The sequence below is a fragment of the Rhizobium sp. SRDI943 genome (genome assembly GCF_057653695.1).
The window spans coordinates 3,500,001-3,613,724 of the sequence record NZ_CM172787.1; the positions used below are offsets into that span (position 1 = coordinate 3,500,001).

The 113,724-nt window shown below is 61.7% G+C and carries 103 protein-coding genes, 1 tRNA gene, 1 other RNA gene, 1 pseudogene and 1 riboswitch (1 of these 107 cut by a window edge); of the genes and pseudogenes, 64 read left to right on the forward strand and 42 right to left on the reverse strand.

The window, feature by feature from the left end; translation table 11 throughout:
* Positions 1-285 precede the first annotated feature (285 nt).
* From AC245Y_RS17850 to AC245Y_RS17930, 17 genes are all read left to right on the forward strand, one after another.
* Positions 286-624, forward strand: coding sequence for a hypothetical protein (locus tag AC245Y_RS17850; protein ID WP_011653302.1), 339 nt, complete (start codon positions 286-288; stop codon positions 622-624).
* A gap of 140 nt (positions 625-764) precedes the next feature.
* The gene (locus tag AC245Y_RS17855; RefSeq protein ID WP_012758797.1) at positions 765-971 is read left to right on the forward strand and encodes a hypothetical protein; all 207 of its coding nucleotides are present in this window, start codon (positions 765-767) and stop codon (positions 969-971) included.
* Between the two features lie 158 nt (positions 972-1,129).
* A complete protein-coding gene (locus AC245Y_RS17860; RefSeq protein ID WP_017995042.1) occupies positions 1,130-1,936 on the forward strand; it encodes a pseudouridine synthase in 807 nt (268 codons plus the stop codon).
* 14 nt (positions 1,937-1,950) lie between these two features.
* On the forward strand, positions 1,951-2,637 hold the full coding sequence (locus tag AC245Y_RS17865; RefSeq protein WP_020487025.1) for a phosphoribosyltransferase: 687 nt from the start codon (positions 1,951-1,953) through the stop codon (positions 2,635-2,637).
* A 103-nt stretch (positions 2,638-2,740) separates the two neighbouring features.
* Positions 2,741-4,483 (forward strand): SLC13 family permease, encoded by a 1,743-nt coding sequence (locus AC245Y_RS17870; protein WP_017995044.1) that lies wholly within the window; start codon positions 2,741-2,743, stop codon positions 4,481-4,483.
* An 84-nt stretch (positions 4,484-4,567) separates the two neighbouring features.
* Positions 4,568-5,512 (forward strand): phosphoribosylaminoimidazolesuccinocarboxamide synthase, encoded by a 945-nt coding sequence (locus tag AC245Y_RS17875; protein ID WP_017995045.1) that lies wholly within the window; start codon positions 4,568-4,570, stop codon positions 5,510-5,512.
* 96 nt (positions 5,513-5,608) lie between these two features.
* A complete protein-coding gene (locus AC245Y_RS17880) occupies positions 5,609-6,211 on the forward strand; it encodes a TetR/AcrR family transcriptional regulator (protein ID WP_012758802.1) in 603 nt (200 codons plus the stop codon).
* 169 nt (positions 6,212-6,380) lie between these two features.
* Positions 6,381-7,592, forward strand: coding sequence for an efflux RND transporter periplasmic adaptor subunit (locus tag AC245Y_RS17885; RefSeq protein ID WP_017995046.1), 1,212 nt, complete (start codon positions 6,381-6,383; stop codon positions 7,590-7,592).
* Positions 7,593-7,640: 48 nt separating this feature from the next.
* Positions 7,641-10,751 carry an efflux RND transporter permease subunit gene (locus tag AC245Y_RS17890; protein WP_017995047.1) on the forward strand — a complete coding sequence of 1,037 codons (3,111 nt, stop codon included), beginning with the start codon at positions 7,641-7,643 and terminating at the stop codon, positions 10,749-10,751.
* 150 nt (positions 10,752-10,901) lie between these two features.
* The gene (locus tag AC245Y_RS17895; protein ID WP_017995048.1) at positions 10,902-12,335 is read left to right on the forward strand and encodes an efflux transporter outer membrane subunit; all 1,434 of its coding nucleotides are present in this window, start codon (positions 10,902-10,904) and stop codon (positions 12,333-12,335) included.
* Positions 12,336-12,509: 174 nt separating this feature from the next.
* Positions 12,510-13,553 (forward strand): LacI family DNA-binding transcriptional regulator, encoded by a 1,044-nt coding sequence (locus tag AC245Y_RS17900; protein WP_017995049.1) that lies wholly within the window; start codon positions 12,510-12,512, stop codon positions 13,551-13,553.
* Positions 13,554-13,660: 107 nt separating this feature from the next.
* Positions 13,661-14,581, forward strand: a complete 921-nt coding sequence (locus tag AC245Y_RS17905; RefSeq protein ID WP_026157463.1) for a nucleoside hydrolase — start codon at positions 13,661-13,663, stop codon at positions 14,579-14,581.
* On the forward strand, positions 14,578-16,365 hold the full coding sequence (locus AC245Y_RS17910) for an adenine deaminase (protein WP_017995051.1): 1,788 nt from the start codon (positions 14,578-14,580) through the stop codon (positions 16,363-16,365). Before AC245Y_RS17905 ends, AC245Y_RS17910 begins: the two co-directional genes overlap by 4 nt.
* 314 nt (positions 16,366-16,679) lie before the next feature.
* Entirely contained in the window at positions 16,680-17,612 is a 933-nt protein-coding gene (locus AC245Y_RS17915) for a metal ABC transporter substrate-binding protein (protein ID WP_017995052.1), read from the forward strand.
* Positions 17,609-18,514 (forward strand): manganese/iron ABC transporter ATP-binding protein, encoded by a 906-nt coding sequence (locus AC245Y_RS17920; protein ID WP_003542638.1) that lies wholly within the window; start codon positions 17,609-17,611, stop codon positions 18,512-18,514. Before AC245Y_RS17915 ends, AC245Y_RS17920 begins: the two co-directional genes overlap by 4 nt.
* Positions 18,511-19,371 (forward strand): iron/manganese ABC transporter permease subunit SitC, encoded by an 861-nt coding sequence (gene sitC / locus AC245Y_RS17925; RefSeq protein WP_017995053.1) that lies wholly within the window; start codon positions 18,511-18,513, stop codon positions 19,369-19,371. The genes AC245Y_RS17920 and sitC overlap by 4 nt, the downstream gene beginning before the upstream one ends.
* The gene (locus tag AC245Y_RS17930; protein ID WP_017995054.1) at positions 19,368-20,213 is read left to right on the forward strand and encodes a metal ABC transporter permease; all 846 of its coding nucleotides are present in this window, start codon (positions 19,368-19,370) and stop codon (positions 20,211-20,213) included. Before sitC ends, AC245Y_RS17930 begins: the two co-directional genes overlap by 4 nt.
* Before the next feature lie 82 nt (positions 20,214-20,295).
* On the opposite strand, the gene AC245Y_RS17935 is transcribed toward AC245Y_RS17930, so the two are convergent.
* The 6 genes from AC245Y_RS17935 to AC245Y_RS17960 form a co-directional block, all read right to left on the reverse strand.
* A complete protein-coding gene (locus AC245Y_RS17935) occupies positions 20,296-21,465 on the reverse strand; it encodes a M20 aminoacylase family protein (RefSeq protein WP_017995055.1) in 1,170 nt (389 codons plus the stop codon).
* A 199-nt stretch (positions 21,466-21,664) separates the two neighbouring features.
* Positions 21,665-23,170, reverse strand: a complete 1,506-nt coding sequence (locus AC245Y_RS17940; RefSeq protein WP_026157464.1) for a tripartite tricarboxylate transporter permease — start codon at positions 23,168-23,170, stop codon at positions 21,665-21,667.
* Positions 23,171-23,179: 9 nt separating this feature from the next.
* Positions 23,180-23,641, reverse strand: coding sequence for a tripartite tricarboxylate transporter TctB family protein (locus AC245Y_RS17945; RefSeq protein ID WP_012758816.1), 462 nt, complete (start codon positions 23,639-23,641; stop codon positions 23,180-23,182).
* 220 nt (positions 23,642-23,861) lie between these two features.
* Positions 23,862-24,845 carry a tripartite tricarboxylate transporter substrate-binding protein gene (locus AC245Y_RS17950; protein ID WP_017995058.1) on the reverse strand — a complete coding sequence of 328 codons (984 nt, stop codon included), beginning with the start codon at positions 24,843-24,845 and terminating at the stop codon, positions 23,862-23,864.
* 229 nt (positions 24,846-25,074) lie between these two features.
* Entirely contained in the window at positions 25,075-26,409 is a 1,335-nt protein-coding gene (locus tag AC245Y_RS17955; RefSeq protein WP_012758818.1) for a sigma-54-dependent transcriptional regulator, read from the reverse strand.
* The gene (locus AC245Y_RS17960; RefSeq protein ID WP_017995059.1) at positions 26,406-28,208 is read right to left on the reverse strand and encodes an ATP-binding protein; all 1,803 of its coding nucleotides are present in this window, start codon (positions 28,206-28,208) and stop codon (positions 26,406-26,408) included. The genes AC245Y_RS17955 and AC245Y_RS17960 overlap by 4 nt, the downstream gene beginning before the upstream one ends.
* Positions 28,209-28,393: 185 nt before the next feature.
* Here AC245Y_RS17960 and AC245Y_RS17965 point away from each other — a divergent pair, with 185 nt between their 5' ends.
* Positions 28,394-29,056, forward strand: coding sequence for a sulfite oxidase-like oxidoreductase (locus AC245Y_RS17965; RefSeq protein ID WP_012758820.1), 663 nt, complete (start codon positions 28,394-28,396; stop codon positions 29,054-29,056).
* Here the strand turns inward: AC245Y_RS17965 and AC245Y_RS17970 are convergent.
* Genes AC245Y_RS17970 through AC245Y_RS17980 form a run of 3 tightly spaced genes read right to left on the reverse strand, consistent with a single transcriptional unit; the run spans position 29,041 to position 30,706 of the window.
* Complete coding sequence (locus AC245Y_RS17970) at positions 29,041-29,673, reverse strand: hypothetical protein (RefSeq protein ID WP_017995060.1); 633 nt, start codon at positions 29,671-29,673, stop codon at positions 29,041-29,043. The two genes, AC245Y_RS17965 and AC245Y_RS17970, sit on opposite strands and share 16 nt — an antisense overlap.
* Before the next feature lie 50 nt (positions 29,674-29,723).
* Complete coding sequence (locus tag AC245Y_RS17975) at positions 29,724-30,470, reverse strand: CbtA family protein (protein ID WP_017995061.1); 747 nt, start codon at positions 30,468-30,470, stop codon at positions 29,724-29,726.
* Positions 30,471-30,496: 26 nt separating this feature from the next.
* On the reverse strand, positions 30,497-30,706 hold the full coding sequence (locus AC245Y_RS17980) for a CbtB domain-containing protein (RefSeq protein ID WP_003542661.1): 210 nt from the start codon (positions 30,704-30,706) through the stop codon (positions 30,497-30,499).
* 13 nt (positions 30,707-30,719) lie between these two features.
* Positions 30,720-30,862: riboswitch (adenosylcobalamin (AdoCbl) riboswitch) on the reverse strand.
* 77 nt (positions 30,863-30,939) lie between these two features.
* Between AC245Y_RS17980 and AC245Y_RS17985 the strand changes: the two genes are divergently transcribed.
* Positions 30,940-31,494, forward strand: coding sequence for a histidine phosphatase family protein (locus AC245Y_RS17985; protein ID WP_017995062.1), 555 nt, complete (start codon positions 30,940-30,942; stop codon positions 31,492-31,494).
* Positions 31,495-31,951: 457 nt separating this feature from the next.
* Positions 31,952-33,523, forward strand: a complete 1,572-nt coding sequence (locus AC245Y_RS17990) for a putative bifunctional diguanylate cyclase/phosphodiesterase (RefSeq protein WP_017995063.1) — start codon at positions 31,952-31,954, stop codon at positions 33,521-33,523.
* A gap of 70 nt (positions 33,524-33,593) precedes the next feature.
* Here the strand turns inward: AC245Y_RS17990 and AC245Y_RS17995 are convergent, their stop codons facing one another.
* Positions 33,594-35,195, reverse strand: coding sequence for an inorganic phosphate transporter (locus AC245Y_RS17995; protein ID WP_017995064.1), 1,602 nt, complete (start codon positions 35,193-35,195; stop codon positions 33,594-33,596).
* 292 nt (positions 35,196-35,487) lie between these two features.
* Here AC245Y_RS17995 and AC245Y_RS18000 point away from each other — a divergent pair, with 292 nt between their 5' ends.
* The 3 genes from AC245Y_RS18000 (at position 35,488) to AC245Y_RS18010 (ending at position 39,480) form a co-directional block, all read left to right on the forward strand.
* Positions 35,488-36,666 carry an acetate/propionate family kinase gene (locus AC245Y_RS18000; protein ID WP_017995065.1) on the forward strand — a complete coding sequence of 393 codons (1,179 nt, stop codon included), beginning with the start codon at positions 35,488-35,490 and terminating at the stop codon, positions 36,664-36,666.
* Between the two features lie 71 nt (positions 36,667-36,737).
* Entirely contained in the window at positions 36,738-39,122 is a 2,385-nt protein-coding gene (locus tag AC245Y_RS18005; RefSeq protein WP_017995066.1) for a phosphoketolase family protein, read from the forward strand.
* Between the two features lie 79 nt (positions 39,123-39,201).
* Positions 39,202-39,480, forward strand: a complete 279-nt coding sequence (locus AC245Y_RS18010; protein ID WP_017995067.1) for a hypothetical protein — start codon at positions 39,202-39,204, stop codon at positions 39,478-39,480.
* A gap of 31 nt (positions 39,481-39,511) precedes the next feature.
* Here AC245Y_RS18010 and AC245Y_RS18015 read toward each other — a convergent pair whose 3' ends face one another.
* Positions 39,512-40,402 (reverse strand): helix-turn-helix domain-containing protein, encoded by an 891-nt coding sequence (locus AC245Y_RS18015; protein WP_017995068.1) that lies wholly within the window; start codon positions 40,400-40,402, stop codon positions 39,512-39,514.
* A 127-nt stretch (positions 40,403-40,529) separates the two neighbouring features.
* On the opposite strand from AC245Y_RS18015, the gene pobA reads away from it, so the two are divergent.
* The 7 genes from pobA to AC245Y_RS18050 all read left to right on the forward strand — a co-directional run bounded on the left by pobA (position 40,530) and on the right by AC245Y_RS18050 (position 47,672).
* A complete protein-coding gene (gene pobA, locus AC245Y_RS18020; protein WP_017995069.1) occupies positions 40,530-41,702 on the forward strand; it encodes a 4-hydroxybenzoate 3-monooxygenase in 1,173 nt (390 codons plus the stop codon).
* Between the two features lie 156 nt (positions 41,703-41,858).
* Positions 41,859-43,031, forward strand: a complete 1,173-nt coding sequence (locus tag AC245Y_RS18025; RefSeq protein WP_017995070.1) for an ABC transporter substrate-binding protein — start codon at positions 41,859-41,861, stop codon at positions 43,029-43,031.
* A gap of 75 nt (positions 43,032-43,106) precedes the next feature.
* Positions 43,107-43,970, forward strand: a complete 864-nt coding sequence (locus tag AC245Y_RS18030) for a branched-chain amino acid ABC transporter permease (RefSeq protein ID WP_012758833.1) — start codon at positions 43,107-43,109, stop codon at positions 43,968-43,970.
* A 1-nt stretch (position 43,971) separates the two neighbouring features.
* Positions 43,972-44,973, forward strand: a complete 1,002-nt coding sequence (locus AC245Y_RS18035) for a branched-chain amino acid ABC transporter permease (RefSeq protein WP_017995072.1) — start codon at positions 43,972-43,974, stop codon at positions 44,971-44,973.
* Positions 44,973-45,737 carry an ABC transporter ATP-binding protein gene (locus AC245Y_RS18040; protein WP_017995073.1) on the forward strand — a complete coding sequence of 255 codons (765 nt, stop codon included), beginning with the start codon at positions 44,973-44,975 and terminating at the stop codon, positions 45,735-45,737. Before AC245Y_RS18035 ends, AC245Y_RS18040 begins: the two co-directional genes overlap by 1 nt.
* Positions 45,718-46,434 (forward strand): ABC transporter ATP-binding protein, encoded by a 717-nt coding sequence (locus AC245Y_RS18045; RefSeq protein ID WP_017995074.1) that lies wholly within the window; start codon positions 45,718-45,720, stop codon positions 46,432-46,434. The genes AC245Y_RS18040 and AC245Y_RS18045 overlap by 20 nt, the downstream gene beginning before the upstream one ends.
* A 407-nt stretch (positions 46,435-46,841) precedes the next feature.
* Positions 46,842-47,672 carry a VCBS domain-containing protein gene (locus tag AC245Y_RS18050; protein WP_017995075.1) on the forward strand — a complete coding sequence of 277 codons (831 nt, stop codon included), beginning with the start codon at positions 46,842-46,844 and terminating at the stop codon, positions 47,670-47,672.
* A 447-nt stretch (positions 47,673-48,119) separates the two neighbouring features.
* Here the strand turns inward: AC245Y_RS18050 and AC245Y_RS18055 are convergent.
* From AC245Y_RS18055 to AC245Y_RS18065, 3 genes are all read right to left on the reverse strand, one after another.
* Positions 48,120-48,196 (reverse strand) — tRNA-Met (locus AC245Y_RS18055).
* Positions 48,197-48,331: 135 nt separating this feature from the next.
* Positions 48,332-49,531, reverse strand: a complete 1,200-nt coding sequence (gene mnmA, locus AC245Y_RS18060) for a tRNA 2-thiouridine(34) synthase MnmA (protein WP_017995076.1) — start codon at positions 49,529-49,531, stop codon at positions 48,332-48,334.
* A gap of 447 nt (positions 49,532-49,978) precedes the next feature.
* Positions 49,979-52,132 carry a putative bifunctional diguanylate cyclase/phosphodiesterase gene (locus tag AC245Y_RS18065; protein WP_017995078.1) on the reverse strand — a complete coding sequence of 718 codons (2,154 nt, stop codon included), beginning with the start codon at positions 52,130-52,132 and terminating at the stop codon, positions 49,979-49,981.
* Positions 52,133-52,296: 164 nt separating this feature from the next.
* Here AC245Y_RS18065 and AC245Y_RS18070 point away from each other — a divergent pair, with 164 nt between their 5' ends.
* Positions 52,297-52,563: a hypothetical protein gene (locus AC245Y_RS18070; RefSeq protein WP_011653392.1), complete on the forward strand. Its 267-nt coding sequence runs from the start codon at positions 52,297-52,299 to the stop codon at positions 52,561-52,563.
* 90 nt (positions 52,564-52,653) lie between these two features.
* Here AC245Y_RS18070 and serA read toward each other — a convergent pair whose 3' ends face one another.
* The 15 genes from serA to ybgC form a co-directional block, all read right to left on the reverse strand.
* Entirely contained in the window at positions 52,654-54,249 is a 1,596-nt protein-coding gene (gene serA, locus AC245Y_RS18075; RefSeq protein ID WP_012758842.1) for a phosphoglycerate dehydrogenase, read from the reverse strand.
* 84 nt (positions 54,250-54,333) lie between these two features.
* Entirely contained in the window at positions 54,334-55,512 is a 1,179-nt protein-coding gene (locus AC245Y_RS18080; protein ID WP_017995079.1) for a phosphoserine transaminase, read from the reverse strand.
* A 188-nt stretch (positions 55,513-55,700) separates the two neighbouring features.
* Positions 55,701-56,537 (reverse strand): outer membrane protein, encoded by an 837-nt coding sequence (locus tag AC245Y_RS18085; protein ID WP_032996464.1) that lies wholly within the window; start codon positions 56,535-56,537, stop codon positions 55,701-55,703.
* A gap of 293 nt (positions 56,538-56,830) precedes the next feature.
* Positions 56,831-57,070, reverse strand: coding sequence for a hypothetical protein (locus AC245Y_RS18090; RefSeq protein WP_017995081.1), 240 nt, complete (start codon positions 57,068-57,070; stop codon positions 56,831-56,833).
* 306 nt (positions 57,071-57,376) lie between these two features.
* A complete protein-coding gene (gene glmM / locus AC245Y_RS18095; protein ID WP_003542705.1) occupies positions 57,377-58,729 on the reverse strand; it encodes a phosphoglucosamine mutase in 1,353 nt (450 codons plus the stop codon).
* Positions 58,730-58,969: 240 nt separating this feature from the next.
* The gene (gene ftsH, locus AC245Y_RS18100) at positions 58,970-60,901 is read right to left on the reverse strand and encodes an ATP-dependent zinc metalloprotease FtsH (RefSeq protein WP_017961979.1); all 1,932 of its coding nucleotides are present in this window, start codon (positions 60,899-60,901) and stop codon (positions 58,970-58,972) included.
* Between the two features lie 96 nt (positions 60,902-60,997).
* The gene (gene tilS, locus AC245Y_RS18105; protein WP_017995082.1) at positions 60,998-62,473 is read right to left on the reverse strand and encodes a tRNA lysidine(34) synthetase TilS; all 1,476 of its coding nucleotides are present in this window, start codon (positions 62,471-62,473) and stop codon (positions 60,998-61,000) included.
* A gap of 11 nt (positions 62,474-62,484) precedes the next feature.
* Positions 62,485-63,471, reverse strand: a complete 987-nt coding sequence (ybgF, locus tag AC245Y_RS18110) for a tol-pal system protein YbgF (RefSeq protein WP_017995083.1) — start codon at positions 63,469-63,471, stop codon at positions 62,485-62,487.
* A gap of 163 nt (positions 63,472-63,634) precedes the next feature.
* Complete coding sequence (gene pal / locus AC245Y_RS18115) at positions 63,635-64,168, reverse strand: peptidoglycan-associated lipoprotein Pal (protein WP_012758849.1); 534 nt, start codon at positions 64,166-64,168, stop codon at positions 63,635-63,637.
* A gap of 152 nt (positions 64,169-64,320) precedes the next feature.
* Positions 64,321-65,628, reverse strand: coding sequence for a Tol-Pal system beta propeller repeat protein TolB (gene tolB, locus AC245Y_RS18120; protein ID WP_012758850.1), 1,308 nt, complete (start codon positions 65,626-65,628; stop codon positions 64,321-64,323).
* Positions 65,629-65,648: 20 nt separating this feature from the next.
* Complete coding sequence (locus AC245Y_RS18125) at positions 65,649-66,062, reverse strand: TonB C-terminal domain-containing protein (RefSeq protein ID WP_017995084.1); 414 nt, start codon at positions 66,060-66,062, stop codon at positions 65,649-65,651.
* The gene (locus AC245Y_RS18130; protein WP_017995085.1) at positions 66,063-67,202 is read right to left on the reverse strand and encodes a hypothetical protein; all 1,140 of its coding nucleotides are present in this window, start codon (positions 67,200-67,202) and stop codon (positions 66,063-66,065) included.
* Positions 67,203-67,210: 8 nt separating this feature from the next.
* Positions 67,211-67,666, reverse strand: coding sequence for a protein TolR (tolR, locus tag AC245Y_RS18135; RefSeq protein WP_003542730.1), 456 nt, complete (start codon positions 67,664-67,666; stop codon positions 67,211-67,213).
* Between the two features lie 18 nt (positions 67,667-67,684).
* The gene (gene tolQ, locus AC245Y_RS18140; protein ID WP_003552507.1) at positions 67,685-68,404 is read right to left on the reverse strand and encodes a protein TolQ; all 720 of its coding nucleotides are present in this window, start codon (positions 68,402-68,404) and stop codon (positions 67,685-67,687) included.
* A 375-nt stretch (positions 68,405-68,779) separates the two neighbouring features.
* Positions 68,780-69,235: a tol-pal system-associated acyl-CoA thioesterase gene (gene ybgC / locus AC245Y_RS18145; RefSeq protein ID WP_003552508.1), complete on the reverse strand. Its 456-nt coding sequence runs from the start codon at positions 69,233-69,235 to the stop codon at positions 68,780-68,782.
* Positions 69,236-69,354: 119 nt separating this feature from the next.
* Here ybgC and AC245Y_RS18150 point away from each other — a divergent pair, with 119 nt between their 5' ends.
* From AC245Y_RS18150 to AC245Y_RS18180, 7 genes are all read left to right on the forward strand, one after another.
* Positions 69,355-70,575, forward strand: a complete 1,221-nt coding sequence (locus AC245Y_RS18150) for an NAD-dependent epimerase/dehydratase family protein (protein WP_017995086.1) — start codon at positions 69,355-69,357, stop codon at positions 70,573-70,575.
* A gap of 142 nt (positions 70,576-70,717) precedes the next feature.
* A complete protein-coding gene (locus AC245Y_RS18155) occupies positions 70,718-71,557 on the forward strand; it encodes a glycosyltransferase (RefSeq protein WP_020487027.1) in 840 nt (279 codons plus the stop codon).
* Positions 71,554-72,471 carry an NAD-dependent epimerase/dehydratase family protein gene (locus AC245Y_RS18160; protein WP_012758856.1) on the forward strand — a complete coding sequence of 306 codons (918 nt, stop codon included), beginning with the start codon at positions 71,554-71,556 and terminating at the stop codon, positions 72,469-72,471. Before AC245Y_RS18155 ends, AC245Y_RS18160 begins: the two co-directional genes overlap by 4 nt.
* A 59-nt stretch (positions 72,472-72,530) precedes the next feature.
* A complete protein-coding gene (locus AC245Y_RS18165; protein WP_012758857.1) occupies positions 72,531-73,238 on the forward strand; it encodes an AAA family ATPase in 708 nt (235 codons plus the stop codon).
* 117 nt (positions 73,239-73,355) lie between these two features.
* Positions 73,356-73,943 carry a 5-formyltetrahydrofolate cyclo-ligase gene (locus AC245Y_RS18170; protein WP_017995089.1) on the forward strand — a complete coding sequence of 196 codons (588 nt, stop codon included), beginning with the start codon at positions 73,356-73,358 and terminating at the stop codon, positions 73,941-73,943.
* 3 nt (positions 73,944-73,946) lie between these two features.
* Entirely contained in the window at positions 73,947-74,771 is an 825-nt protein-coding gene (locus AC245Y_RS18175) for a TIGR00282 family metallophosphoesterase (protein ID WP_003552528.1), read from the forward strand.
* Between the two features lie 109 nt (positions 74,772-74,880).
* A complete protein-coding gene (locus AC245Y_RS18180; RefSeq protein WP_017995090.1) occupies positions 74,881-75,726 on the forward strand; it encodes an MBL fold metallo-hydrolase in 846 nt (281 codons plus the stop codon).
* A gap of 137 nt (positions 75,727-75,863) precedes the next feature.
* Here the strand turns inward: AC245Y_RS18180 and AC245Y_RS18185 are convergent, their stop codons facing one another.
* Positions 75,864-76,367, reverse strand: a complete 504-nt coding sequence (locus AC245Y_RS18185; RefSeq protein WP_012758860.1) for a pyridoxamine 5'-phosphate oxidase family protein — start codon at positions 76,365-76,367, stop codon at positions 75,864-75,866.
* 141 nt (positions 76,368-76,508) lie between these two features.
* On the opposite strand from AC245Y_RS18185, the gene AC245Y_RS18190 reads away from it, so the two are divergent.
* The gene (locus AC245Y_RS18190) at positions 76,509-77,255 is read left to right on the forward strand and encodes a YebC/PmpR family DNA-binding transcriptional regulator (RefSeq protein WP_017995091.1); all 747 of its coding nucleotides are present in this window, start codon (positions 76,509-76,511) and stop codon (positions 77,253-77,255) included.
* 84 nt (positions 77,256-77,339) lie between these two features.
* On the opposite strand, the gene AC245Y_RS18195 is transcribed toward AC245Y_RS18190, so the two are convergent.
* On the reverse strand, positions 77,340-78,341 hold the full coding sequence (locus AC245Y_RS18195; protein ID WP_017995092.1) for an LLM class flavin-dependent oxidoreductase: 1,002 nt from the start codon (positions 78,339-78,341) through the stop codon (positions 77,340-77,342).
* Between the two features lie 126 nt (positions 78,342-78,467).
* On the reverse strand, positions 78,468-80,783 hold the full coding sequence (locus AC245Y_RS18200) for a methyl-accepting chemotaxis protein (RefSeq protein WP_026157465.1): 2,316 nt from the start codon (positions 80,781-80,783) through the stop codon (positions 78,468-78,470).
* Positions 80,784-81,028: 245 nt separating this feature from the next.
* Between AC245Y_RS18200 and ruvC the strand changes: the two genes are divergently transcribed.
* The 8 genes from ruvC (at position 81,029) to AC245Y_RS18240 (ending at position 86,081) form a co-directional block, all read left to right on the forward strand.
* Positions 81,029-81,538: a crossover junction endodeoxyribonuclease RuvC gene (gene ruvC / locus AC245Y_RS18205; RefSeq protein WP_003542749.1), complete on the forward strand. Its 510-nt coding sequence runs from the start codon at positions 81,029-81,031 to the stop codon at positions 81,536-81,538.
* 54 nt (positions 81,539-81,592) lie between these two features.
* Positions 81,593-81,856, forward strand: coding sequence for an AbrB/MazE/SpoVT family DNA-binding domain-containing protein (locus tag AC245Y_RS18210; RefSeq protein WP_003552542.1), 264 nt, complete (start codon positions 81,593-81,595; stop codon positions 81,854-81,856).
* Positions 81,837-82,253: a type II toxin-antitoxin system VapC family toxin gene (locus tag AC245Y_RS18215; protein WP_017995094.1), complete on the forward strand. Its 417-nt coding sequence runs from the start codon at positions 81,837-81,839 to the stop codon at positions 82,251-82,253. Before AC245Y_RS18210 ends, AC245Y_RS18215 begins: the two co-directional genes overlap by 20 nt.
* A 13-nt stretch (positions 82,254-82,266) precedes the next feature.
* On the forward strand, positions 82,267-82,881 hold the full coding sequence (ruvA, locus tag AC245Y_RS18220) for a Holliday junction branch migration protein RuvA (RefSeq protein ID WP_012758865.1): 615 nt from the start codon (positions 82,267-82,269) through the stop codon (positions 82,879-82,881).
* A gap of 83 nt (positions 82,882-82,964) precedes the next feature.
* Positions 82,965-84,005, forward strand: coding sequence for a Holliday junction branch migration DNA helicase RuvB (gene ruvB / locus AC245Y_RS18225; RefSeq protein WP_003552548.1), 1,041 nt, complete (start codon positions 82,965-82,967; stop codon positions 84,003-84,005).
* Positions 84,006-84,908, forward strand: coding sequence for a metallophosphoesterase (locus AC245Y_RS18230; RefSeq protein ID WP_012758866.1), 903 nt, complete (start codon positions 84,006-84,008; stop codon positions 84,906-84,908).
* 6 nt (positions 84,909-84,914) lie between these two features.
* Positions 84,915-85,427: an NUDIX hydrolase gene (locus AC245Y_RS18235; RefSeq protein ID WP_017995095.1), complete on the forward strand. Its 513-nt coding sequence runs from the start codon at positions 84,915-84,917 to the stop codon at positions 85,425-85,427.
* Positions 85,428-85,517: 90 nt separating this feature from the next.
* The gene (locus tag AC245Y_RS18240) at positions 85,518-86,081 is read left to right on the forward strand and encodes a DinB family protein (RefSeq protein WP_017995096.1); all 564 of its coding nucleotides are present in this window, start codon (positions 85,518-85,520) and stop codon (positions 86,079-86,081) included.
* Between the two features lie 91 nt (positions 86,082-86,172).
* Here the strand turns inward: AC245Y_RS18240 and AC245Y_RS18245 are convergent, their stop codons facing one another.
* Both AC245Y_RS18245 and mprF read right to left on the reverse strand, forming a co-directional pair.
* A complete protein-coding gene (locus AC245Y_RS18245; protein WP_012758869.1) occupies positions 86,173-87,555 on the reverse strand; it encodes a virulence factor family protein in 1,383 nt (460 codons plus the stop codon).
* Complete coding sequence (gene mprF, locus AC245Y_RS18250) at positions 87,552-90,155, reverse strand: bifunctional lysylphosphatidylglycerol flippase/synthetase MprF (protein WP_017995097.1); 2,604 nt, start codon at positions 90,153-90,155, stop codon at positions 87,552-87,554. Before mprF ends, AC245Y_RS18245 begins: the two co-directional genes overlap by 4 nt.
* Positions 90,156-90,392: 237 nt before the next feature.
* On the opposite strand from mprF, the gene AC245Y_RS18255 reads away from it, so the two are divergent.
* Positions 90,393-90,770 (forward strand): DoxX family protein, encoded by a 378-nt coding sequence (locus tag AC245Y_RS18255; protein WP_017995098.1) that lies wholly within the window; start codon positions 90,393-90,395, stop codon positions 90,768-90,770.
* Between the two features lie 6 nt (positions 90,771-90,776).
* Here the strand turns inward: AC245Y_RS18255 and AC245Y_RS18260 are convergent, their stop codons facing one another.
* From AC245Y_RS18260 to AC245Y_RS18270, 3 genes are all read right to left on the reverse strand, one after another.
* Positions 90,777-92,888 (reverse strand): mechanosensitive ion channel family protein, encoded by a 2,112-nt coding sequence (locus AC245Y_RS18260; RefSeq protein ID WP_017995099.1) that lies wholly within the window; start codon positions 92,886-92,888, stop codon positions 90,777-90,779.
* Between the two features lie 207 nt (positions 92,889-93,095).
* A complete protein-coding gene (gene gnd / locus AC245Y_RS18265) occupies positions 93,096-94,127 on the reverse strand; it encodes a phosphogluconate dehydrogenase (NAD(+)-dependent, decarboxylating) (RefSeq protein ID WP_017995100.1) in 1,032 nt (343 codons plus the stop codon).
* A gap of 138 nt (positions 94,128-94,265) precedes the next feature.
* On the reverse strand, positions 94,266-94,748 hold the full coding sequence (locus AC245Y_RS18270) for an SRPBCC domain-containing protein (protein WP_017995101.1): 483 nt from the start codon (positions 94,746-94,748) through the stop codon (positions 94,266-94,268).
* Between the two features lie 69 nt (positions 94,749-94,817).
* Here AC245Y_RS18270 and AC245Y_RS18275 point away from each other — a divergent pair, with 69 nt between their 5' ends.
* The 4 genes and pseudogenes from AC245Y_RS18275 to AC245Y_RS18290 all read left to right on the forward strand — a co-directional run bounded on the left by AC245Y_RS18275 (position 94,818) and on the right by AC245Y_RS18290 (position 98,576).
* On the forward strand, positions 94,818-95,150 hold the full coding sequence (locus tag AC245Y_RS18275; RefSeq protein ID WP_012758875.1) for an ArsR/SmtB family transcription factor: 333 nt from the start codon (positions 94,818-94,820) through the stop codon (positions 95,148-95,150).
* A 76-nt stretch (positions 95,151-95,226) separates the two neighbouring features.
* Positions 95,227-95,763, forward strand: coding sequence for a helix-turn-helix transcriptional regulator (locus AC245Y_RS18280; RefSeq protein WP_017995102.1), 537 nt, complete (start codon positions 95,227-95,229; stop codon positions 95,761-95,763).
* Between the two features lie 97 nt (positions 95,764-95,860).
* A pseudogene (locus tag AC245Y_RS18285) lies at positions 95,861-96,843 on the forward strand (NAD-dependent epimerase/dehydratase family protein).
* A gap of 245 nt (positions 96,844-97,088) precedes the next feature.
* Positions 97,089-98,576: an esterase-like activity of phytase family protein gene (locus AC245Y_RS18290; RefSeq protein ID WP_017995104.1), complete on the forward strand. Its 1,488-nt coding sequence runs from the start codon at positions 97,089-97,091 to the stop codon at positions 98,574-98,576.
* Between the two features lie 81 nt (positions 98,577-98,657).
* Here AC245Y_RS18290 and ssrS read toward each other — a convergent pair.
* The 3 genes from ssrS to AC245Y_RS18305 form a co-directional block, all read right to left on the reverse strand.
* Positions 98,658-98,816: non-coding RNA, 6S RNA (gene ssrS, locus AC245Y_RS18295), on the reverse strand.
* Between the two features lie 340 nt (positions 98,817-99,156).
* Entirely contained in the window at positions 99,157-99,534 is a 378-nt protein-coding gene (locus AC245Y_RS18300; protein WP_003542783.1) for a cell division protein ZapA, read from the reverse strand.
* A 15-nt stretch (positions 99,535-99,549) separates the two neighbouring features.
* Positions 99,550-99,825, reverse strand: coding sequence for a DUF4164 domain-containing protein (locus AC245Y_RS18305; protein WP_012758879.1), 276 nt, complete (start codon positions 99,823-99,825; stop codon positions 99,550-99,552).
* A gap of 322 nt (positions 99,826-100,147) precedes the next feature.
* Between AC245Y_RS18305 and tkt the strand changes: the two genes are divergently transcribed.
* The 8 genes from tkt (at position 100,148) to AC245Y_RS18345 (ending at position 110,118) form a co-directional block, all read left to right on the forward strand.
* Complete coding sequence (gene tkt, locus AC245Y_RS18310; RefSeq protein ID WP_017995105.1) at positions 100,148-102,121, forward strand: transketolase; 1,974 nt, start codon at positions 100,148-100,150, stop codon at positions 102,119-102,121.
* 81 nt (positions 102,122-102,202) lie between these two features.
* A complete protein-coding gene (gap, locus tag AC245Y_RS18315) occupies positions 102,203-103,213 on the forward strand; it encodes a type I glyceraldehyde-3-phosphate dehydrogenase (RefSeq protein ID WP_012758881.1) in 1,011 nt (336 codons plus the stop codon).
* A 249-nt stretch (positions 103,214-103,462) separates the two neighbouring features.
* Positions 103,463-103,777, forward strand: a complete 315-nt coding sequence (locus AC245Y_RS18320) for a hypothetical protein (RefSeq protein WP_003552580.1) — start codon at positions 103,463-103,465, stop codon at positions 103,775-103,777.
* A 189-nt stretch (positions 103,778-103,966) separates the two neighbouring features.
* The gene (locus AC245Y_RS18325) at positions 103,967-104,146 is read left to right on the forward strand and encodes a hypothetical protein (protein ID WP_012758883.1); all 180 of its coding nucleotides are present in this window, start codon (positions 103,967-103,969) and stop codon (positions 104,144-104,146) included.
* A gap of 493 nt (positions 104,147-104,639) precedes the next feature.
* Positions 104,640-106,514 (forward strand): potassium/proton antiporter, encoded by a 1,875-nt coding sequence (locus AC245Y_RS18330; protein WP_012758884.1) that lies wholly within the window; start codon positions 104,640-104,642, stop codon positions 106,512-106,514.
* A gap of 70 nt (positions 106,515-106,584) precedes the next feature.
* Entirely contained in the window at positions 106,585-107,787 is a 1,203-nt protein-coding gene (locus tag AC245Y_RS18335) for a phosphoglycerate kinase (protein WP_012758885.1), read from the forward strand.
* 225 nt (positions 107,788-108,012) lie between these two features.
* Entirely contained in the window at positions 108,013-109,038 is a 1,026-nt protein-coding gene (locus AC245Y_RS18340) for a class I fructose-bisphosphate aldolase (RefSeq protein WP_012758886.1), read from the forward strand.
* Between the two features lie 156 nt (positions 109,039-109,194).
* Entirely contained in the window at positions 109,195-110,118 is a 924-nt protein-coding gene (locus AC245Y_RS18345; protein ID WP_017995109.1) for a PhzF family phenazine biosynthesis protein, read from the forward strand.
* A gap of 46 nt (positions 110,119-110,164) precedes the next feature.
* On the opposite strand, the gene AC245Y_RS18350 is transcribed toward AC245Y_RS18345, so the two are convergent.
* On the reverse strand, positions 110,165-110,329 hold the full coding sequence (locus tag AC245Y_RS18350; RefSeq protein ID WP_003542801.1) for a hypothetical protein: 165 nt from the start codon (positions 110,327-110,329) through the stop codon (positions 110,165-110,167).
* Positions 110,330-110,502: 173 nt separating this feature from the next.
* Here AC245Y_RS18350 and AC245Y_RS18355 point away from each other — a divergent pair, with 173 nt between their 5' ends.
* The 3 genes from AC245Y_RS18355 (at position 110,503) to rcdA (ending at position 112,941) form a co-directional block, all read left to right on the forward strand.
* A complete protein-coding gene (locus AC245Y_RS18355) occupies positions 110,503-111,801 on the forward strand; it encodes an MFS transporter (protein WP_012758888.1) in 1,299 nt (432 codons plus the stop codon).
* Positions 111,802-111,842: 41 nt separating this feature from the next.
* Positions 111,843-112,034 carry a DUF1192 domain-containing protein gene (locus AC245Y_RS18360; protein WP_012758889.1) on the forward strand — a complete coding sequence of 64 codons (192 nt, stop codon included), beginning with the start codon at positions 111,843-111,845 and terminating at the stop codon, positions 112,032-112,034.
* 391 nt (positions 112,035-112,425) lie between these two features.
* Complete coding sequence (gene rcdA, locus AC245Y_RS18365; RefSeq protein WP_003542804.1) at positions 112,426-112,941, forward strand: protease adaptor protein RcdA; 516 nt, start codon at positions 112,426-112,428, stop codon at positions 112,939-112,941.
* A 190-nt stretch (positions 112,942-113,131) separates the two neighbouring features.
* Here rcdA and rpmE read toward each other — a convergent pair whose 3' ends face one another.
* The gene (rpmE, locus tag AC245Y_RS18370; RefSeq protein WP_003542805.1) at positions 113,132-113,353 is read right to left on the reverse strand and encodes a 50S ribosomal protein L31; all 222 of its coding nucleotides are present in this window, start codon (positions 113,351-113,353) and stop codon (positions 113,132-113,134) included.
* A 192-nt stretch (positions 113,354-113,545) separates the two neighbouring features.
* Between rpmE and AC245Y_RS18375 the strand changes: the two genes are divergently transcribed.
* Positions 113,546-113,724: the start of an ABC transporter transmembrane domain-containing protein gene (locus AC245Y_RS18375; protein WP_017995110.1), read on the forward strand. The gene runs 1,624 nt beyond the window's last position; 179 of the gene's 1,803 nt are visible here — the first part of the coding sequence; it begins with the start codon at positions 113,546-113,548; its stop codon lies off the right edge, out of view.

Consider the following 113,724-nt stretch of genomic DNA (forward strand, 5'->3'; position numbering starts at 1 on the left):
TTGATTCGGCTGGCATTTTTGCCGGTCGATATTATCCACAGGGCGCCCTTTCGGGACGCATTCCCGAAAATTCCTTTATCAGTTGGTCAAAAATCCATCGGCAAGTCGTTCTCGACCCCCGAAAGATCATAAGAAAACAGGATCTTGCGCGAAATTATGGTTAACGGAGGATTAAAGCGCCTCCGACCGGCAAGCTTTAAATTTGCGTCACAAATCAGCGGCTGAGATTTCGGAACCTATCACCGAGTTGGGTGTTGTCTTTCCCATTGAAGGAAGGAGACCGACATGGCTGCCAATACCGATGATATCAGAGCATCTGTCAGCAAGGACATCGCCGCACTCCAACAGGAAGTCTCGCGCCTGCAGAAGATGATTTCCGCTCAGGGCGCTGAAGCCTATTACGAAGTGCGTGGCCGCGCCGGCAAGGTCTATGACGAAGCCCTGCCCCGAGCAAAGAACGCCGTCGCCCAGATCCGGGCCGAAGGTGTGGCTGCCGCCGACGCTGCCCGCGAGCATCCGACTGCAACGACCACTGCCCTGGTGCTTGCAGGCGCCATTGGCTTCCTTGCCGGATACCTGCTTTCCGGCAGTCCGCAGCCGCAGCCTCGCCATTGGTGGCGCTGAACACGCCATATCCACCCATAAACCAGTCTTTTGCGCACCCGCCGATCCGTTTTTCGGCAGGGTGCGTAAATGCTTATGTCTTAGAAAAACCAATTTTTAATGCCAGCTATGGGAACATAAAAAACGAAGGGAGGACTACCATGGAAAACAAGAGGGCCAACTGCATTATCGAAGTCAGTGTCGACAGCGCCGATGGCCGCTATGCGGTCGGCATTATGAATATGCGCCAGGCACTCGATCTGCCGGAAATGCCTAGTCTGTCCTACACACATCCGGACCCGGTCAAGGCCGCCGCCGGTATCGTCGTCAGCCGCAAGGAACTGGCCGGCTTCATGGTCTGCCGCTGAGGCAGCGCCACCCTAACAAAGCCGCGACGGCGCTTTATCCAAAGCGCTGAGCCCTTTTTGCAGCGCCTGTTATTCCCCTCGTTTTTTATTCACGCAGCTGGCATCCTTCTGTCGTTCATGCCAAAAAAACGGCATCAAAAGCAGGATAAGGATGGCAGATGAGGGAGCGGCGCCCACCGCACAAGACGCGTGAACGGACAAAGCCCGCCGATAACGCCGCGGCCAAACGGGTCACCCTTCCCCGTGCCCTTTCCAAGCTCGGTTATTGCTCCCGCACGCAGGCCGAACGCCTGATCGCCGAAAATCGTGTTGCGGTTGACGGCCGAACCGTCAGCGATGCCTCCGCATGGGTCGATCTTGCCACGGCAAGCATCAGCATCGACGGCCTTGTCATCGCTGCCGAAGCGAAAATCTATCTGATGCTCAACAAGCCCCGCGGTCTCGTCACCACCCGCCACGATCCGGAAGGCAGGCCGACGGTCTATGATTGCCTCAGGGATTTCGACATCCCGCATCTCTCTCCGGTCGGCCGGCTCGACAAGGCGAGCGAGGGCCTGCTGCTTTTCACCAACGACACCGAATTCGCCCAGATCCTGCTCGATCCGGTCACGCATGTGACGAAGACCTATCATGTCCAGATCGACCGCATCATGGACGACGAGGACATTGCCGCGATAACAGCGGGCATCCGCCACGACGGCGAGCTGCTGACGGCGACCGCCGCGCGGCGCCTGCGCCAGGGCGACAGGAATTCATGGATCGAGGTCGAGCTCGACGAGGGCCGCAACCGCCAGATCCGCCGCATGCTGGAGGCGCTCGGAACCGAATGCCTGCGCCTCGTGCGCGTCGCAATCGGCGGGCTCGAACTCGGCGAATTGCCGAAAGGCGCCGTGCGTGCGCTGACCGAACCGGAATTGCAGGCACTGCGCCGGAAAACAGGCATGGAGAGGACGAGACGCAATTGACCGCTGTGACGGAGATGGCGCCGCATGATTTCTGGCAGGAGCTTCACCCGCCCGGCACCTTTGCCGGCAATGGTGAATTCACCTCCTTCTATGTCGCCACGCTCGAAGACGGCCGCCAGCTTCGCCTGCCGATCCGTGAGCTGGCGGATGGCGACCGCGCCCTCGCCTCGCTGATCGTCAACCAGGCGAGCTTCGCCGTGCTCGATGCACTGGCCGAAAGCCTTGCCGAAAAGATCAGGCCCATGCGCATCGACGTCGTCGCCGGCCTGCCGACGCTCGGCCTGACGCTGGCCGCCGCCGTGGCGCAGAAGCTCGGCCATGGCCGCTACGTTCCGCTCGGCACCTCGCGTAAATTCTGGTATCGCGACGAGCTCTCCGTCGCCCTGTCTTCGATCACCACGCCGACACAGCAGAAACGCCTCTATATCGATCCGCGCATGCTGCCGCTGCTACAGGGACGACGCGTCGCACTCATCGATGACGTCATTTCCAGCGGCGCCTCGATCGCCGCCGGTCTTCATCTACTGACAGGCTGCGGCATCGAACCCGTCGTCATTGGTGCCGCCATGCTGCAATCGGAGCGCTGGCGCGAAAGCCTCGCAGCCGCCGGGCCGCAATGGAGCGCTCGCACCATCGGCGTCTTCGCAACCCCCATTCTGGAGCGGAACGCCAGAGGCCGGTGGCAGGCACCACCAGCCTGACGCGAGATATGAGGATTGTTCAATCTTTGCCTGAAGGCGCCTCTGTACAGCGCATGAGGAACGATTACAGTCCCGCCTGATCGATGAAACAACGGATCTGCCCATGTCGTTCGAGCAAGCATCCCTGCTGATCCTTCTGCTGGCGATGCTCATTCTCTTCTCGCTCGATCGCATCCGCATCGAGGTGGTCTCGATCGCCGGCTTACTTGGCGGCTATGCGCTCGGCCTTTATCCCGCCGAGCAGATCTTCACGGGCTTCGCCAGTCCCGTCGTCATCACCGTCGTCGAGATCCTGCTGATCGTCCAGGTGCTGGCGCGCGCCAGGCTCTTCGACAGTCTCGCCGCCCGTTTCGCGGCCGCAAGACCCTCGGACTTCAAGGTCATATCAGGCACGTCCTCGCTCGCCGGCTTCATGTCCATCTTCATGAACAATATCGGCGCCTTTGCGATCACCTTACCGGTCGCGCTACGTCTCGGCACGGTCCTGACGATCCCCCGCCGCCAGCTCGTCATGCCGGTCTCGTTCGCGGCCCTGCTCGGCGGCCTCGTTTCGCTGATCGGCACGCCGGCCAACCTGCTCGTCAGCGATGCGCTCGCCAAGGCGACCGGAACCGGCTTTCACTTCTTCGATTTCGCCTATGTCGGCCTGCCGATCGCCATCGCCGGCATTCTGCTCATCGCCTTTCGCGTGCAGCGCCTGTTTCCGGAACCCGACGAAACACCGGCAAAAATCTCTCCGGCCGCGCGCAGCATCGTCGTCGAGCGTCGCATCCCTGACGTCTCGCCGCTGATCGGTGTGCGGCTTTCCGATTGCCCGGTGCGTTTCGGCATCAAGCCGCACGCGCTGATCCGCGGCGACAGTTTCGTCTTCGGTCCGCTCGACCAGTCGATGATCGAACCCGGCGACGTGCTGCTTGCCGAAGGCGCCGATACAGTCTTTGCCGGCCTTGCCGCCACGCAGGTGCTGATCGCCGATGCCCATCCGCATGGCCTGCAGCCGGATTTCACCCGTGTCGAAGCCGTCGTGATGCCGGAGAGCACGTTGGTCGGTTCGCGCGTCGGCTCGCTCGAAGTCTTCCACCATCGCGGCATCGCGGTCACCGCCCTTTCCATGCGCGCGCCACGCATCGAGGGCCGCTTCCTCGACCTGCAATTGTCGATCGGTGATATTTTGACGCTGGAGGGGCCGCGCATTGCAATCGACGAAGCGTTAGAGGAAAGCGAGTGCCTGCCGCTCGCCTCGACGGCACCGAGCGAACCGGCGCTCCTATCCTGGCGGCCCTTCGCGCTCTTTGCCTGCGGCGTCGCCGCCTCGGCGGCCGGCCTACGTCCCGACGTCGCTTTTGCCGGCGTCGTGCTCGTGCTCGCTCTGCTCAATCACCTCAACATCCGTCAGGCGATGGCCGATCTCAACTGGCCGATCATCATCATGCTGGCGGCGATGATCCCGATCGGCCAGGCGGTGGCGACCACCGGGGCGGCCGAAACCATTGCCGGCTGGCTCAGCCTCGTCGTGCCGATCACCCATCCGCTCTTCGGCATCGCCCTCATCCTTTTCCTGGCCATGGCATTGACGCCTTTTGTCAACAACGCGACAGTCGCAATCGTCCTGACCCCGATCGCACTGGAATTCGCAAGAGCCGCCAGGCATGCGCCGGACGCCTATCTGATCGCGGTCGCCGCCGGCGCGTCGCTCGATTTCCTGACGCCCTTCGGCCATCACAACAACACGCTGGCAATGGGCATCGGCGGTTACCGCTTCGGCGATTTCCTACGTGCCGGCTGGCCGCTTGCCGTCACAAGTTACGGCCTCGCCCTGCTTCTTACCGGTCTGTTCTGGCTGTGACGCGATACCCGATCGGCTTGACTTCCCCAGCAATGAAACTAGAGCAGGAAGTCTTCACCCAATAATTAAGGACAGTCGAGCACCGTGCGAATTCTTTCCGAAGCCCATTTCCCGGAATTGCCGAACTATTATCGCGGCAAGGTGCGCGAGAATTACGATCTTCCGGACGGACGACGCATTATTATCAGCACCGACCGGCTGAGCGCTTTCGACCGCATCCTCACCTGCATCCCCTATAAGGGCGAGGTACTGACGCAGACGGCGCGCTACTGGTTCGAGGCGACGAAGGACATCTGCCCGAACCACGTTATCGACTATCCCGATCCGAATGTCGTCATCGGCAAGCGGCTCGACATCCTGCCGGTCGAGATCGTCGTGCGCGGTTATCTCGCCGGCACCACCGGCACCTCGATCCTGACGCTTTATAAAAAGGGCGAACGCGAGATGTACGGCATGCGTCTGCCCGACGGTATGCGCGACAACCAGATCCTGCCGGAACCCGTCATCACGCCGACCAGCAAGGAATTCGACGGCGGCCACGATGAACCGCTGACACCCACCGAAATCGTCACGCGTGGCCTTCTCACCAATGAACAATGGCAGACGCTGTCGACATATGCGCTCGCCCTCTTTGCCCGTGGCCAGGAGATGGCGGCGAACAACGGGCTGATCCTGGTCGATACCAAATACGAGTTCGGAACCGATGGTGACGGCAACATTATCCTCGCCGACGAGATCCACACGCCGGACAGCAGCCGCTACTGGCTTGCCGAAAGCTATCCGGCAAGCTTTGCCGCCGGAAAACGCCCGGAGAGTTTCGACAAGGATTTCGTCCGCGCCTGGGTGGCGGAGCGCTGCGATCCCTATAAGGACGAGATCCCGGAAATCCCCGCCGAACTGATCGAGCAGACATCGGCCGTCTACATCAAGGCCTACGAGGCGATCACCGGTGAGCGCTTCGTTCCCGACGATAGCGGCGAGACGCCGCTTGCCCGTGTCCGAACCAACCTCACCCGCTATTTTCCCTGAAAAGGCGAACGCGAGGGCCGCTCGGCTTGCGGCGTTTCGCCCAATCGCGCTAGCATTGGCAAAAAGGGGTATCGGGCTCAGCCCGGCGGGGAACAGATGGTAAGAAGGCCAAGACGCAAGGCCGAGGAAACGCGGGAAGACATTCTCTCCATGGCGGAGATGCTGTTTCGTGAGCGCGGCTTCGTCGCGGTGTCGATCGCCGATATCGCCGGCGCGCTCCACATGTCGCCCGCCAATGTCTTCAAGCATTTCCGTTCGAAGGTGGCACTCGTCGATGCGATCGCCGGACGCCATCTCGACGATGCCGCCGAGCGCTTCGCCGCCTTCGATGAGAAGCTGCCGCCAAAGGAACAACTGCTCCGCTTCATCCTGCGCCTGCTGGAAAGCCACCTGCAGGACATCCAGAAGAACCCTTATATCTTCGAAATGGTGCTTTCGACGATCGAAGCCAAACTCGAGGCCGGCAATCGTTATCGCGCCCGCATCGAGGCAAAGCTCGGCGAGATCATCCGCGAGGGCATGGCGGAGGGAAGTTATCATTGCCGCGATCCCGAGAGCGCGGCGCATACCGTTGCAGACGTCCTGGCCTGCGTGCTGCACCCTGTCCTGATCGCTCGCGACGACAAGGAGACACTCGTGCACCGCGCCGAAAAAATCGTGTGTTTCGTCCATGCCGCACTGCAAAATAGCGCTTGCTAAGTGATGATTGCTGAATTACGTCACTTCGTAAAGCTTTTCTTAAATTCGGATAACGGCATTTGAAGCCAACCCAATCCTGACGCTTATATAAGCCTGCGCTCGATCAAGCCGAGCCCGCAGGCCCGAACTCGTGGATTGAACGGCGATTGCCACCGCACAGGAATTCAGCATGATAAGGCGTGCCCTCCTCATCTCCTCGGCCCTGGCATTCGCAGCCCTTCTCGCCGCCTGCAGCGACAGTGGCTCCAAGCCCGCCGGCAATGCGGGTGCAGGCGCGGCGCAGCAGGCTGCCCCCGTCGGTGTCATCACGCTGACCAAGGGCAGCTTCCCGATCACCACGATCCTGCCCGGCCGCGCCGAGACATTTCAGACCGCCGATATCCGGCCTCAGGTCAGCGGCCTGATCCGCGAGGTCGCCTTCAAGGACGGCGGCGAGATCAAGAAGGGCGACCTTCTCTACCAGATCGAGGATGCACCCTATATCGCCGCCGTCGAGCAGGCCAAGGCGGCGATCTCGAAGGCGCAGGCGAGCGTGCCGAGCGCTGAAAGCAATCTCGACCGCTACCAGCGCCTCGTCGGCAGCGGCGCCACCCAGATCGAATTCGAAACGGCCAAGACGACGCTGCTCCAGGCCAAGGCCGAAGTCGAATCGGCGAAGGCCTCGCTTTCCGCTGCACAGATCGACCTCGACCACACCAGGATCGTCGCCCCTTTCGATGGCATCATCGACCAGACGGCCGTCAATGTCGGCAACGTCGTCTCGGCCAACCAGACGACGGCGCTGACGACGATCCGCCAACTCGATCCGATCTACATCTCGCTGACGGAATCGAGCACCAACCTCTTGAAGCTGCGCGATGCGATGGCCGCCGGCGACATCAAGGGCGAAGCCAATGTCGTCTTCCACCTGATCCTCGAAAACGGCAAGGAATACAACCAGCAGGGCAAGCTCGACATGTCGAAGCAGGTGGTCAGTGAGACCACAGGCACCTTCATCATTCGTGTGCTCTTTCCCAATCCTGACCGTATCGTGCTGCCCGGCATGTATGTCCGCGCAACCGTCGAGCTCGGCGCCGAGGCCGGTTATGCGCTGCCGCAGCTGGCGACGAGCCGTGACGCCAACGGCCGGCTGACGGCACAATTCGTTTCCGCCGACGGCAAGGTCGAAACCCGCGCCTTCGAGAACAGCTCGCCCTCCAACAATTCCTGGCTCGTGACCGAAGGCATCAAGGACGGCGATCAGCTGATCGTCAGCGGCCTGCAATCGATCACTTCAGGCATGCCGGTGAAGCCGGTCCCGATGAAGATCAACGACACCGGCGTGGTCGTGGCTGCCGAGCAGCCCGCGGCCGGTGACGCGCAGAAGCCCGCAGCGAAGTAATAGCCGCAGGCCCGCATCGTCACCGTCTCAGCCGCACAGGAACAACCGATGGCCAAGTTTTTCATCCGACGTCCGATTTTCGCCTGGGTCATTGCGATCACCATCATGCTCGCCGGCCTGCTGGCGATCTTCACGCTGTCGATCTCGCAATATCCCGACATCGCTCCGACGACGGTTCGCATCAACGCCACCTATCGCGGCGCCAGCGCAGAGACTGTCGAGAAATCGGTGACGACGATCATCGAGGACGGTATGACCGGCCTCGACGACCTCACCTACATGACCTCGACCTCATCGACGGGTTCGGCCAGCATCCAGCTCACCTTCGGGACGAGCGCCGACCCCGATATCGCTCAGGTGCAGGTGCAGAACAAGCTGCAGCTGGTTCAGTCGCAGCTTCCAAGCGACGTCATCGATGCCGGCATCAGCGTCACCCGCTCGACCTCGAGCATCCTTCTCGTCGGCTCGCTCGTTTCGACCGACGGTAAGCGCAACTCCGTCGACCTCGGCAATATCATGTCGACCTCGATCGAGGATCAAATCCAGCGCCTGGAAGGCGTCGGCAGCATCAATGTCTTCGGTTCGGGATATGCCATGCGCGTCTGGCTCGATCCGTTCAAGCTGCTGAAATACCAGTTGACGCCGAGCGACGTGACATCTGCCATCCAGGCGCAGAACACCCAGGTCTCCGTCGGTTCGCTCGGTGCCCAGCCGACGATCCCCGGCCAGCAGATCAACGTCACCATCACCGCCCAAAGCCAGCTGACCACCGTCGCCGATTTCGAGCACATCATCCTGAAGGTCGAAAAGGACGGCGCGACGGTGCGCTTGAGCGACGTCTCGCGCATCGAGATCGGACAGGAAAGCTACGGCGGCAGTTCGCGCTACAACGGCCAGCCGTCGACCGGTTTCGCCGTCAATCTTGCAATCGGCGCCAACGCCATCGATACCGCCGCCCGTGTGCGCTCCGCGCTCGAGGTTATCGGCCGCGGCCTGCCGGCAGGTGTCGAGATCACCTATCCCTACGACACCACGCCCTTCGTGGAACTGTCGATCGAGAAGGTCGTGCACACGCTGATCGAGGCGATCGTGCTCGTCTTCGTGGTGCTGCTCGTCTTCCTGCAGAATCTCCGGGCGACGCTGATCCCGACGATTGCGGTTCCCGTGGTGCTGCTCGGCACCTTCGGGGTGCTGGCGGTCACCGGCTATTCGATCAATACCTTGACGATGTTCGCCATGGTGCTGGCGATCGGCCTTCTCGTCGACGATGCCATCGTCGTCGTCGAAAACGTCGAACGCATCATGTCCGAAGAAAAGCTTTCGCCGCTCGAGGCAACGGAAAAATCGATGGGCGAGATCACCGGCGCCATCGTCGGCATCGCGCTCGTCCTCACCGCCGTCTTCATTCCGATGGCCTTCTTCGGCGGTTCGACCGGCATCATCTATCGCCAGTTCTCGATCACCATCGTCTCGGCCATGCTGCTGTCGGCGCTCGTCGCCCTCGTGCTGACGCCCGCACTTTGCGCCACGATGCTGAAGCCGGTCGGCGAACACAGGAAGCACCGCGTCGGCGACTGGTTCAACCGCAACTTCACGCGCTCGACCAACGGCTATATCAGCACCATCGGCTATCTGCTGAAGCGTCCGATCCGCGTCATGCTGGTCTTCCTTCTGGTCGGCGCCGGCTGCGCCTATCTCTTCACCCGCCTGCCGAGCTCCTTCCTGCCGCAGGAAGACCAGGGCGTGCTGCTGACCATCGTCACCACGCCGCCGGGCTCGACCACGCAGCAGACCCAGGCAGTCGTCGAAAAGGTCGAGAAATACTATCGTGAAAACGAGAAGGACGCCGTCGATTCCGTGTTCGGCGCGCTCGGCTTCGGCTTCAGCGGTTCCGGCCAGAACAGCGCCATCGTCTTCACCAAACTCAAGGATTTCTCGCTGCGCACCGATCCGACGCTGAGCGCCCAGTCAGTCGTCAACCGTGCGCTTGGCAATTTCTTTGCGATCCGCGAGGCGCAGGTCTTCGCGTTGCTGCCGCCGGCGATCCAGGGTCTCGGGGTGTCGAGCGGCTTCTCCATGTATCTCGTCGACACCGGCGGCCACGGCAATGACGCCCTGACGGCCGCCTCCAAGCGGCTGATCCAGATGGGCAATAGCTCAGGCAAGATCGTGGCGCTGCGCAGCAGCAACAAGGAAGTCGAGCCGCAGATGCGCATCGTGCTCGATCAGGAAAAGATCGGCGCCATGGGCGTCGACATCGCCTCGGTCAATTCGATGCTGTCGATCATCTTCACCGGCCGTGACGTCAACGACTTCACGCTGAACGGCGAGATCAAGCCGGTCTACGTCGAGGGCGATGCGCCCTTCCGCATGCAGCCGAGCGACCTCAACCACTGGTACGCCCGCAACAATGACGGCGAAATGGTGCCCTTCTCCGCCTTTACCCGCACGGAATGGGTGAAGGGCGCGCCCTCGCTTGCCCGCTTCAACGCCGTCAGCGCCATTCCGCTCGACGGCGCTTCCGCACCCGGGGTTTCTTCCGGCGATGCGATGAACGAAATGGAAGCACTGACCAATCAGCTCGGCGGCGGTTATACGGTCGCCTGGCAGGGCATCTCCTATCAGGAGCGGCTGTCCGGTTCGCAGGCGCCGATGCTCTACGCGATCTCGGTACTGGTCGTCTTCCTCTGCCTGGCAGCGCTTTACGAAAGCTGGTCGATCCCCTTCTCGGTGATCATGGCGGTGCCTGTCGGCATCCTCGGGGCGCTGACGGCGGCAACCCTCTTCGGCCAGGCGAACGACGTCTATTTCAAGGTCGGCTTGCTGACCACTATCGGGCTGGCGGCGAAGAACGCCATCCTGATCGTCGAATTCGCCAAGGACCGCATGGAAAGCGGCATGGGGCTCTACGAGGCGACATTGGAAGCGGCGAGATTGCGCCTGCGGCCGATCATCATGACCTCGCTTGCCTTCATTCTCGGCGTCGTGCCGCTGGCGATCGCGACAGGCGCGGGCTCGGCGGCACAGAATGCCATCGGCATCGGCGTTCTCGGCGGCATGCTGGCGGCGACAATGCTCGGAATTTTCTTCGTGCCGTCGTTTTTCGTCGTCATCCGACGCATCTTTGCCACACGCGGCAAAAATGCGGCAGGACTGTGATATAAATGCACTGTGATAATGCAGTTCCCGTTGCTACATTGCGCCCGACTGCTTCGGAATGGTGTTTTTGGTAGAACGAGGCGCGGCGGCCGATAGTGAAGCATGAAGCTTTGGACAAGAATTGACTTGCTCGAGTACAGGATGAAATGAATGGTATCTCTTCGTTTTGCCACACCGGCATTATTGTTATTGTTGTCGGGCTGCGTTGTGGGCCCGGATCATGTTCCTCCTGAGATGCCGCTGCCCGCCAAATTCGGAGAGGGTGGAACCAAGAGTGATGGCGATGTTACCACCGTGGCCTGGTGGAGCGCCTTCAGAGACCGCAAGCTGGACGGCCTCGTCCAGTCCGGCCTCGACCAGAACCTGTCAGTCCAGCAGGCGATCGAACGCATCAATGCGGCTTCCGCCAACGTCACCGTGGCAGGAGCCGGCGCCCTGCCGAACCTGACCGTCGGCGCCTCGCACACGGTCAGCGGCCAGAGGGGCGAGCTGCGCACGCAGTTCGATACGCGCAACACCAGCGGCGGCGAAGCACAGCTGACCTGGCTGCTCGATATTTTCGGCCTCTACAAGCGCAACACCGAGAGCGCTCTCGCTTCGCTCGATTCTGCTTACGCATCGGCAGACGTTGCCAAGCTGACCCTCGTGCAGGACCTCGTCTCGAGCTATATCGACGTTCGCTATTATCAGCAGCGCTTGGCGCTTTCGAAGGCCAACCTGAAGTCCCGTCAGGAAACCTACGAACTGACCAAGTTCCAGCTCGAAGCCGGCGCCGCCTCGCGGCTCGACGTCGTTCAGGCCGAAGGCCTGGTGCAGTCGACGCTCGCCGAAATTCCCGGCCTCGAAACCAACATACGGATTTCGGCCCATCACATCGCCACGCTGCTCGGCCTGCCGGCCGCAACCCTTGTCGATGATCTGCTGAAGGGCTATGGCCAGCCGATATTCCGCGGCGGCATTACCTCCGGCATCCCGGCCGACCTGATCCGCAACCGTCCCGACATCCGTGTGGCGGAACGCGACCTCGCAGCTGCAACCGCACTGATCGGCGTAGCCCAGGCGCAGCTCTATCCGAGCATCTCGCTCAGCGGCTCGATCTCGCCGGCCTACATCAACCAGCGTGGCATCCATGGCGGCCTGACGCCCTGGTCCTTCGGCCCCACCCTCAACCTGCCGATCTTCGATGGCGGTACCCTGCGCGCCGGCGTCAAGACGGCGCAGTCCAATGCCGCAGCGGCCTATCTCAACTGGAAGTCGACGGTACTGACCGCGATCGAACAGGTCGAGAATGCACTTTCGGCTGTCCGGCGCGACGCCCGCACGGTTTCGGCGCTTCAAGCCCAGGTGAAGACCACACAGGAAACGCTCGAACTTTCGACCGCATCCTACAAGGACGGCGCTTCTTCGCTGCTCGACGTTCTAGACGCCCAGCGCCAGGTTTCGCTCGCCCAGGCAAGCCTTGCCGCAGCCGTCCAGCAGATGGCCAAGGACTACGTGTCGCTGAACATCGCAGTCGGCGGCGGGTTCGCCCCCGGCGGCAAGACCACCGCACCGGCAGTGAAGGTTGTGGCTGTCAAGGGCTGACAGCTGCTTCAATCGACCTGAGAAGTACAAGGCCTCGCGATCGTCTCGCGGGGCTTTTTCTTATCCGAGGCGTGCCGTAGCAGAATAATGCGCATAAGATGAATTCGGATTCGACAGGCGGGATAAGCTGAGCTATCACTTTGATTAAACGATTAATCAGAATGATCGTCAATCATGGCAGCACCGCGCCCGGGACCGAACCTCAGCAGGATAGCAACGTCGCTCGGCGTCTCCGTCGCCACGGTCTCCAATGCGCTTTCTGGCAAGGGCCGAGTTTCCGGCCAACTGGTTGAAAGGATCCGTGAGCATGCAGCCGAGCTCGGTTACGTCCCGAGCCAGGCCGGGCGGGCGCTACGGACCGGCCGCAGCGGCGTCCTCGGTCTGGTGCTGCCCGATATCGCCAATCCGCTGTTCCCGAAGATTGCGCAGGCGATCGAATTCGCTGCCTCCGCCGCAGGTTACGGCGTGCTGATCGCCGATTCCCGCGGTGATGTCGCCGCCCAGACCGAGGCCATCAACCGGCTGGTCGAGCGCGGCGTCGACGGCATGGTCATCATTCCCCGCCGCGCCACCCGTATTTCGTCCGCCGCCTGTCCGGTCGCCATCATCGACACTCCCTCGACACCCGGCAACACCGTTGCCGCCGACCATTGGCAGGGCGGCCATGAAATCGCCGGCCATCTCGCAGGCCTCGGCCATCGCCGTATCCTCATCATCGGCAACAATCAGGAATCCAACGTCCAGAACGACCGTGCCGGCGGCATTCGCTCCGGCATGCGCCCGGGCATGCATTCGGAAACGCTGTGGATCGACAGGTTGGAGCAGGAGAACGGCAGCGGCTGCCCGCTCGGCCTCGCCGAAAAAGTCGGCCAAGGTTTCACCGCCTTCGCAGCCCTCTCCGACCTGCAGGCGCTGCGGGCGCTGACGGAGTTGCAGCAGGCGGGCATCAACATTCCCACTGACGTCAGTGTCGCCGGCTTCGATGACCTCATCTGGTCGCCTGTTGTTACGCCGTCGCTGACGACGGTCCAGATGGACATGGATAGAATTGCCGAAATTGCGGTGTCGGCGCTGGTGGATACCATAAGAACAAGCAGCATCCGGGAGGGCGTGCTCGTTACCGCGAAGATCGAACGCGTCGCCATGCAGCTAGTCGTCCGCCAATCATCCGGGCCTGCGAAACCGGCACAAAAGACTTCAGAGATGGAGAACATGTAAGATGAAAAAAGCTTTCATTGCCTGGGCAGCCCCCCTCCTCGATACCGCGCTCGCCTTCGATCTGCCGGTTGCCGGCGCGGCAAGCCTCAAACAGTTCGGGTGAAATCATGGGCGTCTGGATCGACACGGACATGGGCTTCGACGACATCGCCGCCATTATGGTGGTGGCACAGTCTGAATTCGAGATCGACGGCTTATCGCTGGTCTTCGGCAATACGCCGCTGGCGCAGGTGAGGATAAACGCCGCCGGCGCCGCCAGCGCCTTCGGCTGGAAATTCCCCATTCACACTGGCCGCGCCACGCCCGTGCTCGGCAAGCTCGAAACTGCTCAGGCGATCCTCGGCGAAACCGGCATCCCGACATTAGGTAGGAGCCTGCCCAAGGCTCCCGCCCTTGCCGAAAGCGATGCCTTCGCGGCACTCTGCCGCTGGCTGGAGCGCCAAGGCGAGCACCGCATCCTGGCGCTTGGCCCGCTGACCAACATCGCCGCCGTGGCGCTTGCCCGGCCCGATCTTGCCGCCCGCATCACCGAACTCGTCTGGATGGGCGGCGGTGTCACGTCAGGCAACCATACGGCCTCCGCCGAGTTCAACGCGCTCGCCGATCCCGAGGCCCTGTCGATCATCATCGCCCATGGCCTGCCGCTGCGCATGGTCGATCTCGACCTATGCCGCAAGGTACTGGCCAAGCCCGAAGACGCCGAGCCGGTGCGCAATGCCGGCGGCGCCAATGCCGAGCTGATCGCCGATATGTTTTCGGGTTATATCCGCATCGGCACCAGCCGCGGCCGCCCGGCTATGGCAATTTACGATCCTTGCGCCGCCGTCGCCTTCGTCGCTCCAGATATCGTCAGCTTCCGCCCCGCGCGCATCGATGTCGAGTTGCAGGGCGCCTTGACCCGTGGCCGCACCGTCGTCGAGACCCGCGCCACGCATGCGACCTTCAATGCTCAATTCGCCGCCGACATCGATGCCGACATGGCGCGTGTCATCATTCTCGCTGCCCTGGTCAACGAGGCCCGCAAATGAACGTCATCCCGCGTCAAGAACCCGCCGATCTCAACGATCCCGCCTTGCGGGCCCGCGCCGTCACTGCTGCGCGCGGCGATGCCCCCTTCGACATGCTGATCACCGGCGGACGGCTGCTCGATGCAGTGACGGGCCTGATCCGACAAGCCGATATCGGCCTCGTCGGCGCGCTGATATCAAGCGTCCATGCCCAGGCAAGCCGCACGGATGCTATCGAGATCATCGATGCGGCGGGCAGTATCCTGACGCCCGGCCTGATCGACACGCACATGCATGTCGAAAGTTCGATGGTGACACCCGCCGAATATGCGAACGCCGTCTTGCCACGCGGCGTCACCACGATCGTCTGGGATCCGCATGAATTCGGCAACGTCCATGGGCTCGACGGCGTGCGCTGGGCGATCGAGGCGGCGCGCAGCCTGCCGCTGCGCATGATCCTGCTCGCGCCCTCCTGCGTGCCCTCCGCGCCGGGCCTGGAACTTGCCGGCGCCGATTTCGATGCCTCCATGATCACCGAGATGCTGCACTCCTCCGCCATCGGCGGCGTCGCCGAAGTCATGAACATGCGCGGCGTCATCGACGGCGATCCGCGCATGACTGCCATCGTCAATGCCGGGCTAGCCGCCGGCAAGCTCGTCTGCGGCCATGCCCGCGGCCTCGAAGGCGCCGATCTCAACGCCTTCATGGCCTCGGGCATCACCTCCGACCACGAACTGACCTCCGGCGCCGATCTCCTCGCCAAACTTTCCGCCGGCCTGACGATCGAGCTGCGCGGCTCTCACGACCATCTGCTGAAGGAGTTCGTCGAGGTGCTGAACGGTCTCGGCCACCTGCCTCCGACCGTCACGCTCTGCACCGACGACGTCTTTCCGGACGAACTCCAGGAAGGCGGCGGCCTCGACGACGTCATCAGGCGCCTGGTGCGCTACGGCATGAAGCCGGAATGGGCCATCCGTGCCGCGACCTTCAACGCTGCACAACGTCTGAAGCGCTCCGATCTCGGCCTCCTCGCTGCCGGCCGCCGCGCCGATATCGTGCTCTTCGAAGACCTCGCGGAATTCCGGGCGCGGCAGGTGATATCATGCGGCCGCCTCGTCGCCCGCAACGGCAGCATGCAGGTGGCCGTCAAGCAGATTGATACGGCGCCGCTTGTCAATTCGGTGAAGCTGCCGCGGCTGACCGAGAATGATTTCCGCATTCCGGCGCAGGGCGAGCGCGTCCGCGTCGCCACCATCGACCGCCCGCGCTTCACGCAATGGGGCGAGGCCGAAACCGAGGTCAGGGATGGTTTCATCGTGCCGCCGGCCGGCAGCGCCCTGATTTCAGTCGCCCATCGCCACGGCAAGGCCGACAGCGCCCCGCGCGTCGGCTTCCTCACCGGCTGGGGCAAATGGAATGGCGCCTTCTGCACCACCGTCTCGCATGACAGCCACAACCTCACCGTCTTCGGCGGCAATGCCGGCGACATGGCGCTCGCCGCCAACGCCGTCATATCAGCCGGCGGCGGCATGGCCGTCGCCAAGGACGGCCGGATCGAGGCGATGCTGCCGCTGCCGCTCTCCGGCCTGGTGACGGATGCATCGCTGAAGGACACGGCGCTGGCCTTTGCCGGCATCCGCAAGGCGATGGAAAAGATCGTCACGTGGAAGCCGCCCTATCTGGTCTTCAAGGCCTGCTTCGGCGCCACGCTCGCCTGCAATGTCGGCCCGCATCAGACCGATCGGGGGATTGCCGATGTGGTAACGGGCAAGGTGCTGGAAAACCCCGTGCTGAAGGTCTTGTAAAGGCCGGGGGCCGCAAGCTCCGTCATGAGAGCGTGCCGTGTGCCCCTCAAACGCCTAACCGATCGAACCATGCGCCGTTGCGGCAAATCCCGGTATGCGTTGTTCGACATGAGGTTGACCCCAGCCAGCCCGTCGGGGCCTGCTGTCATCTTTTTCGGCCTCCAGTTCGGATCATTGTTGCAATTCATTCTTAATTGCACAATAGTCGAAGCAAGGGTCATCAAGCTTTTTTTGCAAATCATTCTGAATCGCAACTTGTTCGACTTTCCGCAGCTTTTGCAATTCGGTCGCAATAGCAGCAAGAGGAGAAATATATGCTCTATAGGGAAAGACGGTCGATTTTGGCCGGAATGATAGGGGTGGCATTCGCAGCCGTGCTGGTTGCCTTTCCCGCCGCTGCCCAACAGACAACCAATTCGAAGTTCAAGGTGGTGACGACCTTCACGGTGATTGCCGACATGGCAAAAAACGTGGCCGGTGATGCCGCGATCGTGGAATCGATCACCAAGCCGGGCGCGGAGATCCACAACTATGCGCCGACGCCGGGTGACATCCAGCGGGCACAAGGTGCACAACTCATTCTCTGGAACGGCCTCAATCTGGAGCGCTGGTTCGAAAAGTTCTTCCAGAACCTGCACGACGTCCCCGGTGCCGTCGTCTCCGATGGCATCGAACCGATGGGCATCTCGGAAGGCCCCTATGAAGGCAAGCCCAATCCCCACGCCTGGATGTCGCCGAAGAACGCCCTGATCTACGTCGACAATATCCGTGATGCTTTCGCACAGTATGATCCGGCGAATGCGGAGACCTACAAGGCCAACGCCGAGGCCTACAAGCAGAAGATCGAAGCGACGATCACTCCGATCCGCGCCACCCTCGAAAAAATTCCCGAGGACAAGCGCTGGCTGGTTTCAAGCGAGGGCGCCTTTTCCTATCTCGCACGCGATTTCGGGCTGAAGGAACTCTATCTCTGGCCAATCAACGCCGACCAGCAGGGCACGCCCCAGCAGGTCCGCAAGGTGATCGATGCGGTGAAGGAAAACCAGATTCCAACCGTCTTCAGCGAAAGCACCGTTTCCGATAAACCAGCCCGGCAGGTGGCGCGCGAAACCGGCGCGCATTATGGCGGTGTGCTTTATGTCGACTCGCTGAGCGAAGCCGACGGCCCGGTGCCAACCTATATCGATCTTCTGCGCGTGACCTCCGATACCGTCGCGAAGGGTCTTGCCGATGGGTTGTCGCAATGACCGTGCTGCTTGGCAATCTTGTCCGTCCCGCATCCTCGGATGCGGGATCGGGGATCACGGTAAAGGATGCGACCGTCACTTACCGCAACGGACATACGGCCCTGAGGGACGCGAGTTTCCAGATCCCCACGGGCACGATCGCCGCGCTGGTCGGTGTCAACGGTTCCGGCAAGTCGACGCTCTTCAAGTCGATCATGGGTTTCGTGCGTCTCGCCAGGGGCCACATTCGCGTGCTTGGCATGCCGGTCGAAGAGGCGCTGCGCAAGAACCTCGTCGCCTATGTGCCGCAATCGGAAGAAGTCGACTGGAATTTCCCGGTGCTGGTCGAGGATGTCGTGATGATGGGGCGCTACGGCCACATGGGCATGATGCGCATCCCGAAGGCCGCGGACCACGAGGCAGTGGCCTCCGCGCTCGCCCGCGTCGCCATGAGCGAGTTCCGCAAGCGCCAGATCGGCGAGCTCTCCGGCGGCCAGCGGAAGCGGGTCTTCTTGGCGCGAGCCCTGGCACAGGACGGCCGGGTCATTCTGCTCGATGAACCCTTTACCGGCGTCGACGTAAAGACCGAGGACCAGATCACCAAGCTCCTGCGCGAACTGCGGGATGAAGGCCGGGTCATGCTGGTCTCCACCCACAATCTCGGCTCCGTGCCGGAGTTCTGCGACCGGACCATTCTGATCAAGGGCACGGTGCTTGCCTACGGCCCGACCGTCGAGACTTTTACGCAGGAAAATCTGGAAAAGACCTTTGGCGGCGTGCTGCGTCATTTCGTGTTCAGCGAAGCGCAGAGCGGCAGGCCAACGTCGATCGGCGTCATAACCGATGATGAGCGCCCCCTGATCATGCAGGGTGGCAAAGCGACCGCCCGGAGGTCCGATAGTGGCAATGGGGGCCGGGAATGATAGCCGACCTCCTGCAGCCCTTCACCTATGAATACATGCTCAATGCCATGTGGGTGTCCGCCCTTGTCGGCGGCGTCTGCGCTTTCCTCTCCTGTTATCTGATGCTTAAAGGCTGGTCGCTGATCGGCGACGCGCTCTCGCACGCGATCGTTCCCGGCGTTGCCGGCGCCTATATGCTCGGACTTCCCTTTTCGATCGGAGCCTTCTTTTCCGGAGGGCTCGCTGCCGCAGCGATGCTTTTCCTCAACCAGCGCACCAAGTTGAAGGAAGATGCCATCATCGGCCTGATCTTCTCCTCGTTCTTCGGGCTGGGCCTGTTCATGGTTTCGCTCCAGCCTATGGCGGTCAACATCCAGACGATCGTGCTCGGCAACATTCTCGCCATCACGCCCGAGGATACGCTGCAACTCGCCATCATCGGCTTCGTGTCGCTGGCTGTCCTGCTCGTCAAATGGAAGGACCTGATGGTCACGTTCTTCGACGAGAGCCATGCTCGATCGATCGGTCTCAATCCGACCGTTCTCAAGGTCATTTTCTTCACGCTGCTGTCTGCCTCCACCGTTGCGGCGCTGCAGACAGTCGGTGCATTCCTCGTCATCTGCATGGTGGTGACGCCCGGCGCGACCGCCTATCTGCTGACCGACCGCTTCCCGCGGCTGCTTGTGATCGCGGTCATCATCGGGTCGATGACCAGTTTCGTCGGCGCCTATGCGAGTTACTTCCTCGACGGCGCGACAGGCGGCATCATCGTCGTGCTGCAGACGGCCATCTTCCTGATCGCGTTCTTCTTCGCACCCAAACACGGCATGCTGGCGGCACGTAGACGCGCCGCGCAGGCGCTGGAGGCAGCGCCATGAACATGGTCGAGACGCTTCTTTCGCCTTTCCAGTTCGGCTTCATGGTCAATGCGCTGGTGATCTCGGTGCTGGTCGCAATCCCGATGGCGCTGTTGTCCTGCTTCCTGGTTCTGAAAGGCTGGTCTCTGATGGGAGACGCCATCAGCCACGCCGTCTTTCCCGGCGTGGTTATCGCCTATATCGTCGGCATACCCTTCGCGGTCGGCGCCTTCGTGGCCGGCATGTTTTGCGCTATCGCTACCGGTTTCCTGAAGGATAACAGCCGTATCAAACAGGATACAGTGATGGGCATCGTTTTCTCCGGCATGTTCGGGCTCGGCCTGGTCCTTTATGTCAAGATCCAGTCCGACGTGCATCTCGACCACATCCTGTTCGGCGACATGCTCGGTGTCTCCTGGCGCGACATCGGGCAGTCGGCCGTCATTGCCGCGATCACGGCTGTCATTCTTGGTGTGAAGTGGAAGGACTTCCTGCTGCACGCCTTCGACCCCGCCCAGGCGAGAGCGGTAGGCCTCAGGATCAACCTGCTGCATTACGGCCTTCTCGCCCTCATCTCGCTGACGATCGTCGGTGCCTTGCAGGCGGTAGGCATCATCCTTTCGATCGCGATGCTGATTGCGCCGGGAGCCATCGCCTTCCTGCTCACCCGCAAGTTCAGCACGATGCTGCTCCTCTCCGTCGCCATTGCCGTGATCGGTTCCTTTGTCGGCGTCTACCTGTCCTTCTTCATCGACAGCGCGCCGGCGCCGACCATCGTGCTTGTGCTGGCGATCGGCTTCGTGTTCGCCTTCATCCATGCCACGCGCGGGACGGCCCGGGTTGAGGAATCGCCGATGGACTGATGGACATTGACGAATGTAACAATTTGAACTGCTGCCTAATTCCTACAATCGATTCCGATTTGGGCAATTAGGCAGCAGATAATCAAACCTTCAATTCTCGCTCGACCAGCGCCACCCAATAGGCCGCCCCATATCCCAGCGCTTCATCGTTGAAATCATAGGCCGTATTATGATGCAGCGCCCCATCCACCGCCGGGCCGTTGCCGAGCCAGACATAGCAACCCGGCGCGTTCTGGGCGAAGAAGGCGAAATCGTCGCCTGCCGTCGACGGCGGAAAGCTTGTCTGCACCTTCCCGCCGAAAACCGCGCCGGCCACTGCCAGCGCCCGTGCGGTCGCATCCACGTCATTGATGACAGGCGGAATCCGCCGCTCGAATGCATAGTCCACAGCAATGCCGTACATAGCCGCAGTGCCATGCGCCAATCGTCCGATCTCGGTCTCCAACTGGTCGCGCACATCGGGCGAATAGGCCCGCGCCGTCCCACCGATCTCGACGATATCAGGAATGACGTTCAGCGCCTTCGAGTCGCCCGCCTGCAGGAAACAAGCGCTGACGACGGCCGGTTGCAGCGGATCGACCACCCGTCCGACGATCGTCTGCAGCGATGACAGGAAGGTCCCGGCCGCCGTGATCGGATCGCGGCCGAGATGCGGCTTGGCGCCGTGCGTGCCGGTCCCACGGAAGGTGATGCGCCAGCTGTCGGAGGAGGCAAGCTGCGGCCCCTCGACCACGGCAATCTCATCGACCGCAAGCCCAGGCATGTTATGCAGCCCATAAACCGCGTCGCAGGGGAAAAGCTTGAACAGGCCCTCCTCGACCATGCGCTTTGCTCCGCCTCGCCCTTCCTCGGCCGGCTGGAAGATGAAATGCACCGTGCCGGAAAAATCCTGCGTTGCCGCTAGATGTCGCGCGGCGCCAAGCAGCATCGCCGTATGGCCGTCATGCCCGCAGGCATGCATCTTTCCGGGCACGGTCGATTTATAGGGCCGCTCCGCCATTTCAGGCATGGCGAGCGCATCCATGTCGGCGCGCAGCCCGATCCTGCGTGTGCCGTTGCCGAGCTGCAGCGTGCCGACCACGCCGGTGCCGCCGAGGCCGCGATGCACCGTGATGCCGGCTTCCTCGAGAAGCCTCGCGACGATGCCGCCGGTGCGCTCCTCCTCGAAACCGAGTTCGGGATGGGCGTGCAGGTCGCGGCGCAGGGAGGTCAGAAACGGCAGATCGTCCTTGATCCGGGCGGGAATGCTCATGGCGCAATGCTCCTGGGGCCTGGATATTCTGTCAAACGAAACGGGCGCCCAACCGGCGCCCGCGTCAGATTATCTCTTGTTCATCAACCAGGCAGTAAGTTCAATCCCCAAGAACAGGATGATTTTAGGCCGGCCTAAAATCTGAATCCTTAGGGCATGATGTCGTCCGAAAACTGCTCACACTTTTCGGCATCATGCTCTAGCCCTCCTCGACGAACACCTCCTCACGCTTCTTCTTGACGCTCGGCAGGAAGACGACAATGAGGACGGCGACCGCAATGGCCAGAAGAATGGCGCTGATCGGCCGCGTGACGAAGGTCGTCGGATCGCCGCGCGACAGGATCATGGCGCGCCGGAGGTTTTCCTCGAGCAGCGGCCCGAGCACGAAACCGAGCAGAAGCGGCGCCGGCTCGCAACGAAGCTTTGCTAGCACATAGCCGATGAGCCCGAAGAAGGCGACGGCGTAGAGATCGTAGACGTTGGCGTTGACGCTGTAGACCCCGATCGAGCAGAAGGCCATGATGATCGGGAAGAGTACGTAGTAAGGCACGGTCAGGAGTTTCACCCAGAGCCCGATCAGCGGCAGGTTGAGGATGACCAGCATCAGATTGCCGATCCACATGGAGGCGATGATGCCCCAGAACAGCGCCGGCTGCTCGGTGGCGACGTTCGGACCGGGCACGATACCCTGGATGATCATCGCCCCGACCATCAGCGCCATGACGGGGTTGGCGGGAATGCCGAGCGTCAAGAGCGGAATGAACGAGGTCTGCGCACCGGCATTGTTGGCCGATTCCGGTCCTGCGACGCCGGCAACCGCGCCCTTTCCGAACTCCTCCGGCGTCTTCGACATCCGCTTTTCCACCGTATAGGAGGCGAAGGAGGCAAGGATGGCGCCACCGCCCGGCAGGATGCCAAGCGCCGAACCGATCGCCGTACCGCGAATGACCGGTGCGATCATCTCCTTGAATTCCTGGCGGGACGGCAAAAGGCCGGTGACCTTGGCCATCAGCACCGTGCGTGTCGACTCGCCTTCGAGGTTGCGCAGGATTTCCGCCACTCCGAACACGCCGACGGCAAGCGCCACGAAGTTCAGCCCGTCAGCATATTCGCGGATGCCGAGCGTGAAGCGCGGCGTGCCGGTATAGATGTCGGTGCCGACGAGACCGAGCAGCAGCCCCAGCGCCACCATCGCCAGCGCCTTCACGACAGAACCGTGCGCGAGAGCGATCGAGGAAACGAGACCGACGATCATCAGCGAGAAATATTCCGCCGAACCAAATTGCAGCGCGATTGCGGTCAGCGGCGGTGCAAAGATCGCCACGAGAAAGGTTGACACAGTGCCGGCAAAGAACGAACCCAATGCTGCGATGGCAAGCGCTGCGCCTGCCCTGCCCTTGCGGGCCATCTGGTAGCCGTCGATCGCGGTGACGGCAGAGGAGGATTCGCCCGGCATGTTGATCAGGATCGCCGTCGTCGAGCCGCCATACTGGGCGCCATAATAGATGCCGGCGAGCATGATCAGCGAGGAGACCGGTTCAAGCTGGAAGGTGATCGGCAAAAGCATGGCGATCGTCGCCGTGGCGCCGATCCCGGGCAGCACGCCGATCAGCGTGCCGAGCAGCACGCCGATCAGGCAGAAGAACAGGTTTTCCGGAGTGCCGGCTGTTGCAAAGCCGAGCGCGAGATTGCTGAAAAGATCCATCATCGTCTCCTAGAACCGGACCCAGGGGCCGAAGCGCTCGAAAGGCAGGCCGAGCCCGTAGCTGAAGACCCCAACCGAAAAGATCGTCAGCAGCAGCGACAGCACGATCGCGAGGAACACGTTCATCTTTTGCGATGCGAAGCAGGCGATGAAGGCGGTGAGGAACAGTGACGGTGCAAATCCGAGACCGCGCACCGTCAGCCCGAAGAATACCGGTGCCGGCAGGATGAAGAGCATGCCGCGCCAGGCAAACGGGTCGATCGGCTCGCCCTCGACCCGCAGCGCCTGAATGAAGATGATCGCGCCGAGAAGCACGAGCACGCCGGCAAGCACCAGCGGAAAATAACCGGGGCCCATGCGCACTGCCGTGCCGAGGTCGAGCCCCAGCGACTGGATGGCGAAGAAAGCACCGGTCGCGACGAAAAGCGCGCCGCAGATCGCATTGGTCGTATCGAAACTGATGGACTTCATGGTCTCTCCTGGGGTTGGAGATTGTTCGTGTAACGCCGTCACAAAGGAGCTAGCCCCTCATCCGCCTGCCGGCACCTTCTCCCCATAAACGGGCAGAAGGGAAAATGCTGCAAGCCCTTCGCCCCTTGCCGCCGTTGGGTGACGCAAGTCCCCTCTCCCGTTCACGGGGAGAGGGTTGGGGTGAGGGGCTCTTTCGGCATATCCTGGACGAGGACAAGCCTCAGTCAGCATATTCGCCGGCGGCCTCGATGACCGTTTTCCAGCGGGTGATCTCGCTTTCGAGCTTGGCCTTCAGCGCCGCCGGCGTCGCATCGGCGTCAGAGGATGGCGCCGTACCGAGCTCGGCGAAGCGGGCGCCGACATTCGGATCCTTCAGCGCCACCTGCAGCGACTTCGACAGACGTTCGTTGATCTCAGGCGGCGTGCCCTTCGGCGTATAGATGCCGTGCCAGATTCCGACTTCAAAACCCGGCAGCCCGGCTTCGACGGCCGTTGGAATGTCCTTCATAACGTCGAGCCGTTTGGGCGAGGTCACGGCATAGGCCTTGATCGTGCCGCCCTGGATCTGCTTCGTCGTGTTGGTCGTCTGGTCGCACATGACGTCGACCTGACCGCCGAGCAGATCGGTCATGGCAGGGCCGGTGCCCTTATAGGGAACGGTCGTCAGCGGCGTCTGGATGGCGCTCATGAACATCATGCCGCAGAGGTGCGAAGCCGCACCGATGCCGGCATTGGCCACAGTCACCTTGTCCTTGTTGGCCTTGATGTAGTCGATCAGCCCCTTGAGGTCGGTCGGCTCCATGTCCTTGCGGGCAACGATCGTCATCGGCACCTCGGTGACGAGGCCGACATAATCGAAGGCGCCGAGCGTGTCGTAGGCGAGCTTGCGGTAGAGCGTGGCGCTGGTCGCCATGCCGATATGGTGCAGCAGGATGGTGTAGCCGTCGGGATCGGCACTCGCCACGCGGCCGGCGCCGAGCGTGCCGCCGGCGCCGCCGACATTTTCGACGACGATCTGCTCGCCGAGATCCTTTGACATGGATTCGGCGACCAGGCGCGCAACGGTATCCGTCGGGCCGCCGGCCGCAAAGGGCACGACCATGGTGATGGTGCGTTCGGGATAGGTCTGCGCCGAAGCGACGCTGGCGAGAAGTGAGACCGCAGCAGCCGCGGTCAGGCCGAGCATGGCCTTTAGAATTTTCATCGTTTCCTCCCTGATGAAATAAGCAAGCCCGCCGACACATCCTCCGCGCCGGTTCGGATCACCTATTTGCCGCCGGGAAAAATCGACCCGCAATCATTGCAGCCGCTTTCGAAAGACGATTTTGCCAGAGTGCGATGCAGCATGGGTCGATTCGGAAACAAACGGCTCTGGCGGTGGGTGGAAATCCACCCATCGCACCGCGAGATTGCAGCGCCGCCCCAGCTCCGAGCTAGCCTTCGGTGGTCAGCATCCGCTTGTCGAGACCGTATTTCTGCATCTTTTCGTAGAGTGTCTTCCGGGAAATGCCGAGCGACTCATAGACCGGTCTGAGGCTGCCGCCATGCGCCACCAGCGCGCTGGCAATGACCCCTCGTTCGAATTCGGCGACACGCTCAGCAAGCCCGGTCGCTTCCTCGGCTTGGCGCCCGCCATTGTCGAGCCCGAGGACCAGACGATCGGCGGCATTCCTCAATTCACGCACATTGCCGGGCCAGTCGCGCTGAGCGATGTCGGAAGTCACGTCCGGCGGAACGACCATCTCGTCGCGGCCGTAGCGAGCAGCCGCTTCCCGCACCAGCTGCAGGAAAAGCAGCGGAACATCCGCCCGCCGCTGCGACAGAGACGGCACGTGCAGCGTCGCGACGTTCAGCCGATAGAAGAGGTCGGCGCGGAAACGCCCGGCCGCCACCTCCGCTTCCAGATCGACCTTGCTTGTCGCGATGAAGCGCACGTCGAGCGCCACGACCTCGTTCGATCCGAGCCTGGAGATGACCCGCTCCTGCAGCACCCGCAGGAACTTCGCCTGCAGGTCGAAGGGCATGGAGCCGATCTCGTCGAGCAGGATCGTGCCGCCGCGCCCGTGTTCGAACTTTCCATAACGCGGCCTTACCGCACCCGGAAATGCCCCCACCTCATGGCCGAAGAGCTCGCTCTCGATCAGGTTCGCCGGCAGTGCGGCACAATTGATCGCGATGAACGGCCGGCTCGCCCGGGCGCTGATGTCGTGGAGCGCCCGCGCCACCACCTCCTTGCCGGCCCCGGTCTCGCCGACGATCAGCGTATCGGCATCGCTCGCCCCGATCGCCCGGATGCGGTAGCGCAGATCCACCATCACCTGCGTGCGCCCCGGCAGCCGCGCCTCGATATCGTCGCGCTTGCCGGCGACCGCCTTCAGCAGCCGGTTTTCGAGCACCAGGCCGCGCCGCTCCATCGCCCGGCGGATGACGCCGGCAAGCATCTCCGGCGTGAACGGCTTCTCGATGAAATCATAGGCGCCTTCGCGCATCGCCTTCACCGCAAGCTGAACGTCGCCGTGGCCGGTGACGAGAATGACCGGTACCTCCGGGTCGAGCTCGCGGATCTTCTGCATCAGTGTCATGCCGTCGATGCCGGGCATGCGAATATCGCTGACAACGACGCCGGGAAAGCTGTAGCCGATCAGCTCCAGCACGTGGTCGCCGTTCGAATAGGTCTCGACGCTGAAGCCGGAGAGCTCCAGCGCCTGCGCCGTCGAGCGGCGCAGTTCCTCCTCGTCGTCGACCAGCAGGATCTTTGCATCGTTCATTCCGCTGCCTCCGGCATCAGCCCTGCCGCCGATTGCAGCTCGATGCGGAACACCGCGCCTCCTTCGGGATGATTGGCAGCAGTCAGGCTGCCGCCGAAATCCTTGATGATGTTGTAGGAAATCGAAAGCCCGAGGCCGAGCCCCTTGCCGACGCCCTTCGTCGTGAAGAACGGATCGAAGATACGCTCGGCGATCGCCGCCGGCACGCCCGGTCCATGGTCCCGCACCGTCAGCACCACCTTTCCGGCCTCCTCGAAGGCCGAAACCTCGATGCGCCGATCATCCAGCCCTTCCACCGCATCGGCCGCATTCGAGATCACGTTCACCAGCACCTGCTGCAGACGCACCGAACCGGCGCGCACCACCGGCGGACGCGGGCCGAGAGCGAGCAGCAGTTCGGCATCCGCCGCCTTCAACCGCCAGGCGACGATCTCCAGCGTATCGCGCATCGCCTCGTCGAGGGAAACGAGGCCGAGCTTCTCGTTCGGCTTGCGGGCGAAGTTGCGCAGGTGCCGGCTGATCGCAGCCATACGGTCGATCAGCCCGCCGATACGCCGGATATTGTCCCGCGCCTCCTCCGTCCGACCACGGTCGATGAGAACGGAGGCGCTGTCCGTGTAGGTCTTGGCGGCGGCGAGCGGCTGGTTGAATTCGTGCGAAAGCGCAGCCGACATCTGCCCCAGCCCGGCAAGCTTGCCCGCCTGGATCAGATCGGCCTGCGTCTGTCGAAGCTGCTGCTCGGTCAGCCGCCGCTCGGCAATCTCCTCTTCGATGCGGCTGTTGACGCGGGCAAGATCGGCCGTGCGCTCCTCGACGCGCCGCTCCAGCTCGTTGCGGGCCTCGGCCTGCATCTGCATGCGCTCGGCAAGCCGCGCCCGCCGCTGGCGAAGGACGGCCACCGTAAGCCCGGCAATGCAGAGGATGAGAAACACGGCAGCAAGCGCCGTGCGCGCCTGGGCGCGGATGGAACTCGTCTCCATCAGCACGTTCACCGTCCAGTCCTCGGCCGGCATGTAATGCGAGAGCACCAGATATTCGCTCGAACCGCGCTCGCTGGCCAGCGTCATCAGCTCATGCTGCTCGAAGTGGTGACGCGTCACCGGCAGCGCCGCCAGCCTGGCATTGGCATAGCGTCGCGACGCCTCGGTGCGGGCGACGCGGTCGGCCGTCAGCGGCAGGATCGCGCCATAGAGCCATTCCGGGCTGCCGGACATGAAGATGATGCCCTCCGGATCGGAGACGAAGATCTTGTATTCGCCGCCGCCCCAGGAGGACTCGATCATATCGATATCGACCTTGAAGACGATGACGCCACGAATATCCGCGCCGGTCCGGATCGGTGCGGCAAAATAATAGCCGCGCTTCAGCGAGGTGGTCCCGAGCGCGTAAAACCGTGCCTGCCGGCCTTCGATTGCATCCTGGAAATAGGGCCGGTAGCTGAAGTTCTGTCCGACGAAGCTTGCAGGCCCATCGTAATTGCTGGCCGCGATCGTCTCTCCGTCTGGCTTGACCACATAGATATCGGAGGATTTCAGCAGCCCGTTGATCTCCTTGAGATAGAGATTGGCCGCATCGCGCAGCGCCGCATCTTCAGGCGCGCTCACCAGTTCCTTGATGTCGTCGTGATCGGCGATCAGCGCTGGCAGCGCCTCGTAGCGGTTGAGATGGCCGCTGAGTGCCGAAACGGCAAGGCGCAACGCCGTTCCCGCCTGCGCCGAGGCTTCCTCCATATAGGCGCGCGTCGCAATCGCGCTCCCATAGGTGAAGAAGGCGAAGATGATCAGCGGCACGACCAGCAACGCCGTTATCGCACGATATTTCGAAGACAGAACCGGCTCCTCCCCTTTCTGCCTCCACTCCCCAGCGAGGCATACCCGACGGACCGAGTTTAGAGGGGTGGGTAGGGATTTCCAAGGGGCCGCCGAAACTTGACACCCGGCAGGGGTGGATGTCCTATTGCTGCACCGCAAGGAGGCCCCCGCCCATGAGCGACGACCAGACGCCCGCCGATAACAAACTCACCACATCCAAGCGCCGCTGGGCGGCAGAGGGCAAGTTCCTGACCGGCCGTATCAGCCGTCCCGAAGCCGAGCGCCTGCCGCCCGGCCAGCACCTCGTCAAGAACTGGCCGGTGCTCGATCTCGGCCAGCAGCCTGTCATCTCGACCGAGACCTGGCGGCTCGAGGTGCGCGGCCTCGTCGAAACGACGCGCACCCTCACCTGGGCCGACTTCCAGGCGATCGAACAGAGCACGGGGGTGAGCGATATCCACTGCGTCACCACCTGGTCGCGCTACGACAACAAATGGAAGGGCGTTTCGACGCGCAATCTGCTCGACCTCGCCATGCCGAAGCCTGAAGCCGCTTACGTCATGCTGACGAGTTATGACGGCTATACCACCAACCTGCCGCTCTCCGATTTCGCTGCCGAGGATGCGATCCTCGCCACCGCCTGGGAAGGCCTGCCGCTGACACCGGAGCACGGCGGCCCGATGCGCCTCGTCGTGCCGCATCTCTATTTCTGGAAAAGCGCCAAATGGCTGCGCCGCATCGAGCTGATGCCTGCCGACCAGGCCGGCTTCTGGGAAAAGAACGGCTACCACATCTACGGCGATCCGTGGCGCGAGCAGCGCTATTCCGACGACTGAGCTTTCGGTCGCGAGAAGCGACGAAGCGCAAACACGCCAAGTCCGAACAACGCGGCAAGCCCCGTCAGCGACGCCATGCTGGCGGCATGGAATGGGATCTCGCTCCAGCGCGGCTTGACGATATCGGCAGTGTTGAAGGCTTCGTCGCTGAACCGGCAGCTGATCAGCGCAAGCCCGCGCCGCGCCATGTCGGCGTCGACCGCGGAAATGATTTCACCCGCCGCGGCAGCCTCCCGCGGCATCTCGCGCATCGAAAGCAAGACCGCCTTGGTCGCGGCGAGATAGGCATGAGCGCATTCGTTGAACGGGCTTTCCTCATCCGTCACGCTGCCCGGCATCCGGCCCCACAGACAGTAGGAATACTGGATCTCTGCATAGTTCAGCACGCGGCGGAACGGCTGGTTCGTATCGACAGCACGGGATGCAAGATCGACAATCCCACTGCGATAGTCAGACATGACAGCCATCTCGCCGTGGGAAATTTGCGGGATATCCAGGCCCGCATGGCTGCCGCCGTCGCTGCGGCTATGGGCAAAAGCGCTTCCAGCGACCACACAAAAAAACGCGACGGCAGAGAACGCCGTCAACAGCAGTGGTCTGGCTCTGTCGTTTTTCATACTCGCCCGAAAAGTTCAGGGCGCCGGCAAAGCGGCGCCCTTCGATGCGTTCAGTGCAATGCCGTGGCCGGCCGGCCGCGTTGCCCGCCCTTAACGGCAAGCCGCTTTTCCGCCAGCGCCCCGAAGGCGAGGCCGAGCGTTGCCCAGAGGATCACATGCATTCCGAGCGAAGTGGTGCGGAAACGCCAGAGCACCATCGCCGAGAAGTTCTCCGGCACCTCGTTGATCGGCGGCAGCAGAGAGAGCACGAGGCCGATGAAGACGAGATAGGCAACGCCGGCGATAGTCGCGCCGTTCCAGGGACCGAAGCGCCCGGAGAGACGACGTGACAGCGCCACCGCGGCAATGAGCGCGGCAAGCGAAACGACGATCATCAGGAAGAACAGTTCGGTCCTGACGCCGATCGTGTCGGGATTGCCGACCGCCGGCGGAGTGGCGGGATATTTGATGCTGGGAACAAGCACGACCGCCACGAAGGCGGCGATGGCGATGACGGCCGAGGTACCGCGCGGCGAAAGGCTGCTGAAGCGGCCTTGCACGAAAGCGAAAGCGAGCGCGAAGAGCCCACCGACGGCGACGCTGTAGGCCATGACGCCGGTGAAAAGGCCAAGACCGGCCTGTGTGGCGCGGCTGACGATTTCGGGTTCGGCAGCCTCGCCGGCTGCTTGGGCACTTGCCTCCTCGAAAGCGATCGCCGCATCGACCAGCGGCTCGCCGAAAATATGGGCGAAAGCGAAAACGAGGATGCCGGCAATCAGGCCCGCGAGCATGCCGCGAAGCAGAAGGTTTCCAACCATGTCAGGAACTCCGATCGCGAAGCGCTTTAGTGGCAGGGAAAGCCGAGGAGATGGCGGCCGTCATGCACGAATTCGTGCACATACATGCCGTTGAACAGCGCCATCGCGCCTTCCTCGGTGCCGACGAAATAGAGGACGATGAGCATCAGCAGGCCGCCGAAGATCGCCCAGGGCAGGATCTCTCCTACAGGGATCGGCGCCGGTACTGCTACGGGCGCGAAAGTGGTGTCAGACATGTATTCCTCCGGGAATGACGCGTTCAGTCGAAAGAGTGCTCGTGCAGTAGGGTCTGACTTCCAGCGCGAAGAGCTTTCGACACGCTGGTCACAGTGGCGCGACCGCGCCGGACTTACACCGGCTTCCAAACCCGCAACAGCACGGTTATATCTGCACGCCGAAGAGACTGTCAACGAAACTTCACAAGCCGGCGAAGGACGCTGTCGCCGCATTCCGGGAGGCAAGAACGGCTGTGAACACGCGCCTCACCTGGATCTGCCATGGCGCGACGGCGGCAAGCCGCAAGGCCCTGTTCCCGCTCGACGAACCGCTGGAGGACAAGGCAGTGGAGGAGGCCGGCAGGATGATCGCTCTGCCCCGCGCCGACCTTATTGTCACGAGCCCCGCCTTGCGCGCCCGTCAGACTGCCGATGCGCTCCGCCTCGAAGCCCAAATAGATCAGGCGCTTTGCGACTGCGACCATGGCCGCTGGGCCGGCAGGTCGATCGCGGCCATCGGGACCGAAGAGCCGGAGAACCTCGTGGGGTGGATGAGCGATCCGGAAGCGGCCCCGCATGGCGGCGAGAGCCTTGTTGATCTGCGCACGCGCATCGCCGGCTGGATGGATGAGCAATCGAGCCTCGGCGGCCATGTGATCGCCGTTAGCCACGCGGCCGTCATCCGGGCAGCGATCGTGCATGTACTGCAGGCGCCGCTCTCCTCCTTCTGGCTGAGCGACGTCGAGCCGCTTTCCGTCATCCGCATGACCAGCAACGGACAGCGCTGGTCTCTGCGCTTCCAGCATTAGAGACTGCTGATCTTATCCAGCTTTGCACAAGCAAATCGCGTCATCTATGTTGAACCCGGCTTTGCGGGGACTACTTCCTTGTCCCAAGGAGATGGAAGAATGACATATGATTGGAGTGGCGAGCGCACGCGACGCCTGCGTTTTATGCGTGTCGCCACAGTCACGGTTCTGGTCGGTCTCATCTTCAGCGTTCCGCTGCTGATCGTCACCGCCTGAAGCACGAGAAAGGGCGAGCGATGCATTAGCACGCTCGCCTTCGTTCTTTTCCCGCATCAGCCGGTCTCCCGAACCACGAAGGCGATCGCGCTGATAACGACGCCCTAGTTCCCCACAGGCCCCGTCGGGTCTCTCTGCGGCACAGCAACAGGCTGCCGCCTCTGATAATTCGCCTTCTGGTTTCAACAAACATTTCAGACTTTCGTGATATTTCCGCGAAGGTGGAGATGGAGAAGGCATAATGCCGGTGTTTTTCCAAAGCAGGGCCGGACGGCAATGCGTGTCGATCGTGGTGTCTGGAGTGACCCTCTGGCTTCTCGGCACGCTGCTACAGCTCGACGACAGCCTGGTCGCCTTCATGACCGGCTTCGGCGAGTACGGCGCCGACAAGCTCGTTCTGGCGCTCGGCATCGCCGGCGCCATGAGCTTCGTCTATTCGGTGCTGCGCATCGCCGACCTGCGTAAGGAAATGGAACTGCGCGCGGCCGCCCAGGCAAAAGCCGATTGGACCGCAACCCACGACCATCTCACCAAGCTGCCGAACCGCTACGCCTTCGAGCGCAAGAGCCTCTCCCGGCCGATCAAGGACGACGAGGCCGAGATCGAGGAGTGGGACCGCAACGTCACCATCTTCTCCGTTGACCTCGACGGCTTCAAGAAGGTCAATGACCTCGTCGGCCACAAGGGCGGCGACATCCTGTTGATCGAGGTTGCCAGACGCATCTGCGCGCTCGGCAATGCCGATTGCGTCTATCGCTTCGGCGGCGACGAATTCATCATCGTCGCCTTCGCCCTGACGGCGCAGCGCGAGGAGCGTTTTGCCAAGCTGCTGATCCAGGCCGTCACCCGGCCGATCCATATCGATGGCTTTGCCGTCGAAGTCGGCGCCAGCGTCGGCTATGACCGCTGGGCCGAGGGAGCCGAGCCGCTGGAAGATGCCGCCCACCGTGCCGACCTCGCCATGTACGAGGCGAAATCACGCGGACCCAACCACTATTTCGTCTTCGAACCTTCGATGCAGGACAAGGTAACGGAACGCGCCGCGCTGGAAACCAGGCTGCGCGCCGCGATCTCCAACAAGGCGATCAAGCCCTTCTATCAGCCGCTGATCGACCTCAAGACCGGCCAGCTCTGCGGCTTCGAGGCGCTGGCGCGCTGGATCGGCGACGACGGCGTCAACATCCCGCCGCCGGTCTTCATCGATATCGCCGAGGAAACCGGCATGATCACGGCATTATTCGAGGATCTCCTCACCCAGGCCTGCAGCGACGCACTCGCCTGGCCGGATCATGTGACGTTGTCCTTCAACGTCTCGCCGGTGCAGATGGAAGACAGATTGCTGACATCGCGTATTCTCAAGGTCCTTTCGGCAAGCCGGCTGCCGCCGCAGCGCCTGGAAGTGGAGATCACCGAAAACGCGCTGATCCAGGATCCCGCCATCGCCGCCCTCATTCTCGACGAGCTGCACGCCGCCGGCATCCAGATCGCACTCGACGATTTCGGCACGGGCTATTCGAGCCTCGCCCAGCTTTCCCGCTATCGTTTCGACAAGATCAAGATCGACAAAAGTTTCATCGCCACCTATCGCGACGACGAGCGGCAGGAAAAGATCGTCCGCGCCATGCTCGGCCTCGGCAGGAGCCTCAACATCAAGACGACGGCGGAAGGCATCGAGGAGCACGGCCAGCTCGCCTTCCTGCTGCAGCTTGGCTGCGACATCGGCCAGGGCTATCTTTTCGGCAAGGCGATGCCCGCCGCCGAGGCGGGCATCTTCATCAGCGATCGCAATACCAAATTGGCCTCGACGGGCTGACGGAACGCTCTACCTTTTGTTTTGACGCAATTCCCGGCAAAACCGCTTCGCGCTTTGCCGGGAATTTGCTTTAAAAAACCTGGCGCATGATCACGAACAGCACGAAGGCGATCGCGATCGAGGCCGGCAGCGTCAGCACCCAGGCCATCACCATGTTGCGCACGGTCGACCATTGCAGGCCGGAACCGTTGGCCGCCATAGTGCCGGCAACGCCTGATGACAGCACATGGGTGGTCGAGACCGGCAGGCCGAGATGGTCGGCCGAGGCGATAGTGACCATCGCCACGACTTCGGCTGCCGCGCCCTGACCATAGGTCAGATGCGTCTTGCCGATCTTTTCGCCAACGGTGACGACGATGCGCTTCCAGCCCACCATCGTACCGAGGCCGAGCGCGATCGCGACCGCCACTTTCACCCAGAGCGGGATGAACTTCGTCGCGTTGTCGACCGCCTTGTGGTAGCTCGTCACCGCGCTGAGGTCGCCGGCATCCATCGGCAGCAGCTTCTGCTTGTCGATCAACTTCAGCGCTTCGCCAATCAGATAGATGTCGTTGCGGACGTTGCCGACGAGATTGGTCGGCACCGCTTCGAGCGTCGGGAAGCCGGCGACTTCAGCACTTGTCTGGTGGATATATTGCTGCAGGGCCGGCGTCGTCGCATCCGTCCAGGTCTTGTTCTTGACGGCGTTGCCGACTTCGGCCTTGTAGTCCGCAACCGTAACGCCCGGCTTCACATATTTGCCGAGTGCGGTTTCCACATGGGCTGATGCTGACTTGTAGGCTTCGAGATAGTTGACATCCGGCGTGCGGTTCAGCGCGAAAGCCGTCGGCACCAGGCCGATCAGGATCAGCATGATGAGGCCCATGCCCTTCTGCCCGTCGTTGGAGCCGTGGGCGAAGCTGACGCCGGTGCAGGTGAAGATCAGGATCGCACGGATCCAGGGCGGCGGCGGCTGGTTGCCCTTCGGCTCTGCGTAGAGCGCCTTGTTGCGCACCAGAAGCTTCATGACCAGCAGGAGGACAGCGGAAAGACCGAAGCCGATGAGCGGCGAGATCAAAAGCGACAGGCCGATATTGGTCGCTTGCGACCAGTCGACACCGCTGGTCGCTGTGCCTGCCGGCGCCAGGAACTGGTTGGCAAGGCCGACGCCGATGATCGAGCCGACCAGCGTATGCGAACTCGACGACGGCAGGCCGAGATACCAGGTGCCGAGATTCCAGACGATCGCGGCAATCAGCAGCGCGAAGACCATGGCAAGGCCGGAGCCGGAACCGACCTGCAGGATCAATTCCACCGGCAGCAGCGCCAGAATACCAAAGGCGACGGCGCCGCTCGAGGTCAGCACGCCGAGGAAGTTGAAGAAGCCGGACCAGATAACGGCGAATTCCGCCGGCATGGAACGGGTGTAGATCACGGTTGCGACGGCATTGGCCGTATCATGGAAACCGTTGACGAACTCGAAGCCGAGCGCGATGAGCAGTGCAAGGCCTAGGAGAATCCAGGGAACGGCGACTGCGGTTGTCAGGTCGCGGCCGAGTGCATAAGCGACATATCCAAGGCCGCAGACCAGAACGAGCGCGAACAGCGGCAAGAACCACTTGTTGGCCGAATTCGAACTGTGGAGCGGGTGGGAAGCGTCGCTATGAACCTGGCTGGGGGCAATATCGGCCATGGCATAGTTCCTTATTCCGTTTTGCAAATTTGCCTTTTGTTAATAAATCCGCCGCGTGAAGCTCTCATGACGCCCCGACTGAACCGCCCGTAAGCCACTGATGCTGGGCGATATTGACGGTGATGCGCCTGGTACCGTCGCCTCCATAATAGATGCCGCGTTGCGATCCCAAGCGGCTGACGATGGTTGTCTACGCAATGACAAAAGCGCGCCCCGAGCGAATAAATCCTTCCCGCCTGGACATCCGACGCTAACTTCGGTCATCTCACACCCGCGCGGAGTCTTGGAAGACATGTCATCGACCGACCTGCTGCTGACCTTCAACACCGGCTCCTCGAGCGTTAAGATCGGCATCTTCGCGATAGACGGCGCCAAGGCGCGGCGCATCGGCAAGGGCGTGATCGATTTCCGCGCCGAACCGCTGTCGCTCGGCCTGACGAAAGCATCGCAGATAGTCGAGATGCCGTTGAAGGCCGCGGTGACCGAAGATCTGCACGGCGTCATCGATGAGACCTTCGCGCTTCTCGCCGATCATTTCGACATGACCGCCGCGCGCGCCGCCGGCCACCGCGTCGTCCATGGCGGCGACCGGTTTACCAAAGCGATCGCGCTCGACGCCGCCGCAATCGATGCCATCGATGCGCTGACCCCGCTTGCGCCCTTGCACCAGCCGCAGGCGCTGCGTTTCATCCGCGCCCTCAAGCATCTGAAACCGCATCTTGCCCATATCGCCTCCTTCGATACCGCCTTCCATGCCACGCAGGACGATCTCGTTCGCCGCTTCGCCATTCCCCGCGCGCTGCATGACGAGGGCATCAAGCGCTACGGCTTCCACGGCCTCTCCTACAAATTCATCGCCGGCGAGCTTCGCCGCAAGGCGCCGCACCCGGCAAAGGTGGTCGTCGCCCATCTCGGCAGCGGCGCCAGCCTCTGCGCATTGGATAACGGCGTCAGCCGCGATTGCAGCATGGGCTTTTCGACGCTGGATGGCATCCCGATGGCGACGCGTCCGGGCTGGCTCGATCCCGGCGTCATCCTGCATCTGGCCGGTCAGAGGAAGCAGTCCTTCGAGGAGATCGAAGATCTGCTCTATCATCGCAGCGGCCTGCTCGGCGTCTCCGGCATCACTGCCGATACGCGCGAGCTGTTGAAGGACAGCCGGCCGGAGGCGCGCCAGGCGATCGAGCTATTCACGCTGCGCATTGCCGGCGAAATCGGCCGCATGGCGGCAACGCTTGGTGGCCTTGACGCCATCGTCTTCACCGCCGGCATCGGCGAGCATCAACCGGAGATCCGCGCAGGTGTGACCAAGCGGCTGTCCTGGCTTGGCCTTGCAACCGACGAAAAGGCCAATGCTGCCAATGATTTCACCATCAGCACGCGGGAAAGCCGCATCGCCGCCCATGTCATCGCCACCGATGAGGAACAGACCATCGCCGAGGAGGCGCTGTCCGTTCTTCGCAGTGACTGATCCAGATCAACAGCATTCCGGCATCCGCCGGTAGAATTGACGTTGAAGACGTTCTCGAACGGGAGAAACCCATGGAAAAGCATGTCTCGACCGCTGCCCTTACCGATGCCGAACTCACCCTGATCGACCGCTATTGGCGCGCCGCCAATTATCTCTCCATCGGCCAAATCTATCTGCTGACCAATCCGCTGTTGCGCGAGCCGCTGAAACCAGAGCACATCAAGCCCCGCCTGCTCGGCCATTGGGGCACGACACCCGGCCTCAACTTTATCTATGCACATCTGAACCGTCTCATCCGCGCCCGCGATCTCGACATCATCTATATGTGCGGCCCCGGCCATGGCGGGCCGGGCATGGTCGCCAACACCTATCTCGAAGGCATCTACAGCGAGATCTATCCCGATATTTCCGAGGATGCCGAAGGCATGCGCAAGCTCTTCCGGCAATTCTCCTTCCCCGGCGGCATTCCGAGCCACGCGGCACCCGAAACACCGGGCTCGATCCACGAGGGTGGCGAACTCGGCTACGCCCTCGTCCATGCCTATGGCGCCGCCTTCGACAATCCCGACCTGATCGTTGCCTGCGTCGTTGGTGACGGCGAAGCCGAAACCGGGCCTTTGGCTGCGAGCTGGCATTCCAACAAGTTTCTGAACCCTGCCCGCGATGGCGCCGTTCTGCCGATCCTGCATCTGAACGGCTACAAGATCGCCAACCCCACCATTCTTGGCCGCGCCAGCCACGAGGATTTGCAGAGCCTCTTTGAAGGCTATGGCTATGAGCCCTTCTTCGTCGAGGGTCACGAGCCGCGCGACATGCACCAGCAGATGGCTGCAACCTTCGACAGGGTCTTCGACCGCATTCGCGAAATCCAGAAGGAAGCCCGCAATGGTAGGGCGCCCGATATCTGCCCGCGCTGGCCGATGATCGTGCTGCGCAGCCCGAAGGGCTGGACAGGACCGAAGGAAGTCGACGGCAAGAAGGTCGAAGGCTTCTGGCGCGCCCACCAGGTGCCGGTCTCCAACTGCCGCGAGAATGAAGGGCATCGCAAGATCCTCGAGGACTGGATGAGCAGCTATGATCCGAAAGACCTGTTCGGCAGCGACGGCCGGCTGAAACCCGAGCTGCGGGCGCTAGCCCCTGTCGGCAAACGCCGCATGGGCGCCAATCCGCACGCCAACGGCGGCTTGCTGCGCCGGGAGCTCGACGTTCCCGATATCCGCGACTATGCGGTCGATATCGGCAAGCACGGCAGCGCCATGGTGCAGTCGACGGAAATCCTCGGCCATTACCTGCGCGACACGATGAAGCGCAACACGAAGGCTGCCAATTTCCGTATCTTCGGCCCCGACGAGACAGAATCGAACCGTCTCGGCAGCGTCTTCGAAGTCACCGACCGTGTCTGGATGGAGGGTATCGAACCCTACGACGTCCACTTGTCTCGGGATGGACGTGTCATGGAGGTGCTGAGCGAACATCTCTGCCAGGGCTGGCTGGAAGGCTACCTGCTGACTGGCCGGCACGGCCTGTTCTCCTGCTACGAGGCCTTCATCCACATCATCGATTCCATGTTCAACCAGCACGCCAAATGGCTGAAGGTGACGCGGGAACTCGCGTGGAGAAAGCCGATCTCGTCGCTGAATTACCTGCTGACCTCTCACGTCTGGCGTCAGGACCACAACGGCTTCAGCCATCAGGACCCCGGTTTCGTCGACCTCGTCGCCAACAAGAAGGCCGATATCGTCCGCATCTACCTGCCGCCGGATGCCAACACCCTGCTCTGGGTCGGCGACCATTGCCTGCGCACCTATGACCGCATCAATGTCATCGTCGCCGGCAAGCAGCCGGAGCCGCAATGGCTATCGATGGACGAGGCGGTGAAACATTGCGAGGCCGGCATCGGCATCTGGCACTGGGCGAGCAACGAGGACGACACCATCCTGCCTGATCTCGTCATGGCCTGCGCCGGCGACGTGCCGACCATGGAGACGCTTGCTGCCGTCGACCTGCTGCGTAAGGCCATTCCGGAACTGAAGATCCGCACCGTCAACGTCGTCGATCTCCTCGCACTGCAATCCAGGGATCAGCATCCGCACGGCCTGACCGACGAGGCATTCGATGCGATCTTCACCGCCGACAAGCCAGTCATTTTCGCCTATCACGGCTATCCCTATCTCATCCACCGCCTGACTTATAAACGCACCAACCACCGCAACTTCCACGTCCGCGGCTTCATCGAGGAAGGCACGACGACCACACCCTTCGACATGACCGTCCTCAACGAACTCGACCGCTTCCACCTCGCCATCGAAGCGATCGAGCGTGTGCCGGGCCTGAAGGAAAGAGCAGGAGAAGCGCTCGCCGCCTTCCGCGGCAAGCTCGCGGAGCATCACGACTATGTCCGTGAATATGGCGAGGACATGCCGGAGGTCCGAAACTGGACGTGGCCGACGGCGTGAAGCGAAAACCAAACGGAATCGCACGGAACTGGTCGGCGGAGATCATCCGGCGGAAACAATCGTCAAGCAAAGTCTAAAGTTGGTGAAAACCATCGGCGCACTGTTCCTGGAAGACCGCATCGTAGGCTATGTGTCTCGAGCAAGCTTCAAGGCCGTCGACCGAGGAAACGACATGAAAAGTTTCGCTGCCACGCTTACCGCCGCCCGGCTGGAAAAGGCGCTCGCCTTCTACATGACGCCCGAAGCCCAGCGCGATGGCTCAGACGATGCCGTCAAGTCAGCTGAGCAACGAGCCGCATACGAGACCCGCGCCGGCGAACGCGCCCGCAACACGGAAGAGGGTGCCGAAGCCTGGTAAGAAGTTGCACCGAGCAACCCTTGCGGGTGGCCTATACACCTTCAAGCCGAACCTTTTCCTTCATGCGCCAGACCCGCGGCGTTTCTCCGGTGTATTTAACGAAGAAGCGCGAGAAATAGGCGGGGTCGGCAAAGCCGAGCCGAAATCCGATCTCCTGAACGCTGCCCAGCGTAAAAACCAGCTGGCGTTTCGCCTCTTCGACAAGTTTGCCGGCGATCAGTTCATGGGGAGTGTTGCCGGTCATCGACCGGACGATGCGGGTGAGATGTGTCGGCGAAACCCCAAGCTCCCTGGCGTAGAAAGACGCGGGCTTGTGGGATCGAAAATGTTGCTGAATGAGCTCGCTCAGCATGTCCATCCGCCGCTCGTTCTCGTTGGGCGGAAGCTCGCGCGTATTTCCCTCATGGGAAATCCTCGCCGTCAGCCGCAGCGCCAGGGCGACATAGGCGGCCAACGCCTCGTTGCGGCCGCTGCGGCGGTTTTCGAATTCATCGCCCAGCCGCTTCAACGTCTGCATGACATAGACTGCCTCGGCATTATCGGGATCGAGCGGCGTCAGATGCGGCGCCGCCAGCCATTCGCCGAGCTGGCTTCGATCACCGAGCGGATGGCTGAGATGGGATCTCAACAGGGTGATCACCAGGCCGTCGATATCGCGTGAAAAACGAAAACCATGATTGAGCCCGGGCGGCACGGTGATGATCACCGGCGGAAGGATGGCATGGCTCTTTTCGCCGAAGATCGCATCGCCCGAACCGCTTTCGATGTACAATATCTGAAAGAAACTCTCGTGACGATGCGGGCTAATCTCCCATTGATGCAAACTGCTGCGGGAGCGAATAGTTTCGCAATGCACCCAAAAATCCGGCTCTCGCCCGGTCTTTTCGCCGTAGAGTTCATAGGTAGGGATATGTTTGCTCATGGGGCTCCGTGAGAATTCTCCCGATCCAATGTTCGATTAGTGCAATTTTTAGGTTGGAATGTCCATTGCTGCGGCAAGCGCGGCAAGGCAGAATCTGGCAAAACGCAAAAATGCAGGGAGGAAGCATTTGCGAACTCAGGTCGCCATCATCGGTTCGGGACCATCCGGCCTGCTGCTCGGCCAGCTTCTGACCGAAGCCGGCGTCGACAATGTCATTCTCGATCGTGTGAACAAGGATTACATCCTCAGCCGGGTTCGCGCCGGCGTTCTGGAGGAAGGCACCGTCGGGCTGCTGGATCAGGCCAAATCAGGCGCGAGGCTGCATTCCGAAGGCCTGCCGCATGACGGCTTCTCACTGACCTTCGACGGACGCGACCATCGCATCGACCTTCACGAATTGACCGGCGGCAGGCGTGTCACCGTCTACGGACAGACCGAAGTGACGCGCGATCTCATGGAGCGGCGCGAAGAAAGTGGCTCCCCGTCGATCTACGATGCCGTCGATGTCGCGCCGCATGACTTCGACGGCCATTCTCCTTTCGTCACCTATGTGAAAGACGGCGTTGCCAAGCGCATCGATTGTGACTTCATCGCCGGCTGCGACGGGTTTCACGGCGCCAGCCGCAAGGCCGTTCCGGAGCGGGCGATCAGGAGTTTCGAGAAGGTCTATCCCTTCGGCTGGCTGGGGGTCCTTGCCGACGTGGCGCCTGTCAGCCATGAGCTGATCTACGCCAACCATCCAAGGGGCTTTGCGCTTTGTTCGATGCGCTCGGCCACCCGCAGCCGCTACTACATCCAATGTGCGCTCGACGAGAAGATCGGGGACTGGAGCGACGACCGTTTCTGGGACGAGTTGAGACGGCGGCTGCCGACGCATCATGCCGAAGCATTGGCGACCGCGCCGTCCTTCGAGAAATCGATTGCGCCGCTGCGCTCCTTCGTCGCCGAACCGATGCGTTTCGGCCGGCTTTTCCTGGTCGGCGACGCCGCCCATATCGTCCCGCCGACCGGCGCCAAGGGATTGAACCTCGCCGCCAGCGACGTCCATTATCTTTTCTCCGGGCTGATCGAGCATTACCGTGAAGGCTCGAATAGTGGCATCGACGCTTACTCGCAGAAGGCGCTCGCCCGTGTATGGAAAGCCGTGCGGTTTTCCTGGTGGATGACGACGATGATGCATCGTTTTCCGGATACCGGTGATTTCGACCAGAAGATCCAGGAGGCGGAACTCGACTATCTCACCCATTCCCGCGCCGCCTCGACAGCGCTCGCGGAGAATTATGTGGGATTGCCATTCTGAGACGAGGATAGTTCCGCATCCCACACTCATAATCGTTTGGCCATGGATTACGGCATTTATTTCATTTTACATCACCATTTCGCATGACAAGCTAACGCTCAATTTTGAGCGGCTAGCGAATACGGCGCGGGAGTGCGCCAAAAAGGGAGAGAGAGAATGAAGAAGCTATTTCTGGCCGCCGTTGCGGCCGTCGTGCTCAGCGGCACGGCCTATGCAGACACCATCAAGGTCGGCGTCATCGGCCCGTTCTCCGGTCCGTTCGCGCTGCAGGGCAAGAACTTCAAGGCCGGCATCGACGCCTATATGGCGGTCAACGGCAACACGGTCGGCAGCGATACGGTCGAGATCGTCTATCGCGACGTGCCGCAGGCCGACCCCGCCCAATCCAAGGCGCTGGCGCAGGAACTGATCGTCAAGGAAAAGGTCCAGTATCTTGCCGGCTTCTACTTCACGCCCGATGCCATGGCGGTCACGCCGATCCTGACACAGGGCAATGTGCCGATGGTCATCATGAACGCCGCCACCTCGGCGATCGTCACCAAGAGCCCGCTCGTCGTCCGCACCTCGTTTACCACCTGGCAAACTTCGACGCCGATTGCCAAGGTCGCCTTCGACGCCGGCGTCAAGAAGGTGATTTCCGTCGTCAGCGATTACGGCCCCGGCATCGACGCCGAGAACGCTTTCAAGGCCGGCTTCGAAAAGGCCGGCGGCCAGGTGGTCGAGGCGATCCGCATGCCGCTTGCGACCAACGACTTCAGCCCGATCATGCAGCGCATCAAGGATTCCGGAGCGGAGGGCGTGTTCGCCTTCCTGCCCTCCGGTCCGACGACGCTCGGCTTCGTCAAGGCTTACAACGACAATGGCCTGAAGGCTGCCGGCATCAAGTTCTTCGCGCCGGGTGACCTGACGCAGGAATCCGATCTGCCGGCGCTCGGCGATGCCGCACTCGGCATCCAGACGACCTTCCACTATGCCGTGTCGCACGATTCTCCCGAGAACAAGGCTTTCGTCGAGGCGGCGACCAAAGCGATCGGCAACAAGGCCGAACTTTCCTTCCCCTCAGTCAGCGCCTATGACGGCATGTATGTCATCTACAAGATGATCGAGGCGACGGGCGGCAAACAGGATGCTGAGAAGGCCGTCGATGCGGTCAAGGGCCTTGCCTGGACGAGCCCGCGCGGCCCGGTTTCGATCGATCCGGAAAGCCGTCACATCACGCAGAACATCTATCTGCGCGAAGTGACGAAAGCCGATGACGGGACCTACATCAACAAGGAGATCCAGACTTTCGAGAAGCAGGGCGATCCGGGCCTGGCGGCCGTCAAGTAACATCGAGTGTCAAGACAGGTGACAGGCTTGGCCTGCGATCAGGCCGAGCCCGTCGCTTGGAAGCAAGGTATTTCCATGCAGACAGTCTTCAGCATAGCCGTCGACGCTCTTGCCTATGGCATGGTGCTGTTCGTGATCTCGATTGGCCTTTCGGTGACCATGGGGCTGATGCGTGTCGTCAACCTCGCCCATGGCGCTTTCGCGATGATCGGCGGCTATATCGCCTCCTATGTCGCCCGCGACCTTGGCCTTGGTTATGCCGCGGCGGTCATCGCCGCCGTTGTCATCACCATCATCGTCGCCATTCCGATCGAGCGTTTTCTCTACCGCCGGATCTATGGCGCGCCGGAACTGACCCAGGTGCTGATGACCATCGGCATCACCTTCTGCGTCATCGGCATCGCCAATTATGTCATGGGGCCGACGCTGAAGACCATACCGCTTGCCGGTGCACTGCAGGGGTCAGCCGATCTCGGCTTCCGCACCATTCCCGTTCACCGGCTTTTCGTCATCCTCTGCGGCTTGGTCGTGGCGCTCGCCCTCTGGTTTGCGATCGACAGGACCAGCTTCGGCGTCAAGCTGCGCGCCTCCGTCGATGATGCGGCAATGGCTGCGGCACTCGGTGTGCGCACCGAGATCATCTATGCGGTGAGCTTTGCCGTTGCCGTCGGGCTTGCCGCCTTCGGTGGCGTGGTCGGCGCCGAACTCCTGCCCGTCGAACCCTATTACGCGCTGCGCTACATGGTGACCTTCCTGGTCGTCGTCTCCGTCGGCGGCGCGGGCTCCATTCCAGGTGCACTGATCGCCTGTCTGCTGCTGGGCGCGATCGATACCACAGGACGGTATCTGATGCCTGAATTCGGCGAATTCTTCTTCTATCTCGCCGTGATCGCAATCATCTGCGTCTTCCCGCGCGGCCTTGCCGGAAGGGCGAAATAAGATGGCGCTTGTCATGAACAACGAAAACGAAGGTCTCCAGCATCGGCGCGGGTTTATCGGCCGCGATCTTATCGGAATAGCGGTCATCTTAGCCGTTGCCGCGATCGGCTATTTCGCCTTCCCCGATAATCTCGCACTTTTGACCCGGATGATCACGATCGCGCTGCTCGTCCTGTCTCTCGATCTCGTGACCGGTTATTGCGGCGTCGCAACGCTCGGCCATGCAGCACTTTTCGGCTCCGGCGCCTATGCCGCCGGGATCCTGTCGGCGCATTACGGCATCAATGACCCGCTGCTGATGATGCTGGCCGGCATTGCCGGTGGCGCGGTTGCCGGGTTGCTCTGCGGCGCCATCATCCTGCGTGCGCATGGACTGCCGCAGCTGGTGCTGTCGATTGCGCTGATCAACCTCTTCCATGAATTCGCCAACAAGGCCTCGTCATGGACAGGCGGCAGCGACGGACTTTCCGGCATCGCGCCGGACCCGGTCTTCGGTCTCTTCGAATTCGATCTCTACGGTCACACCGCCTTCTTCTTCGGAATGGCGCTGCTGCTGATCGTCTTCGTGCTGCTGAGGGTCCTGGTTCGCTCGCCCTTCGGCATGCTCTGCCGCGCCATCAAGCAGGACCCGCTGCGCATCCGCGCCATGGGCGCCTCGCCGAAGGCAGCTCTCATCAGGATGTACGCGATCTCCGGCGCCGTTGCCGGTGTCGGCGGCGCCTTGAACGCGATTTCGACACAGGTCGTCGGCCTCGACAGCCTGTCTTTCACGCAGTCGGCCGAAGCGCTGGTCATGCTAGTGCTCGGCGGCACCGGTTCTCTCTTCGGAGCACTTTCCGGCACTCTCATCTTCATGCTCTTCGAGGACTATGTCTCCGCCGCCAATCCCTTCCATTGGCTGACCATGGTCGGCGCGCTGCTGATCGCCGTCGTGCTCTTTGCGCCGAAAGGTCTCTATGGCACGGCCGCAGCCTTCGTTGGCCGCCGCAGGGAGCAGCGCTGATGAGCCCGGTCTTCGAAGTCGCCAATCTCAAGAAAGCCTTCGGCGGCCTGGCCGTCACCAATAATGTCTCGCTCACGATGTCGCCTGGCGATCGCATCGCGCTGATCGGCCCGAACGGCGCCGGCAAGACCACCTTCGTCAACCTCGTGACCGGCAATCTATCGCCCGATTCCGGCGAGGTTCGTCTCGGCGGCGAGGTGGTGACGAAGGTCGATGCGATCGGCAGGGTCAGACGCGGCCTTGTCCGCTCCTTTCAGGTGACGCGGCTCTTCCAGGACATGACGCCGGCCGAACATGTGGGACTTGCCGTCCTTCAGCGCGATGGAAAGACCGGGCACATGTTCGGCAATTTCCTGCGCATGCCCGATGTCATGGCCGAGGTCGATGATCTCCTTGGAAAACTCGGACTGGCTTTCCTGATGCATCGCAAGGTCAGCGAAATCGCCTATGGCCAGCAGCGACTTCTCGAGATCGCCGTGGCGCTGGCGCTGAAGCCGAAAGTGCTGTTGCTCGACGAGCCGGCAGCCGGCGTGCCGCAGAGCGATACCGGCCGCATCGAGCAGGCGCTCGCCGATCTGCCCGCCGATCTCGCTGTGCTGATGATCGAACACGACATGGATCTCGTCTTCCGTTTTGCCAAACGCGTCATCGTGCTTGCATCAGGCACGATCATCTTCGATGGCCTGCCGGAAGACGTCAACAAGGATGCGCGCGTGCGCGAGGCCTATCTCGGGAGCTATGCCAATGCCAGCCCTGTCGCTTGAGGTCGAGAATCTGTCGGCCGGATATGGGCCGACGAGAGTGCTCGAAGGCATTTCCTTCTTCGTGCCGGCAGGCGCCCGGCTTGCCGTGCTCGGCCGCAATGGCATGGGCAAGACCACGCTGCTCGCGACGCTTGCCGGGCAGACCAGGCGATACGAGGGCAGCATCCGCCTCGGCGATTCGGATGTCACGACGGCACCGAGCGCTGCACGCGCGCACAAGGGCCTCGGATATGTGCCGCAGGCACGCTGCGTCTTCCCGACGCTGACGGTCGAAGAAAATCTCTTCGTCGGCTTGAAGGCGCGACCGAAGACGGCGCTGGAGGAAGCCTATTCGATGTTCCCGCGCCTGAAGGAGCGCCGCCGCAACCTCAGCAGCCAGCTTTCCGGCGGCGAGCAGCAGATGCTCTCCACGGCTCGCACCATTCTCGGTCGCCCCTCTGTCCTGCTGCTCGACGAACCGCTGGAGGGCCTGGCACCCGTTATCTGCGAGGAACTGATGGCGGCCTTCACCGACCTCGCCAAGACGGGAGACATGACCATCCTGCTGGTCGAGCAGCGCATCCAGAGCGCGCTCGATTTCGCCGATCAGGTCGTCATTCTCGAACGCGGCAGACTGGCCTGGACCGGAACGCCGGAAAATCTCACCAGGGATCACGAGGCTGTCGAAAGCCTGCTCGGGGTCGGCGGCCTGCATTGATGGGATGATCGGCAGAAGCTCAGGCTCTGCTGATCGGTCCCATTCCGTCTTCAAGGTTGCTCTTGGCGCGCCGAGCAATTCATGCAGTATATCGTCATGACGACGTCATGATTGAGCGGTCATTATTATCATGCCCGAAAGTTTTCCGCTGGCCGAATTGATGGATCGCCTGAAAAGGCGAGAAACACCATGATCGATGAAGCGGCAGCAACGTAAGACCAGACGCAAATCCTGGTTCATAAACAGGATCGACGTCCGAGCCGCTTTCTTTACTTGAATGCTTGAGGTGTACCCGATCGAAATCTGTTGGATTGACGGGCGGAATTGCTCTACCGCTGCATCAATTTCGGTTGCCAGATACCCGATAGAGTTGCATAGTCGAATTGAACATCACACGGGAGGTAGAAATGGCAAACCACAAGCCGGTCGCAGGTGACGTATACTTGCCTGTTTTCGATATCAACGACCCGATTAGCGGTGACATCCTCGAAAATACCAGTTCCACCGATATCGACGGAGATGCGGTACGCCTCAATTTCGTGAATGGACAGCGCATTCCGCAACCGGCCAATGGATCCCCGGCCACAAGCACGACGATCGAAGGAGAGTATGGTACGCTCACCGTTTACTCCGACGGCAGCTACACCTACGCGCTCGATCACTCCAACCCGGTGGTCGCAGCGCTCGGACCGGGAGATGAGCTGGTCGAAAAATTCACCTTCAAGATATCAGACGGCAAAGGCGCCACCGACGTCGGCGCGTTCAGTATCGCAATAGATCTGCCGGAACGCGGCGATGTGTTCGCCAACTTCGAGGATGTTGGCCAAAGTGACTTCCCAACTGGTTACAAAGGCTTCGATTGGGGCGCCTGGTACGATGGTGACGACGCTTCTGTGCGGGAGGAAGCGGATGGCAACCACTATCTGGGAGGAGGCGTGTTCTGGACACCCATCCAAGCCGCCGATGGCGGCAACTTTCAGATCGAGCAATTCAGTGTCGCAAACGGCACATCGGACTATGACAACGTTCTGACGATCGAAGGTAAGCTGGACGGCGATACCGTATTCTTGGTCACGGTCAACGTCACCGCCGACAGCATTCATGACCCGCAAGTGATCGATCTCAGCGCCTACGGCGAAATCGACTCTCTCGTGCTCGACACCGAACCCGTCATCAACGAAACGAGCGGCCCGGATTATTACGGCGCGCAATACGACAACTTTCATTTCATCGTTTGATGGATGGGGAAAGGGCGCCGCATCACCGAAATCTGTGCGCCTTCACCGACTGCGCTCTGCGGCGCCTATCTGGGTACCAATTTCTTGCGATAGCTGACGGGCCTGGATCTTGCTAGCATTGGATCGTGCGAGGAGGCACGGTTATGCTGGGATGGAGGAAATGATGCAGCCAGTCGGGATCAGGTTAGCGGCGGTCATGTTCTCGCTCGCCGTATGGGCTATTATTATCGCTGTCGCATCCCACCTTTGGGCGACGAAGATGCCTCTGTTGCTTCTGACGCTCTACAGATAGGCCTGTCCTCGCGTTGGCGGGAATCCTGCAGATCAGGGCCGGACTGGTTTTGTCCCCTCGCCGCCACGGTTGGCGATGCGACCAATGCGCTGCCAAGGCCGCCGGAACCGGCTCAAAATCGAGCTGCAAAAATCGCTAATTCTGCAATGAGGAGATGGTAGCGGAGGAGGGATTTGAACCCCCGACACAAGGATTATGATTCCTCTGCTCTGACCTACTGAGCTACTCCGCCACTGGTCAACGATACCCGCTCGCGAAGCGATGCCGGTTCGTGGGATGAGCGGCTTATAAGGTGCGCTTCGGCTTTGTGTCAAGCGCATGATCGAGAAAAACGGTGGGCTTTGCCGGCCGTCGTTACCTATGGGTTTCAGGCGGCGACGGGGCTGGCCAAAAGGGCCTTCAGGCAGGCTTCCGCCGAAGGTTCACGCTCGGAGCGTTCGATGAAACCGCCGCCGAAGACGCGGGCGTTGTCGCCGGGCGCCGAATAAAGCGCGCAGGCCTGGCCGGGCGCAATGCCCGCCTCGCCGACCGTCAGGTCGACATAGGTGCCTGTTGCATCGACATGCAGCACGGCCGGCGCCGGCGCTCGTGTCGAGCGGACCTTGGCGTAGCAGGCGAAGCCCTTGCCGGACGCGGCTTCCGCAAGCGTCTCGTCGCCCAGCCAGTTGATGTCGCGCAGGTAGACGCGGTGCGTTTCCAGCGCCTCCTTCGGTCCGACGATGACGCGGCGCGAGCGGGCGTCGAGAAAGACGACGTAGAGCGGCTCGCCGGTAGCGATGCCGATGCCGCGGCGCTGGCCGATCGTGAAGTGCAGGATACCCTCATGGGTTCCAAGCACGCGGCCATCGAGATGGACGATCTCACCGGCGAGCGCCGCATTCGGCTTCAGCTTGGTAATGACGTCGGAATATTTGCCCTGCGGCACGAAGCAGATGTCCTGGCTGTCGGCCTTCTTGGCAACGACAAGGCCCATCTCTTCGGCAAGCCTGCGGGTTTCGGCCTTCGGCAGGCCGCCCAGCGGAAAGCGAAGATAGTCGATCTGTTCCTGCGTCGTGGCGAAGAGGAAATAGCTCTGGTCGCGGTCGGCATCGGCCGGGCGGAAAAGCGCACGGCGGCCGGGGTTTTCGGGCGAAGGATTCAGGCCCGAGCGGATATAGTGGCCGGTCGCCAGCGCATCGGCGCCGAGCTCCTTGGCGGTCGCCAGAAGGTCAGCGAATTTGACGGTCTGGTTGCAGGATACGCAAGGGATCGGCGTTTCGCCCGCCACATAGCTTTCGGCGAAGGGGTTGATCACCGTCTCGCGGAAGCGTTTTTCGTAATCGAGTACGTAATGCGGAATGCCGAGCGTTTCGCAGACGCGGCGCGCATCGTCGATATCCTGGCCGGCGCAGCAGGAGCCGGCGCGGTGAACGGCGGCGCCATGATCGTAGAGCTGCAGCGTAATGCCGAGCACATCGTAACCCTGCTGTTTGAGAAGGCCGGCAACCACGGATGAATCGACGCCGCCCGACATGGCAACGACGACACGGGTCTCTTCCGGCTTCTTGTCAAAATCCAGTGTGTTCAACGATGGTGCCAATTCTGCGCGGTCACGATCCGCCCTTGCGCTGCAATTGCGGCGGATTGCTGATCTCCGGCGGGATCGGCCGCCGTCTCTCGATGAGGCACCGATATAGAAAGGATTGTCCTTGGGCGCAAGGGGCAGCCTTCGGGCAGCGATATTTCGCATTCCCGCGTTAAGAGAAGGCGCAGCCAAAGCCGCGCCTTGGAAGCGGGGGTGCGGCTCAGGTGCCGATCAGCTTGTTGCAGGCGAATGCAATGCTCGGATTGGCGATGATGGCGGTTACGAGCGCCAGTCCGATCATCGAGAATGAAAAGCGTTTCATAAACATCCTCCTTTCCAGCCCGCGACAATTATGCGGCTTCGCCCGCCTTTCTCAAAATGACGAATGCTTGATGGCATCCGGCGACATGCCTTTCCCCGACGCCCCTCCCAGCTTTCGCCTAAGCTCTTCTATCTGCGAGACGAAGCGGCCTTCAGCGCACGGCCGTCGATCAGCGCCTCTGCCTCGTGCTGCGGCATCGGCCGGCCGAGCAGATAGCCCTGCACCTCGCTGAAACCTTCTGCACGCAGTTTCTGCAACTGCTCCTCCGTCTCGATCCCTTCGGCCAGCGTCGTCGCGTTGAAGCCGGAACCGATGCCGACGACGGCACGCACGATGGCGAGATTGCCGGCATCCGTCTCGATGCCCGAAACGAAGCTGCGGTCGAGCTTGATCTTGTCGAAGGGGAAGGATCTGAGATAGCTCAGCGACGAATAACCGGTGCCGAAATCGTCGATGGCGATGCGGACGCCGAGCGCCTTCAATGCGCGCAGCCGCGGCAGGCTTTGGTCGGCATCAGTCAGGAATACGCATTCGGTGATTTCGATTTCAAGCCGGTCGGCATTGAGGCCCGTCTCGTCGAGCGCCGCGACCACGGTCGAAAGCAGGCTCGCATGCCGAAACTGGCTGACGGAGAGATTGACGGCGATCCGCAGATGGGCTGGCCAGCCGGCAGCGGCGCGGCAGGCTTCCCGGATCACCCAGTCGCCGATCGGCACGATGAGGCCGGTCTCCTCGGCCAGCGGAATGAATTCCATCGGCGCCACCAGCCCGCGCTTGGGATGGCGCCAGCGGATCAGCGCCTCGAAGCCGCCGATGCCGTCATTGTCGAGCTGCACGATCGGCTGGTAATGCAGCTCGAACTGGCGCTTCTCCAGCGCTTCCCACAGCTCGGCGGTCATCACGTGCCGACGTTGGGCGGCAAGCCGCATCTCAGTCTCGTAGAAACGATAGGTCGAGCGTCCGCTCTCCTTGGCGGCATAGAGCGCCAGATCCGCGTGCCGCATCAGCACATCCGCGTCGCCGCCATGGTCGGGCGCCAAAGCGATGCCGACGCTGCAGGTAACATGCTCCCGGGCGCCGTCGAGATCGAAGGCATGGCTAAGAGTTTGCAGCAGCCGCTGCGCAAAACACCCTGCCCGCTCCGGTTCGTCGAGCTCCAGCACGACGGCGAATTCGTCGCCGCCGAGACGGGCGACGAGATCACCCTCCCCCGCCAGCTGCAGCAGCCGCTCCGACACCTGGCAAAGCAGCGCGTCGCCGGCGGCATGTCCCTTGCTGTCATTGATATGCTTGAAATGATCGACGTCGATATAAAGCAGCGCGATCGCGCTGTCGGCGGTCGCTTCGACCGCCCGCTGGTTGATATGGTTGGAAAATGCCGCCCGGTTCGGCAGGCCGGTGAGCGAATCGTGCAGAGCTAGATGGGCAAGCTTTGCCTCGACGGTGCGCTCCTCCGTCACGTCCTGCGAGATGCCGAGCAGATAACGCGGCGAATGACCCTCGGGCGTCGGCAGAGCGCGTTTGACGGTGCGCAGGATGCGCGGCACGCCATCGGCGCGTAGCATGGTCTCCTCGAAGCTGATCGTCGCATTGGCTTCGAAGGCCCGGCGATCCTGCTCGCGAAAGGCGTCTGTCTGACTGGGAGGAAACAGCGCCCGGTCGGTTTGGCCGACCACATGCTCCGCCTTCATGCCGACGATGTCGCCGCAGGCCTCGTTGAAGAGAACGTAAAGCCCGTCCGCTTCCATGTCCTTGACGAAGACGCCGACCGGCAGGTTGTCGACGATGCTGTCGAGAAGCGAGCGCGTATCGCTCATCTGGCGTCTAGCGGCGTTGACCTCGGTGCGGTCCTGCACGATCGCCAGGATTGCGGCCCGGCCCTCGAAACGCACTTCCCGGCCATAGGTCAGCACTTCGAAGGTCTCGCCGCTCGCCTTGAGGTGAACCCAGCGTTCCGCCTTTTCCATGTCGGTACGGCCGCTGACGGCGTCGCTCATCCGTTCCCGCTCATGCTCAGGGCGGATATCTAGAACCGTCATGCGCCGGTACTCGTCCGCGCCATAGCCGTAAAGTGCTGCCGCCGCTTCGTTGACGATGAGAAAGCGCAGCGATACCGGATCATAGACCCACATCGGCGACGGATGCGTTGCAAACAATGACCGGAAGTCGTCATTCGGTGCTTCGGTCTGCTCGGTCTTCTGCAAGGGGGCCATGGAAATTCGCGTGCGGTTGATGCCGATGACAGGGATATACTGGGAAAAGTTAAATAAAATCAGAATCATACTCAGGGTTAAACTTTAGGCTTTCGCCTTCAGAATGTGCAAAAGCGGCGGTTTGCCATCGCGATCTCGGTCCTCGATAAAATATTTGAGGCACCATGGAACAATTCGCTCGATCGTACGCTCTTGGGCATCGAAGTCGCAATCGAATTGCTGAGGAGGGTTTCATGGGCAGGTTCGGCACGACGACGGATTACAGCAGGATCAGACACTGGATCGAGGAGCGCGGCGGCCATCCCGCCCGGATCAAGAACGCACCGGACAGCGAAACCGTCCGCGTCGATTTTTCCTCTGAAACGCAGGAAGAGATTTCCTGGGACGAATTCTTCCAGGGTCTCGACGGCAGCAGGCTCGCCTTCCTTCACCGCACGAAGGCTGAAGACGATGTCGCCCGTTTCGGCAAAATCCTCCGCCGGAAACGACGGCACCATTAAATTCATTGGTTCCTGACACGGAAAAAACCCGGCGCCGTTTCCCGCGCCGGGTTTTTCGTTCTTCCTTGATCGAGATCCAGAGAAGGAAACTCAGTCGATATTGAAGGTCAGCGGCTTTGCCTGGCGAACCGCCTGGTGGGCGGTCAACTCAGCAAGCACGGCGTCATCAACCTTACCATCGACATAGAGCAGCGCGATGGCGTCGCCGCCCTGCTTGTCACGGCCGAGCTGGAAGTTGGCGATGTTGACGCCGGCAGCACCAAGCGTCGTGCCGATGAAGCCGATCATGCCGGGAACATCGGTATTGGTGATGTAGATCATGTGCGAGCCGACATCGGCATCAAGGTTGATACCCTTGATCTGGATGAAGCGCGGCTTGCCGTCCGAAAACACCGTGCCGGCGACCGAGCGTGTCATGCTTTCGGTGGTCACCGTCAGCTTGATATAGCCGTCGAAGACGCCTGTCTTGTCGCGCTTGACCTCGGAAAGCACGATGCCCTTTTCCTTGATCATGATCGGCGCCGAAACCATGTTGACGTCGGCGACCTGCGGGCGGATGAGGCCGGCGAGCGCGGCGCTCGTCAGCGCCCGGGTGTTCATGTTGGCGGTGATGCCGTCGTAGAGGATTTCGATTTCCTTGATCGGCTCTTCGGTGACTTGGCCGACGAAGGCGCCGAGAACGTCGGCAAGACGGATGAAGGGCTTCAGGATCGGCGCTTCCTCAGCCGTGATCGACGGCATGTTGATGGCGTTGGAAACCGCACCATTGACGAGGTAATCCGCCATCTGTTCGGCCACCTGCAAAGCGACGTTCTCCTGCGCCTCGGTCGTCGAGGCGCCGAGATGCGGCGTGCAGACGACGTTCGGCAGGCCGAAGAGCGGGCTTTCCTTGGCGGGCTCGACCTCGAACACGTCGAAGGCGGCACCCGCGACATGGCCGGACTTGATCGCTTCGGCAAGCGCCGCCTCATCGACCAGGCCGCCGCGGGCGCAGTTGATGATGCGCACGCCGGGCTTGGTCTTTGCCAGCGCTTCCTTGTTGAGGATGCCCCGCGTCTTGTCGGTCATCGGCACATGCAGCGTGATGAAGTCGGCGCGGGCGAAAAGCTCTTCCAGCTCGACCTTGGTGACGCCCATCTCCTCGGCGCGCTCCTTGGAGAGGAACGGATCGTAGGCGACGACGTGCATCTTCAGGCCAATGGCGCGGGCGCAGACGATCGAGCCGATATTGCCGGCGCCGATGACGCCGAGCGTCTTGCCCGTGATCTCGACACCCATGAACTTCGACTTCTCCCACTTGCCGGCCTGCGTCGAGGTATCGGCTGCCGGTAGCTGGCGGGCGACGGCGAACATCAGCGCGATCGCGTGTTCGGCCGTCGTGATCGAGTTGCCGAAGGGCGTGTTCATGACGATGATGCCGCGACGCGAGGCGGCCGGGATATCGACATTGTCGACGCCTATGCCGGCACGGCCGACGACCTTGAGGTTCGTCGCCCCCTCGATGATCTTTTCCGTCACCTTGGTGGCGGAGCGGATGGCCAGGCCATCATACTTGCCGATGACTTCGAGCAGACGGTCTTTGTCCTTGCCGAGCTGCGGTTCGAAATCGACTTCGACGCCGCGGTCGCGAAAAATCTGGACGGCGGTTTCCGACAATTCGTCGGATACGAGAACGCGAGGTGCCATGAGGGCCTCCTTCAAAAGTGTTCAGCGATGAATAAAATCGGGAATGCTGGGCTCCGCCCTGTGGCGGAGCCGGATGCGATCGCCTCAGGCAGCAGCCTGGGTGAACTGCGCCTTCTGCGTTTCGAAGGCCCAGGAAAGCCAGGGCATCAGCTTCTGCATGTCGGATGCCTCGATCGTGGCGCCGGCCCAGATGCGCAGGCCGGATGGCGCGTCGCGGTAATGGCCGACGTCATAGGCGACACCTTCCTTTTCCAGCAGGCCGACCAGACCCTTGGCGAAATTCGCCTGGCCGTCGTCGTCAAGCGCTGCGATGTCCTTGTCGACGATCTTCAGGCAGACGGAGGTGTTAGAGGCCGTCTCCGCCTTGACGGCGAGATTGGCGATCCAGTCGTTTGCCGCAACGAAATCGTGGATGACCTTGGCATTGGCATCGGCACGCGCGATCAGCCCCTTGAGGCCGCCGAGTTGCTTGGCCCAGACAAGCGCATCGATATAGTCTTCGACGCAGAGCATCGACGGCGTGTTGATCGTCTCGCCCTGGAAGATGCCTTCCGTCAGCTTGCCGCCCGAGGTCATGCGGAAGATCTTCGGCAGCGGCCAGGCCGGGGTGTAGGTGACCAGACGCTCGACGGCGCGCGGCGAAAGAATGATGACACCGTGGGCACCCTCGCCGCCCAGAACCTTCTGCCAGGAGAAGGTGACGACGTCGAGCTTGGCGAAATCGAGTTCCTGTGCGAAAGCGGCCGAGGTGGCGTCGCAGATCGTCAGGCCCTTGCGGTTATCAGGGATGAAATCGGCGTTCGGCACGCGCACGCCCGAGGTGGTGCCGTTCCAGGTGAAGACGACATCACGGTCGAAATCGACGGCGGAGAGATCGGGAAGCTCGCCGTAACCGGCTTCGAGCTTGCGCACATCCTTGAGCTTCAGCTGCTTGACGACATCGGTGACCCAGCCGGCGCCGAAGCTTTCCCAGGCGAGCATATCGACGCCGCGTTCGCCGAGCAGCGACCAGAGCGCCATTTCGACGGCGCCGGTGTCGGATGCCGGAACGATGCCGATTCGGTAATCCGCCGGCACTTCGAGAATTTCACGGGTAAGGTCGATGGCCTGCTTGAGCTTGGCCTTGCCGACCTTCGCGCGGTGCGAACGGCCAAGGGCCGCGTCGGAAAGGGCTTCGAGCGACCAACCGGGGCGCTTCGAGCAGGGGCCAGAAGAAAAATGGGTATTGTGCGGACGGATGTCCGGCTTTGCGGTCTTCGCCATGATGCTATCCTCTCAGATAGAAAGCCCTTCGTTGGGGAAGGGTGTCCCGCCGCCGTGTGTATGGATCCGGCGCGTCATAGTCAAGATCGAAGTGTCGCGGGGGGAACATATTTTGACGCAGGGCGGTAGGGCCGCAATACGAAAAGCCGCCCTGTGGAGGGCGGCTTCTGATGTAAGTGAGATCGGACTTACTTGTAGATCGGCTGCTGCAGCGGGATTTCCGGCGGCGGTTCGTAGCTCGCCTGGGCGCAGCCGCCGAAGAGATAGCGGGCGCCGACTCGGGCTTCGTGGGCGGTGAGACCCTTGTCGCGGCCCGGGCCGCCATTTTCGGCATAGCCGAACATGTTGCCGCCATCGATATGCAGGTAGCGGTAGCCGACATCGGCCTTGATGTTGCAGGTCACGTCGATCGAGGCGCCTGCCATCAGGGCGTAGGTGAAGCGCCAGTTGCCCTTGCCGCCATGGGTGACCTGGTCGTCGCAGAAGCTGCCGTCATCGGCGCAGGCGACGTTGCGTAGGTTCTTCCACTTGACGTAGGAACCGCCGATACCGGCGCCGACGTAAGGCGTGACGTAGCCGTAGGTGCCGAGATCGACATAGGCGTTGGCGAGCAGGGTGTAGGCTGTCAGCGAGGAGCGGTCGCTCGAGGTGCAATCCACCAGCGGGAAGCCGCACTGCCCGACTGTCGAGCCTTTGAAATCCGCCTGGGTAAGATAGTCGAAGGTCAGATCGGTGCGCAGATAGCTGTTGATCTGATAACCGACACCGCCGCCGACTGTCCATGCGTCGTCCAGGTCGGCGTCGTCGAAATTGACTTCCGTGGCGTTGCTGCCCTGGAAATAGCGGGCGCCGCGCAGATCGGTGAAGGCATAGCCGACATCGCCGCGCAGGTACCAGCCGGTCGCTTCGGTGACCGTCACCTCAGGCGGCTGCTCCGGGATAGGCTCGGCAGGGGCGAGGTCCGCGGAATAGGCGTTTGTCGCGATCAACAATGCGGCGAAGATGCCGGACAAGCTTCTTTTCATGGATCCCACTCCAAAATCTCGTTGCGTCGGCAGGCTCAATCCCCGCCAATCTGGTACGCTTCGTATGGATAATGAATTGGAAACGTTAAAAGCTGCTTAACTATAAATAGGAAGAAACGTTAAGAGAGAGATTGGCGGCAAGTTCCTCGATATAGTGAAGCTCGGCCAAAGGCTGGCAGCCCCGGAATTGCCGAAGACCGCCAGCCGCAACGCCAACAACCCCGCCCCGTCAAATCGCCAAGTCGGTTTCCTTCGCCATCAAATCGGTCGGCTTCACTCGGCGAATCCTGCCGTTACCTCCATTGCGTCGCGTTTTCGGCGGCGCAGCCGTACGGTGGCAAGGAAGTGCCAAAGGTCGTTTTGAGCTTGGCGCAGCCCCAGGCATTGATCGGGCCTGGCATGGCATTGTTGAGCGTGATGCCGATTTCATCGTAAGGGCTGTCGGTATTCGTAATGTAGCGATACCAGCGGAAACCGGTAAAGACGACGAATGCGAGAGCGATCGTCAGCAGCAGGCGCACCAATTTTTTCATGATATTTCCTTTGAATGCAAACGCCGCCGTGTAGCATCCGCATGTGGAGGTTGACAGCGCCGTCACCAAGACATCGGCAAATTTCCGTGGATGCCGTCTCAGTGCCCACTGCGCCCCGACATGCCGCGGCTGCGAGGCTTGCTCCCTATCGGAAGCCAAGCTGGCAAGTCACTGACATGTTGTCTTCGGAAGGGCGGAAACGGTTCCCGCGGGAAGTCGATCTGGAGTGGAACTTCGAATCGAAGGCGCCAATAACGAAAAAGCCGGCACTTGCGTACCGGCTTTTGACGTTTCGTCCCGAAAAAATCAGGCGGCGGTCCGGACGTTCGAGATCGTGCCGATCAGTTCGTTGACGATGCGCTCGATCTGGGCTCGGTCGTCACCCTCGGCCATGACGCGGATCAGCGGCTCGGTGCCCGAGGGGCGGATGACGAGGCGGCCGTTCCTGGCGAGTTCAGCTTCGGCGTCGGCGATCGCCTTCTGCACCTGGATATCCTCCAGCGGCTTTCCACCGCTGATGCGGACATTGCGCAGCAGCTGCGGCACCGGCTCGAAGCGGCGGCAGACCTCGCTGACAGTTCTTCCGGTGCGCTTGACCGCGGCCAGGATCTGCAGCGCCGCGACAAGACCGTCGCCGGTCGTGCCGTAATCCGAAAGCACGATGTGGCCGGACTGCTCGCCGCCGACATTGTAGTTGTGCTGGCGCATATGCTCGACGACGTAGCGGTCACCGACCTTAGTCCGGGCAAGGCCGAGACCCTTGTCATCGAGGAAACGCTCGAGGCCGAGATTGGACATGACGGTCGCAACGATACCATTGCCGCGCAGCTGCTGGCTCTCGGCCCAGCTCTCGGCGATGACGGCCATCAGCTGGTCGCCGTCGACGATCGAGCCGTTCTCGTCGACGATGATGACGCGGTCCGCATCGCCATCGAGCGCGATGCCGATATCGGCGCGCACCTCGTCGACCTTCTTCTGCAACGCGACGGGGCTGGTGGAACCGCAATTGAGATTGATGTTGGTGCCGTTCGGCTCGTTGCCGATGGTGACGACCTCGGCGCCGAGCTCCCAGAGCACGGCCGGTGCCACCTTGTAGGCAGCCCCATTGGCGCAATCGATGGCGATCCTCAGGCCCTGCAGCGTCACGTCGCGCGGCAGCGTGCGCTTGGCATGTTCTATATAGCGGTCATGCACGCCGTCGACGCGCTTGGCGCGGCCGATATCGTCGGATTTGGCAAGCTGCGCGTTCAGGTCCTTTTCGAGCAGATCCTCGATCTCGGCCTCGATGTCGTCTGAAAGCTTGTAGCCGTCAGGGCCGAAGAGCTTGATGCCGTTATCCTCGTAAGGATTGTGCGAAGCGGAGATCATCACGCCGAGATCGGCGCGCAGCGAGCGCGTCAGCATGGCAACAGCTGGTGTCGGGATCGGGCCGAGAATAAAAGCATCGAGGCCGGCGGCCGTGAAGCCCGCGACCATGGCGTTCTCCAGCATATAGCCGGAAAGGCGCGTATCCTTGCCGATGACGACGCGGTGGCGGTGGTTGCCGCGGCGGAAGATCGTGCCGGCGGCAATGCCGACCCGCATGGCGAGATCCGGCGTCATCGGGAAGACGTTGGATTGGCCGCGAATGCCGTCCGTACCGAAATAGCGTCTTTTCATCTGCACTCCTGTGCTTTCCGCGCGCCATTCAAGGCAGCGCACCGTTCCAAGCGAATCCGGCTTCAGTGGAATGTCGTCAATCCAGCAGCGTGATTCATGCTTGCCTCAATTCAGCGGAATGCCACAAAATGCGGCGAACGGCACGTAAATTAGCAAGAAAAATGATTATATCCCGTTACCAATGGAAAAGGCCGGATCTCCACTTCGGAAATCCGGCCCTGTTCAAGGTAGTGCCGCTGTTCAATGCGGCTGCGGTTCGAGGCCGCCTTCGGGCTCGTCACCCTTGGTGGCAGGCCGTGCGCCGGCCTTCGGAACGGCTGAGCCGCGGCTTGGCGGCGAATCATCCCCGAGATCGCGGGAAGGCTTTTCGCCGCGGATCAGCGCCTTGATCTCTTCGCCGGTCAGTGTCTCGTATTCGAGCAGACCTTCGGCAAGCACGACAAATTCATCGTGCTTTTCCGTCAGGATCGTGCGGGCCTGCGTATAGGCTTCGTCGATCAGGCGGCGCACTTCATTGTCGATCTTCTGCGCGGTTGCTTCCGAAACATTCTTCGACTGCGAAACCGAGTGGCCGAGGAAGACTTCCTGCTGGTTCTCGCCATAGGCGACCTGACCGAGCTGATCGGAAAAGCCCCACTGCGTGACCATGGCGCGGGCAAGCTTCGTGGCCTGCTCGATGTCGGAGGAGGCACCCGAGGTAATGTTCTCCTTGCCGAAGGTGAGCTCTTCGGCAACGCGGCCGCCCATCATGATGCAGAGGCGTGAGACCATCCACTTGTAGCTCATCGAGTAGCGGTCGCCCTCGGGAAGCTGCATGACCATGCCGAGCGCACGGCCGCGCGGAATGATCGTCGCCTTGTGCAGCGGATCGGCGACGGCGACATTGAGCGCGGTCATCGCGTGTCCGGCCTCATGGTAAGCGGTGAGCTTCTTTTCCGCCTCGGTCATCGCCGAGGAACGGCGCTCGGCGCCCATCATGATCTTGTCCTTGGCGTCCTCGAATTCCTGCATGGTGACGACGCGCTTGTTGCGGCGGGCGGCCATGAGGGCGGCTTCGTTGACGAGGTTCATCAGGTCGGCGCCGGAGAAACCGGGCGTACCGCGGGCGAGGATCTTGAGATCGACATTCGGCGCCAGCGGAACGTTGCGGGCATGCACCTTGAGAATGCGTTCGCGGCCGACGATGTCCGGGTTCGGCACCACAACCTGACGGTCGAAACGGCCGGGACGCAGCAGCGCCGGATCGAGAACGTCGGGACGGTTGGTGGCGGCGATCAGGATCACGCCTTCATTCGCCTCGAAGCCGTCCATTTCGACCAGCAACTGGTTCAGCGTCTGCTCGCGTTCGTCATTGCCGCCGCCGAGACCGGCGCCGCGATGGCGGCCGACGGCATCGATTTCGTCGATGAAGATGATGCAGGGCGCGTTCTTCTTCGCCTGCTCGAACATATCGCGCACCCGGCTTGCGCCGACGCCGACGAACATTTCGACAAAGTCGGAGCCCGAAATGGTGAAGAAGGGCACGTTGGCTTCGCCGGCGACCGAGCGGGCGAGCAGCGTCTTGCCGGTGCCCGGAGGACCGACGAGCAGCACGCCGCGCGGGATCTTGCCACCGAGACGCTGGAACTTCTGCGGATCACGCAGGAATTCGACGATTTCCTCGAGATCCTGCTTGGCCTCGTCGACACCGGCAACGTCTTCGAAAGTCACGCGGCCATGCGCTTCGGTGAGCAGCTTGGCCTTGGACTTGCCGAAGCCCATCGCCCCGCGTGAGCCGCCCTGCATCTGCCGCATGAAGAACAGCCAGACGCCGAGAATCAGAAGCATCGGCAAAAGCGTGCCGAGATAGCTGAGGAAACCCGAAGAGCCGTCCGTTTCAGGACGGGCGGAAACCAGGACGTTCTTCGACTGCAGGCGATCGAGCAGACTGTCGTCGATCACAGGCGAATAGGTCTGAAAGGTGGTGCCATTTTCAACATAGCTTCCGGAGAGACGGTTGCCCGTGACCACGACATCCTTCACGCGGCCCGCATCGACCTCACGCAGAAACTGCGAATAAGGGATTTCGCGGGAGCCCGTCTGCGCCGGCGCCGTCTGAAACATACTGAAAAGGGCGATCAGCAGAAGCGCTATGATCGCCCACAAGGCGAAATTACGTAAGTTAGGGTTCATTGAACTCCCCAGCATGGAACGGCCGCCTCATGGCGACCGTCTTATTCGTATCTAACATAGGGTTGCGCCGTGCGATTGCCAAGGCAACACCCCAGGTCAGATGGTTTTTCCGTCAATACTTCTTAAAGGCAGCCTCGCATAGGGCGCCGTCGCGAAAACCGCCGAAAGCCTGTTGGCAAAGATGAAGTCAAATCGTGTCAAAAAGCGGTCGAAGGGTGCGAAATAGGGTGTTAGTTCGACCATGCGGGCGCATTCCTCAGTTAAAAGGTTTCCTTCGGCAGATAAAACTGGCGCGGAGGCGACGGCGCGCTTCCATGCCGCCTTGGGAAGGTGATGCATACGCCCTCTCATTCCTGTGCTTGTCACAGGAATCCAGCCACCGCGCGTCTGCGCGGTGATTGACTCAATAAAACGTGAAGTGTCGTTCGCGCCCAAGGACTTGGGCGCGCTGGATTCCTCTGACAACTCTCGGGTCAAGTCCGAGGACAGGAATGAGGGGGAGTATAGAGTGGCGGCCTCGACCGCTATCGATGTGGACAAACCATTGCGCGCATAAAACCTTCCGTCCCAAACCCCAGCCTCTCCCGGCTGCAATAGCAAAGGCAATATCCCCCGGCTCTCGCGCGCCAGATAAAGCCCGTCACGCCTGAGATCGAACACCACCCTGCCAGCGGTCATCCGTCCGGGCTCACTGCCGGTGACAAATGCGAGGACACGCTCCATTTGCACCCTCCCCGGCGCAAACGGCTGCCCACCGAAAACGGCTGCCAGACGGCCGAGTGCATAATTGAGAACTGCCCGATCCTGCCTCAACCCGTCAGGCATCACCTGCCCGAGCAGGCCGCCGTGAAGCCGGAAATGACGATCCAGCCATTCGGCTCCTTTTGACGATAGAGCCGGTCGCTCTTCGCAGGCCGCTTGGATAGTCCTCTCGACACCTGCATCGACCGAAAGCTGCCGGCGCATCCGCACGCGCTCGTACGTCGTATCCTCGTTGCTGGGATCGTCGATCCACGGCACGCCCCGCTCTTTCAGGAAAGCGCGGATATCTGCCCGGGTGGAAAAAAGAAGCGGCCGTAAAATCCAGAAACTCCGGTCAAAGAGCACCGCATCCGCAATACCGGTCGAAACCTGCTCTGTTCGCATCCCACGCATCTGCAGCGTTTCGCGCTGATCGTCGAACGTATGCCCCGTGACGATGAGATCGGCTTTGAACTCTTTGGCGGCGGTGGCAAGCAAGCCATAACGTGCCTCGCGGGCCGCAGCCATGATGCCGGTTTTCGGCTTGTCGCCCTGCCAGATCATGATGGTGTGGGCAATACCGAGCGATGCACAGAGGGCTGCGACTTCGCGCGCCTCGTCTGCGGAACCGGCGCGCAACGCATGATCGACGGTTGCAGCGTAAAGGGAAATCTTGAGATGGGGCGCGGCCTTCACGGCTTCATCGAGGAGGAGAAGCAGGCCGGTGGAATCGCTGCCGCCTGATATCGCGACGAGAATGCGCGCGGGGCTTTGAAGCGACGTGAGAAACTGGAGGATCGCCAGTTGAGGCGATGCGGCTTCCGGAGACATTCCGGAAGACCTTAGCAGGCGAGGCGCTTCTGTTCGCTCGCAACCTTGCTTATGACGGCGCGAGAGGCCTTCGGATAACGCTTCGACACTTCGCGCAGCGTCGCGCAGGCCGTCTCGGTATTGTCGAGGGCGGCAAGCGACATGCCGAGCTTCAACAGCATTTCCGGCGCCTTTTCCGATGTGCCGTATTTCTGATGCGCATTGAGGAAGGTCTTGGCCGCCTCATTGTACTTGCCCTGCGAAAAGAGCGCTTCGCCGAGCCAGAAATTGGCGTCCGCTGCCCGCGCGCTGCTCGGGTAGTGGGTGATGTACTGCGTGAATTCCTGCTCGGCCGTGCTGTAATCACCGGATAGCACGTGGCCATACGCGGCCTTGTACTGGTCGGCCTCGCTGCCGAGCGAGGCGGTCTGCTGCGGCGTTTTGGTGTTGGCATCGGGGATCGGCCCGGAACCGATCGTGGCATTTTCGTCGACACTTCCGCCGATCGGATTGCCGTTCTGATCGAAATCGATCGAGCCGAGCTCCTTCGGCGGCTGGCCAAGACCGCTATTCTCAGGCACGCTGGTGGAGGGAGCCGTTTCGGCTCCCTGCGGTGCTTGGATCACCTTGGCGATATCGTCGCCGCCGGAGGCTGCCGGAGCGGCATCGGTCTCGCTCTTCTTGACAGGGGCCTTGGCGCCGCCGCCGGCACCGGTCTTTTCGAGCTGCTGGAAGCGGAATTCATTGTCTTCCTGCTGCTTGCGGATCGTCTCCTGCATCTGCAGAAGCTGAAAGCTCATCTCTTCGATCCGGCCGTTCAGCTGCCGCAACTGCTCTTCGAGCTGCTGCACGCGGACCTCTGCATCGCCGCTCTGCACCTTGATGACGGGCGCCGCCGCCTGGTTTTCCGCGGATCGGCCGCCGAGATGTAGCCCGAAGAAGGAGGCCGAATAGGCCACCCGTTCGCTTCCGGTCACAGCCGCGAGGCAGAGCATGCCTGCCACGACAAATTTCTTCATATGTATCGTCCTGTCCCAGTGATTCTTCGCACCTCGATGGCACGAACAGGAGATTTTTCCAATTGCTTTCAAAAAGCAACGGAGTCTGGCCAAAGTGTGGTCAAAAAGAAAAGGCGGCCCCACGCGGGACCGCCTTTCGAAAAAGCGAATTGTTGCTCGGCAATTACATGCCGGCGCCGCCAAGCACGGTAACCGCGCGGCGGTTCTGCGACCAGCAGGAAATATCGTCGCAGACGGCGACCGGACGTTCCTTGCCGTAGGAAATCGTCTTCAGGCGCTGCGCCGGGACGCCGCGCGAAGCGAGATAGTCCTTGGCGGCAGCCGCACGGCGGGCGCCGAGCGCGAGATTGTATTCGCGCGTGCCGCGTTCGTCGGCATGGCCTTCGACGGTGATCTGGTAATTCGGGTAGCGGCCGAGCCACTGGGCCTGACGGTCGAGCGTCTGCGAGGCATCGGCGCGGATCGACGAGGAGTCGGTATCGAAGAAGATGCGGTCGCCGACATTGACCGTGAAGTCCTGGGCCGAGCCCGGCGTTGCAGCGCCGCCAGCACCGCTGCCGAGGCCGAGGTCGCCGGCGCTGTTCGGCGGCTTCTTGGCGCAGCTTGCGAGCGCGAGGCCGGCGATAAGCGCGATCATGACGGGGTTGCGGGCGAAATTCTGCATGCGGCTCATTGCCGGGGTATGAATTCGGCTCATGGCCGGTCTCCTTGCGATTTCATCAGGGTTTCCGGACAGTAACCGCACTCGGTTAACCGCCCCTCAAAGATTATGGTTAACAATTTGCTACTTTGTCCCTTGGCCGCTCGGTTCCATGACTTTGGGGCGACAAGAAGGCAGCAGCGCATCGCCTACTCCATAAGCGGCGACCAGGCGGGGTCGGAGCCGTAGGTCGGCGTCTTCACGAGCTGCTCGTTGTAACCGGTCAGATCGATCGAATAGAGCTGCGGACCGCCCGACCCCGCCGCCTGGCGGAAGAACATCAGCACACGGCCGTTCGGCGCCCAGGTCGGGCCCTCATTATGGAAGCCGGTCGTCAGGATGCGCTCGCCGGACCCATCCGGCTTCATTACGCCGATCGAGAACTTGCCGCCAGCCTGTTTGGTGAAGGCGATGAGATCGCCGCGCGGCGACCAGACCGGCGTCGAATAAGAGCCGTCGCCGAAGGAAATACGGGTCTGGCCCGAGCCATCGGCATTCATCACGTAGATCTGCGGCTTTCCGCCGCGGTCGCTTTCGAAGCTGACGCGTGCGCCGTCAGGCGAATAGGAGGGCGACGTGTCGATCGCCGCCGTCGAGGTCAACCGCGTCGTCGTGCGCGAGCGCAGGTCCATCGTATAGATGTTGGAATTGGCATCCTGCTGCAGGCTCATGATCACCTTTTGACCATCAGGCGAAAAGCGCGGCGAGAATGTCATGCCGGGGAAATTGCCGACGACCTCGCGCTGCCCGGTTTCCAGCTGAAGCAGATAGACCCGCGGCTGCTGGTTGGCAAAGGACATGTAAGTGACTTCCTGCCGGCTCGGCGAGAAGCGCGGCGTCAGCACGAGATCGCTGCCATCCGTCAGCATCCGCACGTTGAAGCCATCCTGATCCATGATCGCCAGCTGGCGCTTGCGCTGCTGCTTGGTGCCGGATTCGGAGACGAAGACGACACGGGTGTCGAAATAACCTTCCTCACCAGTGATCTGCTTGTAGATCGCATCGGCGATGATGTGAGCCACACGGCGCCAGTTCTCCGGCTGCGTATAAAACTGCTGACCGGTCATCTGCTGCCCGGCGAACGGGTCCCACAGCCGGAATTCGGCGCGAAGACGGCCATCCGCTTCCTTGGTAACCCGGCCGGTAACCAGCGCCTGTGCGTTGATGACCTTCCAGTCCTCGAAGCGCGGCGAAGCGTCGGGATTAGAAATCTTCTCGATGAAGGCGGTTTTGTTGATGGGTGCGAAGAGACCGGACCGCTGCAAGTCGGCGGCGATGACTTGCGAGACCTGCGCCCCCATGTCGCCCTGGAAGTCAGTCACCGCAATCGGCATCGGCTGGACATTGCCTTTTCGGATGTCGAGGGTGACCAGCGCGTTGGCCGGCGTTGCAAAGACGGCAGCGGTCATCAGACCCACTGCAACCAAAATGGCGCGGAAAAAGGAACACTTTGTCATACCAAACAGCCTTTCAGCATCTATGGAGTCGGATCGCCGGATTCAAAGTGCAGGACGACCTCGTTCCAGGATTCGTATTTTTCTTTCGGGGGCATCGGGAATGGCGACGAGCGCTGTACCGCCCGGAGAGCCGCAGCCGACAGGCCTTCTCGAGCAGCTTCTTTGCCGCCCGAGGCTGTTACCTCGGGTGAACCAACGATCGCCCCATTCTTGTCGAGCCGCAGATGGACGGTGATCACAACTCTGCCGCCCCTCGCCTGCCCGGGAGGAACATTGAAGGAGGAAGCAATTGCGTGCTGTAAATCCATGGCTGACTTCTTGTAGGTCGCCGCGTCGACCGACTGTGCTAACGCCTCAGGCGCACAAGCCAGAATCGCTCCAAGCATGCTGGCGGCTGCAAAAGACTTGTTGCCATGGGACAGATCCGTCAGCATCTAGATTCCCATAGAACTCGGATCGAAATTCAGGTCGAACTCATTCCAAGCCTCATACTTGTCCTTCGGAAGCATCGAGAAAGGGGCGGACTTCATGACAGCTCTATAGGCCCCGCCTTCCAACGCACGGCGTGTGGCATCGCTGCTACTGCCGCCCGATGATTCGACTTCTGGCTGACCAATAATATTACCATCCTTGTCGAGTTTCATGTGCACCTTGATGACCATGCCGGAAAGGCCTTCCATCCCCGGGGTGACAAGCCAATTGCCCTCGATCAAGCCGCGCACCGCATCTTCTTCGCTCTGGCTGAGCTTGGAACCACCGTTGCTCTTCTTCGCACCGAGCGATGCCTCCTGCGTCGAACGCTTGGCGCCGCCAGCGGAAGGGTCGGTCTTGTTCAGCAACGCCGCAACCTCGTCGGCATTGAAGTCGCTCTTCATCGCCGAAGCAGATTTCGCCGTTTCCTGCTTCTTGTCCGCCTTCTTCTTGTCGGTCGGCACGTCGGCGGTCTTCGGCTGGTCCGGGGTCTTTTCCGGAGGCTTTTCGGCGGGCTTCTGCGGTTCCGGCGGCTTTACCTGTGGCTTGGCGACGGGGGTCGGTACATTGTCCGGCAACGCCTCGGCGTCCGGCTTCGGCGGTTCCTCCGGCTTGGCCTGCTCTTCCGGCGGTTTTTCCTCAGGCTTCGGCGGCGTCACTTCGACCGGCTTCGGCGGCGGAATGGAAGCCACTTCTTTCGGCTGCTCGACTTCCGTTTCCTCCTTGACGATGTCCTTGACATCATTCGGCTTCGGATCGGTCTTCGGCATCGGCTTTTCGCTCGAATTCGCCGCGGCAGCCTCGCTATTGCTGGGCTTGGCGTTCGGCACCGGCGGCGTTTTCAGGTCGACATTGTTGTCGCCGGCGTTCTCCGCCGGTTGCGCGATCGGCGGCCGCGTCGTTGGCACGGGCGCGGAAGTCTCCTTCTTCGGAGCCTTCTTGTCGCCTTGCTGCATCTGGGTAATGGATTCCACCGGCACCAGATCGACCGGCATCGCCTCGAAATCCTCCACCTTGAATGATTCCGGAGCGCCGAGCGACACCATCGCCCAGGTGAGCACCAGGCCGTGCAAAACAGCAGATGTGATGACACTGGCCTTCATTTTGAGCGCTATTGGTCCTTCTTCTGCTGCGTCACGAGGCCGATATTCTTGAAGCCTGCGCCCTGGATACGGGCCATGACGTCGGCAATGACGCCATAGGGCGCTGTGGCGTCGCCGCGCACGAAGATACGTTCGTTATAACCGGTCGTGGCGATCGCCTCGAGCTTGGCGGCGATCTCCGCTGCCGGGATCGGCGTTTCCTGCAGGAACACCTCGCCGTCATTCTTGACGGAAATGGTGATCGGCTGCGTCTCGGAATTCAGCGCCTTGGCCTGCGTTTCCGGCAGGTCGATCGGCACGCCGACAGTCATCATCGGTGCCGCGACCATGAAGATGATCAAAAGCACCAGCATGACGTCGACGAGCGGCGTCACGTTGATTTCGGAAATTACGGCCCTGTTCCGACCGCCACGACGGCGGCGTCCGCCGCCCCCGCCGCCATTGCCTCCAACAGCCATACCCATGTCAGAATACTCCGTTGGTTACTGAGCGGCAGCGCGCGGCTGCAGTTTCTCGTCGATCTGGCGCGAAAGTATGGCGGAGAATTCATCCGCGAAACCTTCCATGCGGCCCGAAAGCTTGCCGGCATCGGCAGAGAACTTGTTATAGGCGATAACCGCCGGGATAGCGGCGACGAGGCCGATCGCGGTGGCAAGCAGCGCTTCGGCGATACCGGGCGCAACCACCGCAAGGTTGGTCGACTTCGAACCGGCGATCGCCTGGAACGAAGTCATGATGCCGACGACCGTGCCGAATAGACCGATGAACGGACCAGCCGAGCCGATGGTCGCGAGCGATCCGAGGCGGGCTCCGAGAAATTCTGTTTCACGGGCGAGCGTCACGTCCATCGCGCGGTCGATCCGCATCTGCAGGCCGATCGGCGAACGGGCGCCACGTTCGAAGGATTTCTTCCACTCGCGCATCGCGGCCACGAAGATCGCCGCCAGCCCCGTATTGCTGCGTTCCGACAGCGAGCGGTAGAGTTCTTCCAGCGACTGGCCCGACCAGAACACCTGCTCGAACTTGTCGAACTGGCGCCGTGCGCGGCCATAGGCCAGGTATTTGTCGATGACGATCGCCCACGTCCATACCGAGGCTGCGATGAGCCCGAGCATGACGAGCTTGACGACAATGCCGGCCTGCATGAAAAGCGACCAGAGGCTGACGTCCGTCGTTGCTGCTGCCAATCCTACTTGTTCCATTGGTCCAAAATCCCCGAATCCAAACGCCCGGCGCTAGACCGGGCGGCACAAACTGATCTCGCAAGAAGTGTCCGGCGGCCGCCGCCCAAAGCCCTGGTCAAACTTCCAAGCTCATCTTCCGCCTTCTTGCCGTCAAATTTGGTCAAAGGAAGGCGTGCACCGCACAAACTCTGACTTTCCCAGTAAGACACTATTATGGTTAATAGATCGTTAGTGCCGGACTGTGACAGTAAGCCTGTGTTTGGAAGATTTCGTTCCATGGATTACTTGACCGGCGCAAGGTCCGGCTGCCGAAAGAGCGCTCATCCTGCGGCGCGGGAATTCCTTCACATAAAACTCAAGTTCTGACAAGACCTGAATTTCAGGCGATTCTGACTACAACGGCGTGCTGCCCTCCAGGAATTTCACCGCCAATGTTTCCGGTAGCCGCCTCGGTCGCCCCCGGGCGTTGATGACGGCGATGATCACCTTGGCGGCGATCAGCAGCGTCTCGCCCGAGCGGATCTGCTGATTGAGCACCATCTTGGCGCCGCCGGCTTTTTCCGTATGCGTCAGGATCGTCAGCACATCGTCCATGCGCGCCGGGCTCTTGAAGTCGATCTCCATGCGGTGGACGACGAAAACCAGCCCCTCCTCGTCGGCGCTGACGAGTTCGCGTTGCTCAACGCCGAGGCAGCGCAGATAATCGGTACGGCCGCGCTCCAGAAAATGCAGGTAGCGGGCGTGATAGACCAAGCCGGAAAAGTCCGTATCTTCATAATAGACCCGCTGGACGAGCCGGTGTCCCGTCTCCGTCAGCTCTCCCGAAATGGAAAAAGGGCGTTCCGTCATAATTTTCTCCAAACTGAGGTGCCCTCTTTGGCGCAACGCTTCCAGACAGGCAAGCATTGAATAACTGTCACAATTCCTAACTATTCCCGACAACGAGCGACCCATCAGGAGACGATGCGATGAAGATTGCGGTTATGGGCGGAGACGGTTTCATTGGTTGGCCAACGTCGCTGCATCTCTCCGATGCCGGGCACGACATCCATATCCTCGACAATCTCTCGCGCCGCTGGATCGACACCGAACTCGGCGTTCAGTCGTTGACCCCGATGGATTCGATCCAGGAGCGCACCCGCATCTGGCATGCCGAGACCGGACGCCGCATCCACTTCAATCTGATCGATCTCGCCAAGGATTACGAACTCCTGAAGAACTGGCTTTCCGAACACCGCCCGGATGCCGTCATACATTTCGCCGAACAGCGGGCCGCGCCCTATTCGATGAAGAGCGACCGCCACAAGAACTACACTGTCAACAACAACGTCAGCGCCACGCACAACCTGCTGAACGCGCTGACGGAACTCAATCTCGATGCCCATCTCATCCATCTCGGCACCATGGGCGTCTACGGCTATTCGACGGTCGGCGCCGCGATCCCCGAAGGTTACCTGCCGGTCGGCATCGAAACCGCAGGCGGCGACACGGTCAGCCAGGAGATCCTCTATCCCTCCAATCCCGGCTCGATCTATCACATGACCAAGTGCCTGGATCAGCTTCTCTTCCAGTTCTATGCGAAGAATGACGGCCTGAGGGTCACCGATCTGCACCAGGGCATCGTCTGGGGCACGCATACCGAGCAGACGCGCCGCCATGCGCAGCTGATCAACCGTTTCGACTATGACGGCGATTATGGCACGGTGCTCAACCGCTTCCTCATCCAGGCGGCGATCGGCTATCCCCTGACGGTGCACGGCACCGGCGGCCAGACCCGTGCCTTCATCCACGTCGAGGATTCGGTGCGCTGCATCGAGTTGGCTCTCGATAACCCGCCGGCTCGCGGCGCCCGCGTCGAGATCTTCAACCAGATGACCGAAACTCACCGGGTGCGCGACCTCGCCGAGATGATCGCCAGGATGAGCGGCGCCAAGATTGCCTGGCTGCCCAACCCGCGCAAGGAAGCCGCCGAGAACGAGCTGATCGTCCGGAACGAAAAGTTCCGCGATCTCGGCCTCGACCCGATCACGCTGGAAGCAGGCCTGCTCGGCGAAATCGTCGACGTCGCCAAGAAATTCGCCTATCGCGTCGACCGCGCGCGCGTTCCGGCTGTCTCCGCCTGGACTAAGGACATCGCCGCGACGATCAATCACGATCCCGAAGGCAAGCGGCTGAAATCCGTCTCGTGAGCGCGGGCGTGTTCATAATGGAAGGCTCCATAGAGATTCCCTTAGCAAGTCAGTTTATGTGGGAAGGAGAGGGCATACAGTGTGAGCCCCCCTCTGCCCTGTCCTTGGGCCTGACCAAGGACAGGAACAAGGAAGTGCGGCAATGGCGCACGTAAACACGCAACTATCTCATCGCTTGGCCTACGTCACCCTCGTCACCAATGCCGATTACGCCATGGGTGCGACCGCACTTGCCCGCTCCCTGCGCCGAACCGGCACCGGGGCTGACATCATCATTCTCCACACCGGCGGCGTCGATGCAGCCGCACTCGTGCCCCTGAAGGCGCTCGACTGCCGCCTGATCGAGGTCGAGCACCTGCCGCTGTCTGCGGCCTTCAACGAACGCCATGCGCGTGGCCAGCTCCATTCGGCAGCCCCTTTCACCAAGGGCCGCAAGCCGGATTTCCATTCGCCGCTCGACAATTTCTGCAAACTCAGGCTCTGGCAGCTCGTCGAATACCAGCGCTGCGTCTTCATCGATGCCGACGCCCTCGTGCTGAAGAACGTCGACAGGCTCTTCCTCTATCCGGAATTTTCCGCCGCCCCCAATGTCTACGAAAGCCTCGCCGACTTCCGCCGCATGAATTCCGGCGTCTTCGTCGCCACGCCCTCGCATGACACATTCCGGCACATGCTCGAAAGGCTCGACAGGCCGGACGCCTTCTGGCGGCGCACCGATCAGACCTTTCTCGAGACGTTCTTCCCGGATTGGCACGGCCTGCCGGTTTATTTCAACATGCTGCAATATGTATGGTTCACCATGCCGGACCTTTGGGACTGGAAGAGCATTTCGATCCTGCATTACCAGTATGAAAAACCGTGGGAAAAGGATCATCCCAAGGCAGCGCGACTACAACCTTTGATCGATCTGTGGCACCGTTTCCACGATGGCGGCGATGTGCCTGAGATCACGGCGCTGGACAATCCGGAAGGGACAGCATGAAGGTACTGGTATCGGGTGGAACGGGTCTCGTCGGCCGGTATGTCGTCGAGGAACTGCTGGCCGCCGGATATCAGGTGATCGTCGGCGGGCGCCGCGCGCCGCTGCCGCGCCTCTTCTCCCGCCCGGTCGAGTTCGCAGCGCTTTCGCTCGACCCCGACAAGGATCAGATCGACGTCTTCGACGACGCCTATTTCTTCGTCCACGCCGCCTTCAGCCATGTTCCGGGCAAATATCGTGGCGGCGAGGGCGACGATCCGAAGACCTTCCACAGGTTGAACCTCGACGGCACCGTCCGGCTTTTCGAAGCTGCCAAACGCGCCGGCACACGCCGCTGCGTCTTTCTGTCCAGCCGCGCCGCCTATGGCGAACATCCCGAGGGAACCGAACTGACGGAGACGATGCTGGCCAAGCCCGAAACACTTTACGGCCAGGTCAAGCTCGATGCCGAACGCGCGCTTGACCACCTCTCCACGCCGGGTTTTGCCGGCGTCAGCCTGAGGGCAACCGGCGTCTATGGCGATCTCTCGCCGAACAAATGGGACGGCCTCATCGCCGATTACCTCGCCGGCCGGCCGGTTGTTGCCCGTCGGGGAACGGAAGTTCACGGCCGCGACCTCGGTCGGGCGGTGAGGCTGATGCTGGAAACGGAAAGCACCCGCATCTCCGGCGAGGTCTTCAACGTCTCGGACATCTCGGTCGACACGCGCGATATCCTTTCACCCATCCGTCGCGAGACGGGCTGTCGGCACGCGCTGCCGCCCCCTCCCGACAGGGCCGCACTCAATCCCATGAGCACTGCTAAAATCCGCACGCTCGGCTGGGCACCCGGCGGAGCGCCTCTATTCGAGGAGACGATGCAGCAGCTGGCCGCTGCGCTGCCTAAATCCCCAAGACACAGGTCCACGCAAGCCTGACGTTGCAGAATGCCCCGAATTGCAATCGGGGGCCCGAATTAAAAATCGGGGGATTGTCCATGCAGGTCGCAACCACGTCTGCCTCCATCATCTTGCGCGGCACGTCTTCGACGGCAGCCATTTCAGCCGCCGGAAGCGAGACCGATCAAGGCGTGCTGAAGCTGCAACGCGCCACCCAGGCGCTGCAGCAGATGCGCCAGACCTTGGCGAACTCGGGAGACGAGGCCAAGGCGAAGGCGCAACGCAAGCTCGAAGAGGCAAAGCAGCAGTTGGAGATGCTGCGCAGCTCCAACATGGCTCCTGAGGTGGTCGCCCGTCTGGCCGCCGAACTGGCGCGCAAGGTCGGCACCGCCGCCTCCGAATTCGCATCATCAGTCGCGACCGGCAGCCCGGCAACAGCGGTTTCGATGGATGCAACCACGGGTGCAGCGGCCGTCGCAATCAGCGGGGCCGATGCGGCGCTGACGGATACCGCAGGAGAAACTGCGGCCGGCGAGACCGGCTCGCAGGAACCGGACGCCGCCACCAACGCCCGCAACGCCTATGCGAGCGTCGCCGAGGATGCCCCGAAATTCTCGGGCATTTCGGCCGATGATCGCGAAACGATGGAAGAGTTCAAGGCGGTGGTGCGCGAACTCAAGCAAGTGCTCGACAAGGCGATGCGCGAGTTGCGGCAGCAGGACCGGCAGCCCGGAGCCAATGCCATTCCTGATATGGCAGGCTTCTCCATCGCCACGGCGACAATACCGACAAGCATCGTCGTCTGACGCTCGCAGCCGCCGGCGGCCGAGGCGTCAAACGCGCGTGATACCGTCGCATCCGGCATTTGCATCGGACATCCAGCCGTCTATGCTCGGGTAAATCTCTCAGAACCGGCAGATCGAATGACCTCTAGAGAATTGAAAGCGCAGTTGCGCAACGAACGGCTGTCCGCACGCGACGCCATCCCCGCCGAGAAACGCGCCTCCAAAAGTCTCGCAATGGCCGAACATGCCGGCGAGGCCGTCGGTTTTGCACTGGGTACGATCATCTCCGGCTTTCTGCCGATCCGTTCGGAAGCCGATCTCAGGTCGCTGATGGCGCGCTTTGCCGTGCGCGGGGCGCGGCTCTGCGTGCCGGCGATCCTCGATCGGCAGACCATCGTCTTTCGCGAGCTGGCGGAAGGTGCGCCGCTGGTCGATACCGGCTTCGGGACGGTCGGCCCCGGCGCCGATGCCGCCATTCTTGACCCCGAGATCATGCTGGTGCCGCTTTCGGCCTTCGATGCCCGCGGCCACCGCATCGGCTACGGCGCCGGCCACTACGACCGTGCCATCAGCCGGCTAAGGCAAAAAGGCCTGCATCCGAAGCTGATCGGCATTGCATTCGACTGCCAGGAAGTGGCACATGTGCCCGCTGAGCCGCACGACATAAGCCTGGATGCCATCCTGACAGAAAGCGGCCTTCGCTTTTTTGCCTCTTGGATTGGATAGGGAATGCGGCTGCTTTTTCTGGGTGACATGGTCGGCAAGACGGGACGTACGGCGGTCTGGGACCGTCTTCCCGGCCTGGTTTCAGACCTCAAGCTCGATTTCGTCATCGTCAACGGCGAGAATGCTGCCGGCGGCTTCGGCATCACTGAGGATATTTTTCTGGAAACGATCAATGCCGGCGCCGATGTGGTGACGACAGGCAACCACGTCTGGGACCAGAAGGAAGCCGTCGCTTTTGCTGGCCGCCACGATCAGTTCCTGCGTCCCGCCAACTATCCGCAAGGCACGCCCGGCCGCGGATCCGGCCTTTTCTATGCCAGGAACGGTGCGCGCGTGCTCGTCGCCAACGTCATGGGCCGGGTCTTCATGCATCCCGAACTCGACGACCCCTTCAAATCGGCAGAGGTCATCCTCGCCGCCTGCCCGCTGAAGGAACAGGCCGATGCGATCATCTTCGATTTTCATGCGGAGGCGACCAGCGAGAAGCAGTGTTTCGGCCATTTCGTCGACGGCCGCGCCAGCTTCGTCGTCGGCACCCACACGCATGTACCAACGGCCGACGCCCAGATCCTGAACGGCGGCACCGCCTATATGTCGGATGCCGGCATGTGCGGCGACTACGACTCCTCTCTCGGCATGGACAAGGAGGAGCCGCTCAACCGCTTCATCTCCAAGATGCCGAAGGGCCGCATGGAGGCCGCGAACGGCCCCGCGACGATCTGCGGCGTCGGCGTGGAGATCTCTGATACGACGGGATTGGCCGAAAAAATCGCGCCACTCCGGCTCGGGCCACGATTGGCAGAGACGGTGCCAGAGTTCTGGCGGTAACGGGCAACGCGCGGCCGTCCAACACGCAATTGTGAGAACCCGCCGTCTGGACCCCTGCGGCCTCATGCCGCATCCTCCCGCCACAAAGTGAAAGCGCCAGAGGAGTGGCATGAAGCCGCGATATCTTATCCTCGCTATCGCATGCCTTGCGGCCTTCGCCGCGCCGAATCTTGCCGGAGCGCAAGAGCAGCGGCCACCGGTCAGCCAGTGCCAGGCGATCGCGCAAACCATCCCCAAGGTGACCTTCGCAAGCTTTTCCGGCGCTCCGCCGCTGATGCCTGCCGTCTCCGAGGGCGAGGACGTCAAACTCACCTTCCTCGGCCACTCCACCTTCGAGATCGATACGCCCGGCGGCATCGTTGTCGCAACCGACTATAATGGCTGGTACCGGCCGGCGACGCCGCCCGATGTCGTGACCATGAACAAGGCGCACACGACCCACTACACCCTGACCCCCGATCCCGGCATCAAGCACGTGCTGCATGGGTGGAGCGATGTTTCGGGAGAGAAGGCCAACATCAATCTCGTCGTCGGCGATGCTTATATCCGCAACGTCACGACGGATATCCGCTTCAGCTATGGCCTCGGCGGCGCGCATGAGAACGGCAATTCCATCTTCATCTTCGAGATCGCCGGCCTCTGCATCGGCCATCTCGGCCACCTGCATTACGAGTTGACGGACGCCCATTATACCGAGATCGGCCGCCTCGACGTTGTCATGGTCCCCGTCGATGGTGGCCTGACGATGGGCGCCGACAGCATGAGCCGCGTCATCAAGCGGCTACGCTCGTCGTTGATCCTACCAATGCACCGGCGCGGCCCGCCAGTCGAAGCCTTCGTCTCGATGTTCGGCAAGGATTTCGACGTCGCCAATGCGCCCGATGACAGTATCACCGTCTCGATGCGCACGCTGCCGAAAAAACCGCTGATCTATGTGATGAAGGGTGTGCGGTAAAAAGGCCCGGTGGTTTTCCTTCTACAGCGCCGCGCGTCTTTTCAGGCGCGCAAAGGACGCTGTAGCACTTTGAATTGCTGCATAATTTTATCCTTAAATCGATTCCGATTTAACGAATTATGCAGGGGCACTGCACGTCAAGCGAACTGCAGGTGACGCTTGATGCCGACATCCGGCATCTTGTCGTCGTCGAGATTGGCTTTGGCGATCTCCCAGCCGAATTTCAGCTTGTTGCCTGTGGAAACCCAGATCTCGGCATCGTCGACATGGAGGGACAGCATGGTGAGCTTGGGGTCCTTCTTGCCGCCGTCATACCAGGCCGCGACGATCGAACTCCAATATTCCTCGATCTTGGAGGGGTCAGGATGCACCTCGATCACACCGGCGAGGCAGGCGTGATAGTCGTGATCCTTGCCGATAACGCAGAAATGCGCGCGGCTGCCGGGCTTGATGGCGCGCACGATGTCGGCGTCGGTCTTGGTGTAGAACCAGATGGTGTTGGTGGTGGGATCGGCATGCGGCGCCATCGGCTGCATGTGCATGTCCAGTCCGGAAATTCCGAGCATGCCGGCATGAACATCGTTGACCTGATCCCAGAGCTGACGTGCTGGATGTTCCTGCGCCTCGCTGAGACTTGCCATGATCGTTCCTTTCCGTTGGATGGAGTTCGGTTGAAACGTCATCCCCTCACCTTTGTTCCGAACTGCTTTTTCCTTGAACGGGTGCCGTTTCACTCTTATAAGGCGGCCCATTCCGAACAATGAGACGTGAACAGGGGTGCCATGGCTGGCCATTCACAGTTTAAAAACATCATGCACCGCAAAGGCCGTCAGGATGCCGTGCGGTCGAAAATGTTCTCCAAGCTTGCGCGCGAAATCACCGTTGCTGCAAAGGCCGGCCTGCCCGACCCGACGATGAACGCCCGCCTTCGCCTGGCGATCCAGAACGCCAAGGCCCAGTCCATGCCGAAGGACAATATCGACCGCGCCATCAAGAAGGCAGCCGGCGCCGACGGCGAAAACTACGACGAAGTCCGCTACGAGGGCTATGGCCCCGGCGGCACGGCGATCATCGTCGAGGCCCTGACCGACAACCGCAACCGCACCGCCTCAAACGTTCGCTCGAGCTTCACCAAGGCCGGCGGCGCTCTCGGCGAAACCGGCTCCGTTTCCTTCTCCTTCGACCATGTCGGCGAAATCACCTACAAGCTTTCCGTCGGCGATGCCGACAAGGTGATGGAAGCCGCGATCGATGCCGGCGCCGATGACGTCGAAACCGACGAAGACGGCCACTACATCACCTGCGGCTTCGAAGCCCTCGGCGAAGTGGCGAAAGCGCTGGAATCGAGCCTCGGCGAGGCAGAAACCGTCAAGGCCGTCTGGCGCGCCCAGAACAACGTGCCGGTAGACGAGGAAAAAGCTCAGTCGCTGCTGAAACTCATCGACAGCTTGGAAGATGATGACGACGTTCAGAACGTCTATTCCAACTTCGAGGTCTCGGAAGAAGTGCTGGCAAAGCTCTCGGCCTGATCTCCGCAGGTAGGTGTCCAATAAAAACCCGGCGGCAGCGCCGGGTTTTTTCTTGCCGGAAAGGTGGCGCGTCAGAGTGACGCCTTACGCGGCGGCTCGCATGAAATTTCCCAGCCCCGCGAAAAGTTCCACCGATGTCAGCCGCGCCTCGATGTCGTGGATCGGCATCGAGATGATCACCTCGTCGGCCTGCGTTTCCTGTAGAAACTCCGTCAGTTTCGCCTCCGCCGTCTTCGGCGACCCGACCACGGCATAACGCAGCGTGTGTTCGACATTCATCTTCTCCATCGGCGACCAGAAGTCCCCCATATCGGCCACCGGACGCGGGAACGGCCCGCGGACATTGCGGCGCAGATTGACGAACTGCTGCTGGGCAGAGGTGAAATGATAGCGTGCCTCCTCGTCCGTCGCCGCCACCGCGCCCATCACGCCGACCATCACATGCGGCTTGGCGAGCGTCGCCGAGGGCTGGAAGCGGTCGCGGTAGATCGCGACCGCATCGAGCAGCATGTCGGGCGCGAAATGCGAGGCGAAGGCATAGGGAAGTCCCAGCATGCCGGCGAGCTGAGCGCTGTAGAGACTGGAGCCGAGTAGCCAGATCGGGATATGCGAGCCATTGCCGGGAACCGCGAGGATCGCCTGGTTCTCGACCGGCGTATCGAGGAGTTGCTGCAGTTCCACCACGTCGTTCGGGAAGCTGTTTGCACCGGCCTCGAGATTACGCCGCAGCGCCTGTGCCGTACGCATATCCGATCCCGGCGCGCGCCCGAGGCCGAGATCGATGCGGCCGGGGAAGAGCGCCTCCAGCGTGCCGAACTGCTCGGCGATGACCAGTGGCGAATGATTGGGCAGCATGATGCCGCCGGAGCCGATGCGGATACGCTTCGTCGCAGCCCCGACATGGCCGATAACAACGGCGGTGGCAGCGCTGGCGATCCCCGGCATGCCGTGATGTTCGGCAAGCCAGAAGCGCTTGTAACCGAATTCCTCGGCCTTCACAGCCATGCGCGCCGAGCCATCGAGGGACTGGCGCACGGTGCTGCCTTCGGCAACGGGGGAAAGGTCGAGTATGGAGAAGGGAACCATGGGAAACCTGCCGGGCAGTTGAACGATGCCGTCTATGTAGGTTCGCGCCCGCACCATTCCAAACCATGCGCGCAAACAAAAAGAGCCGCGCGAGCGCGACCCTTCTGCAATGTTAGAATCGATAATTTACCGATGACCGCGCAGCACATGCACCTCGGCGCTCGGCTGGTGGTGGCCGGGCGGCAGCGTGAAATTGCCGAGCTGGCGGTCCATTTCCAGGGCTTCCGTCGCCAGCCGGTGGATCGCCGCCGTCGTCTCTTCGACCATCGAGGCGTTCTGCTGCGTCATCGCGTCGAGTTCGGCAACGGCGCTATTGATCTCGCGCAGCGTATTGGCCTCCTCGCGGGTCGCACTCATGATCTCGTTGATCTGCCCGTTGATCGCCTCGACATGGGCGCCGATGCCCGTCAGCGCAACGCCCGCTTTTTCCACAAGCGTAACGCCGCTTTCGACCTCATGCGTCGATTTCTGCAGCAGGCTGGAGATTTCCTTTGCGGCACTCGACGAACGCTGGGCCAGCTCGCGCACTTCCATGGCGACGACGGCGAAGCCCTTGCCGGATTCACCGGCGCGCGCCGCCTCGACGCCTGCATTAAGTGCCAGGAGGTTGGTCTGGAAGGCGATGTCGTCGATGACCGAGATGATCGTGTTGATCTGGCGCGAGGAGGCCTGGATCGCCTCCATCGCCGCGATCGTCTCGCGCATGATCTGACCGGAGCCGGTCGTCTCCTTCTTGGCGTCGCGGGCGATGCGCTCGGCCTGTTCGGCCCGCGCGATCTGCTGGCGGACCGACTGGGTGATGGCGCTGATCGCATTCGCGGTCTCGGTGATCGAGCCGGCCTGGCGCTCGGTGCGCCCGGCAAGTTCGTCGGCACCGGTGCGCATCTCCTCGGAGCCGGCGCGCACCGCCATCGAGTTACCGCCGATCGCCGTCATGGTTTCGCTGAGCGTCGCCAGCGCCTCGTTGAAATTGACGCGCAGGCTTTCAAGCTCGTTCGGGAAGCGGGTATCGATCTGATAGGCGAGATCGCCGTTCGCCAGATGATGCAGGCCCTCGTCAATCGCCTCGACCACCTGCTGTAGCGTCTTCGCCTCGGCTTCGCGCTCGGCCAGGTTCTGCTGGCGGTCGTGCTCGGCCTGCAGGCGCGTCTCTTCGCTCGCGGCTTCGAGCTCGCGGCTTTCGATCAGCGAGTGGCGGAAGCGGTCGAGCGCGTTGGCCATCGTGCCGATCTCGTCCTTGCGGTTCAGGCTGCCGATCTCGCTGTCGAGCTTGCCGTCGGCGACATCGCGGGTGACGCCGGCAAGCCGTGCAAGCGGCGAAAACAAGAAATTGGTGATGAGGCCGGTCGCGATCGCCATGACGACGAGCACACCGATGCCGATCATCGTCAGCAGAGTGGCGATCTCGATCGAGCCGGCATTAAGCTCGCTCAGAAGCACGCTTTCGACCACGAGGAAGCGATCGCCGCGATAGTCGATGCCGCGGACATAGGCGCGGGCCGCGCCGTCCGTCCGGCCGAAGTCGGCCACCGTCATCGCCGAACTGGCAAGCGCGCTCTTGATGAAGGTGAAGGGTGTCGCATCGAGCGTTGCAAGCTTGCCGCTCGCGTCGAGGCCGACGGCGGAGCCATCGCCGGAGACGATCGCCGCCCGTGCCGTGCTGCCCTGGACGATGCCCTTGGCAAGGATGCCGGTGACGATCTCGTCCCGCACCTTGAAGAGAATGATGCCCTTGGCCGCTCCAAGCTTGACGATCGGCACGGCATAGAAGATCGCCGACTTGCCGCTGCCGGCATCGACGCGAAGGCCGGAAAAGCCTGTCGGCGCGGCGTCATCGGTCGCCCTGGCGGTATTCTCGATCGCCTTGGCGAAAGCGATGCCGGCACCGGTCGCCTTCCAGGCGTCCGACTTCAGGTTTTCGGCGAAATCGTCTTCCTTCTTATAGGAATAGAGCACGGTGCCCTCGAGATCGACAATCAGCAGATCGCTGAAGGCGGTATCCTCGAGGTCGCGGGCAACTTCACCCTGCGTCTTCTCGTGGCTCGAATAATAAAAGCCGCTCGGCCCTTCCGGCTTGATGAGCTTCTCGCGTTGGTCGGCGGGGTTGGGGTTGCCTGCTATGAAAACCTTCTTCAGCTCGGCACGGGCATCGCCCGCGGTCTTCTCGATGGTCTTCCAGCCGCTCTTCAGGTTGGTGATCGACATCTGCAGCGCCTCGATGCGCGCGATGGAGTTGGCCTGGTTTTCAAGCTGCGTCAGCTGGTCCTGCAGCATGTCGCCGCGAAAGATCAGCACGCTTTCCTTGGCCTTCAGCGCCTGCTCGTCGGAAATGCGGCTGCTGGCGAAATAGGCAAGCACATCGATGACCGCGATCGACAGCACGGTCAGCAGAATGAATGTGGCGATGACCTTAAAGGACAGGGATTGAAATCTCCGAGCCATGTACGACGAACCCCTTCTGAACGCGCCTGCCAAGCGCGGGCACGCAGCGCATGCCTGATCAACTGACCTATAAACAGAACATCGGAGGCTTAAATCTTCGCGAAAAGCAGCCTCTCTCGTATTCGGTGACTAGAATTCAGGCATCTGTTTTAATTCGCGGTAAATGGCGGGGCCGAAATCCAGGAATGTTTTTGTTTTGTTCACATATCGATGGCAGTTATTTCGCAATCGCTATAGGTTGAACCATGCAAAATACGATTCGCATCGTCGGCATCGATCCCGGTCTTCGCCGCACCGGCTGGGGAATCATCGAGACATCAGGCAATTCCCTGCGGTTTGTGGCATCCGGAACCGTGACCTCCGATGGAGACATGGACCTTGCCTCCCGCCTTTGCCAATTGCACGACGGCCTGGCGGAGATCGTCCACAGCTATAAGCCGGATGAGGCCGCCGTCGAGCAAACCTTCGTCAACAAGGATGCGGTGGCGACCCTGAAGCTTGGCCAGGCCCGCGGCATCGCCATGCTGGTGCCGGCGCGCGCCGGGTTGCCGGTCTCTGAATATGCCCCGAACGCCGTGAAGAAGGCCGTCATCGGCGTCGGCCATGGCGAAAAGCAGCAGATCCACATGATGTTGAAGATCCTGATGCCGAAGGTCGAATTCAAGGGCAACGACGCCGCCGACGCCCTGGCGATCGCCATCTGCCATGCGCATAATCGCGGCAGCAACCGGATGCGGCAGGCGCTGGCTGGCTAATCTGTTCTTGACTTGTTCCCATTCGATGATAAGTAATACCTCGGAGGTATTACCATGCGCGTGACGGAAAAAGGCCAGGTGACCATTCCCAAGGACATCCGAGACCGTTTGAAGATCGGCCCGGGATCCGAGGTGGATTTCGTTGCCGATGAAAAGGGTGCCCGCCTCGTTGTCCTATCCAGCAGGATAGAGCCATCACAGGACGATTTTGAATCCTGGCTCGGCAGTATGAGCGGGACCCTCGACACCAGCGGCATGACGACCGATGAATTCATGGAATGGTTGAGGGGACCACGTGATGACCTCAGTCCTCGTTGATACGAACATCTTCATCGATATTTTCGGGCCGGATAATCCTTTCAGGGAATGGTCCGCGCGGGCGTTGAGCATACTGCGTCCGGATTCGCAATTCATCATGACACCGGTCGTCTGGGCGGAGTTGGCAAGCATGACCCCGCGCGAGGAAACCCTTGCATTTCTCCTGTCGCGGCTGAACCTGATCCGCGAGGCCCTGCCGTTTCCCGCCGCGTACCGGGCCGGCATGGCCCACGCGCAGTACCGGAGAAGCGGCGGCCTGCGCGATCGCACCCTGCCGGATTTTTTCATCGGGGCGCACGCCCTCGTTCGATCGCACCGCCTTCTGACGCGCGATGGCGCGCGCTACCGCTCCTATTTCCCTGAGTTGGACATCATTTCTCCCGAAACGCATCCTTGAGAGACCGCGACCCATGATCGGCAAGCTGAAAGGCACCATAGACGAGATCGGCGAAGACTATGTGCTCGTCGATGTGCACGGCGTCTGCTACGTCGCCCATTGCTCGGCCCGCACCCTGTCGAAGCTTGGCTCGGCTGGCGAGGCCTGCGTGCTGTTCATCGAGACCTATGTGCGCGAGGATCAGTTGAAGCTCTTTGGCTTCATGACCGCGCTAGAGCGGGAATGGTTCAACCTGCTCCAAAGCGTCCAGGGCGTCGGCGCCAAGGTGGCGCTCGCCGTGCTCTCGACGTTGACCCCAGGCGAACTGGCTAATGCGATCGCCCTGCAGGACCGCACTGCCGTCTCCCGCGCGCCGGGCGTCGGTCCGAAAGTGGCGATGCGCCTCGTCACCGAGCTCAAGAACCGGGCGCCTGCCTTTGCCGGGGAAGCAATCAATATCGCTCTCAAGCAGGAACTCGGTGAAGGCGTCGCGGCAGCACCGGTCGCCGATGCGGTGTCCGCATTGACCAACCTCGGCTATTCCCGCGACCAGGCCGCCAATGCGGTTGCCGCGGCAATGAAGACGGCGGGTGATAACGCCGACAGCGCCAAGCTGATCAGGCTGGGATTGAAGGAACTGGCGCGGTGAAAAGCCGCAAAACCGATGATGGGATGTCGAGGCAGCCGTTTTTTGGTGTATTGGTGTGACAGGATTCAAAACGGAATGAGAGCATGAGCGAACCCGCCCGCCTGATATCGCCGGAAAAGCGGGGCGAAGACCTTGATATCACGTTGCGCCCGCAATCGCTGGACGAGTTCACCGGCCAGGCGGAGGCGCGCGCCAATCTCAAGGTCTTCATCGAGGCGGCGAAAAACCGCGGCGAAGCGCTGGACCATGTGCTCTTCGTCGGTCCACCCGGCCTCGGCAAGACGACGCTGGCGCAGATTATGGCCAAAGAGCTCGGCGTCAACTTTCGCTCGACGTCGGGCCCGGTGATCGCCAAGGCCGGCGATCTCGCTGCCCTGCTCACCAATCTCGAGGAGCGCGACGTGCTCTTCATCGACGAAATCCATCGCCTCAATCCCGCCGTCGAGGAAATCCTCTATCCGGCCATGGAAGATTTCCAGCTCGACCTCATCATCGGGGAAGGCCCTGCCGCTCGCTCGGTGAAGATCGACCTGTCGAAATTCACGCTGGTGGCGGCCACAACCCGCCTCGGCCTGTTGACGACGCCGCTGCGCGACCGCTTTGGCATTCCGGTGCGCCTGAGTTTCTATACCGTCGAGGAGCTGGAGCTGATCGTGCGCCGCGGCGCGCGGCTGATGAACCTGCCGATCACCGAGGAGGGCGCCCGCGAGATCGCAAGACGCGCCCGTGGCACTCCGCGCATCGCCGGCCGGCTGTTGCGGCGCGTGCGCGACTTTGCCGAGGTGGCAAGGGCAGAAGCCGTCACCCGCGAGATCGCCGACGAGGCGCTGACCCGCCTGCTGGTCGACAATGTCGGCTTCGACCAACTCGACAAACGTTACCTCAACATGATCGCGGTCAATTTCGGCGGCGGCCCGGTCGGCATCGAAACCATTGCCGCCGGCCTTTCCGAGCCGCGCGACGCGATCGAGGACATCATCGAGCCCTACATGATCCAGCAGGGTTTCATTCAGCGCACGCCACGCGGCCGTGTTCTGACCGCAATCGCGTGGAAACATCTGGGAATGCAACCGCCAAAGGATATGGAGGCTGCGCAGTTCCGGCTGTTCCAGGAGGACAACTGAGTGATCACCCGCCGCGGATTTTTGAAGGTTCTCGGCGGCGGTTTCGCCGGCGTCATGTCGCTCGGTGGTTATGCCTTTGCTTATGAACCGCTCGCGCGGCTCGCCATCACCCGCTACCAGCTGACGCCGCCGGGATGGACGCCAGGGCTCAAGCTACGCGTCGTCGCGCTCGCCGATCTCCATGCCTGCGAACCCTGGATGTCGGCAAGCCGCATTGCCGCGATCTGCCACACGGCGAATGAACTCGAAGGCGACGTCACCGTCCTGCTCGGCGATTACGCCGCCGGCATGAACATGGTGACGCAGTACGTGCATTCGAGCCAATGGTCGAAGGCGCTCGCCACCTTGCAGGCCCCTCTCGGCGTCCATGCGGTCATGGGCAACCACGATTGGTGGGAGGACAGGACCGCCCAGAAGAACGGCGGGATGGAAACATTCGGACACCGAGCCTTCGCCGACGTCGGCATCCCGGTCTATGGCAACCGCGCCGTCCGGCTCGAAAAGGATGGCAGCGGCTTTTGGCTCGCAGGCCTCGAAGATCAGCTAGCGCTTCTGCCGGGCCGGAAGTGGGGCCGCACGCAGATGCTCGGCCTCGACGATCTCGAGGGAACGATGGCTCAGGTGACGGACGATGCGCCGGTCATCCTGCTTGCCCATGAACCCGATATCTTTCCGCGCGTGCCGGAGCGTGTGTCGCTGACCCTATCGGGTCACACGCATGGCGGACAGATCCGTTTGCTCGGCCGTTCGCCTATCGTGCCCTCGCGCTACGGCAACCGCTACGCCTATGGTCATATGATCGAGGAGGGGCGTAATATCATCGTCTCCGGTGGCCTCGGCTGCTCCATCGCGCCGGTGCGCTTCGGCGTGCCGCCGGAAATTGTCGTGATCGATCTTGGATAGAATGGCATGGCCAAGCGCACTCTCATCCGCCTGAATGCGGGCGCTGAGCGTTTCAACTATCGCATCGCCGGCCTCGGCGTTCGTGACGGCCACGTGCTCGTCCATCGCGCCGTGCATGAGCCCTTCTGGACCTTTCCGGGCGGCAGGGCGGAAATCGGCGAGACGTCGGAGCAAACGCTGAAACGGGAGATGGTGGAGGAACTGGGCGTAGAGGTGACCGTCCATCGCCTGCTCTGGATCGTCGAGAATTTTTTCCGCTACGAACAGCGCGACTGGCATGAACTCGGCCTCTATTATCTGATGGAGATTCCGCCAGAATTCCCCTTCTTGTCCGGCGAGATCATCCATCGGGTCGAGGACGGCGACAACCATCTCGAGTTCAAATGGGTGCCGGCAACGCGTAATGCCCTGTCCGCACTCGACATCCCGCCCTATTTCATCGCCGATGAAATCGAAACCCTTCCCGTTGTGCCGCGTCATCTCGTCTGGCGGGACGGCGATCTCGACGGCAAAGACTGACGCAGGCAATTCAAGGTGTTACAGCGCCCTTTGCGCGCCTTAAAAGGTGGCGGTGCTGTCGCCAAAAGCCTTTAAAGAGGAGATGCGCCGATGCCGACCTTCGATCCTGTCAGGCCATTTCGCAAACTTGCCTACAACAACGCCCTTGCCAACCGCCGGCTGCTTCAGGCCTGCGCGACACTGAAGCCCAGCGAATTCGAAGCGCCGCGCACCAGTTTCTTCCCCTCGATCAAGGAAACCATGAACCATATCATCACGGTCGACTGGTTCTATGTCGACGGCCTGGAAGGCGGCACGCTCGGGCTCAAGGCCTTTGAGGTCGACGAACCGTTCGATGACGTTTCCTCGCTGACAGAGGCGCAGGCGAAGGTCGATCAGCGCCTGACGGCACTTTGCGAGGCCCTGACGCCGGAGAGACTCATCTCGACCATCAGCCTCCATCGCGGCGACCGCATTCAAGAAGAGCGGATGGAGGACGTGCTCGGCCACCTCTTCCAGCATCAGACCCATCATCGCGGGCAGGTGCATGCGATGCTCTCCGGCACCAGCGTCGCTCCGCCGCAACTCGACGAATTCATCGTTGCCGACGATGCCCGGTTCCGTGGCGGCGAACTCGCCACGCTCGGCTGGAGCGAAGAAACGCTGATGCGTTAGCGCGTCCTGCGGGCCGCGAGTGCTTTAAGTCTCTATTTGATGCCTGTCGTGGTCCCAAAACCGCTGCACAGTTTTGGGACCACGACAGGCATTAATTCTGCAGCCGCTTCTTCAGCCCGTCGATGATTGTCTTGGTGAGAAGATCGTAATTCTCGTCGAAGTGATGATCGCCGGGCAGTTCGATGACCTCGGCGCCGCTATCCTTCAGCGCCGGACAGGCAACATCGTCATCGTCGTCCTTGCCGTAGATGCATTGCACGAGCTTCGGATCAATGTTCTTCAGATCGCCGACAGGATCGCCTCCCGCCCCTTCCGTCTTCTGGCCGAGCCAGCCGAGAACAGAGATGACGTAGTCGACTTGGTGCGAAAGCGACAGCAGCGACAATTGCGCCACCGCCGACTTTTCGGCTGGCTTGAGGAGCTGGTAGGTGGCGGGCACGACATCGGCGCCGAAGGAATAACCGACGAGCAGGACATGCTTCACCTTCCACTGCTTGCGGTAGAAATCGATGATCTTCGAAAGATCGGCAGCTGTCTCCTCCGGCTTGCGCTCCTTCCAGAAATAGTGGAGCGAATCGACGCCGACGACCGGAATACCTTCCTTCTGCAGCGTGCCGCCGACCTCCTTGTCGATGTCGCGCCAGCCGCCGTCGCCGGAATAGATCACCGCCATCGTATCGAAGGCCGGCGTTGCCTCGAGCACCGCCAGCGGCAGGCCGAGCGGGTTGCCGAAGGCGCCGGAGGCGGTGACGAGATCGTCGAGCGTATCGGCAAACGCCGTCTGCGCATCGTCGGTGGAATCGCGGATCTCGATCGCGTCATGGGCCTTCTTCAGCGCCTCGGCATGCGCCCGACCATCCTTGTTGGCCTCAGGCGTGAAGACGGTAACGATCGGGTCCGGCAGGATGCCGTCGCTGAGGCCATAGACCGTGCGTTCGCCGACCACCTGCTTGGACGCCGGCGTGCAAAGCTCCTTGGCAAGCGGAATGCCGGCGGCCGGATTAACGGCAAGTGTCTGGCCGATCGTCGCATCCGGCGTTTGCGCGGCGATCGCCAGCGCCAAGGCCCCGCCCTCGCCGATACCGGCGACGATCGGCAGGTGATAGGCGTTGTTGCCGGTCGCGCGCTGCACCTGCTGGCTCAGCGATTCGATGTCCGACACCATGTAGACACAGCCGTCGTTGAGGCTGACGTCGTACTGGCCGAGCGCCTGGATATAGGATGGAAAGTCGACGCCGATGACAACGGCGCCTTCGGCGACCAACCTGTCGGCTTCGCCCTTCTCATAATCGCCCCAGCCGGCGGCATCCGAGATCAGCATCACCGTGCCCTTCACCTCCCCTTCCGGCAGGAAGATGTGCGGCGACGGGATGAGCCCGGTTTCGAAACTCTGCGTGGTCTCTTCGGCGGCGTCAGCCGGTGCGGCCGCGAGCATGCAGGCGCATGCCGTGGCAAGAAGGATTGTTCTGATCATTTTCTCACTACCCCTTTCAATCCGCCCCCAATCAGAAATGTCGCGTCCATCAACGCGATCATCGGATTGCCCCCTCCTGAGACCGCAAGATAGCGCGGTTGCCAGTGCGGATGAAACTTGGATTTGAATGCCCGAAGGCCTTTGAAGTTATAGAAGCGCTCGCCGTGTTCGAAGACGGTGCTGCCGATGCGGTCCCAGACGGGCGCCGCCTCGCGTTTCGACATGCCGGAGAGAGGCGCCATGCCGAGATTGAAGTGGGTGAAACCCTGCCCTCGCAGATATTCCATGATCTGCACGAAGAGAAAGTCCATCGAGCCCTTCGGCGCGTCCGGCGAGAAGCGCATGAGATCGATCGTGCCCTCCTGTCTGGATTCGGTCACGAGGATATTGGCGAAGGCGACGATCCTGCCGTCCTTTTTCAGGATGCCGACCGGCTGCGAGGAGACATAATCGAAATCGAACGCGCCGAGCGAGAAGCCCTTTTCCTTGGCATTGTGATGCTCGAGCCAGGCCGTCGAAACCGCGGCAAGATCATCGATGACCGAAGACAAGTCCTGCGGTTCGACGACGGCGAATTCCAGCCCGTCGCGCTGGGCGCGGCTTGCCGTCTGGCGAAGGTTCGCCCATTTGCCGCCCTTCATCTCGAAGGTCCTGAGATCGGCCACCGCCAGTTCGCCGAGCTTGAAGGCGCGCAGGCCGGCATCGGCGCAATGGGACAGCAGCGCCGGCGATATCTGATAGAACACGGCCCGGCAGCCGGCGGCGCGCGCCGCTTCGACGAAACGCCAGACGAGTTCCTGCACGGCGCGATGGTCGCCGACCGGATCGAACAGCGCGATCCAGGAGCGGCCCTGCCGGCCATACATGATGAAGGCATCGCCGTTTTCCGAGAACATGATGCTCTTGTCGCCCATGCGCACAAGATTGGCATCGGCATTGCCCTGCTTCATGACGATCTCGACGGCACGCGCCAGCGCCTCGTCCGTCGCCTGCTCCGGCCGGAAGCTCGCCGGTCGGAGCAGGCTGAAGACGGCGATCGCCGACGAAATGATGGTGATGCCGAGCACGGCGCGCAGCCCGCGCGGCGCCTCGGCGGTGAATTCGAACTGCCACCAGAGCTGGTTGCTGTATTCGACGTCGCGATAGACGAAGAGCAGGATGACGACAGCCCCGACGACGATCACGGCGATCGCCATCAGCCAGGACGCCGTCAGCGCCTGGTTGAGCAGCGAGGCCTGGCGGGTAAAGAGCCGGCGGCTGACGAAGAGCCCGAAGATGAGGAAGGCAAGAAAAGCCGCTTCGACAAGCGCGATCGCCTTCAGCAGCGACAAGGTCAGCGCGGCAAGCGCCGAGAACACGGCGACCCACCAGGCGCCGTCGAGCCGCTGGCCGAGGCCGCGCGCGGCGACGACGAGTGCCAGCCCCAACAGGCTGGAGAGGAAATGCGCCCCTTCGACCATCGGCAGTGGCAGATAGTTGGAGAGGAATTCGAGGTTCTGGTCCGGCGTCGGCGTGACGCTCGAAAACACCAGCATGACGCCGAGCAGCAGCGCGAGAGCCGACAGCAGCTGCGGCATCAGCCGTCCGCCGATGCGCCGCATGCTGGAGGCCGCCGGATGGTCGACGAAACGACGCAGCTCCGCCGCCGAGACCGCGAGCACGGCGATCAGCAGCGGCAGCACATGGTAGACCAGCCGGTAGAGCACCAGCGATCCGAGCACGGCATCGATGTTCACCGCGCTGCCGAGCGAGGCGATGATCACGGTCTCGAACACACCGAGCCCGGCCGGAACATGGCTGAGCACGCCGAGACCGACGGCGATCGCATAGACGGCGAGGAAGACCGGCCAGCCGATGGCTGTCTGCGGCAGCAGCACATAGAGCACCGACGCCGAGGCGGCGATATCGAAGGCTGTGACGAGGAATTGCCGCGACCAGGTGCGCGAATCCGGCAGGCGGATTGCCACAGGGCCAAGATCGAGCACGCGCCCGTCACGGCCGATGATCATCACCGCGCCCAGAATGGCGACGATCGAACCGGCGATCAGCCGAAGAAGGAAGGGGCTGATGCCGACGAGCGGGCCGATCTCGTCGGCGATGACGATGAGGGCGATTGCCGCGACGCCCGCAAGCCCCAATCCGAAGGACAGCGTGACGAAGGCGATGATGCGTCCGATATCCTCCGGCGAGAGCCCGAGGCGCGTATAGGCGCGGTAGCGAATCGCCCCCCCAGACAGGGCGCCGAAACCGGCGGTATTGCCGACGGCATAGGCACTGAACGCCGTCAGCGCGACATGCGGAAAGGGCAGCTTCTTGCCGATATATTCGATGGCGTTGAGATCGTAGAAGATCAGTGCGAGGAAACTGAGCGCCGTGAAGAACAACGCAAGCAGGATCGAGCTCGGCCTGGTGGCGGCGAGCGCACCGACGACGTCGTCATAGCGCACCTCGTTGGTGAGCTGCATGATGGCGTAACCGACGAGGCAGAAGACCACCATTGATGCGGCTGCCAGCAGCGGCGTTCTGTACCGTCTGAATAGACCGCCAAAAGAAAACCCGTCCGCTTCTTCAATCTCTTCCAAATTGCCGTGCCCCGACATTCTCGTACCCTGCTGCAACTGCCAGCTTGGCGGGAATCATTTCAGATGACGTAACATGAAAGGCATATAAGCTCTATGAAGCTATGCCGCTGCTACCCCAGCCCCGCCGCCTGCGCCTCAATCATCCTCAATTGGGGCGAATTTGCGCAGGCGGGCGACGCAGCACATTGCATTTTCGTAAGCTTCGGCAGAGCCTTGCGCTCGATGGAGAGTTGAGACGCGAGAGAAAGGTTCGATATGCAGGATGGTTCGGCCTTGGTGATGCTTGCTCTCGGCCGCCTGCTGCTCGGCGGCCTCTATGTCGCTGGCGGCGTTCATCATTTTTTCGTCATCGTGCCGCTGACCGAGGCGATCGAAGCCCGCGGCCTCCCTTTTGCGAAATGGGTGCTGATCTTGGGCAGCACGTTCCAGATCGTCGCCGGCATCCTGTTGATGCTCGGCCTTTTTGTCGCGGCAGCGGCATTCGGTCTCATCGTCTTCACGCTGGCGGCCACCGTCATGCTGCTGAATTTCTGGGACATGCAGGGAACGGCGCGCGACAGCGCGATCAATACCTGGAAAACCAACCTGGCGATCATCGGCGGCCTGCTGATCGCAGCAGCCGGCGCGATGTGAAGCGGTTCATGCCGCCGGTTCGGCGCCCGCCCGCGCATGCGCGGCGTATCGTGCGACGGCAGCATCCACCTCCGCGTCGCGGTCGCCCGCCACCTGCACCGTCGGCACGGCGAATTCGATACCGTTTTCCTGGAAGGCATTACGAATCATCGCCAGCGCATTGCGGCGGATGACGAATTGCTCGCCGGGCTTCGTCATCATCGACAGCCGGATTTCGATGGCGAATTCGCCGAACTGCTCGACACCCTTCATCTTCAGAGTCTCGATGATATGAGGGCCGAATTCCGGATTTTCGAGCAGCGTCTGGCCGATCTGCTTGATCACCTTCTTCGCCTTGACGAGATCGGTGTCGTATTTGACGTTGAGGCTGATCTTGTCGATCGTCCAGTCGCGATTGAGGTTCTTCACTGCGCCGAGTTCACCGAACGGCACCGTCGTCAGCGGCCCGCGATGATGTCTGAGCTTCACCGAACGCAGGCTGAAGGCCTCGACCACGCCCTTGTGGCTGCCGCTTTCGATATATTCGCCGATGCGGAAGGCATCGTCCCAGAGATAGAACATGCCGCTGATGACGTCCTTGACGATCGTCTGCGCGCCGAAACCGACCGCAACGCCGACGACACCGGCGCCGGCGATCAGCGGCCCGATTTCGATACCGAGGCCGGAGAGCACCATCAGAACGGCGATGACGGCAATGACGACGGCAAGGATATTGCGGAAGATCGGCAACAGCGTCTGTATCCGCGCGCGTTTGGCCTTCTCCTCATCCGTTGCTCCGCCATCCACGGATGATTCAAGCAGCTTGCCGTCGATATAGGCCTTGATGACATGCCAGAGCAGATCGGCGGCAAGCAGGATGACGATGCCGCCGATCACGCCGCGCGCGATCTTGTCGATCATCGTTTCGCCGGCCGCCATCGTATCGGCACCGACGCCGAGCATATGCCCAAGCCAGATGGCGGCAACGGCAATGATCAGCGCCCGCACGCCACGGTCGAGCAGCACGGCTGCAATGCGGCGCGTGGCAAGGAAGCTCGCTTCGGTCTGCTGCAGCGATTTTACCGCAATCGTCGAGACGGCAAGCACGCGCGGCAGCAGCAACACGTAAATGCCGAGCCAGAGCAGCCAGTTGAAGCCTGCGACCCAGAGGCTCCAGAGCAACAGGAAATAGACGGTGAGCGCCCAGGAGGTCCCGTGACCACGCTTCTCGTCCTTGTGCGGCCGCGACCAGACCGCCTCGATCGCAATCAACAACAGGCCGATGCCGAGGATATAGCCGACGAGGAGCCGCACGCTCGCAGAATAGCCGAGCGGCTCCATCGACTGGATCACCGCCCAGCCGAAAATGAAATAGATGACGAAGGTTGCACAGCGCCGATACCAGAAGAATGCGACGTCACGCGCCGGCATGATCGGAGCGGTGATCTCCTGTCGTTCTTCCTCGGCTCGCGCCAGCCCGATGAGATCGACCAGCACGCCACCAAGGCAGATGGTGAAGCGCTGGACCACGAGCGCGACAACGCAAACGATCGCGATGCTCTGGCTGACCGGCGGCCAGCTGACGCTGAGAAGAGCAAGTGCCGTCGCCATCGCAAAGATCAGCGCCGGAATGACGCGCGGGGCGAGATGCATGCCCGCCATCTGCGCCGCCTGGCGACGGCGGCGGAAGGCATAGCGGGCAATGCGCTCGACGATGGTGCCGAGCAGGAAAATCGCCAGAAACTGCGCTATCATGCGTGGCCAGCCGGTGGCGGCGATCTCGCCGAAAAACAGCGAAGAAGCATGGCCGACCTGCGAGGGCAGTGTCATCGCTGCATCGGAGACCATTGAGACGTGCCGGCGGGCATGCTGGAGCAGGCCTGACAGTACCGACATCTGGTCGCCGGCCGCCGAATCGCTCGCGGGCGCCGCCGCCATCTGCGTCGACATCCATTGTTTGACCTGAGGAGTCTGCATCAGCTCCATCATCTGACGCACCTCGGCCGGCGGGGCGGCCGCGGCCGGCACTTGCGCCGGCGTCGTCTGGGCAAAGCCAGGCGAAACCGCCGATAAAAGCGCAAGCAATGCCGACATGCCGAATATGACGGCCTTCAAGCCCCTTGCCATGCCACGCTCCATGACCGCCTCCAATGAAATGTCGGTCGCTTGTGCAAAGCAGCGCCGACATTTTGCAATGGATACTCGCGACCGTTGCCGCCAGCAAGCCGTAGGAAGACCATACCGATGGCTAGGAAAGGTCAACGTCGCCGCCGCCTCGAAACGAAGCGTGCGCTCGCTATTTCAGGATGACGGCTTTGCCGAAACGGTGAGTGAAGTCGCTCGCCTTCAGGATTTCGCGGCCGGTTTTTCTACGTGACCGCCGAAGCCCGCGCGCATCGCCGACAGCACCTTGTTGGCGAATTCGTCATTGTCGCGCGAGGAGAAGCGACCGTAGAGCGCAGCGCTCAGCACCGGGGTCGGCACGCTTTCGTCGATCGCCGCCATGATCGTCCAGCGGCCTTCGCCGCTGTCCGAGACGCGGCCTGCATATTTCGAAAGTGCGGGATCGGCATGTAGCGCATCGGCCGTAAGATCGAGCAGCCAGGAGGTGATGACACTGCCGCGGCGCCAGACTTCGGCGACATCCTGCAGGTTGAAATCATATTGGAAATGTTCCGGATGGGCGAGCGGTGCGGTTTCCGCATCGGCCTCGTGCGAGGCGGCGCCGATATTGGCATGTTTCAGAATATTGATACCTTCGGCATAGGCGGCCATCAGGCCGTATTCGATGCCGTTATGCACCATCTTGACGAAATGCCCGGCGCCATGCGGGCCGCAATGCAGGTAACCCTGCTCGGCGGTGCTGGCCGCAGCCGCTTCGACGCTCCGGTTGGGCGAGGCTTCCGTCTTGCCGACGCCGGGCGCCAGCGTCGCGAAGATCGGGGAAAGGTGTTCGACGATGCCCTTCTCGCCGCCGATCATCAGGCAATAACCGCGCTCGAGGCCGAAGACGCCGCCGCTTGTGCCGACATCGACATAGTGGATGCCCTTGGTGATAAGGTCGGCGCCGTGGCGGATGTCGTCATGGTAATAAGAGTTTCCGCCGTCAATGACGATATCGCCATTTTCAAGCAGCGGCACCAGGCTCGCCAGCACCTTGTCGACGATCGCCGCCGGCAACATCAGCCAAATCGCGCGCGGATGGGTGAGCTTCGAGACGAATTCCGCGAGCGAAGCACTGCCGGTCGCACCGAGGCCCGCGAGCTCGGCAACGCTTTCCGGCCTGGCGTCGTAGACGACGCATTCGTGACCGCCTCGCATCAAGCGCTGGACCATATAATTGCCCATGCGGCCCAAACCAACCATGCCAAGCTGCATAATGAAATCTCCTGGAAACCGAAATGAAGTATCGAATCCGGAAATTAGCACCCGCAGTGTGACAGGCAAGCAAAGTCTCGGTGATTTCGGGGAATGCGACGATTGCGCTGCCGATCGTCTTGATGCCGACACACTCCTTCAAACATCAGGCGCGCTGGCCGGCTCACCCTTCATCTCGCTGAGGAACATGCCCTCGCGCAGATTGATGCCGTATTCGACGAAAGCCTTCATGCTGCAGAGCATCTGCGTCCAGCCTTCGCAGTTGAGATAGGTGCCGCGCCGGCCGGCATCGTCTTCGCGCCAGCCGGTCTCGGCGATCGTCACCAGCGTGCCGCCATCCTCCAGCGGCTTGAAGTTCATCTCGACCAGCGTCTTGTACTTCGCCTCGTCTTCGCCAGTGCCGCCATCCCAGCGCAGCACGATGCGGCTTTCCGGCACCAGTTCGACGACCTCGACCGGCGCATCCTTCCACCAGGTCACCGTCGTGCCCTTCACGAGCGGCGCGCTCGCTCCGCCGATCGTGGTGAAATAGCTGCTGAGCTTCTTCGGATTGACGACGGCATCAAATACCTCTGCGACGGGACGGCCGATGCGGCCGGAAACGCGGATTCCGAGAGACATGACACTTCTCCTCTTCTCCATTGTGCCTGTTCCGTTGTACTTGGCGTCATTATGTTATAAAAACATAACATGTCAAGCGAATCAACCGACGACCCAGTCTTCAAGGCGCTGGCGCATCATCGCCGCCGCGAAATCCTCGATCTGCTCAAGGATGGCCCCCGAACCACAGGGACCCTTTGCGAGATGTTTCCGGAGATGGATCGCTGTACGGTGATGCTGCATCTGAAGGTACTGGAAGAGGCCGATCTGGTCATCGCCAGGAAGGAAGGCCGCGAGCGCTGGAACCATCTGAACAGCCTGCCGATCAAGCACATCTATGACCGCTGGATCAGCGCCTATGCCGGCCATGCGCTCTCTATCCTCGACCGGCTGAAAGGCGACCTGGAAGGTCAGCCCGAATAATGACCCGGCGTCAAACCGCCTTGCCGCCCGCCCCGCCGAAGCCCTATGCTGCAAAAAACGACACGGGATCAGACGGATGACGATATCCGGAGCCGGCATACGCCGCATGCGGCTGCTGCGGAGCATGAAGCAGGAACATCTCGCCGAACTCCTCGGCGTCAACCAGGCGACGATCTCACGCTGGGAGCGCGATAAGCTCGCCCTTTCGCCCGAACAGGCTATCAAGCTGGAACGGATTTTCGCCTCGCCGCCACATGCAGCAGTCGATGCGGCGCTGAAGCGGCTGGTCGAGGATTCCGTCCGGCCGGTGCATCTGATCTGCGACCGCACCCACCGGCTGCTCGCCACCTCTCGCCCGCGGCACGCGGAGTGGCGGGCGCCGCTCGGCGCCTTTCTCGGCCGCTCTCTATTCTCCTACGCCTCCGCCGAGATCGCCGCCGCCGAGCAGTCGCTGGAGGAGCGCGGCTGGCATGCGGGCAGGCTCTCGTCGCTGACGCTTGATACCGGCGCCAACGGCAATGTGCTGCTGCCGATCGCCGCCGGCCGCATGACCTGGGAAAGGATCATGCTTTCCGATGGCAGCGCCGGCCGCCTCGTCACGACCATCGGCTGAGCCTCAAGCTTTCCTGCACGCCCATGCATAATTTATGCGTTGCCTGAAAACCTTAGTCTTTATAGCGTCCGCCGCCGAACGGTCAGGAGACGATGTGATGACGATACTGGTGACGGGAAGTGCCGGCCATCTCGGCGAGGCGCTGATGCAGACCTTGAGGGCGGAAAGCCGCTGGGTGCGCGGCATCGATATCAAGCCCTCGGCTTTTACCGACATGGTCGGCTCGATCAGTGATCGCGCCTTCGTCCGCCAGGCGATGTCGGGCATCAGCCACGTCATCCATGCCGCGACGTTGCACAAACCGCATGTGGCGACCCACGGCAATTATGATTCCTCGACACCAATATCGCCGGCACTCTGCACCTGCTCGAAGAGGCGACCACCGCAGGCGTCGCAAGCTTCGTCTTCACCAGCACCACCAGCACCTTCGGTGCGGCATTGACGCCGGCTGCCGGCGAACCGGCGGCATGGGTGACCGAGGACGTGCTTCCCGTCGCGAAAAACATCTACGGCGTGACGAAACTCGCCGCCGAACGTCTGTGCGAACTCTTCGCCCGCAAATCCGGCCTGCCGGTCGCCATTCTCAGGACTTCGCGTTTCTTTCCCGAAAATGACGACGATCCTGACATTCGCAACGGCTATTCGGCAGAGAATGCCCAGGCCAACGAGCTTCTTCACCGCCGCGTCGATATCAGCGACGTGGTCAGCGCCCATCTGCTGGCGCTCGAAAAGGCGCCGGCAATCGGCTTTGGCCGCTACATCATCTCCGCCACGACGCCGTTTTCGGCAAGTGATCTCGCCGCGATCCGGCGCGACGCGCCTCACGTCGTCGAACGACTGTTCCCGGGTGCAGGCGCCCTTTACGCATCACGCGGCTGGAAGATGTTTCCTTCGCTCGACCGTGTCTATGTCAACGAACGCGCAAGGCGGGAACTCGGCTGGCATCCGCGATATGATTTCCGTTTCGTGCTCGATTGCCTGCGCGACAACAGGGAGTGGCGAAGCCCTTTGGCGCTGAATGTCGGCTCCAAGGGCTACCACGATGAGGTCTTCGCCGAAGGGCCTTACCCGGTCGGATAGAGCAGCAGCTGGAATGCGGACACGCGAAAGCCCGACTTCCTCTCCAGCATGACGCTTTCGCTGAGAAGTGTCATCCAGATATCACGATCCCGTCATAGACCGTCTGCCGGGGATATGGGGCGACGAAATCCAGGGCGTGTTGTGCCATCGGGAAATCGAATCCAGGCCGGGGTGTCATTTGAAGCGGTGTCCAGCCTGCGGGCGGAAGCCGTTTCGAGAGCGCTTTTGACCGAGAGGGTATTTCCATGGAGAATGTCAGACCATACGCATCGCGGCTGTTCGCCGCGGTTCTCGCGGCATCCGCCGCCGTGCCAGTCGTCGCAATGGCCGAGAATTCCGCCACCGTCGGCGGCCTCACCTTCGTCAACAAGGGCTTGGTGGGCATCGGCCGCATTCCGGCCAACCAGCGTGACAAATTCGGCGAGACCTTCGGTTCCGGCTCGGGCATGGCGATCGATCCCGCCGCCTGGAGCCGCGACGGCGCCGGCTACAAGGGCACGCTCTACCTGTTGCCCGACCGCGGTTACAACGCCGTCGGCACCGTTGATTACCGGCCACGTCTGAACACCATCTCGATCGGCCTGACGCCGACCGCTCCGGGTGCGGCACCCGAGGTCGGCAAGGAACAGTCGGGCGTCGACGCAAGGCTCGTCGATTCCACACTCTTCGTCGACGACAGGGGCGGCGACATGACCGGTCTCGACCCGGAATCCGGCGTCCGCCCCGCTGCCGGTAGTTTTCCCGCGCTGCCGCAGGCGACGAACGGCAAGATCGCGCTCGACAATGAAGCCATCATCCGCATGGCCGACGGCAGCATGTTCGTCAGCGACGAATACGGGCCTTATATCTATCACTTCGCCGCTGACGGACACCTGCTCTCCGCCACCCAGCCGCCGAAGGCGCTTTTGCCGATGCGCAAGGGCGCGTTGAGCTTTGCCTCCAACAATCCCGGCTCCGGCGCCTCCGCTCCGGACCCGAAAGATCCGGAGACCGGCCGCCAGAACAACCAGGGTCTCGAAGGCATGGCGATGACGCCTGATGGCAAGTTCATCATCGCTGTGCTGCAATCGGCCGCCCGCCAGGACGGCGGCGATTCCGGCTCGACCCGCCAGAATACCCGCGCCATGATCTATGACGCCGCCGATCCCGATCACTTGAAACTGGTGCACGAATATGTCGTGCCGCTGCCGGTCTTCAAGGACGCCAAGGACAAGACGACGATCGCCGCCGAGAGCGAAATCGTCGCCCTGTCCGACAAGACCTTCCTGATGCTCGCCCGCGACAGCGGCAACGGCCAGGGCCTGAAGGGCGACACCTCGCTCTACCGCAAGGTCGACATCGTCGACATTTCCGCCGCGACCGACATCGCCGGCAGCGATTTCGATGACGGCAAGCCGATCGCGCCGAAGGGCGTCATCGATCCCTCGCTGACGCCGGCGACGCTGACACCCTTCATCGACCTCAACGACAAGACCGATCTCACCCGCTTCGGCCTGCACAACGGCGCGCCGAACGACAAGAACAATCTGTCGGAAAAGTGGGAAGCCATGGGTCTGGCGAGCGTTCTCGACCCGAACCTGCCGGACGACTACTTCCTGTTCGTCGCCAATGACAACGACTTCTTGACGCAGGATGGTTTCCAGGTGGGTGCCGCCTACAAGGCGGACGGCGGTGCCGACGTCGACACCATGTTCCAGGTCTTCCAGGTCACCCTTCCAGGTCTGACGAAGTAACGGACGCGCTGAAGAAGGGCGAACGGGCAACCCGCGTTCGCCCGCCATATCCGGCGTCTTCGCTGAAAATGGAAGGAAAGGGTGCGATCCACGACCACCGATGGATGTTTACGATCCTGGGTGCCTACAAACGTAGGTGGGCGCCGTGTGTCCAGGCCCACGGGCCTGGCCAGGGACAGCTCCCTTTGGATCGAGTATGGCCCCAGGGATTGTGGTTCCTGTCGAGAGGCGCAGACCGCATGGCGATATATAAGGTTGTTTGCGCTGCCGCGCCAGTGGCGACGGAAGGCCGCCCCTATTTAATTAGAGCCTTTCCTCGTCAGATTGAAGCATTCTGCCGGAGCAGGTTTTCGTCAGGGCAGAGGCGATTGGCGAAGGGCATACCTCTTGGTACGTCCGAGCCGATCGCCTCTGATCCTGGCGCAAAGATGCCCGGCCCTTCGGGTTGGCTGAAACGGGCCGGCTGATCGACCGGCCGGCTTGGCCGTAGAGCCGGGCTACGACACGCGCCGGCCGGTCGACCATCCGACTCCGTTTGAGCCAACAGAATGCTTCAATCTGACCAGGAAAGGCTCTAGGATCAATTGAGTTCCGGGGCGGACCGGCCGTTCAGCTTGTCGGTGATGCCGCGGATGCGGCTCGACACTTCACTGAGCGCTGCCGCAAGATTTTCCTCGGTCCGGGCGGTGGCTGCAAGCACCGTATCGCGATTGCCGCGCAGCGTCTCGAGCTCGGACTCCAACCCGGCGACGCGGCGCGTCAGCTCGGCAATCTCGTCCGTGATCATGATGCCGGCCATGACGGTGATCCTGAGATCGCCGATTTCCCCGAACTGATCCTTGAGATGGCCGACATAGCGGTCGAAGCGGGTGGCGAGATCGGTCAGGTGATCCTCCTGCCCTTCCTCGCAGGCCATGCGATAGGCCTTGCCGTCGATCGTTACCGTCACCTGCGCCATGCCAAACTCTTCCTATCAGCGATCCAGAACTGCGCGGATCGTTTCCATGGCCGTCACCAGCCGCCGCGATACCTCGCGATTAACCTCTTCCAGCCGGTTGGCGCGGAATTCGGCCTGGTCGAGCTCCTGCGCCAGGCGCGAGCGGTCGGCGTGTACACGCCGCACCTCGCCCTCGATCTCGCCCTGCTCGCGCTGCCGTTCGACGCGCATGTCGACGGCGTTTTCGAGGCTCGATATCGCCTGTCTCAATTCGTTGAGCGCTGCTTCCATGGTTTTGCCTGTGGGCATCATGTCTTTCCGATTCCCGCGCAGGATCCGCGAATCGGCACGCCGCACCGATCCTGCGATTTCAAAAGGATATGCAGCTCGCTAACGGCCCGTCAATAAATCCTGTCACTTGCCCACCGGCCTATCCTGTGGATGAGCGTTTTACACATCGATTTCGTCATTTGTACAATCGCGTGATCAAATGTCAAAAATCGCCGCTTCCCGCCCGGATTTGACCTGCCATTTATTGACTTGCCCGTCCCAACTGCTATGTCTCTGCCGCTTTCACTCGATGGTCTTGGAGGCTCGAGGCCATCCCCCGACACCCGGAACTTGCGGAAAAGCCATGACCTCTCCCGAACAACACGACCGGATGGCGAATGCGATCCGTTTTCTTGCCATGGACGCCGTTGAAAAGGCGAACTCCGGCCACCCGGGCATGCCGATGGGCATGGCCGACGTGGCAACGGTCCTGTTCACCAAATATCTGAAGTTCGATCCGAAGAAGCCGCACTGGCCGAACCGCGATCGCTTCGTGCTGTCGGCCGGCCATGGCTCGATGCTGCTCTATTCGGTGCTGTATCTGACCGGCTATTCTGACATGACGATCGAAGATCTGAAGCAGTTCCGCCAGCTCGGTTCGAAGACCGCCGGCCACCCGGAATACGGTCATGCCACCGGCATCGAAACGACGACCGGTCCGCTCGGCCAGGGCATTGCCAATTCCGTCGGCATGGCGATTGCCGAACGCAAGCTGCGCGAGGAGTTCGGCTCCGATCTCCAGGATCACTATACCTATGCAATCTGCGGCGACGGCTGCCTGATGGAGGGCATCAGCCACGAAGCCATCGCGCTCGCCGGCCACCTGAAGCTCAACAAGCTCGTCCTGTTTTGGGACAACAACTCGATCACCATCGACGGCGCCGTGTCGCTGTCGGATTCCACCGATCAGATCGCCCGCTTCAAGGCCGTACACTGGAACACGATCGAGATCGACGGTCACGATCAGGCCGCGATCGCCGACGCGATCGAAGCTGCTCACAAGTCCGACCGCCCGACCTTCATCGCCTGCAAGACGATCATCGGCTTCGGCGCCCCGAACAAGCAGGGCACCCACAAGGTCCACGGCAACCCGCTCGGCGCCGAAGAAATCGCAGCCACCCGCAAGGCGCTGAACTGGGAAGCCGAAGCCTTCGTCATCCCGTCGGACGTGCTTGATAGCTGGCGTGCTGCCGGCGCCCGCTCCGTCGACCTCGTCAAGAGCTGGGAAGACGGCCTCGCCAAGGCTCCGGCCAGGGCCGAGTTCACCCGCCGCATGGCAGGCGAGCTGCCGGAAGGCTTCGACGCCGCGATCAGCGCATATAAGAAGAAGCTCGCCGAGACCAAGCCGACGGTTGCGACCCGCAAGGCCTCGGAAGACGCGCTCGAGGTCATCAACGGCTTCCTACCGGAAACGCTCGGCGGCTCCGCCGACCTGACGCCGTCGAACAACACCAAGACCAGCCAGATGCATTCGATCACCCCGACCGATTTCGCCGGTCGTTACATGCATTGGGGCATTCGCGAGCATGGCATGGCGTCTGCCATGAACGGCATTGCGCTGCATGGCGGCCTCATCCCCTACAGCGGCGGCTTCCTGATCTTCTCGGATTATTGCCGCCCGCCGATCCGTCTCGCCTCGCTGATGGGCATCCGCGTCATTCACGTCCTGACGCATGACTCGATCGGCGTCGGCGAAGATGGCCCGACGCACCAGCCGGTCGAACAGCTCGCCGGCCTGCGCGCCATCCCGAACCTGATGGTCTTCCGTCCGGCCGACGCCACGGAAACGGCGGAATGCTGGCAGATCGCCATCAAGACGCACAACCGTCCTTCGGGCCTTGCTCTGACGCGCCAGAACCTGCTCGCAGCCCGTACCGAATACAGCGAAAAGAACCTGTGCGAACAGGGTGCCTATGTGCTCGCCGGCAATGCCGACGCCAAGGTGACGATCTTCGCCTCCGGCTCCGAAGTCGAAATCGCCGTTGCAGCCCGTACGGCACTCGAAGCCAAGGGCGTCACCGTCCGCGTCGTATCGGTTCCCTGCACCGAACTGTTCTTCGAGCAGCCGGAAGCCTATCGCAAGGAAATCCTCGGCAACTCGCCAGTCAAGATCGCCGTCGAAGCCGCCGTTCGCGAAGGCTGGGATGCGTTCATCGGACCGGAAGGCACCTTCATCGGCATGAAGAGCTTCGGCGCTTCCGGCCCGGTCAAGGAAGTTTATAAGCATTTCGGCATCACCGCCGACGCCGTCGTTGCAGCCGCGGAAGCAAAGCTTTAATGAGGGCGCCTTGAGGCGCTCTCCATCTCCTCAATTCCAGGCCCTCACTATCGGGCCCTACTCTATCGGGAGTGAATGAACATGACAGTCAAGGTTGCCATCAACGGTTTCGGCCGCATCGGCCGCAACGTCCTTCGCGCCATCGTCGAATCCGGCCGCACCGACATTGAAGTCGTCGCCATCAACGATCTCGGCCCGGTTGAAACCAACGCCCACCTGCTGCGCTATGACTCGATCCACGGCCGGTTCCCGGCAACGGTGAAGGTCGAGGGTGACTCGATCATCGTCGGCAACGGCAAGCCGATCAAGGTCACGGCGATCAAGGATCCGGCCACCCTCCCGCACCGCGAACTCGGCGTCGACATCGCGATGGAATGCACCGGCATCTTCACCGCCCGCGACAAGGCTGCCGCTCACCTGACGGCCGGCGCCAAGCGCGTCATCGTCTCGGCGCCCGCCGACGGCGCTGACCTGACGGTCGTCTTCGGCGTCAACCATGATCAGCTCACCAAGGAGCACTTGGTCATCTCCAACGCGTCCTGCACCACCAACTGCCTGGTGCCGGTTGTGAAGGTTCTCGACGACGCCGTCGGCATTGACCACGGCTTCATGACGACCATCCACTCCTACACCGGCGACCAGCCGACGCTCGACACGATGCACAAGGACCTGTATCGCGCCCGCGCGGCCGCCCTTTCCATGATCCCGACCTCGACGGGTGCAGCCAAGGCAGTCGGCCTCGTTCTGCCGCATCTGAAGGGTAAACTCGACGGCACCTCGATCCGCGTTCCGACTCCGAACGTTTCCGTCGTCGACTTCAAGTTCGTCGCCAAGAAGGCGACCAGCGTTGGTGAAATCAACGAAGCCATCATGGCTGCTGCCAACGGCAAGCTGAAGGGCATCCTCGGCTACACCGACGAGCCGCTCGTCTCCCGTGACTTCAACCACGACAGCCACTCCTCGATCCTCGCGACCGATCAGACCAAGGTCATGGAAGGCAACTTCGTGCGCGTCCTGTCCTGGTACGACAACGAGTGGGGCTTCTCCAGCCGCATGTCCGACACGGCAGTCGCTTTCGCCAAGCTCATCTGAGCGCTCTTGAGGCATCGACATGCTAGCGGCCCGGGAAACCGGGCCGCTTTTTGTTGCCGTGCCTTCCGAACGAAACCAGCTTTCCCCACTCTGGCATCTTTTCGTCCATTGCCCGGATGAGATCTGCTAGAATACGTCACCCTGGACATTCGAAATGCCCAGTTTCCTCGCGCATTGGCCACCGGCCAGGCGCGGCCACGCCAATACCGGGCGGCAGCACTGACGCCCGCATGAAAATGAGAGAGATGGATGGATTACTTTACCGTTGAAATCGCCGGCCGCGCCGTTGCCAGTTTCCGCTCGGAAAATCACGAGGAAGCGACGCATTTCTTCGAGGCGGAAGACTTTCGCGACGATCTGACCGTCCTGGAATCCGAAGGCAAGCCTCTCTGGGACCGCAAAGCGGCCCTGAGCCTGCGCAAGGCGACCACCGAGGAAGCAAGCGAAGTCGAGCATGCCTATGAATTCGACGACGATCCCGAACGGACCATCGAGGACGAGTTCGTCGTTTTCCTGGTCCCGGTCGCGGATCTGACCGACGAGGGCGAGGACACAGAAGACTGACTAACGATCCGCACCGGGTTCGATATGGCGCCGTTCTCAGGACAGGATGGCGGTGCAGTTGAGGCTGCCTCGGGGTTCGAATTCGATCGTCGTCTCTGCACGGATTGGTAATCCGCTGGCCAAGCGTGCTAGATTGAGCAAATACGCAGCGCTGCACAATGGCTAAAGTGAGCCAAGTGGAGGTGATAAATGGCAGAGGCACAAAAACGCTTGTCCCACACCACCCTCAAACGGCGGCAACGGTTTCACCCCAAGCGGGACGTCAGACCTGCCGTGTTGGCAAAGGCCAATCGTCTGGTCATCTGGGTCGCCGCCCTCATTGGCCTCTCGTTTCTCGCCATCGTCATATTTCAGGCAGTGTTGGGATAGCAGAGCAAGGGCCGGCCGCTTCTGGCACAAAACGACAGCCGGCTGCTCTAGCTAGGCGGCCGGCATTTCCTCCCGATATCGAAAAATCTCAGCGTTCATTTCCACGCTCTTCGCATAGGCGCCTGCAATCCATTCTTCCCGTCATTGGACAAGGCAAACGGGCCGCATGAAAGGAGGAGGGTGTCTTATTCTGTTGCCATTCGCAGATACGGGCAGGAAAAATCCGTGCCTGTCTCTTTTGCCCTGCTCTCGCCTGATTTTCCTATACATTCTTTATAGAGAATTTCTCCCGTAGCATTCCGTGTCGGTTGGCCGTCCGGCAGCCGTTCAGCAGCATGAAGCAGCATCGCGACGAGGTTAAGCCGCAAGGCCTACCCTTCTCTGACGTTTTGCCGTTTACTGACGGATCGCAGCGCGTGATGGAGGGGTTGAATAAAGGCGGATCGGCCGGGGGTGGCTGTGTTCGCGAAGCAGTCGATTGAAAGGGGTGGGCATGGAAGCGTTCTATATCGTGGTGCTGGTTTCGACGGCGCTCGTGCTTCTTGCCGCTTTTTCGAGCCTGCTCGCCTTCCGCTTCGGCGCCCCCCTGCTGCTGCTCTTCCTGATGATCGGCCTTGCTGCCGGCGTCGATGGTCTCGGCATCGAGTTCAGCAATAATTATCTCGCCTATATTCTCGGCTCCATCGCCCTGGCCGTGATCCTCTTCGATTCCGGCTTCGGCACGCCGATGCAGGCCTTTCGGCTCGCGGCCGTGCCCTCTCTGGCGCTCGCCTCGGTCGGCGTGCTGATCACCGCCTCGCTCTTTGCCTTCGCCGCCATGTGGCTTTTGAATTTCACCTGGCTGGAAGGCCTGTTGCTCGGCTCGATCGTCGCATCGACCGATGCCGCCGCCGTCTTCTTCCTGCTGCGCATCGGCGGCATCAACATCCGCGACAAGGTGCGCTCGACGCTGGAGGTCGAATCCGGCACCAACGACCCGATGGCGATCTTCCTCACCATCGCCCTCGTCGAGGTGCTGGCGAGCGGCGAGCGTTATGCCGGCATCAATATCGGCATGCTCGCCATGTTCGTGCAGCAGATGGGCCTCGGCGTCATTCTCGGCCTGCTCGGCGGCATGATGATCGTGCTGATCGTCAGCAGGCTCGATACCGATCGCGGCCTGACACCGATCTTTGTGCTGGCGCTCGCTCTTCTCGTCTTTTCCTTCACCGGCGCGGTTGGCGGCAGCGGCTTCCTCGCCGTCTACGTCGCCGGCATCTACGCCGGAAACCGCAAGATGCAGGCGATCGGCACCATCAAGCGCTTCCAGGACGGCATGACCTGGCTGGCGCAGATCATCATGTTCCTGGTGCTCGGCCTGCTCGCCACGCCATCGCAATTTCCTGTCATCATCGTGCCGGCCATCCTGCTCGCCCTCTTCCTGATCTTCGTCGCCCGGCCGTTGGCGATCTGGCTGTCGCTGCTTCCCTTCGATTACACGCAGCAGGAAATCGGCTTCGTTGCCTGGGTCGGCCTGCGCGGCGCCGTCTCCATCCTGCTTGCCATCATGCCGATCCTCGGCGGGCTTGAGAACGGCCAGATCTATTTCAATACCGCCTTCATCATCGTGCTGGTCTCGCTGCTCCTCCAGGGCTGGACAATCAAGCCCGTCGCCAAGAAGCTCGGCCTCATCATTCCGCCGCGCATCGGCGCCGTCGACAAGGTCGAGGTCGACCTGCCGGGCGCGGCCAACCACGAACTGCTCTCCTACCGCGTCATCAAGGATAGCCCGGTACTGCGCGGCGAGCGCATTCCGCGCTGGGCGACCCCGTCGCTCGTCATCCGCGACGGCAAGTCCATGCGCTACCAATATGCCGGGCGGCTGCGCGAGCACGATCTCGTCTATCTCTTCATCGTGCCGAGCTATTCCCGCCTGCTTGACCGGCTCTTCGCCAGCCGGGCGCCTGTCGATGACGACGATGCCGAATTCTTCGGGGCCTTCGCGCTCTCCCCCGCCCGCCCCGCCGCCGATCTCGATGCTGCCTATGGCCCCGGCCTGCTCAACGAATCCGAAAGGGGCCTGACGATCGCCGAATTGATGCGGCAGCGCCTCGGCGGCAAGGCCGACTATGCCGACCGCGTCCGCCTCGGCTCGATCATCCTCATCGTCCGCGATCTCGACGAGCACGATCACATCACCTCCGTCGGCATGTCGCTCGAAGCAGTCGAACCGGCAATTACGCTGCCGATCTTCCTCAATCTCAAGGACATCACCCAGCGCATCCGCGACCGGCTGAATGGACGCCGGAACCGGGAAACCGCAGCCTCCGAAAGCCCCCCGAAACCACCGGCCGGACGCGACGAAGGCACACGCGAAAACGGCCGCTGAACGCCTTGCGTCTCGAATGATCCTTGCTATGTTCGGCGCAACTTTCGCCAACCACGACAGGATCCTCCCCATGCCTTCTTTCAAGACCCTCGACGATCTTTCCGACATCCGCGGCAAGCGCGTTCTCGTCCGCGTCGACCTCAACGTCCCGGTGAAAGACGGCAAGGTCACCGATGTGACGCGCATCGAACGTGTGGCGCCGACCATCCTCGAATTGTCCGAAAAGGGTGCCAAGGTGATCCTGCTGGCCCATTTCGGCCGGCCGAAGGATGGCCCGTCGCCGGATCTGTCGCTGTCGCTGATCGCCCCTTCCGTCGAGGAAGTGCTTGATCATGCCGTGCTGACGGCCTCCGACTGCATCGGCGAAGCCGCCGCCTCCGCCGTTGCCGCGATGAATGACGGCGATATTCTGCTTTTGGAAAACACCCGCTTCCACAAGGGCGAGGAAAACAACGACTCCAACTTCACCAAGACGCTTGCCGCCAACGGCGATATCTACGTCAACGACGCCTTTTCGGCCGCCCACCGCGCCCATGCCTCGACCGAAGGCCTTGCCCACCACCTGCCGGCCTATGCCGGCCGCACCATGCAGGCCGAGCTGGAGGCGCTGGAAAAGGGCCTCGGCGAACCGGCTCGCCCTGTTGTTGCGATCGTCGGCGGCGCCAAGGTCTCCACCAAGATCGACCTGTTGATGAACCTCGTGAAGAAGGTCGATGCGCTCGTTATCGGTGGTGGCATGGCCAATACCTTCATCGCCGCCCGCGGCACCAATGTCGGCAAGTCGCTCTGCGAACATGATCTCGCCGAAACCGCCAAGCAGATCATGATCGAGGCCGCCACCGCCGGCTGCGCCATCATCCTGCCCGAGGATGGCGTGATTGCCCGCGAGTTCAAGGCGGGCGCCGCCAACGAGACTGTCGATATCAACGCCATTCCCGCCGATGCCATGGTGCTCGATGTCGGCCCGAAATCCATCGAGGCCATCAACGCCTGGATCGAGCGTGCCGCAACCCTGGTCTGGAACGGCCCGCTCGGCGCCTTCGAGATCGAACCCTTCGATGCCGCAACGGTCGCTGCTGCGAAATACGCCGCTGGGCGCACGGTAGCCGGCAAGCTCACCTCCGTTGCCGGCGGTGGCGACACCGTCTCGGCGCTCAACCATGCCGGCGTTGCCGACGATTTCACCTACGTCTCGACCGCCGGCGGCGCCTTCCTCGAATGGATGGAAGGCAAAGAGCTTCCCGGTGTCGCCGTCCTCAACGCTGCTAGATAGTTGCCAAGATTGATTTCGCAGATTTTACATGTGGATAGACCGTGGAAGAAAAAACAGCTTCCGCGGTCTTTTGCTCAGAGGACGAAAAAAATCCCAACTTTCAAACGATTGAATTGAATTCAATCGTTTCAATGACTTAGCCGTCCATTTTCCTCCCTATAAACTTCTGTTATCCGCGTTCTATATTCCTGAAGTGCCGATATTTATTGTTGTGGAGAGAACGAAATGAGCGAACGACTGGAAGACATTGCAGTGCAGATGGTTACGGGCGGCCGGGGGCTGCTCGCCGCCGATGAATCGACCTCCACCATCAAGAAGCGTTTCGACGCGATCAATCTCGAATCGACCGAAACCAGCCGGCGCGACTATCGCGAAATGCTCTTCCGCTCCGACGAGGCGATGAAGAAATATATCTCCGGCGTCATCCTCTTCGAGGAGACGCTGTTCCAGAAGGCGGCGGACGGTACGCCCTTCGTCGATATCATCCGCGCCGCCGGCGCCATTCCCGGCATCAAGGTCGATACCGGCGCCAAGCCGATGGCCAAATATCCGGCTGAAACCATCACTGAGGGCCTCGACGGTCTCGGCGAGCGCCTTGCCAGATATTATGAAGCCGGCGCCCGCTTCGCCAAGTGGCGCGGCGTCATCGCCATCTCGTCAACCTTGCCGACCCGCGGCTCCGTCCGCGCCAACGCTCAGGCGCTTGCTCGTTATGCCGCACTTTGCCAAGAGGCCGGGATCGTTCCGATCGTCGAGCCGGAATGCCTGATGGACGGCAAACCGGGCGACCACAATATCGACCGCTGCGCCGAAGTGACCGAATCCACGCTGCGCATCGTCTTCGAAGAACTGGCCGATGCCCGCGTCAACCTCGAAGGCATGATCCTGAAGCCGAACATGGTGATCGACGGCAAGAACGCCCGCAAGGCCTCGGTCGCGGAAGTTGCCGAGCGCACCGTCAAGGTGCTGAAGGCGACCGTTCCGCCCGCTGTTCCGGGCATCGCCTTCCTATCCGGCGGCCAGACGACCGAAGAAGCGACAGCCCATCTTTCGGCGATCAATGCCAGCGGCGACCTGCCCTGGTTCGTCACCTTCTCCTACGGCCGCGCCCTGCAGGACAGCGCGCTCAAGGCCTGGAACGGCAAGCAGGAAAACGTCGCTGCCGGCCAGCGCGAATTCACCCACCGCGCCGAGATGAACAGCCTCGCCGCCAAGGGCAACTGGAAGAAGGACCTGGAAAAGGCCGCCTGAGTTTTTGGAGCCTTGAACGTTGGGCAGGGAGCGGCGAACGCAGCTTCCTGCCCTCTCCGCCGTTTCTTTTCCTCCGATTGTCACGGCGACAAGAAACCGCTTCGTTCCCTCGAAAACCGTGACTACTCATAGCGCCCTGTCACAACAGGAGCCGCCATGAACACCCTCTCCTACGTCACCGTCGATGTCTTCACCTCCACCCGCTTCGAGGGCAATCCGCTTGCCGTCATTTCCGATGCGCGCGGTCTGAGCGACGCGGCGATGCAAAAGATCGCCACCGAGTTCAATTATTCCGAAGTCACCTTCGTCCTGCCGCCGGAAGACCCGCAAAATTCCGCCCGCGTGCGCATCTTCACCCCGACGATGGAAATACCCTTTGCCGGCCATCCGAATGTCGGCACAGCCTATGTGATCGGCCAACAGGCGGAGATCTTCGGCAAGCCAGTCGGCGATACGCTGCGTTTCGAGGAAAAGGCCGGCATCGTCGAAGTCAGCCTGAAACGCGAGGGCGGAAGGGTTGCTGCTGCCGCCATCCGCGCGCCGCAGCCGCTGACGATCGGCGACACCATAGCCGCGGAAACCGTCGCCGGCTGTGTCTCGCTCGACCCCGGCGCCATCGTCAACACCACCCATGCACCGGTCTTTGTCTCGGTCGGGCTGAACTTCGCCGTCGCCGAGTTGAACGGGCTTGGAGCGCTGGCCGCCGCCCGCCCCAACCTTGCCGGGTTTCAGGCAGCTGCCGGCCGCCAGACGACCAGCGGCCACGACTTCTCGCTCTTCGTCTACGTGAGGACAGCCGAAAATCCATGGAGTATTCGCGCCCGCATGTTCGCGCCACTCGATAACGTGCCCGAAGATCCGGCAACGGGCAGCGCGTCAGCTGCGCTTGGCGCCTATCTCGTCTCGCTTGCGCCGGAGGCCGACATGAACGCCCGCATCACCATTGAACAGGGCGTCGAAATGGGCCGCCGCAGCGTCATCACTCTTGATGTCGCGAAATCCGACGGCACCGTCACCGATGTGGTCATCTCGGGAGGCTGCGTTTCCGTCATGCGCGGAGAAATCAGTTTGCAGGACTGACGGTCGCAGGTCGGCCGTAATCCCCGGGTTACATATAATCCAAGGATTACATCAGGAAATCGCGCGAAAGCAGAGCCACTGCCCACACCGCGAAAGCGATCAGCGCGAGCTTCCAGAAATCCATCCGCCGCCTTAGGCCGGGAAGCCCGAGCGGCTTGATCACCTGTATCGCCATGGCAAGGATGAGCAGCAAGGCTATCAGCTTTGTCATGCTTTATTTTTTCCGTTTTTCGGAATGTCACAGGACGGACATTTTTCCGCGCGAACAAGAGGATCTCGACACGCCGTAAAGATATTCCGGGGCACAATCAATCATCTTGAGGCTGGGCTGAGGCAGGTCTTGCCTTATGTCCATTGCAAATCGCTAAGACCGAGTCTGGGGAAATGAAGAGAAATCTGCTGTCCGTCGCCGCGTTGCTCTTTGGCACGCTCTTCCTTTTCATGGGCAACGGCCTGCAGGGCATCCTGCTCCCCGTCCGCGGCAATCTCGAAGGCTACGCAACGACGACGCTCGGCCTGCTCGGCACCTCATGGGCCGGGGGCTTCGTCATCGGTTGCCTGGTTGCGCCGAAGATCGTGCGCCGCGTCGGCCATGTGCGTGCCTTTTCGGGCTTCATCTCGATCATCGCCATCATCGCGCTGGTCAGCGGTATCATCATCGATCCGGTCTGGTGGGTGGTCCTGCGCGCCGTCACCGGCTTCTCCACTGCCGGTACGTCGATGATCATCGAAAGCTGGCTGAACGAGCGCGCCAGCAACGAGAGCCGCGGCATGATCTTCTCGCTCTATATCGGCATCACACTACTTGGCGTCGTCGGCGGCCAGATGATGATCCCGCTCGAGGATGTGCGCACGCCGGTTCTGTTCATGATCTGCGGCATCTTCTATTGCATCGCCATGCTGCCGACGACGCTGTCGACCGCTGCTTCGCCGCAGCCGCTGAAGGCGGTGCGCCTCGACCTGCCGGCGCTCTATCGCAACTCGCCGGTCTCCTGCCTCGGCATCCTGCTCGTCGGCATCGCCAACGGCGCCTACGGCACGCTCGGCGCCGTCTTCGGCGCCGGCGCCGGCCTGTCCGACACCAACATCGCCGTCATGATGAGCGCCACCATCTTCGCCGGGGCGGTGATGCAGCTGCCGGCCGGCCGGCTTTCCGACCGCATCGACCGGCGCTACGTGCTCGCCGCCATGTCGGGGATCGCCGCCCTTGCCGGCTTGCTGATCTTTCTGCTCCACCCGACGTCCCCCGCCTTGCTGATCGGGCTTGTGGTCCTCTACGGCGCGGTGGCGAATACGCTCTATCCGATCGCCGTCGCCCACGCGAACGACTTCGCGGCCTCGGAGGATTTCGTCAAGGTCTCCGGCGGCTTGCTGCTGCTTTACGGCATCGGCACGATGATCGGCCCGACGCTCAGCGGTCCCGTCATGTCGGCGATCACCCCGCATGCGCTTTTCCTCGTCACCGCCATCGCCCATGTGCTGATCACCGTTTACGCCATCATCAGGAGCCGCATCCGCGCCGCCGTGCCGGCCAGCGACCGCGACGCCTACACGACGATCCCGACCGGCACCTCGCAGATGCTGACACCGCAAAGCATGTCGCTTGCCGATCGCGGCGCCGGCAAACCTCCCGAAACGGAAAAGTCTCCCGAAAGCGGCGATCCTGCTGTAAAGTTCGGCTAGAACAATTCCAGCAAAAGTGCGCAGCGAACGGAGGACGAACCATGAGCTTCATCGATGACGAGCGGCCGCAGAAGAAAGTCGCCCATGAGATCGGCGCGGATCTCTCCATGCTTTCGGTCGACGAATTGAAGGGGCGGGTGGAATTGCTGAAGACGGAGATCGCACGCCTCGAGGCCGAGGCCGGTCGCAAGGCCTCCGGGCGGCAGGCAGCGGAAAGCTTCTTCCGCTCGTGATCCGCTAAAAACCCCGAAATACAAGGCTATGGGCGGATAAAACAGCTAGCCCCAAGTCTTAATTCAGCACAATGTTAATAAAATATTAAGCTTTATAAGGTATTACTATATTCATCCGGATTTCCTCTGGATCTCAGACAGTTTCCCAAGCGGTGAATTGGTCTGATTTTTCTCCCTGTTTTACCTTGAGAGCCGCGTTTGCGGCTCTTCTTTTTCCTATGGCCGGCGCACTTCCACGAAACTGTGGAGATTAACCCTTTCTTAAGAAACGGCTTGCGCATTTGGGCTAATGATACCATCTTAAAGTCATAAAGACCGGGCCTGGAAACTTTTCCGTCGGTGCCGGCGTTACCTGAATATATGTAGCTGCGTGCGAACAGGGACTATTGCGATGTCGGAAGTTGGATTGAACACGATCAGTTTTGCAGGCCGCGCCGCTGCATCCTCGCAGTTCAAGGCACTTTACGCGGAAGGCATGTCGCTGGTCGAAGAGACTGCCGCCTATCTCGACGGCCAGGGCCGTGCCGCCTCCAAGGTTCTGCCGCGTATGGCCTCGGTTCTCTACGCCGCGGAATCGATGCGTCTCACCACCCGCCTGATGCAGATGGCTTCCTGGCTGCTGTTGCAGCGTGCCGTCAACAATGGCGAAATGTCCCGTGACCAGGTGCTGGCCGAAAAGAACAAGGTTCGCCTCGACGGCTTCAACGTCGACCGCGCCGCGCCCGGCTGGGGTGATCTGCCCGAATCCTTCCGCGACCTCGTCGAACGCTCGCTGCGTCTGCAGAACCGCATTGCCTTGCTCGACCGCGAGATCTACCGCCCGTCCGAAGCAGTGATCGTTCATGATAATCAGAACAGCGTCCAGGCCCAGCTTTCCCTGCTGCAGACCGCCTTCGGCAACAACTGACCGGATCCGGAAGAATTCGATATAAACCGGCTGCGTCTTACGCGGCCGGTTTTTTGTTTTCCGCTGAACACCGGCATTCCTGAAGCATCCTTTGCGCGTACAAAAAAGACGCGCGGCGCTGTGAGCCATTGCGAACGCAAAAAAGCCCGGCGAAACCGGGCTCTCTTCGAATTCCGTCGAGCAGAAGCGATTAGAGGCCGAGGCCGCCGAAACGCTTGTTGAACTTGGAAACGCGGCCACCGCGGTCCATGAGCTGCTGGTTGCCGCCGGTCCAGGCCGGATGCGACTTGGAATCGATTTCGAGGTTCATGACAGCGCCTTCCGAACCCCAGGTCGAGCGGGTTTCGTACTCAGTGCCATCGGTCATGACCACCTTGATCATGTGATATTCGGGATGGATGCCTGCCTTCATAACAATCTTCCTGCGATACCGGAGTTCAATTTGCCGCATGCAGTTGCGGCCAACGAACCGATTGAATAAATGAAGCCGCAGTCGGATGGCTACGGCTTCCCATTAGGATGCGGTGCCTATACATGAAGGACGCCTAGATAACAAGAGCCAACAGGCCGCATTGCGCGGGTCCTGCGGGCGATCGGAGACGATTTGGCAGAGCAGGCACGGGCTGAGGAAAACAAGAAGCGATCGCTGCGACCGCTCGGCAGGCTGACACCCTATGTCATGCGTTACCGCGGCCTGGTGGCCGGTGCGCTGATGTCGCTGGCGCTTGCCGCCATCACCTCGCTGGCGCTGCCGCTCGCCGTGCGCCGCATGATCGATCACGG

What these genes read in the sequence shown, in the direction of transcription:
- AC245Y_RS18325 (WP_012758883.1), top strand. Translation starts at nt 103,967, where the DNA reads ATGGCAGAGGCACAAAAACGCTTGTCCCACACCACCCTCAAACGGCGG.
- AC245Y_RS17975 (WP_017995061.1), bottom strand. Translation starts at nt 30,470, where the DNA reads ATGGTTGGAAACCTTCTGCTTCGCGGCATGCTCGCGGGCCTGATTGCC.
- AC245Y_RS17890 (WP_017995047.1), top strand. Translation starts at nt 7,641, where the DNA reads ATGGCCAAGTTTTTCATCCGACGTCCGATTTTCGCCTGGGTCATTGCG.
- AC245Y_RS18300 (WP_003542783.1), bottom strand. Translation starts at nt 99,534, where the DNA reads ATGGCGCAGGTGACGGTAACGATCGACGGCAAGGCCTATCGCATGGCC.
- AC245Y_RS17920 (WP_003542638.1), top strand. Translation starts at nt 17,609, where the DNA reads ATGACCGTGCTGCTTGGCAATCTTGTCCGTCCCGCATCCTCGGATGCG.
- rpmE (WP_003542805.1), bottom strand. Translation starts at nt 113,353, where the DNA reads ATGAAGGCAGGCATCCATCCCGAATATCACATGATCAAGGTGGTCATG.
- AC245Y_RS18050 (WP_017995075.1), top strand. Translation starts at nt 46,842, where the DNA reads ATGGCAAACCACAAGCCGGTCGCAGGTGACGTATACTTGCCTGTTTTC.
- tkt (WP_017995105.1), top strand. Translation starts at nt 100,148, where the DNA reads ATGACCTCTCCCGAACAACACGACCGGATGGCGAATGCGATCCGTTTT.
- AC245Y_RS17880 (WP_012758802.1), top strand. Translation starts at nt 5,609, where the DNA reads ATGGTAAGAAGGCCAAGACGCAAGGCCGAGGAAACGCGGGAAGACATT.
- AC245Y_RS17990 (WP_017995063.1), top strand. Translation starts at nt 31,952, where the DNA reads ATGCCGGTGTTTTTCCAAAGCAGGGCCGGACGGCAATGCGTGTCGATC.
- AC245Y_RS18165 (WP_012758857.1), top strand. Translation starts at nt 72,531, where the DNA reads ATGCAGGTCGCAACCACGTCTGCCTCCATCATCTTGCGCGGCACGTCT.
- AC245Y_RS17885 (WP_017995046.1), top strand. Translation starts at nt 6,381, where the DNA reads ATGATAAGGCGTGCCCTCCTCATCTCCTCGGCCCTGGCATTCGCAGCC.
- AC245Y_RS17900 (WP_017995049.1), top strand. Translation starts at nt 12,510, where the DNA reads ATGGCAGCACCGCGCCCGGGACCGAACCTCAGCAGGATAGCAACGTCG.
- AC245Y_RS18215 (WP_017995094.1), top strand. Translation starts at nt 81,837, where the DNA reads ATGACCTCAGTCCTCGTTGATACGAACATCTTCATCGATATTTTCGGG.
- mprF (WP_017995097.1), bottom strand. Translation starts at nt 90,155, where the DNA reads ATGTCGGGGCACGGCAATTTGGAAGAGATTGAAGAAGCGGACGGGTTT.
- sitC (WP_017995053.1), top strand. Translation starts at nt 18,511, where the DNA reads ATGATAGCCGACCTCCTGCAGCCCTTCACCTATGAATACATGCTCAAT.
- gap (WP_012758881.1), top strand. Translation starts at nt 102,203, where the DNA reads ATGACAGTCAAGGTTGCCATCAACGGTTTCGGCCGCATCGGCCGCAAC.
- AC245Y_RS17955 (WP_012758818.1), bottom strand. Translation starts at nt 26,409, where the DNA reads ATGAACGATGCAAAGATCCTGCTGGTCGACGACGAGGAGGAACTGCGC.
- ruvA (WP_012758865.1), top strand. Translation starts at nt 82,267, where the DNA reads ATGATCGGCAAGCTGAAAGGCACCATAGACGAGATCGGCGAAGACTAT.
- AC245Y_RS18200 (WP_026157465.1), bottom strand. Translation starts at nt 80,783, where the DNA reads ATGGCTCGGAGATTTCAATCCCTGTCCTTTAAGGTCATCGCCACATTC.
- AC245Y_RS17850 (WP_011653302.1), top strand. Translation starts at nt 286, where the DNA reads ATGGCTGCCAATACCGATGATATCAGAGCATCTGTCAGCAAGGACATC.
- AC245Y_RS17995 (WP_017995064.1), bottom strand. Translation starts at nt 35,195, where the DNA reads ATGGCCGATATTGCCCCCAGCCAGGTTCATAGCGACGCTTCCCACCCG.
- AC245Y_RS18270 (WP_017995101.1), bottom strand. Translation starts at nt 94,748, where the DNA reads ATGTCTCTCGGAATCCGCGTTTCCGGCCGCATCGGCCGTCCCGTCGCA.
- AC245Y_RS18130 (WP_017995085.1), bottom strand. Translation starts at nt 67,202, where the DNA reads ATGAAGGCCAGTGTCATCACATCTGCTGTTTTGCACGGCCTGGTGCTC.
- AC245Y_RS17965 (WP_012758820.1), top strand. Translation starts at nt 28,394, where the DNA reads ATGAGCGACGACCAGACGCCCGCCGATAACAAACTCACCACATCCAAG.
- serA (WP_012758842.1), bottom strand. Translation starts at nt 54,249, where the DNA reads ATGGCACCTCGCGTTCTCGTATCCGACGAATTGTCGGAAACCGCCGTC.
- AC245Y_RS18345 (WP_017995109.1), top strand. Translation starts at nt 109,195, where the DNA reads ATGAACACCCTCTCCTACGTCACCGTCGATGTCTTCACCTCCACCCGC.
- AC245Y_RS17950 (WP_017995058.1), bottom strand. Translation starts at nt 24,845, where the DNA reads ATGAAAATTCTAAAGGCCATGCTCGGCCTGACCGCGGCTGCTGCGGTC.
- AC245Y_RS18240 (WP_017995096.1), top strand. Translation starts at nt 85,518, where the DNA reads ATGCCGACCTTCGATCCTGTCAGGCCATTTCGCAAACTTGCCTACAAC.
- ruvB (WP_003552548.1), top strand. Translation starts at nt 82,965, where the DNA reads ATGAGCGAACCCGCCCGCCTGATATCGCCGGAAAAGCGGGGCGAAGAC.
- AC245Y_RS17980 (WP_003542661.1), bottom strand. Translation starts at nt 30,706, where the DNA reads ATGTCTGACACCACTTTCGCGCCCGTAGCAGTACCGGCGCCGATCCCT.
- AC245Y_RS18080 (WP_017995079.1), bottom strand. Translation starts at nt 55,512, where the DNA reads ATGGCGAAGACCGCAAAGCCGGACATCCGTCCGCACAATACCCATTTT.
- ybgF (WP_017995083.1), bottom strand. Translation starts at nt 63,471, where the DNA reads ATGAAGAAATTTGTCGTGGCAGGCATGCTCTGCCTCGCGGCTGTGACC.
- AC245Y_RS18015 (WP_017995068.1), bottom strand. Translation starts at nt 40,402, where the DNA reads ATGAGCAAACATATCCCTACCTATGAACTCTACGGCGAAAAGACCGGG.
- AC245Y_RS18305 (WP_012758879.1), bottom strand. Translation starts at nt 99,825, where the DNA reads ATGATGCCCACAGGCAAAACCATGGAAGCAGCGCTCAACGAATTGAGA.
- AC245Y_RS18245 (WP_012758869.1), bottom strand. Translation starts at nt 87,555, where the DNA reads ATGATCAGAACAATCCTTCTTGCCACGGCATGCGCCTGCATGCTCGCG.
- AC245Y_RS18025 (WP_017995070.1), top strand. Translation starts at nt 41,859, where the DNA reads ATGAAGAAGCTATTTCTGGCCGCCGTTGCGGCCGTCGTGCTCAGCGGC.
- AC245Y_RS18065 (WP_017995078.1), bottom strand. Translation starts at nt 52,132, where the DNA reads ATGATTCTGATTTTATTTAACTTTTCCCAGTATATCCCTGTCATCGGC.
- AC245Y_RS18260 (WP_017995099.1), bottom strand. Translation starts at nt 92,888, where the DNA reads ATGGAGCGTGGCATGGCAAGGGGCTTGAAGGCCGTCATATTCGGCATG.
- AC245Y_RS18005 (WP_017995066.1), top strand. Translation starts at nt 36,738, where the DNA reads ATGGAAAAGCATGTCTCGACCGCTGCCCTTACCGATGCCGAACTCACC.
- ftsH (WP_017961979.1), bottom strand. Translation starts at nt 60,901, where the DNA reads ATGAACCCTAACTTACGTAATTTCGCCTTGTGGGCGATCATAGCGCTT.
- rcdA (WP_003542804.1), top strand. Translation starts at nt 112,426, where the DNA reads ATGTCGGAAGTTGGATTGAACACGATCAGTTTTGCAGGCCGCGCCGCT.
- AC245Y_RS17945 (WP_012758816.1), bottom strand. Translation starts at nt 23,641, where the DNA reads ATGAAGTCCATCAGTTTCGATACGACCAATGCGATCTGCGGCGCGCTT.
- AC245Y_RS18160 (WP_012758856.1), top strand. Translation starts at nt 71,554, where the DNA reads ATGAAGGTACTGGTATCGGGTGGAACGGGTCTCGTCGGCCGGTATGTC.
- AC245Y_RS17895 (WP_017995048.1), top strand. Translation starts at nt 10,902, where the DNA reads ATGGTATCTCTTCGTTTTGCCACACCGGCATTATTGTTATTGTTGTCG.
- AC245Y_RS18170 (WP_017995089.1), top strand. Translation starts at nt 73,356, where the DNA reads ATGACCTCTAGAGAATTGAAAGCGCAGTTGCGCAACGAACGGCTGTCC.
- tolR (WP_003542730.1), bottom strand. Translation starts at nt 67,666, where the DNA reads ATGGGTATGGCTGTTGGAGGCAATGGCGGCGGGGGCGGCGGACGCCGC.
- ybgC (WP_003552508.1), bottom strand. Translation starts at nt 69,235, where the DNA reads ATGACGGAACGCCCTTTTTCCATTTCGGGAGAGCTGACGGAGACGGGA.
- tolB (WP_012758850.1), bottom strand. Translation starts at nt 65,628, where the DNA reads ATGACAAAGTGTTCCTTTTTCCGCGCCATTTTGGTTGCAGTGGGTCTG.
- AC245Y_RS18045 (WP_017995074.1), top strand. Translation starts at nt 45,718, where the DNA reads ATGCCAGCCCTGTCGCTTGAGGTCGAGAATCTGTCGGCCGGATATGGG.
- AC245Y_RS18000 (WP_017995065.1), top strand. Translation starts at nt 35,488, where the DNA reads ATGTCATCGACCGACCTGCTGCTGACCTTCAACACCGGCTCCTCGAGC.
- AC245Y_RS18355 (WP_012758888.1), top strand. Translation starts at nt 110,503, where the DNA reads ATGAAGAGAAATCTGCTGTCCGTCGCCGCGTTGCTCTTTGGCACGCTC.
- AC245Y_RS17935 (WP_017995055.1), bottom strand. Translation starts at nt 21,465, where the DNA reads ATGAGCATTCCCGCCCGGATCAAGGACGATCTGCCGTTTCTGACCTCC.
- AC245Y_RS18175 (WP_003552528.1), top strand. Translation starts at nt 73,947, where the DNA reads ATGCGGCTGCTTTTTCTGGGTGACATGGTCGGCAAGACGGGACGTACG.
- AC245Y_RS17905 (WP_026157463.1), top strand. Translation starts at nt 13,661, where the DNA reads ATGGGCGTCTGGATCGACACGGACATGGGCTTCGACGACATCGCCGCC.
- AC245Y_RS17940 (WP_026157464.1), bottom strand. Translation starts at nt 23,170, where the DNA reads ATGGATCTTTTCAGCAATCTCGCGCTCGGCTTTGCAACAGCCGGCACT.
- AC245Y_RS17870 (WP_017995044.1), top strand. Translation starts at nt 2,741, where the DNA reads ATGTCGTTCGAGCAAGCATCCCTGCTGATCCTTCTGCTGGCGATGCTC.
- AC245Y_RS18350 (WP_003542801.1), bottom strand. Translation starts at nt 110,329, where the DNA reads ATGACAAAGCTGATAGCCTTGCTGCTCATCCTTGCCATGGCGATACAG.
- AC245Y_RS18290 (WP_017995104.1), top strand. Translation starts at nt 97,089, where the DNA reads ATGGAGAATGTCAGACCATACGCATCGCGGCTGTTCGCCGCGGTTCTC.
- AC245Y_RS18035 (WP_017995072.1), top strand. Translation starts at nt 43,972, where the DNA reads ATGGCGCTTGTCATGAACAACGAAAACGAAGGTCTCCAGCATCGGCGC.
- AC245Y_RS17865 (WP_020487025.1), top strand. Translation starts at nt 1,951, where the DNA reads ATGGCGCCGCATGATTTCTGGCAGGAGCTTCACCCGCCCGGCACCTTT.
- AC245Y_RS17855 (WP_012758797.1), top strand. Translation starts at nt 765, where the DNA reads ATGGAAAACAAGAGGGCCAACTGCATTATCGAAGTCAGTGTCGACAGC.
- AC245Y_RS18330 (WP_012758884.1), top strand. Translation starts at nt 104,640, where the DNA reads ATGGAAGCGTTCTATATCGTGGTGCTGGTTTCGACGGCGCTCGTGCTT.
- AC245Y_RS18210 (WP_003552542.1), top strand. Translation starts at nt 81,593, where the DNA reads ATGCGCGTGACGGAAAAAGGCCAGGTGACCATTCCCAAGGACATCCGA.
- AC245Y_RS18040 (WP_017995073.1), top strand. Translation starts at nt 44,973, where the DNA reads ATGAGCCCGGTCTTCGAAGTCGCCAATCTCAAGAAAGCCTTCGGCGGC.
- AC245Y_RS18280 (WP_017995102.1), top strand. Translation starts at nt 95,227, where the DNA reads ATGACGATATCCGGAGCCGGCATACGCCGCATGCGGCTGCTGCGGAGC.
- tilS (WP_017995082.1), bottom strand. Translation starts at nt 62,473, where the DNA reads ATGTCTCCGGAAGCCGCATCGCCTCAACTGGCGATCCTCCAGTTTCTC.
- AC245Y_RS17970 (WP_017995060.1), bottom strand. Translation starts at nt 29,673, where the DNA reads ATGAAAAACGACAGAGCCAGACCACTGCTGTTGACGGCGTTCTCTGCC.
- AC245Y_RS17860 (WP_017995042.1), top strand. Translation starts at nt 1,130, where the DNA reads ATGAGGGAGCGGCGCCCACCGCACAAGACGCGTGAACGGACAAAGCCC.
- AC245Y_RS18085 (WP_032996464.1), bottom strand. Translation starts at nt 56,537, where the DNA reads ATGAAAAGAAGCTTGTCCGGCATCTTCGCCGCATTGTTGATCGCGACA.
- AC245Y_RS18150 (WP_017995086.1), top strand. Translation starts at nt 69,355, where the DNA reads ATGAAGATTGCGGTTATGGGCGGAGACGGTTTCATTGGTTGGCCAACG.
- AC245Y_RS18335 (WP_012758885.1), top strand. Translation starts at nt 106,585, where the DNA reads ATGCCTTCTTTCAAGACCCTCGACGATCTTTCCGACATCCGCGGCAAG.
- AC245Y_RS18360 (WP_012758889.1), top strand. Translation starts at nt 111,843, where the DNA reads ATGAGCTTCATCGATGACGAGCGGCCGCAGAAGAAAGTCGCCCATGAG.
- AC245Y_RS18255 (WP_017995098.1), top strand. Translation starts at nt 90,393, where the DNA reads ATGCAGGATGGTTCGGCCTTGGTGATGCTTGCTCTCGGCCGCCTGCTG.
- AC245Y_RS18090 (WP_017995081.1), bottom strand. Translation starts at nt 57,070, where the DNA reads ATGAAAAAATTGGTGCGCCTGCTGCTGACGATCGCTCTCGCATTCGTC.
- AC245Y_RS18190 (WP_017995091.1), top strand. Translation starts at nt 76,509, where the DNA reads ATGGCTGGCCATTCACAGTTTAAAAACATCATGCACCGCAAAGGCCGT.
- AC245Y_RS18185 (WP_012758860.1), bottom strand. Translation starts at nt 76,367, where the DNA reads ATGGCAAGTCTCAGCGAGGCGCAGGAACATCCAGCACGTCAGCTCTGG.
- AC245Y_RS18180 (WP_017995090.1), top strand. Translation starts at nt 74,881, where the DNA reads ATGAAGCCGCGATATCTTATCCTCGCTATCGCATGCCTTGCGGCCTTC.
- ruvC (WP_003542749.1), top strand. Translation starts at nt 81,029, where the DNA reads ATGCAAAATACGATTCGCATCGTCGGCATCGATCCCGGTCTTCGCCGC.
- glmM (WP_003542705.1), bottom strand. Translation starts at nt 58,729, where the DNA reads ATGAAAAGACGCTATTTCGGTACGGACGGCATTCGCGGCCAATCCAAC.
- tolQ (WP_003552507.1), bottom strand. Translation starts at nt 68,404, where the DNA reads ATGGAACAAGTAGGATTGGCAGCAGCAACGACGGACGTCAGCCTCTGG.
- AC245Y_RS18030 (WP_012758833.1), top strand. Translation starts at nt 43,107, where the DNA reads ATGCAGACAGTCTTCAGCATAGCCGTCGACGCTCTTGCCTATGGCATG.
- AC245Y_RS18320 (WP_003552580.1), top strand. Translation starts at nt 103,463, where the DNA reads ATGGATTACTTTACCGTTGAAATCGCCGGCCGCGCCGTTGCCAGTTTC.
- AC245Y_RS18340 (WP_012758886.1), top strand. Translation starts at nt 108,013, where the DNA reads ATGAGCGAACGACTGGAAGACATTGCAGTGCAGATGGTTACGGGCGGC.
- pal (WP_012758849.1), bottom strand. Translation starts at nt 64,168, where the DNA reads ATGAGCCGAATTCATACCCCGGCAATGAGCCGCATGCAGAATTTCGCC.
- AC245Y_RS18070 (WP_011653392.1), top strand. Translation starts at nt 52,297, where the DNA reads ATGGGCAGGTTCGGCACGACGACGGATTACAGCAGGATCAGACACTGG.
- gnd (WP_017995100.1), bottom strand. Translation starts at nt 94,127, where the DNA reads ATGCAGCTTGGCATGGTTGGTTTGGGCCGCATGGGCAATTATATGGTC.
- AC245Y_RS18275 (WP_012758875.1), top strand. Translation starts at nt 94,818, where the DNA reads ATGTCAAGCGAATCAACCGACGACCCAGTCTTCAAGGCGCTGGCGCAT.
- AC245Y_RS18235 (WP_017995095.1), top strand. Translation starts at nt 84,915, where the DNA reads ATGGCCAAGCGCACTCTCATCCGCCTGAATGCGGGCGCTGAGCGTTTC.
- AC245Y_RS18125 (WP_017995084.1), bottom strand. Translation starts at nt 66,062, where the DNA reads ATGCTGACGGATCTGTCCCATGGCAACAAGTCTTTTGCAGCCGCCAGC.
- AC245Y_RS17930 (WP_017995054.1), top strand. Translation starts at nt 19,368, where the DNA reads ATGAACATGGTCGAGACGCTTCTTTCGCCTTTCCAGTTCGGCTTCATG.
- AC245Y_RS17910 (WP_017995051.1), top strand. Translation starts at nt 14,578, where the DNA reads ATGAACGTCATCCCGCGTCAAGAACCCGCCGATCTCAACGATCCCGCC.
- AC245Y_RS18155 (WP_020487027.1), top strand. Translation starts at nt 70,718, where the DNA reads ATGGCGCACGTAAACACGCAACTATCTCATCGCTTGGCCTACGTCACC.
- AC245Y_RS17915 (WP_017995052.1), top strand. Translation starts at nt 16,680, where the DNA reads ATGCTCTATAGGGAAAGACGGTCGATTTTGGCCGGAATGATAGGGGTG.
- AC245Y_RS18195 (WP_017995092.1), bottom strand. Translation starts at nt 78,341, where the DNA reads ATGGTTCCCTTCTCCATACTCGACCTTTCCCCCGTTGCCGAAGGCAGC.